Origin of the sequence: Microbacterium sp. 2FI (assembly GCF_005502885.1) — a bacterium.
Lineage (GTDB): Bacteria > Actinomycetota > Actinomycetes > Actinomycetales > Microbacteriaceae > Microbacterium.
Genome location: NZ_SCMR01000010.1, coordinates 1 through 114,794 on the forward strand (window position 1 = coordinate 1; position 114,794 = coordinate 114,794).

Annotated in this window: 105 protein-coding genes and 3 tRNA genes (1 of these 108 running past the window's edge); 80 read left to right on the forward strand and 28 right to left on the reverse strand. The window is 69.5% G+C overall.

Going from position 1 to position 114,794, the window contains the following annotated elements; all coding sequences use genetic code 11:
- Window positions 1-58: 58 nt before the first annotated feature.
- Window positions 59-886 (reverse strand): inositol monophosphatase family protein, encoded by an 828-nt coding sequence (locus FFS15_RS09690; RefSeq protein ID WP_137844827.1) that lies wholly within the window; start codon window positions 884-886, stop codon window positions 59-61.
- 95 nt (window positions 887-981) lie between these two features.
- Between FFS15_RS09690 and FFS15_RS09695 the strand changes: the two genes are divergently transcribed.
- The 10 genes from FFS15_RS09695 (at window position 982) to FFS15_RS09740 (ending at window position 9,886) form a co-directional block, all read left to right on the forward strand.
- Window positions 982-1,057, forward strand: a tRNA-Lys gene (locus FFS15_RS09695).
- A gap of 188 nt (window positions 1,058-1,245) precedes the next feature.
- Window positions 1,246-2,445, forward strand: a complete 1,200-nt coding sequence (locus FFS15_RS09700; RefSeq protein WP_137844828.1) for a substrate-binding domain-containing protein — start codon at window positions 1,246-1,248, stop codon at window positions 2,443-2,445.
- A gap of 20 nt (window positions 2,446-2,465) precedes the next feature.
- Entirely contained in the window at window positions 2,466-3,272 is an 807-nt protein-coding gene (locus tag FFS15_RS09705) for an ABC transporter ATP-binding protein (RefSeq protein ID WP_137844829.1), read from the forward strand.
- On the forward strand, window positions 3,269-3,982 hold the full coding sequence (locus tag FFS15_RS09710) for an ABC transporter ATP-binding protein (protein ID WP_137844830.1): 714 nt from the start codon (window positions 3,269-3,271) through the stop codon (window positions 3,980-3,982). The genes FFS15_RS09705 and FFS15_RS09710 overlap by 4 nt, the downstream gene beginning before the upstream one ends.
- Window positions 3,979-4,854, forward strand: a complete 876-nt coding sequence (locus tag FFS15_RS09715) for a branched-chain amino acid ABC transporter permease (protein WP_137844831.1) — start codon at window positions 3,979-3,981, stop codon at window positions 4,852-4,854. Before FFS15_RS09710 ends, FFS15_RS09715 begins: the two co-directional genes overlap by 4 nt.
- Window positions 4,851-5,954 (forward strand): branched-chain amino acid ABC transporter permease, encoded by a 1,104-nt coding sequence (locus tag FFS15_RS09720; RefSeq protein WP_137844832.1) that lies wholly within the window; start codon window positions 4,851-4,853, stop codon window positions 5,952-5,954. Before FFS15_RS09715 ends, FFS15_RS09720 begins: the two co-directional genes overlap by 4 nt.
- Entirely contained in the window at window positions 5,951-7,531 is a 1,581-nt protein-coding gene (locus tag FFS15_RS09725) for an AMP-binding protein (protein WP_137844833.1), read from the forward strand. The genes FFS15_RS09720 and FFS15_RS09725 overlap by 4 nt, the downstream gene beginning before the upstream one ends.
- The gene (locus tag FFS15_RS09730; RefSeq protein ID WP_137844834.1) at window positions 7,528-8,211 is read left to right on the forward strand and encodes a TetR/AcrR family transcriptional regulator; all 684 of its coding nucleotides are present in this window, start codon (window positions 7,528-7,530) and stop codon (window positions 8,209-8,211) included. Before FFS15_RS09725 ends, FFS15_RS09730 begins: the two co-directional genes overlap by 4 nt.
- Window positions 8,208-8,969, forward strand: coding sequence for a 3-hydroxybutyrate dehydrogenase (locus tag FFS15_RS09735; RefSeq protein WP_137844835.1), 762 nt, complete (start codon window positions 8,208-8,210; stop codon window positions 8,967-8,969). The genes FFS15_RS09730 and FFS15_RS09735 overlap by 4 nt, the downstream gene beginning before the upstream one ends.
- Window positions 8,954-9,886 carry an alpha/beta hydrolase gene (locus FFS15_RS09740; RefSeq protein WP_171013151.1) on the forward strand — a complete coding sequence of 311 codons (933 nt, stop codon included), beginning with the start codon at window positions 8,954-8,956 and terminating at the stop codon, window positions 9,884-9,886. Before FFS15_RS09735 ends, FFS15_RS09740 begins: the two co-directional genes overlap by 16 nt.
- 54 nt (window positions 9,887-9,940) lie before the next feature.
- Here FFS15_RS09740 and FFS15_RS09745 read toward each other — a convergent pair whose 3' ends face one another.
- A complete protein-coding gene (locus FFS15_RS09745; protein WP_137844836.1) occupies window positions 9,941-10,732 on the reverse strand; it encodes an IclR family transcriptional regulator in 792 nt (263 codons plus the stop codon).
- A 103-nt stretch (window positions 10,733-10,835) separates the two neighbouring features.
- Between FFS15_RS09745 and FFS15_RS09750 the strand changes: the two genes are divergently transcribed.
- From FFS15_RS09750 to FFS15_RS09760, 3 genes are read left to right on the forward strand one after another with little or no spacing between them, the layout of a single operon-like run.
- The gene (locus tag FFS15_RS09750) at window positions 10,836-11,636 is read left to right on the forward strand and encodes a CoA transferase subunit A (RefSeq protein ID WP_137844932.1); all 801 of its coding nucleotides are present in this window, start codon (window positions 10,836-10,838) and stop codon (window positions 11,634-11,636) included.
- A gap of 2 nt (window positions 11,637-11,638) precedes the next feature.
- The gene (locus FFS15_RS09755) at window positions 11,639-12,292 is read left to right on the forward strand and encodes a 3-oxoacid CoA-transferase subunit B (RefSeq protein ID WP_171013152.1); all 654 of its coding nucleotides are present in this window, start codon (window positions 11,639-11,641) and stop codon (window positions 12,290-12,292) included.
- Window positions 12,289-13,473: an acetyl-CoA C-acetyltransferase gene (locus FFS15_RS09760; RefSeq protein WP_137844837.1), complete on the forward strand. Its 1,185-nt coding sequence runs from the start codon at window positions 12,289-12,291 to the stop codon at window positions 13,471-13,473. Before FFS15_RS09755 ends, FFS15_RS09760 begins: the two co-directional genes overlap by 4 nt.
- A gap of 3 nt (window positions 13,474-13,476) precedes the next feature.
- Here FFS15_RS09760 and FFS15_RS09765 read toward each other — a convergent pair whose 3' ends face one another.
- Window positions 13,477-13,731, reverse strand: coding sequence for a hypothetical protein (locus tag FFS15_RS09765; RefSeq protein ID WP_137844838.1), 255 nt, complete (start codon window positions 13,729-13,731; stop codon window positions 13,477-13,479).
- Between the two features lie 130 nt (window positions 13,732-13,861).
- On the opposite strand from FFS15_RS09765, the gene FFS15_RS09770 reads away from it, so the two are divergent.
- The 6 genes from FFS15_RS09770 (at window position 13,862) to ilvC (ending at window position 21,294) form a co-directional block, all read left to right on the forward strand.
- Window positions 13,862-15,295 (forward strand): trehalose-6-phosphate synthase, encoded by a 1,434-nt coding sequence (locus tag FFS15_RS09770; RefSeq protein WP_137844839.1) that lies wholly within the window; start codon window positions 13,862-13,864, stop codon window positions 15,293-15,295.
- Entirely contained in the window at window positions 15,292-16,077 is a 786-nt protein-coding gene (gene otsB, locus FFS15_RS09775; protein ID WP_171013153.1) for a trehalose-phosphatase, read from the forward strand. The genes FFS15_RS09770 and otsB overlap by 4 nt, the downstream gene beginning before the upstream one ends.
- 9 nt (window positions 16,078-16,086) lie before the next feature.
- A complete protein-coding gene (gene ilvD, locus FFS15_RS09780; protein ID WP_137844840.1) occupies window positions 16,087-17,793 on the forward strand; it encodes a dihydroxy-acid dehydratase in 1,707 nt (568 codons plus the stop codon).
- Window positions 17,794-17,851: 58 nt separating this feature from the next.
- On the forward strand, window positions 17,852-19,654 hold the full coding sequence (locus FFS15_RS09785; protein WP_137844841.1) for an acetolactate synthase large subunit: 1,803 nt from the start codon (window positions 17,852-17,854) through the stop codon (window positions 19,652-19,654).
- Between the two features lie 5 nt (window positions 19,655-19,659).
- On the forward strand, window positions 19,660-20,169 hold the full coding sequence (gene ilvN / locus FFS15_RS09790; RefSeq protein ID WP_137844842.1) for an acetolactate synthase small subunit: 510 nt from the start codon (window positions 19,660-19,662) through the stop codon (window positions 20,167-20,169).
- A gap of 99 nt (window positions 20,170-20,268) precedes the next feature.
- Entirely contained in the window at window positions 20,269-21,294 is a 1,026-nt protein-coding gene (ilvC, locus tag FFS15_RS09795) for a ketol-acid reductoisomerase (protein ID WP_137844843.1), read from the forward strand.
- 59 nt (window positions 21,295-21,353) lie between these two features.
- On the opposite strand, the gene FFS15_RS09800 is transcribed toward ilvC, so the two are convergent.
- Window positions 21,354-25,523 (reverse strand): BTAD domain-containing putative transcriptional regulator, encoded by a 4,170-nt coding sequence (locus FFS15_RS09800; RefSeq protein WP_171013154.1) that lies wholly within the window; start codon window positions 25,521-25,523, stop codon window positions 21,354-21,356.
- A gap of 138 nt (window positions 25,524-25,661) precedes the next feature.
- Between FFS15_RS09800 and FFS15_RS18630 the strand changes: the two genes are divergently transcribed.
- Complete coding sequence (locus FFS15_RS18630; protein ID WP_171013155.1) at window positions 25,662-25,868, forward strand: hypothetical protein; 207 nt, start codon at window positions 25,662-25,664, stop codon at window positions 25,866-25,868.
- Between the two features lie 87 nt (window positions 25,869-25,955).
- Complete coding sequence (locus tag FFS15_RS09805) at window positions 25,956-26,159, forward strand: hypothetical protein (protein ID WP_137844845.1); 204 nt, start codon at window positions 25,956-25,958, stop codon at window positions 26,157-26,159.
- A gap of 66 nt (window positions 26,160-26,225) precedes the next feature.
- Here FFS15_RS09805 and FFS15_RS09810 read toward each other — a convergent pair whose 3' ends face one another.
- Window positions 26,226-30,389, reverse strand: coding sequence for a BTAD domain-containing putative transcriptional regulator (locus FFS15_RS09810; RefSeq protein WP_137844846.1), 4,164 nt, complete (start codon window positions 30,387-30,389; stop codon window positions 26,226-26,228).
- 261 nt (window positions 30,390-30,650) lie between these two features.
- Here FFS15_RS09810 and FFS15_RS09815 point away from each other — a divergent pair, with 261 nt between their 5' ends.
- A complete protein-coding gene (locus FFS15_RS09815; protein ID WP_137844847.1) occupies window positions 30,651-30,959 on the forward strand; it encodes a hypothetical protein in 309 nt (102 codons plus the stop codon).
- Window positions 30,960-31,095: 136 nt separating this feature from the next.
- On the opposite strand, the gene FFS15_RS09820 is transcribed toward FFS15_RS09815, so the two are convergent.
- Entirely contained in the window at window positions 31,096-35,307 is a 4,212-nt protein-coding gene (locus tag FFS15_RS09820) for a BTAD domain-containing putative transcriptional regulator (protein WP_137844848.1), read from the reverse strand.
- A gap of 158 nt (window positions 35,308-35,465) precedes the next feature.
- Between FFS15_RS09820 and FFS15_RS09825 the strand changes: the two genes are divergently transcribed.
- The 5 genes from FFS15_RS09825 to serA all read left to right on the forward strand — a co-directional run bounded on the left by FFS15_RS09825 (window position 35,466) and on the right by serA (window position 38,895).
- Window positions 35,466-35,675: a hypothetical protein gene (locus FFS15_RS09825; protein ID WP_137844849.1), complete on the forward strand. Its 210-nt coding sequence runs from the start codon at window positions 35,466-35,468 to the stop codon at window positions 35,673-35,675.
- A gap of 134 nt (window positions 35,676-35,809) precedes the next feature.
- Window positions 35,810-36,175 (forward strand): hypothetical protein, encoded by a 366-nt coding sequence (locus FFS15_RS09830; protein ID WP_137844850.1) that lies wholly within the window; start codon window positions 35,810-35,812, stop codon window positions 36,173-36,175.
- Between the two features lie 79 nt (window positions 36,176-36,254).
- Window positions 36,255-36,770, forward strand: a complete 516-nt coding sequence (locus tag FFS15_RS09835) for a DNA polymerase III subunit gamma/tau (RefSeq protein ID WP_137844851.1) — start codon at window positions 36,255-36,257, stop codon at window positions 36,768-36,770.
- Window positions 36,767-37,141 carry a bacitracin resistance protein gene (locus tag FFS15_RS09840; protein ID WP_137844852.1) on the forward strand — a complete coding sequence of 125 codons (375 nt, stop codon included), beginning with the start codon at window positions 36,767-36,769 and terminating at the stop codon, window positions 37,139-37,141. The genes FFS15_RS09835 and FFS15_RS09840 overlap by 4 nt, the downstream gene beginning before the upstream one ends.
- A 149-nt stretch (window positions 37,142-37,290) precedes the next feature.
- Window positions 37,291-38,895, forward strand: a complete 1,605-nt coding sequence (serA, locus tag FFS15_RS09845) for a phosphoglycerate dehydrogenase (protein ID WP_137844853.1) — start codon at window positions 37,291-37,293, stop codon at window positions 38,893-38,895.
- Between the two features lie 16 nt (window positions 38,896-38,911).
- Here serA and FFS15_RS09850 read toward each other — a convergent pair whose 3' ends face one another.
- Complete coding sequence (locus tag FFS15_RS09850) at window positions 38,912-39,457, reverse strand: TetR/AcrR family transcriptional regulator (protein ID WP_137844854.1); 546 nt, start codon at window positions 39,455-39,457, stop codon at window positions 38,912-38,914.
- Window positions 39,458-39,575: 118 nt separating this feature from the next.
- On the opposite strand from FFS15_RS09850, the gene FFS15_RS09855 reads away from it, so the two are divergent.
- Window positions 39,576-41,102, forward strand: coding sequence for an MFS transporter (locus tag FFS15_RS09855; RefSeq protein WP_249353929.1), 1,527 nt, complete (start codon window positions 39,576-39,578; stop codon window positions 41,100-41,102).
- Window positions 41,103-41,223: 121 nt separating this feature from the next.
- On the opposite strand, the gene FFS15_RS09860 is transcribed toward FFS15_RS09855, so the two are convergent.
- A complete protein-coding gene (locus FFS15_RS09860; RefSeq protein ID WP_137844856.1) occupies window positions 41,224-42,645 on the reverse strand; it encodes a PLP-dependent aminotransferase family protein in 1,422 nt (473 codons plus the stop codon).
- A gap of 103 nt (window positions 42,646-42,748) precedes the next feature.
- On the opposite strand from FFS15_RS09860, the gene FFS15_RS09865 reads away from it, so the two are divergent.
- From FFS15_RS09865 to FFS15_RS09915, 11 genes are all read left to right on the forward strand, one after another.
- The gene (locus FFS15_RS09865; protein WP_137844857.1) at window positions 42,749-43,051 is read left to right on the forward strand and encodes a hypothetical protein; all 303 of its coding nucleotides are present in this window, start codon (window positions 42,749-42,751) and stop codon (window positions 43,049-43,051) included.
- A 182-nt stretch (window positions 43,052-43,233) separates the two neighbouring features.
- On the forward strand, window positions 43,234-44,301 hold the full coding sequence (locus FFS15_RS09870) for a 3-isopropylmalate dehydrogenase (protein ID WP_137844858.1): 1,068 nt from the start codon (window positions 43,234-43,236) through the stop codon (window positions 44,299-44,301).
- A gap of 53 nt (window positions 44,302-44,354) precedes the next feature.
- Window positions 44,355-45,461: a branched-chain amino acid aminotransferase gene (locus FFS15_RS09875; protein WP_137844859.1), complete on the forward strand. Its 1,107-nt coding sequence runs from the start codon at window positions 44,355-44,357 to the stop codon at window positions 45,459-45,461.
- A 26-nt stretch (window positions 45,462-45,487) separates the two neighbouring features.
- Window positions 45,488-46,255, forward strand: a complete 768-nt coding sequence (locus FFS15_RS09880) for a fumarylacetoacetate hydrolase family protein (RefSeq protein ID WP_137844860.1) — start codon at window positions 45,488-45,490, stop codon at window positions 46,253-46,255.
- Window positions 46,252-47,520 (forward strand): MFS transporter, encoded by a 1,269-nt coding sequence (locus tag FFS15_RS09885; protein WP_137844861.1) that lies wholly within the window; start codon window positions 46,252-46,254, stop codon window positions 47,518-47,520. Before FFS15_RS09880 ends, FFS15_RS09885 begins: the two co-directional genes overlap by 4 nt.
- 23 nt (window positions 47,521-47,543) lie before the next feature.
- Window positions 47,544-49,058, forward strand: coding sequence for a glutamate--tRNA ligase (gene gltX, locus FFS15_RS09890; RefSeq protein WP_137844862.1), 1,515 nt, complete (start codon window positions 47,544-47,546; stop codon window positions 49,056-49,058).
- 68 nt (window positions 49,059-49,126) lie between these two features.
- Complete coding sequence (locus FFS15_RS09895; RefSeq protein ID WP_137844863.1) at window positions 49,127-49,864, forward strand: hypothetical protein; 738 nt, start codon at window positions 49,127-49,129, stop codon at window positions 49,862-49,864.
- 89 nt (window positions 49,865-49,953) lie between these two features.
- A complete protein-coding gene (locus FFS15_RS09900) occupies window positions 49,954-50,379 on the forward strand; it encodes a hypothetical protein (RefSeq protein ID WP_137844864.1) in 426 nt (141 codons plus the stop codon).
- A gap of 73 nt (window positions 50,380-50,452) precedes the next feature.
- Window positions 50,453-50,527, forward strand: a tRNA-Gln gene (locus FFS15_RS09905).
- A gap of 118 nt (window positions 50,528-50,645) precedes the next feature.
- Window positions 50,646-51,383 carry a hypothetical protein gene (locus FFS15_RS09910; RefSeq protein ID WP_137844865.1) on the forward strand — a complete coding sequence of 246 codons (738 nt, stop codon included), beginning with the start codon at window positions 50,646-50,648 and terminating at the stop codon, window positions 51,381-51,383.
- Entirely contained in the window at window positions 51,380-52,246 is an 867-nt protein-coding gene (locus FFS15_RS09915) for a hypothetical protein (protein ID WP_137844866.1), read from the forward strand. Before FFS15_RS09910 ends, FFS15_RS09915 begins: the two co-directional genes overlap by 4 nt.
- Here FFS15_RS09915 and FFS15_RS09920 read toward each other — a convergent pair.
- Complete coding sequence (locus tag FFS15_RS09920; protein ID WP_137844867.1) at window positions 52,240-53,181, reverse strand: aminoglycoside phosphotransferase family protein; 942 nt, start codon at window positions 53,179-53,181, stop codon at window positions 52,240-52,242. The two genes, FFS15_RS09915 and FFS15_RS09920, sit on opposite strands and share 7 nt — an antisense overlap.
- A gap of 96 nt (window positions 53,182-53,277) precedes the next feature.
- Between FFS15_RS09920 and FFS15_RS09925 the strand changes: the two genes are divergently transcribed.
- From FFS15_RS09925 to FFS15_RS09940, 4 genes are read left to right on the forward strand one after another with little or no spacing between them, the layout of a single operon-like run.
- The gene (locus tag FFS15_RS09925) at window positions 53,278-54,057 is read left to right on the forward strand and encodes a DeoR/GlpR family DNA-binding transcription regulator (RefSeq protein WP_137844868.1); all 780 of its coding nucleotides are present in this window, start codon (window positions 53,278-53,280) and stop codon (window positions 54,055-54,057) included.
- Window positions 54,054-54,998, forward strand: coding sequence for a 1-phosphofructokinase (gene pfkB / locus FFS15_RS09930; protein WP_137844869.1), 945 nt, complete (start codon window positions 54,054-54,056; stop codon window positions 54,996-54,998). Before FFS15_RS09925 ends, pfkB begins: the two co-directional genes overlap by 4 nt.
- Before the next feature lie 29 nt (window positions 54,999-55,027).
- On the forward strand, window positions 55,028-57,112 hold the full coding sequence (locus FFS15_RS09935; protein WP_137844870.1) for a fructose-specific PTS transporter subunit EIIC: 2,085 nt from the start codon (window positions 55,028-55,030) through the stop codon (window positions 57,110-57,112).
- Window positions 57,113-57,144: 32 nt separating this feature from the next.
- Window positions 57,145-57,414 (forward strand): HPr family phosphocarrier protein, encoded by a 270-nt coding sequence (locus tag FFS15_RS09940; RefSeq protein WP_137844871.1) that lies wholly within the window; start codon window positions 57,145-57,147, stop codon window positions 57,412-57,414.
- A 78-nt stretch (window positions 57,415-57,492) separates the two neighbouring features.
- Here the strand turns inward: FFS15_RS09940 and FFS15_RS09945 are convergent, their stop codons facing one another.
- Window positions 57,493-58,131 (reverse strand): MBL fold metallo-hydrolase, encoded by a 639-nt coding sequence (locus FFS15_RS09945; protein ID WP_137844872.1) that lies wholly within the window; start codon window positions 58,129-58,131, stop codon window positions 57,493-57,495.
- Between the two features lie 107 nt (window positions 58,132-58,238).
- Between FFS15_RS09945 and FFS15_RS09950 the strand changes: the two genes are divergently transcribed.
- Window positions 58,239-58,314 (forward strand) — tRNA-Glu (locus FFS15_RS09950).
- A 50-nt stretch (window positions 58,315-58,364) separates the two neighbouring features.
- Here the strand turns inward: FFS15_RS09950 and FFS15_RS09955 are convergent.
- The gene (locus FFS15_RS09955; RefSeq protein WP_137844873.1) at window positions 58,365-59,555 is read right to left on the reverse strand and encodes a DUF4349 domain-containing protein; all 1,191 of its coding nucleotides are present in this window, start codon (window positions 59,553-59,555) and stop codon (window positions 58,365-58,367) included.
- The gene (locus FFS15_RS09960) at window positions 59,552-60,109 is read right to left on the reverse strand and encodes an RNA polymerase sigma factor (RefSeq protein ID WP_137844874.1); all 558 of its coding nucleotides are present in this window, start codon (window positions 60,107-60,109) and stop codon (window positions 59,552-59,554) included. The genes FFS15_RS09955 and FFS15_RS09960 overlap by 4 nt, the downstream gene beginning before the upstream one ends.
- A gap of 294 nt (window positions 60,110-60,403) precedes the next feature.
- Here FFS15_RS09960 and FFS15_RS09965 point away from each other — a divergent pair, with 294 nt between their 5' ends.
- The 8 genes from FFS15_RS09965 (at window position 60,404) to FFS15_RS10000 (ending at window position 69,182) form a co-directional block, all read left to right on the forward strand.
- Window positions 60,404-61,468, forward strand: coding sequence for a TerC family protein (locus FFS15_RS09965; protein WP_137844875.1), 1,065 nt, complete (start codon window positions 60,404-60,406; stop codon window positions 61,466-61,468).
- An 85-nt stretch (window positions 61,469-61,553) separates the two neighbouring features.
- A complete protein-coding gene (locus tag FFS15_RS09970; RefSeq protein ID WP_137844876.1) occupies window positions 61,554-62,633 on the forward strand; it encodes an acyl-CoA desaturase in 1,080 nt (359 codons plus the stop codon).
- Window positions 62,634-62,786: 153 nt separating this feature from the next.
- Window positions 62,787-64,235 (forward strand): 3-isopropylmalate dehydratase large subunit, encoded by a 1,449-nt coding sequence (gene leuC / locus FFS15_RS09975; RefSeq protein ID WP_137844877.1) that lies wholly within the window; start codon window positions 62,787-62,789, stop codon window positions 64,233-64,235.
- 1 nt (window position 64,236) lies between these two features.
- Complete coding sequence (gene leuD / locus FFS15_RS09980; protein ID WP_137844878.1) at window positions 64,237-64,848, forward strand: 3-isopropylmalate dehydratase small subunit; 612 nt, start codon at window positions 64,237-64,239, stop codon at window positions 64,846-64,848.
- Between the two features lie 71 nt (window positions 64,849-64,919).
- A complete protein-coding gene (gene murA / locus FFS15_RS09985) occupies window positions 64,920-66,290 on the forward strand; it encodes a UDP-N-acetylglucosamine 1-carboxyvinyltransferase (protein ID WP_137844879.1) in 1,371 nt (456 codons plus the stop codon).
- 4 nt (window positions 66,291-66,294) lie between these two features.
- Window positions 66,295-67,065 (forward strand): lysophospholipid acyltransferase family protein, encoded by a 771-nt coding sequence (locus FFS15_RS09990; protein ID WP_249353919.1) that lies wholly within the window; start codon window positions 66,295-66,297, stop codon window positions 67,063-67,065.
- Complete coding sequence (locus FFS15_RS09995) at window positions 67,055-68,191, forward strand: NAD(P)H-dependent glycerol-3-phosphate dehydrogenase (RefSeq protein WP_137844880.1); 1,137 nt, start codon at window positions 67,055-67,057, stop codon at window positions 68,189-68,191. The genes FFS15_RS09990 and FFS15_RS09995 overlap by 11 nt, the downstream gene beginning before the upstream one ends.
- The gene (locus FFS15_RS10000; protein ID WP_137844881.1) at window positions 68,091-69,182 is read left to right on the forward strand and encodes a D-alanine--D-alanine ligase family protein; all 1,092 of its coding nucleotides are present in this window, start codon (window positions 68,091-68,093) and stop codon (window positions 69,180-69,182) included. The genes FFS15_RS09995 and FFS15_RS10000 overlap by 101 nt, the downstream gene beginning before the upstream one ends.
- On the opposite strand, the gene FFS15_RS10005 is transcribed toward FFS15_RS10000, so the two are convergent.
- Window positions 69,179-69,673, reverse strand: a complete 495-nt coding sequence (locus FFS15_RS10005) for a DUF3515 family protein (RefSeq protein WP_249353921.1) — start codon at window positions 69,671-69,673, stop codon at window positions 69,179-69,181. The two genes, FFS15_RS10000 and FFS15_RS10005, sit on opposite strands and share 4 nt — an antisense overlap.
- Window positions 69,674-69,696: 23 nt before the next feature.
- Here FFS15_RS10005 and thiL point away from each other — a divergent pair, with 23 nt between their 5' ends.
- Complete coding sequence (gene thiL / locus FFS15_RS10010) at window positions 69,697-70,698, forward strand: thiamine-phosphate kinase (protein ID WP_137844883.1); 1,002 nt, start codon at window positions 69,697-69,699, stop codon at window positions 70,696-70,698.
- Between the two features lie 22 nt (window positions 70,699-70,720).
- Here the strand turns inward: thiL and rsmD are convergent, their stop codons facing one another.
- Together rsmD and FFS15_RS10020 are read right to left on the reverse strand one after the other, a co-directional pair.
- Window positions 70,721-71,281: a 16S rRNA (guanine(966)-N(2))-methyltransferase RsmD gene (gene rsmD / locus FFS15_RS10015; RefSeq protein ID WP_137844884.1), complete on the reverse strand. Its 561-nt coding sequence runs from the start codon at window positions 71,279-71,281 to the stop codon at window positions 70,721-70,723.
- A gap of 4 nt (window positions 71,282-71,285) precedes the next feature.
- The gene (locus FFS15_RS10020) at window positions 71,286-71,879 is read right to left on the reverse strand and encodes a 1-acyl-sn-glycerol-3-phosphate acyltransferase (protein WP_171013156.1); all 594 of its coding nucleotides are present in this window, start codon (window positions 71,877-71,879) and stop codon (window positions 71,286-71,288) included.
- A gap of 82 nt (window positions 71,880-71,961) precedes the next feature.
- Between FFS15_RS10020 and FFS15_RS10025 the strand changes: the two genes are divergently transcribed.
- The 6 genes from FFS15_RS10025 (at window position 71,962) to mutM (ending at window position 77,114) form a co-directional block, all read left to right on the forward strand.
- Complete coding sequence (locus FFS15_RS10025; protein WP_137844885.1) at window positions 71,962-74,124, forward strand: ATP-dependent DNA helicase RecG; 2,163 nt, start codon at window positions 71,962-71,964, stop codon at window positions 74,122-74,124.
- A gap of 29 nt (window positions 74,125-74,153) precedes the next feature.
- Entirely contained in the window at window positions 74,154-74,651 is a 498-nt protein-coding gene (gene coaD, locus FFS15_RS10030) for a pantetheine-phosphate adenylyltransferase (protein ID WP_137844886.1), read from the forward strand.
- A 128-nt stretch (window positions 74,652-74,779) separates the two neighbouring features.
- Window positions 74,780-75,280, forward strand: a complete 501-nt coding sequence (locus FFS15_RS10035) for a YceD family protein (protein WP_137844937.1) — start codon at window positions 74,780-74,782, stop codon at window positions 75,278-75,280.
- Between the two features lie 2 nt (window positions 75,281-75,282).
- The gene (gene rpmF, locus FFS15_RS10040; protein ID WP_045297913.1) at window positions 75,283-75,492 is read left to right on the forward strand and encodes a 50S ribosomal protein L32; all 210 of its coding nucleotides are present in this window, start codon (window positions 75,283-75,285) and stop codon (window positions 75,490-75,492) included.
- Between the two features lie 19 nt (window positions 75,493-75,511).
- On the forward strand, window positions 75,512-76,213 hold the full coding sequence (rnc, locus tag FFS15_RS10045; protein WP_171013157.1) for a ribonuclease III: 702 nt from the start codon (window positions 75,512-75,514) through the stop codon (window positions 76,211-76,213).
- Complete coding sequence (gene mutM, locus FFS15_RS10050) at window positions 76,206-77,114, forward strand: bifunctional DNA-formamidopyrimidine glycosylase/DNA-(apurinic or apyrimidinic site) lyase (protein ID WP_137844887.1); 909 nt, start codon at window positions 76,206-76,208, stop codon at window positions 77,112-77,114. The genes rnc and mutM overlap by 8 nt, the downstream gene beginning before the upstream one ends.
- A 21-nt stretch (window positions 77,115-77,135) precedes the next feature.
- Here mutM and FFS15_RS10055 read toward each other — a convergent pair whose 3' ends face one another.
- The 4 genes from FFS15_RS10055 to FFS15_RS10070 form a co-directional block, all read right to left on the reverse strand.
- Window positions 77,136-78,224, reverse strand: a complete 1,089-nt coding sequence (locus FFS15_RS10055) for a GNAT family N-acetyltransferase (protein WP_137844888.1) — start codon at window positions 78,222-78,224, stop codon at window positions 77,136-77,138.
- Window positions 78,221-79,318, reverse strand: coding sequence for a GNAT family N-acetyltransferase (locus FFS15_RS10060; RefSeq protein ID WP_137844889.1), 1,098 nt, complete (start codon window positions 79,316-79,318; stop codon window positions 78,221-78,223). The genes FFS15_RS10055 and FFS15_RS10060 overlap by 4 nt, the downstream gene beginning before the upstream one ends.
- Window positions 79,315-80,394 (reverse strand): GNAT family N-acetyltransferase, encoded by a 1,080-nt coding sequence (locus FFS15_RS10065; protein ID WP_171013158.1) that lies wholly within the window; start codon window positions 80,392-80,394, stop codon window positions 79,315-79,317. Before FFS15_RS10065 ends, FFS15_RS10060 begins: the two co-directional genes overlap by 4 nt.
- Window positions 80,395-80,468: 74 nt before the next feature.
- Window positions 80,469-80,723, reverse strand: coding sequence for a hypothetical protein (locus tag FFS15_RS10070; protein ID WP_137844890.1), 255 nt, complete (start codon window positions 80,721-80,723; stop codon window positions 80,469-80,471).
- A 500-nt stretch (window positions 80,724-81,223) separates the two neighbouring features.
- Here FFS15_RS10070 and smc point away from each other — a divergent pair, with 500 nt between their 5' ends.
- From smc to FFS15_RS10085, 3 genes are all read left to right on the forward strand, one after another.
- Window positions 81,224-84,748 carry a chromosome segregation protein SMC gene (smc, locus tag FFS15_RS10075; RefSeq protein WP_137844891.1) on the forward strand — a complete coding sequence of 1,175 codons (3,525 nt, stop codon included), beginning with the start codon at window positions 81,224-81,226 and terminating at the stop codon, window positions 84,746-84,748.
- Window positions 84,749-84,768: 20 nt separating this feature from the next.
- Complete coding sequence (ftsY, locus tag FFS15_RS10080) at window positions 84,769-85,641, forward strand: signal recognition particle-docking protein FtsY (RefSeq protein WP_137844892.1); 873 nt, start codon at window positions 84,769-84,771, stop codon at window positions 85,639-85,641.
- 91 nt (window positions 85,642-85,732) lie between these two features.
- Window positions 85,733-86,233: a DUF2004 domain-containing protein gene (locus FFS15_RS10085; RefSeq protein ID WP_137844893.1), complete on the forward strand. Its 501-nt coding sequence runs from the start codon at window positions 85,733-85,735 to the stop codon at window positions 86,231-86,233.
- 17 nt (window positions 86,234-86,250) lie between these two features.
- On the opposite strand, the gene lipA is transcribed toward FFS15_RS10085, so the two are convergent.
- Window positions 86,251-87,276, reverse strand: a complete 1,026-nt coding sequence (lipA, locus tag FFS15_RS10090; RefSeq protein ID WP_137844894.1) for a lipoyl synthase — start codon at window positions 87,274-87,276, stop codon at window positions 86,251-86,253.
- Entirely contained in the window at window positions 87,273-87,911 is a 639-nt protein-coding gene (gene lipB, locus FFS15_RS10095) for a lipoyl(octanoyl) transferase LipB (protein WP_137844895.1), read from the reverse strand. The genes lipA and lipB overlap by 4 nt, the downstream gene beginning before the upstream one ends.
- Window positions 87,912-88,106: 195 nt before the next feature.
- Here lipB and FFS15_RS10100 point away from each other — a divergent pair, with 195 nt between their 5' ends.
- From FFS15_RS10100 to ffh, 4 genes are all read left to right on the forward strand, one after another.
- Window positions 88,107-89,096 (forward strand): TetR family transcriptional regulator, encoded by a 990-nt coding sequence (locus FFS15_RS10100; protein WP_137844896.1) that lies wholly within the window; start codon window positions 88,107-88,109, stop codon window positions 89,094-89,096.
- Between the two features lie 81 nt (window positions 89,097-89,177).
- Entirely contained in the window at window positions 89,178-89,861 is a 684-nt protein-coding gene (locus tag FFS15_RS10105) for a hypothetical protein (RefSeq protein WP_137844897.1), read from the forward strand.
- A complete protein-coding gene (locus tag FFS15_RS10110; RefSeq protein ID WP_137844898.1) occupies window positions 89,858-90,352 on the forward strand; it encodes an RNA polymerase sigma factor in 495 nt (164 codons plus the stop codon). The genes FFS15_RS10105 and FFS15_RS10110 overlap by 4 nt, the downstream gene beginning before the upstream one ends.
- 50 nt (window positions 90,353-90,402) lie before the next feature.
- Window positions 90,403-91,965: a signal recognition particle protein gene (gene ffh, locus FFS15_RS10115; RefSeq protein WP_137844899.1), complete on the forward strand. Its 1,563-nt coding sequence runs from the start codon at window positions 90,403-90,405 to the stop codon at window positions 91,963-91,965.
- A 187-nt stretch (window positions 91,966-92,152) separates the two neighbouring features.
- Here the strand turns inward: ffh and FFS15_RS10120 are convergent, their stop codons facing one another.
- Window positions 92,153-93,316, reverse strand: a complete 1,164-nt coding sequence (locus FFS15_RS10120; RefSeq protein ID WP_137844900.1) for a glutamate--cysteine ligase — start codon at window positions 93,314-93,316, stop codon at window positions 92,153-92,155.
- Window positions 93,317-93,509: 193 nt separating this feature from the next.
- Between FFS15_RS10120 and rpsP the strand changes: the two genes are divergently transcribed.
- The 4 genes from rpsP to FFS15_RS10140 all read left to right on the forward strand — a co-directional run bounded on the left by rpsP (window position 93,510) and on the right by FFS15_RS10140 (window position 99,096).
- Complete coding sequence (gene rpsP / locus FFS15_RS10125) at window positions 93,510-93,941, forward strand: 30S ribosomal protein S16 (RefSeq protein ID WP_137844901.1); 432 nt, start codon at window positions 93,510-93,512, stop codon at window positions 93,939-93,941.
- A 4-nt stretch (window positions 93,942-93,945) separates the two neighbouring features.
- Window positions 93,946-94,176: an RNA-binding protein gene (locus FFS15_RS10130; RefSeq protein ID WP_137844902.1), complete on the forward strand. Its 231-nt coding sequence runs from the start codon at window positions 93,946-93,948 to the stop codon at window positions 94,174-94,176.
- Between the two features lie 88 nt (window positions 94,177-94,264).
- Window positions 94,265-94,855, forward strand: a complete 591-nt coding sequence (gene rimM, locus FFS15_RS10135; RefSeq protein ID WP_249353933.1) for a ribosome maturation factor RimM — start codon at window positions 94,265-94,267, stop codon at window positions 94,853-94,855.
- A 119-nt stretch (window positions 94,856-94,974) separates the two neighbouring features.
- On the forward strand, window positions 94,975-99,096 hold the full coding sequence (locus tag FFS15_RS10140) for a bifunctional nitrate reductase/sulfite reductase flavoprotein subunit alpha (RefSeq protein ID WP_137844904.1): 4,122 nt from the start codon (window positions 94,975-94,977) through the stop codon (window positions 99,094-99,096).
- Between the two features lie 73 nt (window positions 99,097-99,169).
- On the opposite strand, the gene FFS15_RS10145 is transcribed toward FFS15_RS10140, so the two are convergent.
- Complete coding sequence (locus tag FFS15_RS10145; RefSeq protein WP_137844905.1) at window positions 99,170-100,591, reverse strand: MFS transporter; 1,422 nt, start codon at window positions 100,589-100,591, stop codon at window positions 99,170-99,172.
- A gap of 165 nt (window positions 100,592-100,756) precedes the next feature.
- Between FFS15_RS10145 and trmD the strand changes: the two genes are divergently transcribed.
- Window positions 100,757-101,434: a tRNA (guanosine(37)-N1)-methyltransferase TrmD gene (trmD, locus tag FFS15_RS10150; RefSeq protein WP_137844906.1), complete on the forward strand. Its 678-nt coding sequence runs from the start codon at window positions 100,757-100,759 to the stop codon at window positions 101,432-101,434.
- Between the two features lie 15 nt (window positions 101,435-101,449).
- Here trmD and FFS15_RS10155 read toward each other — a convergent pair whose 3' ends face one another.
- The 5 genes from FFS15_RS10155 to map all read right to left on the reverse strand — a co-directional run bounded on the left by FFS15_RS10155 (window position 101,450) and on the right by map (window position 107,811).
- The gene (locus FFS15_RS10155; protein WP_137844907.1) at window positions 101,450-102,598 is read right to left on the reverse strand and encodes a uroporphyrinogen-III synthase; all 1,149 of its coding nucleotides are present in this window, start codon (window positions 102,596-102,598) and stop codon (window positions 101,450-101,452) included.
- Entirely contained in the window at window positions 102,595-103,827 is a 1,233-nt protein-coding gene (gene cobA / locus FFS15_RS10160; protein WP_137844908.1) for a uroporphyrinogen-III C-methyltransferase, read from the reverse strand. The genes FFS15_RS10155 and cobA overlap by 4 nt, the downstream gene beginning before the upstream one ends.
- Window positions 103,824-104,210, reverse strand: a complete 387-nt coding sequence (gene nirD, locus FFS15_RS10165; protein ID WP_137844909.1) for a nitrite reductase small subunit NirD — start codon at window positions 104,208-104,210, stop codon at window positions 103,824-103,826. The genes cobA and nirD overlap by 4 nt, the downstream gene beginning before the upstream one ends.
- Window positions 104,207-106,783 carry a nitrite reductase large subunit NirB gene (gene nirB, locus FFS15_RS10170; protein ID WP_171013160.1) on the reverse strand — a complete coding sequence of 859 codons (2,577 nt, stop codon included), beginning with the start codon at window positions 106,781-106,783 and terminating at the stop codon, window positions 104,207-104,209. The genes nirD and nirB overlap by 4 nt, the downstream gene beginning before the upstream one ends.
- Before the next feature lie 245 nt (window positions 106,784-107,028).
- Window positions 107,029-107,811 (reverse strand): type I methionyl aminopeptidase, encoded by a 783-nt coding sequence (gene map, locus FFS15_RS10175; protein WP_137844910.1) that lies wholly within the window; start codon window positions 107,809-107,811, stop codon window positions 107,029-107,031.
- A gap of 117 nt (window positions 107,812-107,928) precedes the next feature.
- On the opposite strand from map, the gene FFS15_RS10180 reads away from it, so the two are divergent.
- The 9 genes from FFS15_RS10180 to FFS15_RS10220 all read left to right on the forward strand — a co-directional run.
- Window positions 107,929-108,420, forward strand: a complete 492-nt coding sequence (locus tag FFS15_RS10180; RefSeq protein WP_137844911.1) for an MFS transporter permease — start codon at window positions 107,929-107,931, stop codon at window positions 108,418-108,420.
- 174 nt (window positions 108,421-108,594) lie between these two features.
- Entirely contained in the window at window positions 108,595-108,936 is a 342-nt protein-coding gene (rplS, locus tag FFS15_RS10185) for a 50S ribosomal protein L19 (protein WP_137844912.1), read from the forward strand.
- Window positions 108,937-109,108: 172 nt separating this feature from the next.
- Complete coding sequence (lepB, locus tag FFS15_RS10190) at window positions 109,109-109,891, forward strand: signal peptidase I (RefSeq protein WP_137844913.1); 783 nt, start codon at window positions 109,109-109,111, stop codon at window positions 109,889-109,891.
- The gene (locus tag FFS15_RS10195; protein WP_137844914.1) at window positions 109,888-110,547 is read left to right on the forward strand and encodes a ribonuclease HII; all 660 of its coding nucleotides are present in this window, start codon (window positions 109,888-109,890) and stop codon (window positions 110,545-110,547) included. The genes lepB and FFS15_RS10195 overlap by 4 nt, the downstream gene beginning before the upstream one ends.
- Window positions 110,548-110,615: 68 nt before the next feature.
- Complete coding sequence (locus FFS15_RS10200; protein WP_137844915.1) at window positions 110,616-110,939, forward strand: DUF2469 family protein; 324 nt, start codon at window positions 110,616-110,618, stop codon at window positions 110,937-110,939.
- A 110-nt stretch (window positions 110,940-111,049) separates the two neighbouring features.
- Window positions 111,050-111,418, forward strand: a complete 369-nt coding sequence (locus tag FFS15_RS10205) for a YraN family protein (protein WP_137844916.1) — start codon at window positions 111,050-111,052, stop codon at window positions 111,416-111,418.
- Complete coding sequence (locus FFS15_RS10210; protein WP_137844917.1) at window positions 111,415-112,941, forward strand: YifB family Mg chelatase-like AAA ATPase; 1,527 nt, start codon at window positions 111,415-111,417, stop codon at window positions 112,939-112,941. Before FFS15_RS10205 ends, FFS15_RS10210 begins: the two co-directional genes overlap by 4 nt.
- Entirely contained in the window at window positions 112,938-114,137 is a 1,200-nt protein-coding gene (dprA, locus tag FFS15_RS10215) for a DNA-processing protein DprA (RefSeq protein ID WP_137844918.1), read from the forward strand. The genes FFS15_RS10210 and dprA overlap by 4 nt, the downstream gene beginning before the upstream one ends.
- Before the next feature lie 63 nt (window positions 114,138-114,200).
- On the forward strand, window positions 114,201-114,794 hold the 5' portion of the coding sequence (locus FFS15_RS10220; protein ID WP_137844919.1) for a tyrosine recombinase XerC. It continues 324 nt past the right edge of the window; the window shows 594 of its 918 coding nt (coding positions 1-594); its start codon is at window positions 114,201-114,203; its stop codon lies beyond the right edge, outside the window.

Consider the following 114,794-nt stretch of genomic DNA (forward strand, 5'->3'; position numbering starts at 1 on the left):
GAGGAGAACGGGCAGGGGCAGGGGGGCGTGTCGGCTCGGGGAAGCCGGATACTGCAGGTCAGTCGGAGTGGAGAAGAGTCAGGAAGTCGTCGTGCAGAACGCGATTCGTCGCGAGCGAGGAGCGATCGGCGAGGGTGTCGACGCCGTCGAACGAGGTGAAGCGACCGCCCGCCTCGTGCACGATCGGCACGAGCGCCGCGATGTCGTACTCCTTCACGCCGAACTCGGCGACGAACTCGAGGCGGCCTTCGGCCAGCAGCATGTACGGCCAGGCGTCGCCGTAGCCGCGGTCGCGCCAGACCGTGCGGCTGAGCCGCAGCAGAGCGTCGGAGCGACCGACCGTGTCCCACTGCTCGACGCTCTGGAAGCTCACGCTCGCCTCGGCGAGCGTGTCGACCCGAGACACCGCGATGCGCTTCGGATCTCCCGACACGGTGTTCGTCCACGCGCCGTGACCTGTCGCCGCCCACCAGCGCCGGCCGATCGCCGGCTGGCTCACGACGCCGACGCGGGGCACGCCGTCGATCGCGAGCGCGATGAGGGTGGTCCACATCGGGATGCCCTTGAGATAGTTCGCGGTGCCGTCGATCGGGTCGATGATCCACTGGCGGCTCGACTCGCCCGTGACGCCGTACTCCTCGCCGAACACGCTGTCATCCGGGCGTTCGGCCTCAAGCAGGGCGCGGATCGCCCGCTCGGTGGCGAGGTCGGCCTCGGTGACGTGCGTGGCATCGGACTTCCTACGGATGTCGAGGTCAGGGGCGTCGAAGCGACCCATGGATGCCGCATCCGCCGCGTCTGCGAGTCGGAGCGCCAGTTCGAGATCGGCGGTGAGATCCTCCTCGAACGGCGCATCGAACGACGGCTGCGAGGAGGGGGAGGTCACGATGACAAGGATATGCGGCCGATTCCTGCCTCGATTTCCGAGTGACGCAATCGTGATGCTAATGTTGACCCTCGGTTCGCCGTGTTGCGAACCACGCACCTCTAGCTCAATCGGCAGAGCAACTGACTCTTAATCAGTGGGTTCTCGGTTCAAGTCCGAGGGGGTGCACCATCGAAAGAGCGGTCCCGGACGGGGCCGCTCTTTCTGCGTCCACCATGTCGCGAATCGATAACGACTCGCCGCGGCATCCGCTCTCCGCTTGACCTCGTCGTCGACGTCTGCCTACATTTGCGGGAACCTGAATCAGTTTTCAGGTAACGTCTCTGACGCACCCCCTTCCAATGGTGAAAGGCACGCACATGCGGGTTTCGAAGAAGTTGCTCCTGGGCTCGATGGCCGTAACGGCCGCTCTCGCTCTGGCGGCCTGTGCGCCGTCGGTCACGCCCGATGACGGCGACGCCGAGGGCGAAGGCCTCGCCGAGGTGACGGTCGGGATCGTCACGAGCGAATCCGGTCCGCTCGCCGGCTACGGCACGCAGTACCTCGACGCGTTCAAGGCCGGACTCGACTATGCCACCGACGGCACCGGCGAGGTCGGCGGCACGGTCATCAACGTGGAGTACCGCGACGACGCGGGCGACCCGGACAAGGCGGTGACCGCCGTCAAGGAGCTCATCGGCGCCGGCGTCAACATCATCGCCGGCACCGCGTCGTCGGGCGTCGCGCTCGCGGTCGCCGAGCAGGCGGCGCAGAATCAGGTCCTCTACATCTCGGGACCGGCTGCAGCGGATGCGATCACCGGCATCAACGAGTACACGTTCCGCTCCGGCCGCCAGAGCGCGCAGGACGTCGCGACCGCCGGAACCTTCCTCGACGACATCGACGGCAAGACGATCGCCGTGTTCGCCCAGGACAACGCGTTCGGCCAGGGCAACGCGGCAGCGGTCGAGGCGATCCTCGGCGCCCAGGGCGCCACGGTCACGCCGGTGCTCGTCGCCGAGGACGCGACCGAGTTCACCCCGTTCGCACAGCAGGTGCTCGCGGGTGAGCCCGATCTCGTGTTCGTCGCGTGGGCCGGTGCCACCTCGGGCGCCATGTGGCAGGCGATGAGCCAGCAGGGCGTGCTGGACGCGATCCCCGTGGTCACCGGCCTCGGTGACGCCGCGACCTTCGGCGCGTACGGCGAGGCGTCGGAGAAGATCGACTTCCTCAACCACTACTTCTCCGGGGCCCCCGACAACGACGTGAACACCGCGATGGTCGAGGCGATCGAGGCCGGCGGCGGCACCGCCGACCTGTTCAGCCCCGACGGCTTCAACGCGGCGATCATGATCGTCCACGCCATCGAGCAGGGTCAGGGTGATGTCGACGCGATGGTGGACGCTCTGGAGGGCTTCGAGTTCGAGGGACCCAAGGGCGCCATGACGGTGCGCGAGGGCGACCACGCGCTCATCCAGGAGATGTACCAGGTCAAGCTCGTCGCCGACGGCGGCAGCTTCGTGCCCGAGCTCGTCGACACGGTCGCGGCCGACGCCGTCGCCCCGGCCGAGGCCCAGTAGGACCGGCGGCCGAGCGACACATGAGCACTCCCGTCCCGTCCGTGCCCGACACGGCGCCCGCCGCCGCTCGGCGCGGGTCCGCTCTCACGGTCGAAGGCCTCGGCCTTCAGATCGGCGGAGCGACCATCCTGAAAGACGTCGCACTCGATATCGCCGCGGGCTCGCTCGTGGGGGTCATCGGACCCAACGGCGCCGGCAAGACCACGCTCTTCAACGTGATCTCCGGCCTCGTGAAACCCACGGCAGGATCCGTCCAGCTCGACGGCCGCGACATCACGACGGCGTCCGTGTCCTCTAGGGCACGGGCGGGACTGGGGCGCACCTTCCAGACATCGAGCCTGTTCCCCCGGCTCACGGTGCTCGAGAACGTGCGGCTCGCGGCTCAGGTCGCGCTCGGCGGTTCGGCATCACTCGTGCGGTTCCCGCGGAGATCGGATGCCGCGACCGAGCTCGCCCTGGCGCACATCGAGGCTGTCGGGCTCTCGCACCTGCGCGAGAGCGCCGCCGGCGACATCTCGCACGGCGACAAGCGAAAGCTCGAGATCGCGGTGCTGCTGGCCACCGACACCAGCATCGTGCTGCTGGATGAGCCGATGGCCGGCGTCGGGTCGGGGGACGTCCCCGGCCTCGTCGAGAACATCCGGGCGCTCCACCGCGAGAAGGGCTGCACCGTGCTCATGGTCGAGCACCACATCGACGTGTTGATGGGCCTCGTCGACCGCGTCGCGGTCATGTACTTCGGCAGCATCATCGCCTACGACACACCCGAGCGCATCATGGCCGACCCGCTGGTGCAGAGCGCGTATCTCGGAAATGCCGCGGCATGAGCGCCGAACCCATCCTCACCGTCTCGAACCTGCGCTGCACGATCGCGGGTCAGCAGGTCGTCGAAGACGTCACCTTCGAGGTGCCGGCGACCGGCATCACGGCCGTCCTCGGTCGCAACGGCGTCGGCAAGACGTCGACCCTGCGCGGCATCCTCGGGCTCATCCACCGTCGTGGCGAGGTGCGACTCGCGGGGGAGCGCATCGACGGGCTGCCCACGCACCGCATCGTGCGCCGAGGCGTCGGCTACGTGCCCGAAGACCGAGAGATCTTCTCGAAGCTCACGGTCGCCGAGAACCTGGCCCTGGCTGAGCGGCAGCGAAACCCGCGCCGCGAGTTCGTCGCCGAGCTCTTCCCCGATCTCGTCGCACGCCGCGACCAGCAGGCCGGCACCCTGTCGGGCGGACAGCAACAGATGGTCTCGGTCGCGCGGGCGCTGCTCAACGACAACCGGCTGATCCTCGTCGACGAGCCGACGAAGGGCCTGGCGCCGAAGATCGTCACCGAGGTCGCCGCTGCGCTGGCCGAAGCCTCGAAGGTCGTCCCGATCCTGCTCGTCGAGCAGAATCTCGAGGTCGTGCGTCAGCTCGCCGACGACGCGATCGTGATCGGAGGCGGACGGGTCGTCCACATAGCAAAGGCACTCGAGATCCTCGACGACGACGAGCTCACGCGGCGCCTGCTCGGAGTGCACGCGGAGGCCCACGCGTGAGCACCCTCGTCCTCACCCTCATCACCGGCGTCGGCCTCGGCGCCCTCTACTTCCTCGTCGCGAGCGGCCTCAGCCTCATCTACGGGCTTATGCACGTGCTCAACTTCGCACACGGGGCGTTCCTCACGCTCAGCGCCTTCGTGGGCTGGATGGTCGCGCAGGCGCTCGGCACCGACTCGTGGGGATCGTTCCTGCTCTCGGTGCTCGTCGGCGCGGGTGTCGGGGCCGCGTTCGCGACGCTCACCGAGCTCGTCCTCATCCGGCCGCTGTACGAGCGGCACATCGAGCAGGTGCTCGTCACCGTCGGTCTCTCGTTCGCCGCAGTCGCTCTCTTCGAGGGCATCTGGGGCACCGATCCGATCCACATCTCGGGGCCGCCGTGGCTCAAGGAGACCACCCTCGTGCTCGGAGCCCGCATTCCGAACACGTACTGGGTGCTCATGATCGCCGCGATCCTCGTGCTCACTGCTCTCGTGCTGTTCCTGCAGAAGACCCGCTACGGCATGATCATCCGCGCCGGCGTCGAGAACCGCTCGATGGTGACGGCGCTCGGGATCGACGTGCGCCGGTCGTTCACCCTCGTGTTCGCGATCGGCGGCGCGGCGGCGGGCATCGGCGGCGTGCTGGCGATGCACTACTCGACCTTCGTCTCAGCCCACCTCGGCGCGACCCTGCTGATCTTCGCGTTCATCGTCACCGTCGTCGGCGGACTCGGTTCGCTCACCGGCGCCGCGGTCGCCTCGGTGCTCGTCGCGGTGCTGCAGCAGTTCGCCAACTTCTACCTCGGTGGCACCGGCGACTTCATCGTCGTCATCCTGCTGGCGCTCGTGCTGCTGCTGCGGCCCGCCGGACTTCTCGGGAGGAAGGCATGATCCGTCGCTTCATTCCGGCGATCGTCGGCGCCGTTCTCGTGGTGTTCATGGCGGTGCTGCCGCTCCTGAACATCTCGATTCCCGGCATCCTTCCCACCCCCACCTACATGCCGGGGACGCTCGCGCTGCTGTCGCTGTGCATGGTCTTCGCCGCCCTTGCGTTGTCGTACAACCTGCTGCTGGGTTCGGGCGGGATGCTGTCGTTCGGCCATGCCCTGTACTTCGGAGCCGGCGCCTACGGACTCGGCATCGCGCTCGAGCACTTCGGCGTGCCGCTGTGGCCGGGAGTCTTCATCGCGCTCGTCGGCGGGATGCTGATCGCCCTCGTCACCGGAGCCGTGTCGATGCGCGTCTCAGGCATACCGTTCGCGATGGTGACGCTCGCGTTCGCCCAGGCGGGATCGGTGCTCGTGCGCCGCAACTCCGCAGTCACCGGCGGCGAGGAGGGGCTGAGCCTCAACACGGAACAGGTGCCCGAGTTCCTCCTGGGCGTCGTCAACACCCGCAATCTGTACTGGCTCACCCTCGCGGTGCTGGTGGTCGTGTACCTCGTGACCCTCTGGGTCGACACGTCGCGTCTCGGCCACCTGGCGCGGGCGACGCGCGAAAACGAGCAGCGTGTGCGGGTGCTGGGGCTGAGCCCGTACCGCGTGAAGCTGATCGTGTTCGTGATCGCGGCGGTGCTCGCGAGCCTCGCCGGAGTCGCCTACATGCTGCTGCAGTCGGGCACTGTTCCTCGGGCGGTTTCGGCCGATCTCACGATCACGATCCTCGTGATGGTGGTTCTCGGTGGCGTCGGGTTCCGCTGGGGTGCGATTGTTGGCGGTGTGCTCTACACGCTGCTCGACCAGCGGCTCACCGTCCTCGCCGGATCAGAGGTCATCGCGGGCCTTCCCGACGTCTTGCGCGTACCGCTTTCGGAGCCGCTGTTCCTCCTGGGAGTGCTGTTCATCCTCGTGGTGATGTTCCTGCCCGGCGGTATCGCCGGCACGATCGACGCCACGGTTCGCCGTCGTCGCGGCGGGCGGGCGCGCGGTGCGCTGCAGACGCTCGAAGACGCCTCCGGCACCGCCGACGCTCCGATGGAGGTGCGCACATGACCTGGGAGTCGGGGCTCGAAGACGGCGCGCACACGATCGGCCGCTGGATCACCGACCGTGCCGCGCACTCGCCTCGCCGCATCGCCATCGACGACCGGGGCGTCACCACCGACTACGCGACGCTCGCTGTGCGGGCGACCGACCTCGCCGAGGGGCTGCGACAGGCAGGCTACGGACCGGGCGACCGCGTCGCGACCGTGTCGGGAAACTCGACCGACCACGTCGTCGTGTTCTTCGCGTGCGCCCTCGCCGGCGTCGCGATGGTGCCGCTGTCGTGGCGCCTCACCCCGCGCGAGCTCGTCGAGGTGCTGGATCGTGCGGATCCCGTGCTGGTGCTGGTCGAGGACGAGCACTCCTCGCTCGCCGACGAGGCGCTGCGGCGGCTCGTCGACGCGCGCGCGGGTGCGGACGCGAGGGAACTGCCTGCGGTCGCCGCTCTCGGGACGACGGGGGTCGAAGCATCCGTCCCCCCGTCCCGCCATCCGCGCCCCACACGCCACGTGCACGACGACGACGCGCTGCTGGTCGTCTTCACGTCGGGCAGCGAAGCCGCGCCGAAGGGTGTCGTGCTCACCCACGCGAACTGCTTCTGGAACAACCTCGCGCTCGCCCAGGCGATGCCGCTGAACGCCGACGACGTCGTACTGGCGATGCTGCCGCAGTTCCATGTCGCCGCCTGGAACTGCCAGCCCCTCCTCGCGTGGTGGGTGGGCGCGACCGTGGTTCTTGAGCGCTCGTTCCAGCCGGCCCGCGTCCTGCAGCTGATCGCGGAGCGCCGTGTCACCGCGATGATGGGCGTGCCGACGCAGTACGCGATGCTCACGTCGGATCGCGAATGGCAGGCGACGGATGCCGGGGCCCTGCGCCTCGCACTCGTCGGCGGGGCGACGATGCCCCCGTGGCTGCAGGACGAGTGGACGCGGCGAGGCATCCCTCTCACACAGGGCTACGGGCTCACCGAGGCTGCGCCCAACGTGCTGCACCTGCCCGCCGCCGAGGCGGCGCGCGCGCCCGGCGCCGTCGGGCGTCCGTACCCGCACGTCGGCGTGCTCGTCGTCGACCCCGAGACGCTCCTGCCGCTCGAGGGCGATGCGACGGGGGAGCTGTGGGTTCGCGGGCCCAGCGTCTTCGCGGGCTATCTCGGCGACGACGGAGCCACCGCTCGTGCCCGAAGCGGCGAGTGGCTGCGCACCGGCGACCTCGTGCACCGCGATGCCGACGGCGTCTTCCGCATCGTCGACCGTCTGAAGGACATCTTCATCTCAGGTGGCGAGAACGTCGCCCCTGCCGAGGTCGAGCTCGCCCTGTCGCTCCACCCGCTCATCGAGGCAGCCGCCGTCGTGGGCGTGCCCGACGCCGTCTGGGGCGAGCGAGGAGTGGCCTTCGTGGTTCCGGTGGCGGGCGCTGTGCTCTCGGCCGACGAGGTGCGCGCCCACGCGCGCAGGAATCTCGCGGTTTTCAAGGTGCCGGTTCATGTGGAGTTCGTCGACGCACTGCCGCGTTCGACGATCGAGAAGCTGGCACGATCGCGATTGCGCGATCGCGCTCGGCAACTGATGGAGGGAGTGCGGAGATGACTGTTCCCGAAGAGCTCATCGACGACGACGTCGAGCTTGTGTCGTCAGCGACCGGTCGGCCGCTCACGAAGCGCGGCGAGGCCACGCGGCGACGCCTGCTCGAGGCGGCCGAGGCCGTCTTCGCCGAGCAGGGATACCACGAGGCGTCGATCGTGAAGATCACCGAGCGTGCCGGCATCGGCCTCGGCACGTTCTACCTCTACTTCGACAGCAAGCAGTCGATCTTCGAGGCGCTCGTGATCGATCTGAACCGGCGCGTCCGCCACTCGATGACCGAGGCCATGGCGGGGGCGGCGACCCGGCTCGAGGCCGAGCGCGCCGGGTTCGCGGGGTTCTTCCGCTTCACGGCCGAACACCCGGCGCTGTACCGCGTCGTGCGCGAGGCCGAGTTCGTCTCACCCGAGGTGCTGCGACTGCACTACACGCGCATCGTGGACGGCTACGAAGCGGGGCTGCGCGCCGCGCAGGAGGCGGGCGACATCGACAGGGCGCTCGATCCCGCAACCACGGCGTGGGCGCTCATGGGCATGGGTGAGCTCATCGGCATGCGGTTCCTGCTGTGGGAGCGTGACGCCGACGGGCGGCCGCCCGCTCAACTGGACCCCGTCGTCTTCGACGGCATGTCGCGATTGATCGACAACGCGCTCGCCCCGCGCCCGGCGGAAGGCGGCATCCGATGACAGGCCCTCTCGAGCAGGATCTCGCGGGTCGCCGCGCCCTCGTCACCGGGGGCGCGAGCGGTATCGGACTCGCGTGCGCCCACGAGTTCGCCCGGCGCGGCGCGCATGTCACGCTCGCAGACCTGAACGCGGATGCCGCGGCCGCCGCCGCCGATGAGGTCGGAGGCGACGCGTGGGTGGTGGATCTGTCGGACACCGCAGCCCTCGACGACCTCGCCCTCGACGTCGACATACTGGTCAACAACGCCGGGATCCAGCGGGTGAGCCCGATCGAGGACTTCGACCCGGAGACGTTCCGGCTGCTGCTGCGCCTCATGCTCGAGTCGCCGTTTCTGCTCATCCGAGCGGCGCTGCCGCCAATGTACGAACGCGGCTGGGGCCGCATCGTCAACATCTCGAGTGCGCACGGCCTGCGCGCGAGCGCGTTCAAGTCGGCCTACGTGTCGGCCAAGCACGGCCTCGAGGGCCTGTCGAAGGTGACGGCCCTCGAGGGGGCCGCTCACGGCGTGACGAGCAACTGCATCAACCCGGCGTACGTGCGCACACCGCTCGTCGAGAAGCAGATCGCCGACCAGGCGAAGGTGCACGGCATCCCCGAGAGCGAGGTCGTCGAGAAGATCATGCTCACCGAGACAGCCGTGAAGCGCCTCGTCGAGGCCGACGAGGTCGCCTCGTTGGCCGGGTGGCTCGTCTCGGCGAAGTCGGGCATGGTGACCGGCGCCTCGTACACGATGGACGGCGGATGGACCGCACGATGACGGCGCACTCGTATCGCACGATCGACGTTCCCGTCGCCGGCGGCGACCTGCGGGTGGGCGTGTGGGACCCGGAGCCTGCCTCGGGTACGCCTGATGACGTGCTGCTCGTGCACGGCGTGACCGCGTCGCACCTCGCGTGGCCGTTCGTGGTCGGAAACCTGCCGGGGGTGCGCGCGATCGCACCCGACCTGCGCGGTCGCGGCGCGAGCAACGGAATCAGCGGCGGTGCGGGCATGCGCGCTCACGCCGACGACCTCGCCGCGGCGCTGGACGCCCTCGGCGTCGAGCGGGCAGTGGTCGTCGGGCATTCGATGGGCGCCTTCGTCGCGGTCGTCTTCGCACACCTGCACCCGGAGCGCGTGTCGCGGCTCGTCCTCGTCGACGGTGGGCTCCCGCTCGATGTGCCCGTAGGACTCGACACCGACGCGCTGGTCGCTGCGATCCTGGGACCTACCGCCGCGCGGCTGTCGATGCGTTTCGCAGGCGTGGAGGAGTACCTCGACTTCTGGCGTCGGCACGCCGCCTTCCGGCGTGATTGGACGCCGGAGCTCGAGCGCTATCTCGCCTACGACCTCGTCTCCGACGGCGAGGGCGCCTTCCGGCCGGCGACGAGCTATCGGACGACCGCGGACGACACGCTCGACATGAACACCGGAACCGCGATTCCCGACGCGCTCGCGGGGCTGCGGCATCCGACCCGTCTGCTCACCGCGCCGCGCGGCCTGCAGGACGAGTCGCCGGGCCTCTACGCCCCCGATCACCTCCAGCGCGTGCTCGAGGGGAACCCCGCCGTACGTCACGAGCGCGTCGACGGCGTCAACCACTACACGATCGTGATGAGCGAGGCGGGCTCGGATGCCGTGGCCGCCGTGGTCCGTGAGGAGCTCGGGGCTGCGGCTCGTCCCTCCGGTCGTTGAGCGAGGGAGCGCCAGCGACCGAGACGAAACGCGCTTCGTCTCGCTGGCGCTCGCTCAGCGACCGGAAGCTTGGCCGATGCGCGTGGTCAGCTGGTGCGCATGCGCTAGGAGCGTGCGGCCGAGCTCGGCGATCCGATCGGGGCCGAAGCGGAACTCGACGCCCGTCAGACTCAGTGCCCACTGCGGATGCCCCTCGCGGGTGAAGACCGCCGCCCCGAGCCCGAAGCTGCCTTCGACGATGAGCCCTGGATTGACCGCGTAGCCGCGCTCGTGCGTGTCTCGCAGCCGCGCCCGCAGCCGCGCCTCGCCGTGTGGCGCGCCCCACGCGGTCGACAGCTCGGGGTGCCTCTCGAAGTAGGCGTCCACATCGTGAGGCGGCAGGAACGCCAGGATCGCGAGCCCCGCCGACGCGACGCCGAGCGGGAACCGCACGCCCTCCGACAGCACGAACGAGCGGATCGGAAAGCTGCCCTCCTCGCGCAGCAGGCACACGGTCTCATCACCCCGGCGCACTGAGAGGAATGCACTCTCTTCGGTGCGGACGGCCAGCGATCGCACGATGTCGCGCGCGATGGCGGTGATGTCGTAGCGGGATGCCGCGACAGTCCCCATCAGGTAGAGCTCGGGCCCGGGCACCCAGCGACCCGTGCGGTCGTCCTGATCGATGAGACCCTCGTGCCGCAGCGCCGCGAGGAGCCGGTGCGTCGTGGGCCTGGTCAGCTCGGCCCGCCGCGCGAGGTCGGCGACCGGCATCCCGTCGGTCCCTGCCGACGTCACCAGCCGCAGCAGGTGAGCGGCGCGCGCGACCGACTGCGTGCCGGGAATGCCATCACGCGAACCGTCCACGATATGGACACTAGGTGGAATGCGATCCACATGGCAACCTCCGCTGTGCGCACGAGGGCGAAGCGGGTCGATGATGAACACGGACACGAACAAGGGAGTGCACGTGATCGACAAGACCTGGGACTCTGCCGCGGCCGCCGTCGCCGACATCCCGGACGCCGCCTCGCTCGCCGTGGGCGGGTTCGGGCTCTCGGGCAATCCCATCGCCCTCATCGAGGCGCTCCTGGCGCAGGGCACCTCCGACCTCTCCATCGTGAGCAACAACTGCGGCGTCGACGACTGGGGTCTCGGCATCCTTCTGGGCGCGCAGCGCATACGCAAGATGACCTCGTCGTATGTCGGTGAGAACAAGGAGTTCGAGCGGCAGTTCCTCTCGGGTGAGCTCGAGCTCGAGCTCACACCACAGGGGACCCTCGCCGAGAAGCTGCGCGCCGGCGGCTCGGGCATCGCCGCGTTCTACACCCAGACCGGCGTCGGCACTCAGGTCGCCGAGGGCGGTCTGCCCCGACGGTACGACGGGTCGGGCGGCATCGCCGTCGCCTCTCCCGTGAAGGACGTGCGCACGTTCGAGGTGTCGGGGGAGCCCCGCGAGTACGTCCTCGAAGAGGCGATCGTCACCGACTTCGCCCTCGTGCACGCTGCTCAGGGCGACCGCCACGGCAACCTGATCTTCAACAAGGCGGCCCGCAACTTCAACCCGCTCGCCGCGATGGCAGGCCGCGTGTGCATCGCGCAGGTCGAGGAGCTGGTCGAGCCCGGCGAGCTCGACCCCGACTGCATCCACCTGCCGGGTATCTACGTGCACCGGATCGTCGAGGTCGGCACCGGTATCGAGAAGCGCATCGAGCGCCGCACCGTCTCGGTCGCCGCAGCGCTCTCGCACGACATCCCCGAAGGAGCATGATCATGGCCCTCACGCGCAACGAAATGGCGGCGCGCGCCGCCGCGGAGCTCGCCGACGGGTCGTACGTGAACCTCGGCATCGGCCTCCCCACCCTCGTGCCGAACTACGTTCCAGACGACATCACGGTGGTGCTGCAATCCGAGAACGGCATCCTCGGCGTCGGTCCGTATCCGACCGACGACAACGTCGACCCCGACCTCATCAACGCCGGCAAAGAGACCGTCACGACCCTCGCGGGAGCGGCCTTCTTCGACTCGGCCACGAGCTTCGGCATGATCCGCGGCGGCAAGATCGACGCCGCGATCCTCGGGGCGATGCAGGTGTCGGCCACGGGCGACCTTGCGAACTGGATGATCCCGGGGAAGATGGTCAAAGGCCCGGGTGGCGCGATGGACCTCGTCCACGGCGCCGCGAAGGTGATCGTGCTCATGGAGCACGTCGCCCGCGACGGCTCGGCGAAGATCGTCGCCGAGTGCTCGCTCCCCCTCACGGGGCGCGGCGTGGTCGATCGCATCATCACGGACCTCGCGGTGATCGATGTGACGGATACCGGCCTCGTGCTCGTCGAGACGGCGCCCGGCGTCACCGTCGACGAGGTCATCGCGGCGACCGAGCCGCCCCTCACCCTCTCGGACCAGCTCAAGGTGGAAGCATGAATCACGAAGACATCGTCATCGTCGCGGCGGCGCGTACGCCCCAGGGGCGCTTGAAGGGCCAGCTCGCGCCGCTCACCTCGGTGCAGCTCGGCAGCATCGCGATCCGCGGCGCGCTGGAGAAGAGCGGCATCCCCGCGGACGCGGTCGACGCCGTGCTGGTCGGGCAGGTGCTGGCTGCCGGGGCGGGGCAGAACCCCGCACGCCAGGCTGCGGTCGGCGCCGGCATCCCGTGGGACGTGCACTCGTCGTCCGTCAACAAGGTGTGCTTGTCGGGCCTCACCGCCATCATCGACGGAGCGCGCATGATCGCCGTCGGCGACGCCACGGTGGTCGTCGCCGCTGGCATGGAGTCGATGACCCGTTCGCCGCACCTCCTCATGGGATCACGCGACGGGTGGGCGTACGGGTCGATCGAGGTGCTCGACCACATGGCCTACGACGGCCTCACCGACGCGTACGACCGCGAGAGCATGGGCGCCTCGACCGAGCGGCACAACGGCCGGCTCGAGGTCACCCGCGAGGCCCAGGACGCCGTCGCGGCGCGCTCGCACCAGCGTGCGGCCGCCGCGCAGGCCGAGGGCCTCTTCGACGCCGAGATCGTGCCCGTCGAGATCCCGCAGCGCAAGGGCGCCCCGGTCGTCGTGACGCAGGATGAGGGCGTGCGGCCCGACACGACCGTCGAGACGCTCGGCGGGCTCCGCGCAGCGTTCGCCGAGGGTGGGTCGATCACGGCGGGCAACTCGTCGCAGATCTCGGACGGTGCCTCAGCGGTCGTCCTCACGACCCGATCGCACGCGGATGAGAAGGGCTGGCCGGTGCTCGCGGTCCTCGGCGCATCAGGACAGGTCGCCGGCCCCGACAACTCGTTGCACGCGCAGCCCGCCCGGGCGATCGAGAAGGCGTGCACGAAGCAGGGGATCAGCCCGGCAGATCTCGACATCGTCGAGATCAACGAGGCGTTCGGCGCTGTGGTCGCCCGCTCGCAGGCCGAGCTCGGGCTGTCGGACGACGTCGTGAACCCGCACGGCGGCGGCATCGCCATCGGTCACCCCATCGGCGCGTCGGGCAACCGTCTCGTCGTGCACGCGGTTCACGAGCTCGTCCGGCGGGGGAGCGGCACGGCCGCGGTCGCGCTGTGCGGCGGCGGCGGTCAGGGCGACGCGCTGATCCTCACACGCTGAAGTTCAGCGCTGAATGCGGCGGACGAGGTACTTCTTCTCCTTGCCGTGCACGGGCGAGTCGCGGGCGACGAGTTCGCCCCGGCCCGCCCGCCGGATGTCGAGGATCGCGCCGATCGCCAGCGTGAGCGAAATGCCCCAGCTGAGCCAGCCGAGCGCCGTGCGCCACGTGAAGGGCGCGTCTTCGCGGAGGGCTCTCAGCAGCGTGATGCCGCCGGTGATCGCCGTCAACAGGCCGGTGCCGAAGAGGTACTTGCGCATTCGCCCACGCTATCGCGCCGCTCCCGTGTCCGTCGCCCCTTGACAGCGCGTCGCTCGCGCGTCAAGCCACCGGACCGCGCGCACCGGCGCTGTTAGCCTGGGCGTGCCGCCCGCCACCGTCAGGAGCCCCGTGACTCAGGCCGAACTCGTCGTCGTCGCCAACCGTCTGCCCGTGGATCGCGTGGTCGACGCCTCCGGCGAGGACTCGTGGCGGCGTTCTCCGGGCGGCCTCGTCACGGCGCTCGAGCCGGTCATGCGTCGTGCCGACGGAGCGTGGGTCGGCTGGCCCGGCCAGCCCGACATCGACGTCGAACCGTTCGAGTTCGAGGGCACCTTCCTCGTGCCCGTCGCTCTCAGCGCCGAAGACGTCGAGCTGTACTACGAGGGCATGTCGAACGACACCTTCTGGCCGCTGTACCACGATGTGATCTCCGAACCCCGGTATCGGCGCGTGTGGTGGGACTCGTACGTCAAGGTGAACAAGCGCTTCGCCGAAGCCGCCGCGGCGGTCGCCGCCCCGGGAGCGACGGTGTGGGTGCAGGACTACCAGCTGCAGCTCGTGCCGAAGATGCTCCGCGAGGCGCGGCCCGACCTCACGATCGGCTACTTCCACCACATTCCGTTCCCGGCATACGGCCTGTACTCCCAGCTCCCGTGGCGTCGCCAGGTTCTCGAGGGACTCCTCGGAGCCGACGTCATCGGGTTCCAGCGAGTCGCCGATGCCGGCAACTTCGCCCGCGCCGTGCGCCGCCAGCTGCGATTCGTCACGAAGGCGTCGGGCATCAACGTCCCCACCGGCGACGGCACCAGCCGCAAGGCCCTCGCCAAGGCGTTCCCGATCTCGATCGACGCGGCGTCCTACGTCGAGCTCTCCGAGCGCGAAGACATCAAAGCGCGTGCCCGCGAGATCCGCGAGAGTCTCGGCAACCCGAAGAAGATCCTCCTCGGTGTGGACCGGCTCGACTACACCAAGGGCATCCGACACCGTATGAAGGCCTTCGGCGAACTGCTCGAAGACGGCCGGCTCGCCGTCGAGGACGTGACACTCGTGCAGGTCGCAAGCCCGAGCCGCGAGCGCGTCGAAGCGTACATGCAGCTGCGCGACGAGATCGAGCAGATGGTCGGGCGCATCAACGGCGACTACGACACGATGGGCCACACCGCGATCCGGTATCTCCACCAGGCGTACCCGCGCGAGGAGATGGTGGCGCTCTTCATGGCGGCCGACGTCATGCTCGTCACCGCCCTCCGCGACGGCATGAATCTCGTCGCCAAGGAGTATGTCGCCGCGCGCACCGACAACCGAGGCGTGCTGGTGCTGAGCGAGTTCGCGGGCGCGGCCGACGAACTCCCGAGCGCCGTGCGCATCAACCCGCACGACATCGACGGCATGAAGGACGCCATCATCCGCGCCATCGAGATGCCCCCTGCGGAGCAGGGCCGGCGCATGCGGGCGCTGCGCAAGAAGGTCAACGAGAACGACGTCGACGCGTGGTCGCGGTCGTTCCTCGACGCCCTGGCCGATGCCCGCGATCTCAAGCGGGCGAACGGCGGCAAGTGGTGAGCGGCGACGACGTGCGCGGGCAGATCGCGCGGGTGGCGGCATCCGATCGCCTTCTCGTCGCCCTCGATTTCGACGGGACGCTGTCGCCGCTCGTAGACGACCCGATGGCGGCGCGGATGCTGCCGTCCGCCCGCACCGCGCTCGACGCGCTGCTGGACCTACCCGACACGGTCGTCGCCCTCGTCTCGGGGCGCAGCCTCGGCGATCTCCGCGTCATCGCCGAGCACGGCGACGACGATCGGCTGCTGCTGGCGGGATCGCACGGCGCCGAGTTCTGGCTGCCGGGAGAGGGCCGCATCGTCCACGATGAAGACCCGGAGGATGCCGGGCTGCGCGACACGCTCCGCGCGCACGCCGCGGCGGCCACGGCCCACCTCGACGGCATCTGGATCGAGCCCAAGACCTTCGGCTTCGGAGTCCACACGCGCCGCGCCACGCCCGAGCACGGACGCGAGGCCGATGCCCTCGTCGACGCCCTCGTCGAGGCCGAGGCGCCGCACTGGCGCCGCCGCACCGGCCACAACATCATCGAGTACGCCTTCCGCCATGAGGGCAAGGACTCCGCGATCGCGGAGCTTCGAGAGCGCACGGATGCCGCGGCCGTCCTCTTCGCGGGCGACGACGTGACCGACGAGGACGCACTCCGCAGCCTTGGATCCAGCGACCTCGGAATCCATGTCGGCGTGCCCCCGACGGCTGCCGCCGTCTGCGTCGCCGACATCCCCGCGCTCGTGGCCGCACTCGACCTGCTGGCGACCGAGCGGGCAGCCGTACGGGAATAGACTTCGAGAATGCCCGAGCACGAAGAATCCATCGACATCAAGCCCCGGAGCCGCGTCGTCACGCACGGCATCGAAGCCACCACGTCGCGCGGAATGCTCCGCGGCGTCGGGATGGGCGACGCCGACTGGGACAAGCCCCAGATCGGCATCGCGTCGAGCTGGAACGAGATCACCCCCTGCAACCTGAGCCTGGACCGCCTCGCGCAGGGCGCCAAGGAAGGCGTGCACTCCGGCGGCGGGTACCCGCTGCAGTTCGGAACGATCTCGGTCTCGGACGGCATCTCGATGGGCCATGAGGGCATGCACTTCTCGCTCGTCTCACGCGAGGTCATCGCCGACTCGGTCGAGACGGTCGTCATGGCCGAGCGCCTCGACGGCACGGTGCTCCTGGCGGGCTGCGACAAGTCGATCCCCGGCATGCTGATGGCCTCGGCCCGTCTCGACCTCTCGAGCGTGTTCCTCTACGCCGGGTCGATCGCCCCGGGCTGGGTCAAGCTCTCCGACGGGACCGAGAAGGAGATCACGATCATCGACTCCTTCGAGGGAGTCGGCGCGTGCCTGGCCGGTCGCATGACCGAGGCCGACCTCAAGCGCATCGAGTGCTCGTTCGCGCCCGGCGAGGGCGCGTGCGGCGGCATGTACACCGCCAACACGATGGCCTCGGTCGCCGAGGCGCTGGGACTGTCGCTGCCCGGCTCCGCCGCTCCGCCGTCCGCAGATCGCCGTCGCGACTACTTCGCACACCGCTCCGGTGAGGCCGTCGTGAACCTCCTGCGCCTGGGCATCACGACGCGCGACATCCTCACCAAGGAGGCGTTCGAGAACGCGATCGCCCTGGCGATGGCGCTCGGCGGATCGACGAACGTCGTGCTGCACCTGCTCGCGATCGCGCGCGAGGCCGAGGTCGACATCGACCTGCACGACTTCAACCGCATCGGCGACAAGACGCCGCACGTGGCCGATATGAAGCCGTTCGGCAAGTACGTCATGAACGACGTCGATCGCCACGGCGGCATCCCGGTGATCATGAAGGCGATGCTCGACGAGGGACTCCTCCACGGCGACGCGCTGACGGTCACGGGCAAGACGCTCGCCGAGAACCTCGCGGACCTCGACCCCGATCCGGTCGACGGCGACGTCATCCACTCCTTCAGCGACCCGATCCACGCGACCGGTGGCATCACGATCCTGCACGGCTCGATCGCCCCCGACGGCGCGGTCGTCAAGTCCGCCGGCTTCGACGCCGACGTCTTCGAGGGTCCTGCGCGCGTCTTCGAGCGCGAGCGCGCCGCGATGGATGCCCTCGAGGCCGGCGAGATCGTCGCCGGCGATGTCGTCGTCATCCGCTACGAGGGCCCTAAGGGCGGCCCCGGCATGCGCGAGATGCTCGCCATCACCGCCGCCATCAAGGGCGCTGGGCTCGGAAAAGATGTACTACTCTTGACGGACGGCAGATTCTCAGGCGGCACAACCGGCCTGTGCATCGGCCACATAGCACCCGAAGCGGTGGACGCAGGTCCCATCGCCTTCGTGCGCGATGGTGATCTGATACGGGTCGATATCGCGGCTCGCACTCTCGACCTACTCGTCGATGAGGCTGAGCTTGTCTCCCGCCGCTCTGGCTGGGAGCCGCTTCCCCCGCGCTATACCCGTGGCGTTCTGGCCAAATACTCCCGTCTCGTGCGCTCCGCTGCGGAGGGCGCGGTCACCGGGTAGTCCCCATCAGGGGACTTGGCTTCCGACATCGCATCGACCCACCTCGAGGATCATCACCATGCCCGCCGAAACCGCTGCGGCCCTTCCCCGGCCGCCCGCTCGCACCGCTGCTGCGCCCGTGCTCACGGGTGCCCAGGCGGTGGTCCGCTCGCTCGAGCTGCTGGGCGTCACTGACGTCTTCGGCCTTCCGGGCGGCGCCATCCTTCCCGTGTACGACCCGCTCATGGACTCCACCGAGCTCCGGCACATCCTCGTGCGTCACGAGCAGGGCGCGGGCCACGCCGCCGAGGGTTACGCCTCGGCATCCAACAAGGTCGGTGTCGCGATCGCGACGTCCGGCCCGGGCGCGACCAACCTCGTCACCGCGATCGCCGACGCGTACATGGACTCGGTGCCGATCGTCTGCATCACCGGTCAGGTGTTCTCCAACCTCATGGGCACCGACGCGTTCCAGGAGGCAGACATCGTCGGCATCACGATGCCGATCACGAAGCACTCGTTCCTCGTCAAGGACGCATCCGAGATCCCCGGGGCGATCGCCGCGGCGTTCGAGATCGCCTCGACCGGCCGCCCCGGCCCCGTGCTGGTCGACATCACGAAGGACGCGCAGCAGGCCGAAGTGCCGTTCGTCTGGCCGCCGAAGATCGACCTTCCCGGCTACCGCCCGGTCACGAAGGCCCACGGCAAGCAGATCCAGGCCGCGGCCCAGCTCATCAGCGAGGCCAAGAAGCCGGTGCTGTACGTCGGCGGCGGAGTCATCCGGGCGAAGGCTTCGGCCGAGCTGCTCGCCCTCGCTGAGACGACCGGCGCACCCGTCGTGACGACCCTCATGGCCCGCGGCGCCTTCCCCGACTCGCACCAGCAGCACCTCGGCATGCCCGGCATGCACGGGACGGTTCCTGCGGTGCTCGCCCTGCAGGAAGCCGACCTGCTGGTCTCGCTCGGCGCCCGGTTCGACGACCGCGTCACCGGCAAGGCGGCGCTGTTCGCCCCCAACGCGCAGGTCGTCCACGTCGACATCGACCCGGCCGAGATCGGCAAGATCCGTGCGGCCGACGTGCCGATCGTGGGAGACCTGAAGGAGGTGCTCGTCGACCTCGAGGTCGCCTTCCGTGCGGCATCGGAGCAGACCGAGCCCGACATCGCGGAGTGGTGGTCGTTCCTCGACGGCCTCCGTGACGAATTCCCGCTCGGGTACACGCAGCCGAGCGACGGCCTCATGTCGCCGCAGTACGTGATCCAGCGCATCGGTGCGCTCACGGGACCGGAGGGCATCTACGCCGCCGGTGTCGGCCAGCACCAGATGTGGGCGGCGCAGTTCATCAAGTACGAGCGTCCCAATGCCTGGCTCAACTCCGGCGGGGCCGGCACGATGGGCTACTCGGTGCCGGCGGCGATGGGCGCGAAGGTCGCCCAGCCCGACCGTCATGTGTGGGCGATCGACGGCGACGGCTGCTTCCAGATGACCAATCAGGAGCTGGCGACCTGCGCGATCAATAAGATCCCGATCAAGGTCGCGATCATCAACAACTCGTCCCTCGGCATGGTGCGCCAGTGGCAGACGCTGTTCTACGACGGCCGCTACTCGCACACCGATCTGAACACCGGACACGACACCATCCGCATCCCCGACTTCGTCAAGCTCGCCGAGGCGTACGGCTGCCTCGCGATCCGCGTCGAGAAGGAGGAGGACGTGGATGCCGCGATCCAGACCGCCCTCGAGACGAACGACCGCCCCGTGGTGATCGACTTCGTCGTGAGCGCCGACGCGATGGTGTGGCCCATGGTGCCGCAGGGCGTGAGCAACAGCTACGTCCAGTACGCGCGCGACCACGCGCCGGCCTTCGAGCAGGAGGACTAGTCACAATGACCACTCACGTGCTGAGCCTCCTGGTGGAGGACAAGCCGGGCCTCTTGACCCGCGTCGCCGGGCTCTTCGCCCGTCGCGGCTTCAACATCGAATCGCTCGCGGTGGGCGTCACCGAGGTGCCGGGTCTCTCGCGCATCACGGTCGTCGTCGACGTGGATCAGCTCCCGCTCGAGCAGGTGACCAAGCAGCTGAACAAGCTCATCAACGTCATCAAGATCGTCGAGCTCGACATGTCGTCGTCCGTCCAGCGCGAGCACATGCTCGTGAAGGTCCGCGCCGACAATGCGACCCGCTCGAACGTGCTCGAGGTCGTCAACCTCTTCCGCGCGTCGATCGTCGACTACGCACCTGACGCGCTCGTCATCGAAGTCACCGGCGACAAGGGGAAGGTCGAGGCGTTCCTACGCGCGATCGAGCCCTTCGGCATCAAAGAGCTGGCCCAGTCGGGACTGCTCGCGATCGGTCGCGGCGGCAAGAGCATCACCGAGCGCGTGCTGCGCGGCTGACCCCCCTTCGACTCGCAAAGACCCGCACTGAGCGAGCGAAGCGAGACGAAGCGTCGCTCAGGGCAAGCCAGAACCACCACATCAAGGAGAAACACGAAGATGGCTGAACTCATCTACGACGCCGACGCGGACCTCGGCCTCATCCAGAGCAAGAAGGTCGCGATCGTCGGCTACGGCTCGCAGGGCCACGCGCACGCCCAGAACCTGCGCGACTCGGGCGTCGAGGTCGTCATCGCCCTCAAGGAGGGCTCGAAGTCCACCGAGAAGGCTCAGGACGAGGGCTTCGAGGTCAAGTCGGTCGCCGACGCCGCCGAGTGGGCCGACGTCATCATGATCCTCGCTCCCGACCAGCACCAGCGGGGCATCTTCAACGACCACATCAAGGCGAAGCTGACCCCCGGCAAGACGCTCGCGTTCGCGCACGGGTTCAACATCCGCTTCGGCTACATCCAGGCGCCCGAGGGTGTCGACGTGATCCTGGTCGCCCCGAAGGCGCCCGGCCACACCGTGCGCCGCGAGTACGTCGCCGGCCGTGGCATCCCCGACATCATCGCGGTCGAGCAGGATGCCTCGGGCACGGCGTGGGACCTCGCGAAGTCGTACGCGAAGGCGATCGGCGGCACGCGCGCCGGCGTCATCAAGACGACGTTCACCGAAGAGACCGAGACCGACCTGTTCGGCGAGCAGGCCGTGCTCTGCGGCGGCGTGTCGCAGCTCGTCCAGTACGGGTTCGAGACCCTGACCGAGGCGGGCTACCAGCCGCAGATCGCGTACTTCGAGGTGCTGCACGAGCTCAAGCTCATCGTCGACCTCATGTGGGAGGGCGGCATCGCCAAGCAGCGGTGGTCGGTCTCCGACACGGCCGAGTACGGCGACTACGTCTCGGGCCCGCGCGTGATCGACCCGCGCGTCAAGGAGAACATGCAGGGCGTGCTCGCCGACATCCAGTCGGGCGCGTTCGCGGAGCGCTTCATCGGCGACCAGGACAACGGCGCCGTCGAGTTCCACGAGCTCCGCGCCAAGGGCGCAGCCCACCCGATCGAAGAGGTCGGCAAGGAGCTTCGCGCGCTCTTCGCATGGAAGCAGCAGGACGAGGACTACGTGGAGGGCTCGGCCGCGCGCTGATCTCCACGCAAGTCACCGAGAGCCCGGCCCCCTACCAGGGGCCGGGCTCTCGGCATCCGTCAGTCTGCCAGCATTGCGCAGGTAGAGACCTGCTGTTCGTCGGGGAAGTACGTCGCCCACTCCTCATCAGTCAGTTCACGTCCGGCAAGCGCGCAGGCGCTCAGCGCCTGCGCGCGTGGACGAAGATCCCAGACCCGGATTCCCTGGGGCACCCTCTCCAGCACGGTGCTTCCATCCGAGCGGAGGAATCCGCCGACGCGGAAGCCGATCCACGCGCCTCCGCTGAGTTCGAAGCTCGTCATCTCGCTTCGAAGCGGTGTGCCCAGCGCGACCTCGGCCGTCAGGTCGTACAGCGTGAGCGCGTTGTTCCAGCCGACGTTGAGGAGCGTGCGACCGTCGGCGCTGACGGAGATCCTCTGGCCGCCGCCGATCGCGCGGGGGAGTGTCGAGATCGGCTTCAGCGTCGCGATGTCGTACAGATGGGCTTCGCTCTCCGAGATGCCCACCATGCGATCGTCGTCGACGACATGGCTGGCTTCGAGGTTATGGAGGCCGCGAGCGTGGAGCACGCCCGTCGCGATGTCGAAAAGGGCCGTCTCGGTGCGGCCGTCTACCTCGAAGGTGACCAGGGCGCGCTCCCCGTCGCTGGTCTCGCTCACAGACCACACCGAGAAGTGCTCGGCCGGCACAGCCAGGCTGTCGCCGAGCGGCTCGCCCGTCGCGGGGGCGAATGCCACGATCCCCGTCTCCCATAGGGCGAAGGCGGGTTCTCCCCACCCGCCGGGCATGACGTCGATCTTCGCAGGGAGCCCGGCGATGCGGAGCGGGATTCGCTCTCCCGTCTCGATGCGTTCGAGCTGCGGCCGGCCGGATCCGTCGTAGCGGGCGGCCATACCCGAGCCGAGAAGAACGATCCGCTCCGACTCGCCGCCGACCGCGACATCGCGCTCGACGTCCCACAGTTGCATCTTTCCGCCGCCGCTCGGACGGGTCACGACGACTGAGCCGTCGTGTTCGGGGCCGTCGATGAGCTCACGGCCCTTCGCGATAATGGCGGCACCCGCGCCGCCTCCGTCGATCCGCCACCGCATCCCCATGGGCGGGGTCTCGATGGAGACGAGTAACGATTCGTCGTCGATCGTCGCGAAGTAGGGCACACGGTTGAGCTGGAGTGTCGTCTGCGGACCCGCGTTCTCGCCGGTATCGAGGTCGATCAGCACCGCGCCGAGAAACGATCCGCACGCGATGGAGCTCTCGGTCGCGGGGTGGAGGGCGAGGCATTGCGCCTCGCTCTTCACGAGCCGCCGCCAGAGGATCGCCCCCGTTGCGAGGTCCAGCCGCACCGTGCCGCCTAAGCCGGTGGTTACGAGGCCGCCCCGGCCGTCGGCGACGATATCGCTCGATGCGACGTCTCCCTCGAGGGGGATCGCTCTTGTGAGCCTGAGCGTTTCGCGGTCGTAGATGCGGATCTCATCGCCTGCGCCGACCGCGACGAGACCGCTGTCGAGGAGCGCCATTCCCGGGGCAGAGTCTCCCGCGTCGACGGGTTCCTCGAACCCGTGTGCGGTCGATTCGCGTACCTCTCCGGTGGTCGTGTCGACGCTCATGACATCGCCGGTGATGGGGTGGGCGACGTAGAGGCGTCGAGCGTCCTCGTCGAACAGCATTTTGCCCGACATCTCCGCCCGGTCGATCGCCGGGAGCGTGTCGCCGGAGGCCAAGTCGAGGATCGTGAGCGTCCTGCGACAGCACCCGTGCGCAGCCGATGGATCCGGCAGAGGTGATTGGATCGCCGCCGTCGAGCCGTCCGGACTCACCGCCAGCTCGCGCCATGAATTCGGGGGGAGATCGGGGAGGACGAGATCGAACGTGTCGACCACCTTCTCGGTATCGATGTCGACGATATCGACCACGGCAGGGCGGCCGTTCGCGCTCGACTGCACGCGCAACGCCGTCGTTGTGCCCGGGATCATGTCGATGACGGGCAGGTACGCGTCGGAGACGCGATGCGCGGAATGGAGTCCGCCTGCGCTGGTCATGACTCCCCACAACGTCGAGCGTGTGCGCGGATCGTCGGGCCATCGGCGGAACAGCTCCACGGCCAGCAGAGCGGCCGACTCGCGGTTGTAGTCCAGATGTGAGAGAGATGTGGCGATGAGCGCCTCGATCCGTGCGTTCTCGGCGGCGTGCTCCGCCTCACCACTGCGCACGGCGGCGACTCCTCCTCCGATGATCGCAGCCACCAGCAGCATGCCGGCACCCGCGATCGCCCACCGCAGCCGGCGATTCTGTCGTTGGTCTCGCGCGGCGCGCTCTTCGATCTCGCGACTCGCAGCCACGGCGCGACGCTGGGACGCGACGAGGAACTCCGTCTCGTCGTCGGTCAGGTCGGGTGTCCCCGACGACTGCCATTCGATCGCCGCCTGCAGCCGGGCGCCGTGGAGCAGGTCGTCAACACTGCGCCCGTCGATCTCCCACGCAGCTCTTGCGCTCGAGATCACCGACAGCATGCGGGCGTCCTCGGCGTCGTCGACGATCCAGTCGCCCAGCCGTGGCCAGGCGCCGACGAGCGTTTCATGCGAGATCGTGACGGCATCCTCATCGATGCTGACCAGGCGCGCCGCGACGAGCGCCGAGATGACGGCGGCGCGGACCGGGTCTGACTGCAGCGCCCGCAGCGGCACCGCCCGTCTGACTGTCGACCCATCCGCGCCGCGCTCGATGAGCCGCAGCATGAGGGCACGGCATGCATTCTGCGCACCGGCATCCCACGATTGGTAGAGACGCTCCGCAGAGGTGGCGACGGCACCCGCAAGCCCACCGGCTGCCTGGTAGCCGTCGACCGTCAGCACACCTGCCTCGCGCCGCACCCACGTCTCGGCGAGCGCGTGCGAGAGCAGAGGCAGCGCGGCGGTATGGTCCGTGGCGTCACGGAGGATGAGTTCCGTCAGCCCGGGCTCGATCCGAAGCCCAGCCCGCTCCGCCGGACGCTCGATCGCTTCCCGCAGCTGCTCGCGCGACATCGGAAGGACCGGAACGACACGGTCGCTGAACAGCGTCGCGAGGTCCGGATGGGACAGGCATCGATCGAGGAAGTCCGACCGCACGGTCACGAGCACCGTCGCGCCCCCACCGACATATCGCCGCAGCGCGTGCGCGAGCCGATCTCTGCGGGTGGCGTCCATGAGGAAGAGCTCCTCGAACTGATCGATGAGCGTCACCCCTCCGGCACTCATGCCGTCCAGGCGGTCGAGCTGTGAGGGGCGCAGCACGTGCGGCTCGGCATCCCGGTCGATCACACGTCGAAGCACCCCCGCCATCGCGAGGCTCGACTTTCCCGAGCCGGAGGCCCCGGCGAGAGCGAGCAGGCTGCCGGGACGGAGCCGCTCGAGGACCCGCTCCGCCTCCTCGTCCCTTCCGAAGAACCCGTCCGCGTCCTCGATGCCGAACGCCGCGAGGCCCGGATAGGGGCAGTCGGCGCTCGGCGTCGGTCGTGATGTCGGTGCGTCGAGCGAGGGATCCTGGCGGAGGATCGCCGTCTCCAGCTCGGACAGGCGATGGCCCAGGGCGACGCCGAGCTCGTCGTCCAAGCGCACGCGAGCCGACCGAACCGCGGCGAGCGCATCTGCCTGCCGACCTGCCCGATAGAGGGCGAGGGCGAGGATCGCCCATCGCTCCTCCCGGAGCGGGGCGCCCCGGACGGCCCGCTCGGCATCGGGAATGATCGCGCGATGGTCGCCGAGTGCGAGGCCGCATTCGAGGGTCTCCTCCTCCGCAGCCATACGCAGCTCGCCGAGGCGAGCAGCCTCCGACGCACCGGGCGGCCAGCCCGCCACGTCCGGAAAGGCGTCCCCCCGCCAGAGTGCCAGAGCGCGACGGTACAGCTCGAGCGCACGACCGGGTTCACCGTGGAGTGAATGCGACCGGGCACCCGAGATCCATCTCTCGAAGCGCACCGCGTCGACGAGGTCGGGATCCAAACCGAGCGCATACCCGCCGGGGACGGTCCGCACGGCTTCCGTCCCGAGGGCCGCACGGATTCGGGCGACGGATGTCTTCACCTGCTGCGCCCATGTCGGGGGCAGCTCGTCGCCCCAATAGGCGTCGGCGAGCACGTCCGCCCGAACGCCCGCGCCGGCGGAGATGGCGAGCGCGCTGAGGATCGCACGTTCGCGTGGACTCAGCGTCCGCTCGCCCGTACTCATGGGTCCGAGTACCCGCACGGTCACGCCTGAATGATCTGCCCGTCGAGGGCCCACGTCAATGACCGCGCGCTCCGATGAGTACCTGATGAGTACCTCGTGATTCCGGGTCGGATACCACTGTGCCGAATCGTCGAGTGCAAGCCCACTCAGAAGGAGACAACGATGGACTACTTCACCTCCGTCGCCTACCGGCTCGAACAGCAGCGCAGCGCCGACCTCGCCCGCGAGACGGAACTGCTGCGGCGGCTGGACGAACGCGGTCCGGCGCCTGCCGCCGCAGAAGTTCCCGTACGACATGGCCGCCTCGCAACGGCCTGGGAGCGGTTCCTGACCGTGGCCCATCTGGGCCACCACCCCGTGGCGCACTGAGGGCGGCCGCTTCCGTATCAGGGAAGCGGGAGATCTCTCCTTCCTGTTGTAGCCGCAACCAGGCGGCACGACACGAAAGGAACGGTCATGGACTTCTACACCCTCACCATGGCCGACCGCCTCGAACATCAGCGGGCGGCGGCCCTGGACCGCGAGATCGAGCTGCGTCGCAGCGTCACGGACCGCGGCATCACCCTCGCGCCGGAGCGCCCCGTCGTCTCGGTTCTCGAGACCCTCGGGCTGTGGTTCCGGCGCCCGGTGGCCGCACCGCGAATCCGTCTCTCGCACTGACAGACACGCGCCCGCCCGCTCATCGTTCGAGCGGGCGGGTGCGTGTCTGCGCGAGCAGGTGCCGGGTCAGCCGAGGATCTCGGCGCACGTGGCGACCTGCTCGTCGCCGAAGTACGTTTCCCACTCCAGCGCTGTGAGCTCGCGTCCCACGATCTCACAGGCGGCTTTCGCTTGATGGTCGGGATCGATATCCCAGACGAGGATGCCGTCGGGGCCGTTGGTGACAAGACGATCGCCGTCGCGCGAGAGCTGAGCTCCTTGTGAGACCTCCGGGCCCGCGGCGTCGATCGTGTCGCCGAGCTTCACCGCGCGCTCGAGCCCGTACAGAGCCGCCCGGTTGTCCCAGCCCACGACGAGCATCGTGCGCCCGTCGTCGCTGACCTGCGCGGACGTGCCGCTGCTGAAGGGCTTGGGGAGCGAATCGATCGGCTCGAGTGTGTCGAGATGACGGCGTGTGAGCGCATCGTCGCCGGCGGTGATGAGTTCGTCGGAGCCGATGATCACGCTCCCTTCAGTGCCGGCGAGGCCGTGAGCGAGCACCTCGCCGGTCTGCTGATTGAACACGGCCATGCGAGTCTCCTGAGTCGCCTCGTCCCAGAACGTGATCGCCGTCCGGGTGCCGTCGATGCTCTCGCTCACGCGGATCATGCTGAACCAGTCCTCGACATCGGGGGCACGGAGGAACGGTCCGATCCGCTCGCCCGTGGCGGGATCGAACGCCACGAAGACCGGCGATCCCTCGGCGAGCGCGAACGCGTGGCGTCCGGGGGGTGCTGCCACCGGGATGATGTTCTCGCCGAGTTCGTCGACGATCTCGTCTGAGAACCACGACCCGGTACCGTCGACGGAGATGAGCGCCGCACCGTCTTCCTCGGACCATCGCTCCACCACATCCGGTGAGATCCACGCCAGCCAGTCCGCCTCGTCGCCGACCGGCTGGTCCGTCTCCAGATTCCAGAGCTGCGCCTTCTCATCGTCGGCAGTGACGGCGAGCGTGCCTTCGCCGTTGAGGCCCCCGACGAGCTTTCGCCCGCGCGCCACCATCCTCGACGCCGGACCGGTGCCGTCCAGGCTCCAGACGAGTGTCTTGGACGCGTCTGCGGCATGAAGGATGAGCGTGTCGTCGCCGTGCGGCGTCATGCGCACCGCTTCGTCGACGAGCGTGGGAAGCTCTCTGCCCGTCGGGAGCCCGGTTTCGAGGTTGAGTTCGGTGACGCTCCCGAGCCGCGAGCAGTAGGCCGTGCCGTACGCCGGCATCGTGGCCACGAACTGGCAGAGGCGCCCCGGCACGTCGGGTGCCGTCCAGAGCACCTCGCCGGAATCGAGGTCGATCCGCGCCGCGCCATCCAAGCCGGCCGAGACCACGCCGCCCGCGCCGTCGGCGATCACGCCCGATGTGCTGAGATCGCCCGGCGTCGGCACCCGCCGCACCTCGGTCGTCGTGGCGGCGTCGTAGAGGATCACCGCCTCCGGCGAACCGACCGCGATGAGCCCATCGGGGAGCACCGCGAGGCCGTCGGAGATGCCGTCTTCACCGACGTGATCCTCGAAGGCTTCGGGGCTGGATGCGCGGACGCTTCCGGTTCGGACGTCGATCGATTGGAGGTCCTGGGTGATCGGGTTGCCGAAGTTCAGTCGCGAACCGTCGTCGCTGAACACCAGGACGAACGTCGTGCGCAGATCCAGCAGCTGGCTTCCGGGCAGCGTTGCCCCGGTCGTGAGGTCGAAGAACACGATGTCGTTGACACAGCACAGGTCCTCGCTCCCGACCTTGACCATGTCGCCCGTCTGCACCGCGCCGACGCGTCCGTCCGGCGACACCGCGACCGATCGCGCCCACCGGGTGGTCGCCGGCGGCAGATCGACGTCGATGGTCCGCATGACGGCTCCGCTGTCGATGTCGAGGACCTGCACCGTCGCACTGTCCTCGGTATCGACCACGACGAGGAGTCCGTTGCCGTCGGGGAGCGGCACGGCCGCGGTACTTGCTTGGTGGACGAACTGCCGCACGAGTCCGCCCGCCCCGGTCATGATCCCGAACAGCGCGCTGCGGACGCGATCGTCGTCGGGCCAGCGGCGGTACGCCTCGGCTGCAAGCAGGGCTGCGACGTCGCGGTCACCGGCGCGCTGCGCGAGCGACGTCGCCACGATCGCCTCGATCCGGGCATCCTCGGCCGCGGTGTCGGCCTGCTGCCGCTGCACGATGGCTGCGGCGGCCGCGATGACGACCGCGACGAGCAGCGCGGCGACGCCGCGGAGCGAGAACTGGAGTGTGCGGTTGCGCGCTCGTTCGCGCGCCGACCGCTCTTCGAGGTCGTGGAGAGCCGATCTCTCCCGAGCCGCGGATGCTTCGAGGAATTCGAGCTCGACCGGGGTGAGGTCGTGGTGGTCGCCGTCGCGGAGGTCTAGCGCGAGGTGCAGTCGCGCGCCGCGGAGCAGATCCTCGTCGCTGCGGCCGTCCGCGACCCAGCCTGCGGCCGCGGACTCGATCACGCGCACGACACGGCTGCGGTCGGCATCCTCGGCGAGCCAATCATCCAGGCGCGGCCAGGCGGTGGCGACCGCCTCGTGCGTCACCATGACCGCTGCGTCGTCGATCGAGACCAGCCGGGCGCGCGCGAGAGCCTCGAGCACGCGGCGGCGCTCGGGATCGGCGAGCATCGTCTCGGATGTCATGCGGCGCCTGGTCGAGGTCCCGTCGTCGCTCCGGTCGATGAGCCGCAGCAGCAGCGACCGGCAGACCGCCTGTTCGGTGGGCTGAAGCGACCGGTACGCGTCCTCGGCCGATTGGGCGATGCTCCCGGCGATGCCGCCTGACGCCTCGTATCCCTCGACCGTGAGTGTGCTGCCCTCGCGGCGGAGCCACGTCTCTCGCAGCGCGTGCGAGAAGTGCGGCAGGGTCGCCGCGCGATCGCCGAGGTCGCGCAGGGCGAGCTCGGTGAGACCGGGCTCGATGCGGAGCCCGGCACGAAGAGCGGGCTGTTCGATCGCCTCACGGAAGCTCTCCGTCGACATCGGTCCGAGCAGATAAATCGAGCGGCCGATCGCATCGCCGATCTCTGGGATCGCACGCAGGCCGTCCAGGCCGTCCGATCGCACCGTGACCAGAAGCGCGCGTCCGTCGTCGAGCAATTCCGCCGCAGCGCCGCCGAAGCGAGCGCGGACGTCTTCACCGTGGCGCAGGATGTCCTCCGCCTGGTCGACGACGACCACTGCCGCACGCGCCCCGGCGTTGCGCAGCGCGGTGGCGGCGTCAGCGCCCGGCACCAGAGTCTCGACGGTGCGGCCGCTCGCGCGGACGCGGGAGACGACTCCGGCGAGCGCCAACGATGACTTGCCGGTCCCGGACGGCCCCGCGATGGTCACGATCGCCCCGGGCCGCAGGCGCTCGATGATCGCGTCGGCATCGGACTCGCGACCGAAGAACAGGTCGGCATCGGCCGCGCTGAACGCTCGCAACCCCGGGTAGGGGCACTCGGCGCTGGGCTCGGCACTGGCCGCCGGTGCGTCGAGGATCGGGTCCTGGCGCAGCATCGCCGTCTCCAGCGCGGTCAGGCGCGCGCCCGGCTCGATCCCGAGCTCTTCGTCGAGGCGCTCGCGAGCCGCGCGCAGGGTCGCCAGGGCCTCTGCCTGCCGGTCGGCCCGGTAGTTCGCGAGGGCCAGGATCGCCCAGCGGTCCTCCCGCAGCGGCTCCTCGCGCACGAGGCGCTCGGCGTCGGGGATCACCGCGCGGTGCTCACCGGCCCGAAGCCTCGCGTCGAGCAGTTCTTCTTCCGCGCACGCGCGGATCTGAGCCAACCGCATCGCCTCCACCACACCCGGCTCCCACGCGGCGACATCCTGCAACGGCGCTCCGCGCCAGAGCGCGAGCGCTCGCCGATACGTGTCGACCGATCGGTCGTGATCGCCGTGGAGTTCGTGCCCGCGGGCGTCGGAGACGAGGCGCTCGAACCGGACAGCGTCGATCGACTCCGGATCGAGGCCGAGGCGATAGTCCGTCGAAACCGTCTCGACGGCGTCCCGTCCCACGCGTGAGCGGATGCGGGCGACGGAGTTGCGGATCTGCTGTGCCCAGGTCGCCGGCGGATTCTCACCCCACCAGGCTTCGGCCAGTTCGGAGGGCGCGAGGGTGCTTCCGCGACGCACGATCAGGGCGGCGAGGATCGCACGTTCGCGCGGCCCGAGGGCCTGCTCGCCGGTGTCCATGGGCCCCAGCACCTTGATGGCCATGAGTGCAGTGTGGAACCCGCCGATATCCACGTCAACACCCCCGGCCGAGAGCGGATATCGATCCGATATCCAATCCGGACACGGCACCGACCCGTGCCGGCGCTCCGGGCTCGGCGCGATCTCGTCGGCCGAAGCCGGATAGCGGGTCGAGAACGGCCGATATCGATCGGGTACAGGCCGACCGTCGCACGGATATCGGCGCGCGGCACCGTGGAATCACCGCCGGACGACAAGCGACCGGCATCCATCAAGGAGAACATCATGAACGCTCGCCCCGAGACCCGCACCGCGGGTCGTCGCGTCGCCACCCGCGTCGCCGCCATCGCCGCCGCAGCCACTCTGCTGGTCGGCCTCACCGCCTGCCAGACCGGCGCTGCCGCCCAGCGTGGGACCACGAACGGTCCCGCACCCCGGCCGGCCGCAGTCGTGCCCGAGGGCATCGACACCTCGCTCTCCGCCGATCGCATCGCCGAGGCCATCGCGCGTCAGCAGGCCGCCTACGCGGAGCGCTTCCGCGGGGTGCCGGCCGATCGCATCGAGGAGATCCTGCAGCGAGAGGCGGCCGAGTAGGCCGCTGTGCAGGACGTGCCGCGGGCAGCGCCCGCGTGGCAACGCAGAACATCCGCCGTCCGGGTCGGTCGCTCCTTCCGACCCGGACGGCGGATGTCTGTGTCCACGGGTCAGCGGGCTGGCTGGGTCGGCTGCGTCAGCTGAGAGCGTCGGCGCAGGTGGGGACCGGCTCGCCGAGTTCTGCGAGATGGGTCGCCCACTCGGCATCCGTCATGTCGCGTCCCGCGATCCGGCAGGCGGCCGCGAAATGATCGTCGGGGTCGAGGCTCCACACGGCCATGCCGCGCCACGTCGGAACGATCAGACTCATGGCGTCCGGCGTGATGACGGCGCCGCCGAAGTTATCCGCCGGCACCAGGTCGGAGTGCGGCCGCAGCGTCGCGACATCGACGACGCCGACGGCGCCGCGACCCCCGCGGGCGATCATCACATCACCGGCTCCGGCGAGCATCGCCGCACCTGCGAGATGCGCGACGGTGCCGGTCACCTCGAGGGTCTCGGGGGAGCGGCGGTACACCTGCACGTTGTCGGCGGTGAAGATGTCTCCGTCGGGCGCGATCCAGGCGGTGTGATCGCGGGCCTCGGTCTCGGCGATCAGTTCGCCCGTCTCGCCGTCGTAGAGGTAGTTGAACACTCGGCCGTCCCATTGGGTCACGAGCACGCGCGAGCCGTCGGACGCCGCAGCGACGTGAAAGGGCGGCGACTCGATGGGCAGCTGCATCGCCGGACCCGTCCATCCGAGCGTCTCCGGGTCGATGCGGCGGACCACCCCCGTCTCGCTGAGCGTGAAGACCTGCTCGGCGACGGACATCGTGTCGTAAGTATCGACCGGCAGCACATCGCGTGTGATGGCACCGGTTGCGACGTCGATGAGGACGGCATCGTCCTCGAACGCCGGTTCGCCGTTCTCGTCCGCGGATCTCCTCACTTCCCATGCCAGCAGCGTGTCCTCGGTCCACCACCGCGGCTCCCACAGCTCGCCCTGCAACGGATCGGCGATGTCGTCGGGGATGCGGAACACCCCTTCATCGGTTGCGAGATCCCAGACGGCATAACTGCGCTGCTCATCGAGGTCGGCCACTGCGGTGGCGCGATTCTCGACGATGAGCCGAGTGGACGACGGATCGAGCTGACCGGTCCGCTGCTGCATCAGCTGTCCGGTCGCGAAGGCTTCCGCGCCGGCGCCGGAGCCGTCTGCGGCGAGGCGGCCAATGACGGGAGCGATCGCACTCATCAGCAGAAGTTCGGCATCGCCGTCGACGAACGCCAGGTCGCCGGGGGCGCTCATCTGGAAGTCGAACGGCTCGGCGACGAGGTCGCCGGTCGACAGCTGCCATTGCTGGACCGTGCCCGATTCATCGCCGCACACGGCGAGGTCGGCGACGCTCGACGCTGCGATGCGCGAGCACTCCCAGTACCGCTCGAAGGAGCGATCCCACATCGTCCGGCCCTCGGCGTCGAAGGCGATCGCGCCGTCGAGGCCGATTGCGAAGACGGCGCCGGATGCTGCGACGGTGAGGGCGCCGTCGACGAAGCCCGGGCGCGAGGCCACGACCCGCAGTTCCTCGAGCGTGTTCGGATCGATCGTGTACAGGCGGCCGTCGTCGATCCCGGCGTAGATCAGTCCATCGGGCCCGAAGGCTGAGGTGCCGACGGCGCGCTGCTGGGTCGAGACGATCTCCTTGCGCAGCGGATGCCGACGGACGAGATCGGTGCCCCGCTCGACGATGACGACCTCTCCCTGACTCGCCCACGTGGCCCAGCGACCGTCGGGGCTGAGCGACAGGCTCTCCGCGAGCGAGTCCTCGACGCTCACCGCAGGACCGACGCGCTGTCCGGTCGCCACGTCGTAGAACAGCATGAGCTCGGAGTCCGGCACACCCTCCTGACGGCCGAAATGCTGGAGGATGCCGATGGTCGAGCCGTCCTCGCTCACGCGGACCCACGGCCGGATCGACTGATCGGATCGGGGGAGGTCGTCGTCGATCGTCCGCACGACCTCGCCGGTCCGGTAATCCCGCACCTCGAGCGTGACGAGTTCGCGCACCGTGGCCACGGTGGTCGTTCCGGGTATCGGCCAGAGCCCCAGGCGCTCCGTAGCGTCGATGATCGGGGTCGAGCCGAGGTAGTGGGCGGCTTCGACAACGCTTCCGAACAGCGCCGAACGCGTGCGCGGGTCGTCGGGCCAGCGGCGGTACGCCTCGGCGGCGACGAGGGCTGCCATGTCGCGGTCGGTCTCGCGCAGCACCGTCGCGCGCGAGGTGAGCGCTTCGATCCGTGCGTCCAGCGCGGCGGCCTGGGCTTCGCTGCTGCGGATCGTGGCCACGCCCCCGAGCGCGAGCGCGACGACCAGCAGTGCGGCGGCCCCGGCGAGGGCGCCGCGGAGCCGCCGGTTCTGACGGCGCTCCGCAGCAGCGCGTCGATCGCTCTCTTCTCGCTCGCCGACCTCCCGCGCCTCCGAGAGGGCGAGGAACTCCGCTTCCCGCGCGGTCAGGTCGGGGTGCGCGGTGTCACGCCAGTCGAGCGTCGCGTGCAGACGTGCACCGCGCAGCAGGGCGTCGTCGGGGCGCCCGTCGGCATCCCAGGACTCGGAGGCGGCGGACAGCGCGGTCATGAGCCGCGCGCCGAGGGCGTCCTCTTCCAGCCAGCCGTCCAGCCTCGGCCAGGCGGTGGCGACCGCCTCGTGGGCGATGATGATCGCGTCACCGTCGGCGGTGACCAGGCGCGCGGCCACCAGGGCGTCGACGATCCGTCGTCGCGCCGGTGATTCCCGCAGCGGACCCGCAGCCACCCGTCGGCGCAGCGTCGTGCCGTCGCCGTCGCGCGCGACGAGCCGCAGGAGCACCGACCGGCAGACTCTCTGATCCTCGACGTCGACGGAGCGGAACACCGTCTCGGCCGACTGGGCGATGGCCCCTGCGATGCCGCCGGAGTCCTCGTACCCCTGCACGGTGAGCGTCGCGCCCTCGCGCCGCACCCAGGTCTCGCGCAGCGCGTGCGACACATACGGGAGGGTCGTCAGACGATCCGCGGCATCGCGCAGCACCACCTCGACCAGACCCGGTTCGAGCCGCAGGCGCGAGCTGCGCGCAGGCTCGGCCACGGCGGCGCGAAGGCCCTCGGGGGTCAGGGGAGCCAGCACGAACACGCCGCGCCCCAGCAGCGGGCCGACCAGCGGCAGGCGGGTCGCGTCGTCGAGGAAGTCGGACCGAATCGTGAGCACGACCGTGCCGCCGTTCGCGAGGAGCTGCGACGCGTGCTCGCAGAATTCCTCGACGGTCCCTTCCGACGCCTGCATGAGCTCTTCGGTCTGGTCGAGGGCGACGATCGTCGCGCCGCGCTCCATCGCGCGCCGCAGGGCGTCGATGCCGTCCTCACCCGGTCGGATGACGGGAATCTCGCGACCACCGCCACGCAGTCGCGGCAGGATGCCCGCGCGCAGCAGCGAGGACTTGCCCGATCCGGAGGGCCCGGCGATCGCGACGATGGCGCCCGGCACGATCCGCTCGAGGAGCGCGTCGATCTCGGCATCCCGTCCGAAGAAGAGGTCGGCGTCCTCGGCGTCGAATGCGCTGAGCCCGGGGTAGGGGCAGTCCGCGTCGACTTCCCACAGCACGACCTCGGGCGCGAGTGTCGGGTCCTGGCGCAGGATCGCGGTCTCGAGTTCGCGCAGGCGATCGCCGACGTCGATGCCGAGGTCGTCCATGAGTCGGCGCCGAGCTTCGCGGATCGTGGCCAGAGCGGCCCCTTGCCGTCCCGAGCGGTAGTTGGCGAGCGCGAGGATCGCCCAGCGGTCCTCGCGGAGCGGATTCTCGCGTGTGAGGCGCTCCGCGTCGGGGATAACGGCGCGATGCATGCCCGCTGCCAGGCGCGATTGGAGGAGCTCCTCCTCAGCACTCGTGCGGATCTCGGTGAGGCGCATCGCTTCGACGACACCCGGGTCCCAGGTCGTCAGATCGGCGTACGGCTGACCCCGCCAGAGCCCGAGCGCCCGCTCGTAGGCGTCGATCGCGCGATCGGCGTCGCCGTGCAGGGCGTGCTGGCGTGCGGTGGAGACCAGTCGCTCGAAGCGCACCGCGTCGATCGCGTCGGGATCGAGTCCAAGCGCATAGAGGCTGCCGCTGGTGATGACGGCGTCGCGGCCGAGGCGCGTGCGGATGCGGGCGACCGAAGTCTTCACCTGCTGCCGCCAGGTCGCCGGCGCCTCGTCGCCCCACAGTGCCTCGGCCAGCTCGCCCGGTTCGATCGAGGTGCCGACGCGCAGGACGAGGGCGCTGAGTACCGACCGCTCGCGCGGACTCAGCTGCGGCGCGCCCACATCCAGCGGGCCCAGCACCCTCACGGTCATGAATGCAGTGTGATGACGCGGGGCGCCGTCGTCAATGCTCGCGTGCCGCGGCGAGTACCGGATGAGTACCGGTCGTGATCGCGACGGATACCGCCCGGGACCACGGTGGTCTCAAGCGGCGGTTCGTCCGCTCACGAGCGAGACCTGCGGAGGGGATCATGGACTACTCGACCAACGTCGGATACACGCTGAGCCGGCAACAGCTGGCAGACCATGCGCGCGAGATCGAGATGCTGCGCCGTGTCGCCGAGCGGCACGCGTTCGAGGCGGCGACGGCACGGGCGTCGGCACCTATGCCCGTGTCGCCGGAGCGTGCGTGGCACCGGCTGCTCGTCCGCGTGCACCTGGTCAGGCCACTTGTGCATTGAAGTCGCATCGGCGAGCGACGGCGCTGCTCCGGTTGCATGGGGCGCCCGACGCGTGGGGTATCACGTGCCGCGTTCCTTTCTCTTCCTATGCGAGGGACCGAGACGCGATCCCCGGGAATGCAAAGGAGCACCCGATGAACACCATCGGATCGGGCTATCGGCGCCCAGTCGGCACGATCGCCATCGTCACCACTCTCGCTGTCCTCGGACTGGGCCTTGCGGGATGCCAGACCACGACCGCCGCGTCATTGACCGTCGAATCGGAGCGTGTCACACGCGATGCTCCGGCGTCGGCGGTGCAGGTCGAGCGCACGGCGCGAGCCGCTCAACAGCGGTACGAAGGTCTCGCCGAGTACTATGCGGAGCTCGCGGGCCGACCGGTCGCGGCGAAGCCCACGGAGTCGTTGCCCATCGTGGCGGATCGGCTCGAGGAGAGGCTCGCCGCGGCGACCGTACCCGACCAGACCCGACGCGTCGTCGCGGATCGCGTGGCCGAATGAGTCGGTCGGCGACGCGCAGAGAGATGAGGGGCTCCCATACGGGAGCCCCTCATGATTTCTCGCCCGGTACGCTGATCGGATGCAGGCCGGACGCGACGACGACGCCCTCACGTGGGACGGTGACGACGACCCCACGCTCGACGTCGGCGTCGCATCGGGGGAGGGCCCCGACCGCCTGCCGGCGGGGTTCACGGCAGTCGGCCGCGGGAGCGAGACGCTCGCTGCGACGACCGACGAAGATGCGCCGCCCGACGCCGGCAGCGTGCCGCGGGACGACGTCTCGGCATCGGCCCCCGAACCCATGGGCAACGCGACGCTGATCACTCTCGGCGTGCTCGGCGGCATCTATGCGCTGTTCACGATCGGGTGGCTCATCGGCGGTCTGCGCCTCCAAGGCAGCGCGCAGTACCTCGTGACCGACGTCATGTACCAGGGGAGTCTCTGGCTCGCCGTGCTCGCGCCCCTGCTGTGGTTCGGCACCGTCTTCCTCCTGACGCGCGCGTCGCGGGCTTGGGTGCGCTTCGCGTGGCTTGCGGCAGGAGTCGTGCTGCTCCTGCCATGGCCGTTCGTGATGATCGGGGCGGTGGGGCAATGACGGATGCGACGACGGATGCCGCGGCCGCTGTGTCCGGCCGTGGGAAGACGCCGACCTGGCTGGTCGCGACGATCGCCGCGCTCGTCGGCCTGTTCTACGCGTACGCGGTGTGGAACGCGATCGGAAACCTCGTCGAGACGCTCCGCGTCTTCGGTGATGCAGGACTCACGCTCAACGCCCTCGGCTGGTTCATCTGGATCTTCGCGGCCCTGTTCCCGCTGATCGTGTGGGCCGCAGCCTTCGCCCTCGGACACCGGCGCGCGCCGCACGAGCTGCTCCTCGTGATGCTGACGGGGCTGGCGCTGGTCGCGGTCTTCTGGCTCAACGTCGTGGCCTATACGACGCTCAACTCGGCATCCTTCCTCGCCTGATCGGCACTGATCCGTCGCCGTCTCACCGCGTCATACGTTCCGGGGGCGGAATGCGGTCGCGGTAGGCTGGCACCGGCCTCGTCCCGATGACGTGCGGCGCGGCATCCGCTCTTTCGCGCTGTCGCGCACCGCCCCCGAAGGATCCATCCGTGACGAAGCCTGTCGTGCTCATCGCCGAAGAACTCTCTCCTGCCACGATCGACGCCCTGGGTCCCGACTTCGACGTGCGCCACGTCGACGGCACCGATCGCCCCGCGCTGCTGTCGGCCCTCGCCGACGCGCATGCGGTGCTCGTGCGGTCGGCGACGAAGATCGACGCCGAGGCGATCGCGGCGGCTCCCGTGCTGAAGGTCGTCGCCCGTGCAGGCGTCGGGCTCGACAACGTCGACATCAAGACGGCGACGACCGCCGGCGTCATGGTCGTCAATGCGCCGACCTCGAACATCATCTCGGCGGCCGAGCTCACGATCGGCCACATCCTGAGCCTCGCGCGCCGCATTCCGGCGGCCCACGCGTCGCTCGCCGGCGGCGCGTGGAAGCGCAGCTCGTACACGGGCACCGAACTCTTCGAGAAGACCGTCGGCATCATCGGCCTGGGCCGCATCGGCGCGCTGATCGCCGCGCGCCTGCAGGCCTTCGACATGCGCGTGGTGGCGTACGACCCGTACGTCACGAGTGCGCGGGCGCAGCAGCTGGGCGTGACCCTGGTGACCCTCGACGAACTGCTCGAGCAGAGCGACTTCGTCACGATCCACATGCCGAAGACCCCCGAGACGACGGGCATGATCGGCACCGAGCAGTTCAAGCTCATGAAGCCGACCGCGGTCGTGGTCAACGTCGCGCGCGGCGGTCTCATCGACGAGGCCGCTCTCCACACCGCCCTCACTACCGGCGAGATCGCCGGTGCCGGTCTCGACGTCTTCACGAGTGAGCCGCCGGTCGACGGCGGCACCGCGCAGGCGCTGCTCGACCTTCCGAACGTCGTGGTCACCCCGCACCTCGGCGCCTCGACCGACGAGGCGCAGGAGAAGGCGGGCGTGTCGGTCGCCAACTCCGTGCGCCTCGCTCTCGGCGGCGACCTCGTCCCCGACGCGGTCAATGTCGCCGGCGGCGTCATCGACCCGTACGTGCGCCCCGGCATCCCGCTCGTCGAGAAGCTCGGCCAGATCTTCGCCGCCCTCGCGCACTCGCCCCTCACGAGCCTCGACGTCGAAGTCCATGGTGAGCTGCAGGCCTACGACGTGAGCGTGCTCAAGCTCGCAGCTCTCAAGGGCCTGTTCACGAACATCGTCAGCGAGACGGTCTCGTACGTCAACGCACCGCTCCTCGCCGAGCAGCGCGGGGTCGTCGTGCGACTGCTGGTGGACGACGACAGCCCCGAGTACCGCAACGTCATCACACTGCGCGGCGCGCTGAGCGACGGCTCGCAGCTGTCGGTATCGGGAACCCTCACCGGCACGAAGCAGATCGAGAAGCTCGTCGGCATCAACGACTACGCCGTCGAGCTGCCGATCGAGACGAACCACATCGTCATGGTCTACACCGACCGGCCCGGCATCGTCGCGGTCTACGGTCAGAAGTTCGGCGAGGCGGGAATCAACATCGCCGGCATGCAGATCGCGCGCCGCTCTGCGGGCGGCCAGGCGCTGTCGGTGCTGACGGTCGACTCGCCGGTCGCAGACGACCTCCTCGACGAGGTGCGCTCGGCGATCCAGGCCGACCTGTTCCGTCAGATCGAGATCACCGAGGCCTGAGCGCCCGGCGTCTGCGTCACGCCCGGATCGCGCCCTCGACGAGCGCGATCAGGGCGTCCATCGCCGCGCCCCGGGGAACCGGGCCCGGGATCGAGCCGCCCGCGAGCGCGTTGTTGAAGTAGAGGCCGTCGCTCACGAGCATCACGAGATCGAGGGCGACGGCATCCTTCGCGTGCGGGCGGATCGCATCCGCCCACTTCTCGCGGATGTCGCGCAACGCATCGGCCGCGGCCGAGCTGCCGCCCTGGGCGAGCCGCGATGTCGCGAGGATCGCCCGGTCGATCGGGTCGTTCTCCATGACGGACGAACGCAGGAAGTAGGCGACCGCGCCCTCGGGAGCCGAGGTCATCGCGGCGACGTCGGCGTCGACGAGCAGGGCGAGCCGGTCGAGTATTCCGGCTTCGAGGGCGTCCTTCGTGCCGAAGTGGTAGAGCAGGCCGCCCTTCGACACACCGGCGCCGCGGGCCGTGGCATCCATCGTCGCCGCTCGCTCGCCCTCGTCGATCAGGATCGTCTCGAATGCGTCGAGCACCTTCTCGCGGGCGAGGGGCGGGCGGCTCATGCGGTCGATCGTAGTCGCGCGGTGACGGTCATTCCTGATACTATACCGGCTGGACGGTTAAGAAACTGAGGATGAGATGACGACCACCATGCCCGCGACCACGAGCACCCTGACCGCGATGGGCCACGAGGCCCCCCGCGTCGGCTGGCGCGGCTGGGCGGCGCTGGTTGTGCTCATGCTGCCGGTGCTGCTCGTCTCGGTCGACAACACGGTGCTGAGCTTCGCGCTGCCGCAGATCGCCCTCGACCTCGAGCCGACCGCCACGCAGCAGCTCTGGATCGTCGACGCCTACCCGCTCGTGCTCGCGAGCCTGCTGGTGACGATGGGCACCCTCGGCGACCGCTTCGGGCGGCGACGGATGCTGCTCATCGGCGCCACCGGATTCGGACTCGTGTCGGCGCTTGCGGCCTTCGCCCCGAGCGCCGAGTGGCTGATCGCCGCACGCGCCGCATTGGGCGTGTTCGGCGCGATGCTCATGCCGTCGACGCTGTCGCTCCTGCGCACGATCTTCCGCAACCGCGACCAGCGCCGCATGGCGATCGCGGTATGGGCGGCGGGGTTCTCGGCCGGCGCGGCGCTCGGACCCGTCGTCGGCGGGCTCCTGCTCGAGCACTTCGCGTGGGGCGCGGTGTTCCTCATGGCGGTGCCCGTGCTCGTGCCCCTGCTGATCCTCGTGCCGATCCTCGTGCCCGAGAGCCGCGACCCGAACCCCGGCCGTTTCGACCCCGTCAGCGTCGCGCTGTCGCTGGCGACGATGGTGCCCATCGTCTACGCGATCAAGGAGTTCGCGGTGCACGGCGCCGAGAACGCGACCCCGCTCGTGCTGGTCCTGGCCGGTCTCGGATTCGGCGTGCTGTTCGTCCGCCGCCAGAACCGGCTCGAGACGCCGATGCTCGACATGGCGCTCTTCCGCCGCTGGAGCTTCACCGGCTCGGTGCTGGTCAACCTGCTGAGCGTCATCGCGCTCGTCGGGTTCCTGTACTTCGTCGCACAGCACCTGCAGCTGATCCTCGGACTCTCGCCCATGCAAGCCGGCCTCGCGCTGGTGCCGGGGCTCGCCATGATGATCGTCGCGGGGATCGGCGTCGTGCCGATCGCCAAGCGAGTGGCGCCGCGCGTCGTCGTGCCGGCAGCCCTCGTGTTCTCGATCGTCGGGTACGTGCTCGTGGCCGTGACCGCGAGCACCGGATCCCTGGCGCTGCTGGTCGTCGCGTTCGTGTCGCTCGGCATCGGGATCGGTGCGGCCGAGACCGTGTCGAACGAGTTGATCCTCGCAAGCGCGCCGTCGTCCAAGGCAGGCGCGGCGAGCGCGGTGTCGGAGACCGCGTACGAGCTCGGCGCCGTGCTCGGCACGACGATCATGGGCGGCATCCTCGCCGCGTTCTACGCGACGCACCTGGTGCTGCCTGCCGGCCTTCCGGCATCCGCCGCGGCCGCTGCGCGCGAGACGCTCGGGGGAGCGGTGGCGGCATCCCACGAGCTTCCCGAGCCGCTCGGTCAGGCGCTTCGGGATGCCGCTGCCCACGCCTTCGATGCGGGCGTCGGGGTCACCGCGCTCATCGGCGCCGGACTCATCGTGGTCGCCGCGGTGATCGCCGCGCTGACGCTCGGCGGCCGTCCGAACCGGGTTCCCGCCGAGCACTGAGCCCTTCTGCCGCCCCGAGTGCACGGCATCCCGTCGAATGCACGGCTTGCCCGCGCAGGGAAGTCGTGCACTCCGCGTGAACCCGTGCACTCGTGGCGTCTACTGAGCCGGCGCGAGCGCGTCAGAGGACGGAGCGACCGGCCTCGCGACCGGGACGCGCCGTCTCGATCATCGCGTCGGCGAGGATCGCGACCGCCCGTTCGATGGCGTCCGGCGTCGCGGTGATCGGCACGCGGATGTTTCGTTCGAACTCGCCGCTCAGCCCGAACCACGGACCTGCGCCGATGAGGAGCCCTCGACGGCGGGCTGCGACCGTGAGCGCTGAGCTCACCGGTGCATCGAACCGGACCCACGCGGCGACACCGCCCTCGACCGGATGCAGGTGCGCGGTCGGCAGGTGCCGGGCAAGCGCGTTCGCGAGCGCATCGCGGGAGGCGCGGTGGATCTCCTGCCGGTACCCGATCACCTCATCGAACCCGTCGAAGAGCTCCGACGTGATCAGCTGATCCATCACGGCTGCACCGAGGTCGAAAGAGAACCGCGCGGCGACGAGCCGATCGATGATGGTGCTCGACGCTCGCACCCAGCCGACGCGGAGGCCACCCCACATGGTCTTGCTGGCCGACCCCACGCTGATCACCGTGTTCCCGTGCGTGTCGTAAACGGCGAGGGGGAGTGTCGCCTCGCTGCGGTCGATGTCGAGCTCCGCCGTGGTCTCGTCCGACACGATCACGGTGCCGTGCCGAGAGGCGACGTCCACGATCGTGGTGCGGACCGCATCCGACATGCTCCGGCTCGTCGGGTTGTGGAAGTCGGGCATGACGTAGGCGAGAGTCGGGAGTGCCCGTTCGACCGTCCCGGCGAACTCGTCCGCGTCCCAGCCCAGGTCGCCATCCACGATCGTCGGCAGCAGTCGCGCACCGGCTGATCGGAAGGCGTCGTTCGAGTGGGGGTACCCGGGGGTCTCGACGATCACCCGATCACCGGGTGCCAGCAGCGTGCGCGCGATCAGCGAGATGGCGCCGGCGCTTCCGCTGGTGACGACGATGTTCTCGGGCGTGGTGGGGACCCCCGACGCGGTGTAGCGATCGGCAAGCGTCTCACGCAGGGCGGGAAGGCCGGACAGCTCATACCCGTCGGTGGTCAGCCGTGCGGGGAGCCAGCGAAGCGCCCGCTCAGCCGCCGCGTGCACTCCGGGTACGGCCGCCGAGGTCGCCCGGCTCAGGTCGAGCATGTCACCAGCCTGCGGAATGGGAAGATCGCCTGTCCGGCCGGGGATGTCGAGCACGCTGCCCGAGCCCTGGCGGCTGCGTACATAGCCGCTGGCGCGCAGTTCGGCGAGCGCGGAGTTCACGGTGGTGCGGCTGATCCCGAGGTGCTCGGCCATCACGCGCTCCGACGGGAGCCGAGCGCCCGCCTTGATGCGTCCGTCGATCACCATCAGGCGGACCCGCTCGGCCAGGGACGTGTAGTCGCTCGATGGCCCCCGCCACTCGCCGAGGAGCGATGTCAGTTGATGGATCGGAATCTGGTGGGACGCCATCTGACCACTTTAGGGTGATTGGACTCTAGAAGGAATACCAATTCGGGAGCACGCTGGGTCCACTGATGGAGAACGAGCAGACACTTGAGAAAGGAGCTTCATCATGTTCCACACCACCACAGCCCCGCGGTACGCACCGGCGATTCTCGCCGTGGTCGTCCTGGTCGGCATCGGATCACTCACGGCATGCCAGACCGGTGCGGCCCGCGACCGTTCAGGTGCGCAATCCACCCGCCCGACGGTGCAGACCGCGCCCATTCCGGCCGAGTACACGGGCATGCAGGCAGATCGAATCGCTGAAGCGATCGAGCGCGAGGCGGCGCGCGCTCGCGAGCTCTCCGAACGATTCTCCGGGGTGCCCGCCGATCGCATCGAACAGCAGCTCGCGAGCGACACGACGCCGTGAGGGCGGCATGCGGGAACGGATGCAGAAGAGGCAGGCGCGAACGGCGCCTGCCTCTTCTGGCGAGGGCAGTCGCGCAGCGTCACTGAAGCAGGAGGGCCTCGCGGCCGCCGGTACGCTGGCTCCAGAGATCGAGAGCGTAGACGGGTGCGGCGGCACGCTGCCGGGCCTGAAAGAGGAGAGCAATGCCGCACGTGCAGGATTCTGGTGTCGTGAAGCTGGCCGTCATCCCCGGTGACGGCATCGGCCCGGAGGTCATCGCCGAGGCCGAGAAGGTTCTCGATGCCGTGACCGAGGGCAGCGGCATCCGCTTCGAGAAGACCCGCCTCTCGCTGGGAGCCGCACGCTTCCTCGAGACCGGCGACACGTTGACGGATGCCGACCTCGACGCGATCGCCGGGCACGACGCGATCCTGCTCGGGGCTGTCGGTGGAGTCCCGGGCGACCCGCGTCTGAAGGACGCCAACATCGAGCGCGGGCTCCTGCTGAAGCTCCGCTTCTCGCTCGACCACTACGTGAACCTGCGCCCGTCGAAGCTGTATCCAGGGGTGCCCGGCCCGCTCGCGGCCCCCGGCGACATCGACTTCGTCGTCGTTCGCGAGGGCACCGAGGGGCCCTACGTCGGCAACGGCGGCTCGATCCGCACGGGCACGCCCCACGAAGTTGCGAACGAGACATCGGTGAACACCGCATACGGCATCGAGCGCGTCGTCCGCTACGCGTTCGATCTCGCGGAGCGCCGGAGCAAGCGCCTCACGCTCGTGCACAAGACGAACGTGCTCGTGCACGCCGGCGGCATGTGGAAGCGGATCGTGGATGCCGTGGCGACGGAGCACCCGGACGTCGTCGTAGACTACGTCCACGTCGACGCGGCCACCATCTATCTGGTCACGAGCCCGGGTCGCTTCGATGTGATCGTCACCGACAACCTCTTCGGAGACATCCTCACGGACCTGGCCGGCGCCGTCACCGGTGGCATCGGCCTCGCTGCTTCGGGCAACATCAACCCCGACGGCGCGTTCCCCTCGATGTTCGAGCCCGTGCACGGTTCGGCGCCCGACATCGCGGGACTTCAGAAGGCCGACCCCACGGCCGCGATCCTCTCCGTCGCCCTGCTCCTCGATCACCTCGGGATGCGGGACGAATCGGCCCGCGTCACCCGCGCGGTCGAGGACGACATCGCCGCCCGGGGCTCCGAGGCCCGTTCCACCGCCGAGATCGGCGACGCGATCGCCGCCCGGCTCCAGGCGTAACCTGGATCCACTCGATCGCCGCCGGATCACCCACCCAGCCAGGACGTGACGCAATGACCCTCATCGACACCGACCCCGACACCGGACTCGCGCCCCTGCAGTTCATCGTCAGACGCAATCTCAATGCGAAGTCCGACGCCGAGCGCGACGCGATCCTCGAAAGTCCCGGTTTCGGCACGAGCTTCACCGATCACATGGTCGACATCTGCTGGTCGACGGGTGGCGGCTGGCACCGGCCGCGCGTGCAGCCGTACGGTCCGCTGACACTCGACCCCGCAGCAGCGGTGCTGCACTACGGCCAGGAGATCTTCGAGGGCATCAAGGCCTACCGTCACGCCGACGGCTCGATCCACACCTTCCGTCCCGACCAGAACGGTCGTCGTCTGCAGCGCTCCGCGCGGCGCCTGGCCCTTCCCGAACTGCCGGTGTCGTACTTCATCCAGTCGCTGCGGGAACTGGTCCAGGTCGACGGTGCGTGGGTGCCGTCAGGCGCCGACCAGAGCCTGTACCTGCGCCCCTTCATGTTCGCCAAGGAAGCCTTCCTCGGCGTCCGGCCGGCGCACAAGGTCGGCTACTACGTGATCGCCTCGCCCGCGGGCGCCTACTTCAAGGGCGGCGTGCAGCCGGTGTCGATCTGGCTGAGCGAAGACTACGCGCGCGCCGGCAAGGGCGGCACGGGTGCAGCCAAGACCGGTGGCAACTACGCCGCGTCGCTCCTGCCGCAGTCCGAGGCGTACGAGAACGAGTGCGACCAGGTGGTCTTCCTCGACCAGGACGGCAACGTCGAAGAGCTCGGCGGCATGAACGTCATCTTCGTCTACAAGGACGGCACGATCGTGACGCCGCAGTCGCCGTCGATCCTCGAGGGCATCACGCGCGATTCGATCCTGCAGCTCGCCCGCGACCGCGGCCACAAGGTGGAAGGACGCGCCGTGTCGCTCGCCGAATGGCGCGATGGTGTGGCCTCGGGCGACATCGTCGAGGTGTTCGCGTGCGGCACCGCCGCCGTCGTCACTCCGATCGGCGTGCTCAAGGGCAAGGATTTCCTCGACGAGCAGCCCACCGGCGAGCTCGCGCTGTCGCTGCGCGAAGAGCTCACCGACATCCAGTACGGCCGCCGCGATGACAAGCACGGCTGGCTCCTTCGCCTCGACGCCTAGCGCGCGCGGCTGGCTAGGGTAGAGCGGTGAGGATCGCGCGCTTCAGCCACCAGGACGCCATCAGGTTCGGCATCGTCGACGGGAGCGACCTCGTCGTCCTCTCGGGCGACCCGATGTTCGCCGGGTTCGACACCACGGGCGAGCGCGTGCCGCTCGCGGACGTCGCTCTGCTGGCCCCCGTCATCCCGCGCTCGAAGGTCGTGTGCGTCGGCCGAAACTACCGTGACCACGCGGCCGAACTCGGCAACGAGGTGCCCGAGGCCCCGATGCTGTTCTTCAAGCCGAACACCGCGGTCGTCGGCCCCGGTGACGCCGTCGTGCTCCCGAAGCACTCCGACTTCATCAGCTTCGAGGGCGAGCTCGCCGCGGTCATCGGCCGCATCGCGAAGAACGTCTCGGCCGAGAACGCCCTCGACTACGTCTTCGGCTACACGATCGCCAACGACCTCACCGCCCGGGACTGGCAGAAGTCCGACGGCCAGTGGGCGCGCGCGAAGGGCTTCGACACGTCGTGTCCGCTCGGCCCCGCGATCGAGACCGAGTTCGACGTCGACGGGCACGCGGCGATCACGACCCGGCTCAACGGCGAGGTGCGTCAGCAGGGCCCGATCAGCGACATGATCTTCTCGCTCGCCGAGGTCATCGAGTTCGCGTCGGCGGCCTTCACCCTCCTGCCGGGCGACGTCATCCTCACCGGCACCCCGGCCGGCGTCGGCCAGATCGTCGCCGGCGACGTCGTCGAGGTCGAGATCACGGGCCTCGGCATCCTCCGCAACACCGCGCGCGACGCGTGACCGAGCCGGCGCCCGCGACCGGCCCGGCGGAACCGGACGCCGCAGAGATCGCGCGCGTCCAGCGCCGAACGGTGTGGGTGCTCTCGCTCGGTCAGGTGCTCGGCGGACTCGCCTTCGGTGCGACGCTGTCGCTCGGCGCGGTGCTGGCGGCCGAGCTCTCGGGCGACGAGTCGTTCTCGGGCCTGGCGGCTGCCGCGGTCACCCTCGGGACGGCTGCGACCGCTGTCCCTCTCGCAGCCCTGGCGCGCGGCCGAGGTCGTCGGCTCTCGCTCACGGCCGGTATGGCGATCGCCCTCGCGGGCGTCGTCATGGTGATCGTCGCCGTCTCGGCGAACTCGTTCGGGATGCTGCTCGGCGCGTTCCTGCTGATCGGCGCCGGCCAGGCTGCGAACCTGCAGTCGCGCTTCGCGGCCGCCGACCTCGCGACCGACGCCTCGCGCGGACGTGACCTGTCGATCGTCGTGTGGGCGACGACGATCGGCGCGGTGCTCGGCCCCAACCTCACCGGGCCGGGCGAGGCGCTCGGAGCCGCCGTCGGCATGCCGCCGCTCACCGGTCCGTACCTGTTCACCGTCGGCGCTCAGCTGCTGGCGATGGCGCTGTACCTCACGATGCTGCGGCCTGATCCGCTGCTGCTCGCGCAGCGCATCGTCGCCTCCGCGCGCGCCGTGGCGGGGACGATCGTGAAGCCGGATCGTCCGATCCCCGCACGCTACGCGATCTTCGCGATCGCGTCCGCCCACGGCGTGATGGTCTCGGTGATGGCGATGACGCCGGTCCACCTCATCCATCACGGTGCGTCGCTGACCGTGATCGGCCTCACGCTCAGCCTGCACATCGCGGGCATGTACGCGCTTTCGCCGGTGTTCGGCATCCTGGCCGACAGGCTCGGCCGCGTGCCGACGATCCTGATCGGACAGGGGCTGCTCGCGGCGGCGCTGCTGACGGCATCCTTCGGTGCCGAGTCGACCGTCGCGGTGACCGTCGCACTCGTGCTCCTCGGCCTCGGCTGGAGCGCGTCGACGGTCGCGGGTTCGGCGCTGTTGACCGAGGCCTCGTCTGAGGAGCGGCGCACGCGACGGCAGGGATTCAGCGACTTCGCCATGAGCATCGTCGGGGCGACGGGCGCGATCCTCGCGGGCCTCGTGCTCGGCTGGATCGGGTACGGCGGGCTTGCGCTCGTGGTCATGACCCTTGTCGCAGCGACACTCGTGCTCTCGCCGCTGGGTCTGCGCACGGCCCCTGCCGCCGCGGATCCTCGCTGACCCCGCAACTACACTGGACGACGATGTCTTCCTCACCCGATCCCCGCACCACCACCGCGACCGGCGCCGATGTGCGCGTGCGCTTCTGCCCGTCGCCGACCGGCCTCCCGCACGTCGGACTCATCCGCACGGTGCTCTTCAACTGGGCGTATGCCCGGCACCACGGCGGCACGCTCGTCTTCCGCATCGAGGACACCGACGCCGCGCGTGACAGCGAAGAGAGCTACCAGCAGCTTCTCGAGGCGCTGCGCTGGCTCGAGATCGACTGGGACGAGGGCGTCGAGGTCGGAGGCCCGCATGCCCCGTACCGGCAGTCGCAGCGTCACGACATCCACCTCGAGGTGCTCGAGCGGCTGAAGGCAACCGGCGCCGTGTACGAGAGCTACTCCACCGCCGAAGAGATCGACGCGCGCAACGATGCCGCCGGGCGCGCACGCCAGCTCGGCTACGACAACTTCGACCGTGACCTCACCGACGACCAGAAGGCCACCTTCCGCGCCGAAGGCCGCGAGCCTGCGTGGCGCCTCCGGGTCCCCGACGAAGACCTGACCTACGTCGACCTCATCCGGGGCGAGGTCACCTTCCCGGCGGGATCGTTCCCCGACTTCGTGCTCGTGCGCGCCGGGGGAGTGCCGCTGTATCCCTTCGTCAACCCCGTCGACGACGCGCTCATGGGGATCACCCATGTGATCCGCGGTGAAGACCTCATGCCCTCGACCGCTCGACAGCTCGCGCTCTACGGTGCGCTCGTCGACGCGGGCGTCACGACGTTCGTGCCGCGCTTCGCGCACATGCCGCTGGTGCTCGGCGACGTCGGCAACAAGAAGCTCTCCAAGCGCGACCCGAAGGCCGATCTCTTCCTGCAGCGCGAGAAGGGCTTCATCCACGAGGGGCTGCTCAACTACCTGTCGCTCCTCGGCTGGTCGATCGGCCCCGATCGCGACGTCTTCTCGCTCGACGAGCTCGTCGCCGCCTTCGACATCGTCGACGTGAACCCGAACCCGGCGCGCTTCGACCAGAAGAAGGCCGAGTCGATCAACGGCGACCACATCCGGATGCTGCAGCCCGACGACTTCGCCGCGCGCCTCCTTCCCTATCTCGCGGCCGCGGGCGTGGTGGACGAGTCGCCCACCCCCGAACAGAGCGAGATGCTGGCCGCATCCGCCCCCCTCGTCCAGGAGCGCATGCAGCTCCTCGGCGACGCGCCGGGTCTCCTCGGATTCCTCTTCCGCGACGAGGTCGCCTACGACGACGATGCCCTCGCATCCCTCCCGGCGAACGCCGACGAGGTGCTGATCGCGTCGGTCGGCGCTCTCGAGGTCGTCCCCGAGTCGGAATTCACGGCCGCGGCGGTGCAGGACGCCCTCTCAGTCGCGCTCATCGACGGCCTCGGCCTCAAGCCGCGGGTCGCTTACGGACCGCTGCGCGTTGCGCTCAGCGGCCGGCGCATCTCGCCGCCGCTGTTCGAGTCGATGGAGCTGCTCGGCAAGGCCGAGTCGATCCGACGCCTCGGCGCACTGGTCGCTCGTCAGGGCTGAGGGCCGGCGCGTCACTGCAGCCCACGAGGTCACTGGCGGAGGCACTCGACCGGGTGTACCGTTCGGCCGTGGAAGGTCCCTCGCCTCCCTCGGACGCGCAGCGCGAGTTGAGCGAACTGCGCGCGAGAGCATACGGCCCGGGCCCGGGGATCGCGGACGACCCTGCGGCTCTCGCTCGCCTTCGCGAACTCGAGGGGACCTCTGACGCGAGTGCAGATGCGCGAGCCGGCGGCCGGGCGGACGACGCCGTTGCGGACCTCGAGCCGGTGCCGGCCCCGTCCCTTCCGGTGCCGGAGACCGTCGCCGCGCCCGACACTCCGTGGCGATCGCTCTGGCGTCGCGCGACCGCGACGCGTGCGAGGCGCGCAGCCTGGGGGCTTGCGTGCGTGGTCGTCGTCGGCTCTGCTGTGACGGTCGCGCTCCTCCTCATGACCGTGCGTCCTCACCCCGACGCGACCCTGCAACCCACCGACGCCTCGCCGAACGATGCAGTGATCAGGATGGTCGCCTCCACCGCTGGCGAGTGGGAGGCTGACGTCTCGACCCTGCGCGCCTACGAGCCCTATCTGGGGATGGATCTCTGGTACGCGACGAATGCGTGGGGGTCGCGCTGCCTCTTCGCTCTGCAGGTTGCGCGCACGATCATCTCCGAGGCGCACTGCGCACCTGCCGAAGCTGAGCTCTTCATCGACGTCTCCTCGTGGGGCGACGACTTCGATCAGCTTCCCGTCGACGGGGTCGCCCGCATCGTCATGCGCGACGACGAACTGGATGTGTTCGTCTACGACGTACCGGGGGCCGACTGATGCACGCCCATGACTCGCCGCGCGCGGAGCAGGAGCTCCGCGGGAGGGTTCGGTCGCGACGGTTTTCGATCATCGCCGCGACGGCGGTGATGGTCGTCGTCGTCGCGAATGCGGTGATCTGGACGCTGCGCCCGTATGCCGACGAGACGCTGCGCTCGGTGGCCGACGAGGCCGACTTCCAGGTCGGCGTGTGGCTGACGTTCCTCGACCAGCGGCCCGCGGACGGAACCCTCCGCGGGTACGAGCCATATCGGGGACTCGAGCCCTGGTCCTTCGTGAACGGTCAGGGCCTGCAGTGTCTCCTCATCGGCTCCCGATCCCAGCGTCTGGCGATGACGACCCAGTGCATGCCACCGGGCGTCGATCTCTCTGCCGACGTGGTCGCGATTCCCCGCTGGAACGACGACTTCGCCGAAGGGCTGACGCCGGGGAGCATGATCAGGTTCCACTTGCGCGGCGACTCCGTGGATGTCGTGTTCTACCCGGCCCCGGAGACCGACCCATCACAGCCCTGAGCCTCGCTCGGTTTGGCCTTGCCGCCGTCGTCGTCTAGACTTGACTCTTGGCACGGCGAAGGCCGAAGGCCATTGGGGTATGGTGTAATTGGCAACACGGAGGTTTCTGGTACCTTTGTTCTTGGTTCGAGTCCAGGTACCCCAGCCACGAAAAAGCCCCCGCTCAGCGGGGGTTTTTCGTTTCTCTCCGGCCTTCGCCGAGACACGCTCGTAGACAGGTTTCCGCCAGCGGCGCCAGCGCCGCTCAGCCGGACGATAATGGGCGGATGGACGCTCCGTCATCGACGCCCGAGCTGTCGCGCGAACTGGATGATCTCCGCCGGCGCGCGTACGGTCCGGATGCCGACATCCACCGCGATCCCGACGCCGCCGCGCGGCTGTCGGAGCTCGAGGCGTTCGTGCGGACGCCGCAGGTCGAGGCGCCGGCGGTAGAGGAGGAGCTACCCGCGGATGCCGACCCGCCGACGGATGCGTCCGCCCACGCCGATGATCCGGCAGCGGCCTCCGAGTCGATCCGACCGCCCCACTTCCTCGCGCGGGTCGGCAGGCGTGTGCCCGTGTGGGCGCTCATCGCCACGGCGGGAGTCATCGGACTGATCCTCGGAGTGTCCTTGCCTGCGCTGCTGGCTCCGAGGCCCGACGCCGTTCTCGCGAGCGTCGCCGAACAGCGCGAGGTCGATCTGCCCGAGTGGGCTCCGAGTGTGCGCGACTGGCTCGTGATCGAGGGCGAGTTGACCTCGCACGAGCCCTTCGAGGGATTCGAGGTACTCACCGGTCACAACATCAGCGGCGCGGGCTGCGTGCTGGTGGTCCTGGGCCAGGAGTGGATCGACGGGCGGTGCGCTGCGGGCGATCTCGCGCCGAGCGTCGACTTCGTCATGTACCCCGGCACGCTCAACCCACTGGACGAGCCCTTCCCGGTGGGCAGCCTCATCCGCTTCACGCTGCGCGACGACGTGGTCGAGGTCTGGAAGGCTGAAGCGCCCGACAACGAGTCGACATGAGCGTCGCGCGCGGAGGGTCGGGGGGCGACGGAGTCGCGGCGGGGGTGAGTCCGGCGACCGAGCTCTCGGCGCTTCGTCGTCGTGCGTACGGCCCGGATGCCGACATCGCGACCGACCCGGTGGCGCAGAGTCGCCTGGCGGAGCTCGAACAGCTCCTGCGCGGCGACGACGGCGAGGAGGCGGATCCCGGCGATGGTGACTCCGCTGCGGATCACCCGGCAGATGGCACGCCGAAAGCGCAGGTGTCCGACGGGTCGCGGGCGTCGGATTCCGACGCATCCGATGTCCACCCGTATCGACGGACTCGCTCCCAGCGGATCGCGGCGTTCGTCGTCGCCGGCGTCGTGGTGCTCGTCGTCGGGATCGGTGTCGGGATCGCGCTCGGGGGGTTCTTCGGAATCGGCGCGGGCATCGGGTCCGGCTCGGGTGTCGGCCTCGGTGCGGAGCCCGAGGCCGGCGAGCAGGCGGACCCCCCGAGCGCGGCGGCGCCGCTCGGTTCGGCCCCGGATCTCACCCTGGGCATCGCCTCGCGCGCCGGCGAGCGGGGCGCCGGCTGGGCGTCCTCGCTCGAGGTCTGGGGCGTGATGGCGGGCACCATGATGCCTCACGAGTCGTTCGGCAACCTCGATCTCTGGACGGCGACCGGGGCCTCCGGATCCCGCTGCCTTGTCTTCTCTCTCGAGGGCCGCGTGGTCACGGCGGAATGCGCCGGTGGCAACTTCGACCCGGTGTTCGACGTGACACTCGGAGACCGCACGCGATCCATCTCCTTCGACCCGTCGCTCCCCGACGGCACCGTCATCCGCTTCGTCGCGCGAACGGATGTCGTCGAGGTGTGGGTTCGCGAGCCCGTCGGTCAGTAGCCGTCGGCCAGGGAGGCGGGATCCGCCTCGAGTTCGAGGAGGGTCGCAGCGGCGAGTTCCGCATACGCGGGCGCGTCGTCGCTGTGCGAGAGCAGCATCACGGCAACCGCAGCTGCCCACGCGCGGGCGCGCCGCCACGCATCCTCGTCGTACCGGCCTGCCGTCGCTCGGCGGAACGCGTCGCGACCGTCGGCATCGAATGCGAGCCAGGCGACGGCGAGGTCGTAGGCCGGATCCCCGGAGGTCACGTCGCCGAAGTCGATGATGCCGTGAAGCGACCCTCCATCGGCGATGAGATTGCCCGGATGCAGGTCGCCGTGGATCCACAGCGGTGCACCGGTCCAGGGCGCGGCGTCGAGACCATCGCGCCAGATCGCCGTGAGGCGCGCGTTCTGGCGGACTGACAGTGCGGCCTCCGATCGCAGTCGTGCCAGCCGCGCCTCGACCGCGTCGGCGCGCTCGGCGAGCGGCACGCCGCGCACCGGGTTGACCGGCGCATCGGTGGGCGCCGGAATGTGGACCTCCCCCAGCGCCGCTGCGAGAAGGTTCGCCCAGCCGCGTCGATCCGCACGTGGGACGTCGAGGCCGCGGCATCCATCGATCCACGCGACGATCGACCAGGGCCACGGAAATCCCGCGCCGGGTGAGCCGGTCAGCAGCGGCATCGGAGACGCGACGCCGATCGCTGCCAAGCGTGGTCCGAGCACCGGGAGCGCACGCTGCTCGCTGCGGACCAGCGGGGCGGCGAGTGCGCGGCGGGGGAGTCGCACCGCGAGCGCGTCGCCCAGTCGCCACACCTCGCAGTCCCACCCGGCCGCCACGCGGACGAGGGGCAACGCAGCGAATTCGAGGCCGAGCGCCGTGGCCTGGCCGGTGACCAGCCGACGCACGAGTGCCTCATCGAAGATCACCTCGGCGGCGGGCTTGTCGGGCACTCCCCGACATTACTGTCCGTTCCCCCGGCTCGGAGAACTTTTTGCTTCATGTTGGAATGTGTTGTAGTGTGTGGGAATCCAACGAAGGGTCATAGTGTGTACGCGACCGAGCGCCAGCAGGTCATCGAGCAGATGGTCGCCGACGACGGTCGGGTGAGTGTTCTCGACCTCGCCCGCCGCTTCGATGTCACCACCGAGACCGTTCGCCGTGATCTCGCACTCCTCGAGACCGCCGGCGGTTTGCGCCGCGTACACGGCGGAGCAGTGCGCAGCGACCGGGGGAGCACGGCTGAGCCGTCGCTCACCGAGCGGTCTGCGCGACACGGCGAGGCGAAGCTCGCCATCGGTCGAAGAGCGGCCGATGCGATCGGTGACGGCTTCCGCGGATCCGTCTATCTGGATGCCGGCACGACGACCGCCGCGGTTGCGGCGTGTCTCGCGCCGAGACTCGGATCGGGTCCGATCGAGGTCGTCACCCACGCGCTGACCCTCGCCCACGCCCTCGCCGCGGTTCCGGATGCATCGCTCACCGTCATCGGCGGTCGCGTGCGGGGGCTCACCGCGGCCGCGGTCGGCTCAGACACCGTGCGCGCGGTCGAGAGCATGCGGCCAGATATCGCGTTCATCGGAACCAACGGCGTCTCGGCCGGCTTCGGACTCAGCACCCCCGACCCCGACGAAGCCGCCGTCAAGAGGGCGATCGTCCGGTCCGCCCGCCGCGTCGTCGTCGTCGCGGACTCCGACAAGCTGGGCCGCGAACTCCTCGTCGGCTTCGCGGGGCTCGCCGACATCGACGTCCTGGTCACCGACGCCGAGCCCGACGCCGAGCTCGCCGCAGCCCTCGCCGAGGCCGACGTGGAGGTGTGGCGCGCATGATCCTCACCCTGACCGCCAACCCGTCGCTCGACCGCACGATCACCATCGACGGGGCGCTCCGGCCCGGCGAGGTGCAGCTCGCCTCCGCCGCGCGCGAAGACGCCGGCGGGAAGGGCATCAACGTCTCCCGCGTCGCGGCCGCAGCCGGCGTGCCGACGCTCGCCGTGCTGCCTCTCGCCGCCGACGATCCCTTCGATATCGCGCTGCGCGCTGCCGCGGTTCCGGTGCAGCGGGTGCCCGTTCACGGCCACGCGCGAGCGAACGTCGCGATCACGGATGCCGACGGCACGACGACGAAGCTCAATCTTCCCGGTGCCGCGCTCACCTCCGACGAGGCCGCCGACGTGATCCGAGCGGTGGTCGCCGCCGCCGCCGGCGCGCGATGGCTCGTGCTCGCGGGTTCGCTGCCGCCCGGAGTCGGCGACGACTTCTATGTCGAGGTCGTCCGCGCGGTGCGCACGGCCCACGGCGCAACGGCACCGCTCATCGCGGTCGACACGTCCGGTGCCGCGCTGCGTGCCGTGGTCGAGACCGCGCACCCCGACCTCATCAAGCCCAACGACGAAGAGCTGGAAGAGCTCGCCGGCGTCGAGCTCGGCGACGGCGATCTCGCCGAGGCCGTGCTTCGGGTCGCCCGGACGCTGGTCCCGTCGTCGGTCGGCGCGGCGCTCGTCACGCTCGGCAGCCGCGGCGCCGTGCTCGTCGATGCCGACGGCGCCTGGATCGGGACACCGCCGCCCATCCGTGTCGCCAGCACGGTCGGCGCAGGAGACAGCTCGCTCGCCGGGTTCCTGATCGCCGCGTCCGTGCGTGCCGCGCCCGAGGAACGGCTGCGCCGGGCGATCCGCTACGGCGCCGCGGCAGCATCCCTTCCCGGCACACAGGCCCCCACTCCCGCAGACCTCCCACCCGGCGACGTGCCGATCACGCGCCTCGCCTGAGCACCACCCACCCAAACAAGGAGCACATCGTGTCCGACACCATCACTCCCGACCTCGTCAGTCTCGACGTGGGTCTCGGTGACGACAAAGCCGCCGTCATCCGCGCTCTCGCCGCCCGCGTCGTCGCGCAGGGCCGCGCGACCGACGCCGAGGCGCTCTTCGCCGATGCGTGGGCGCGCGAGCAGAAGGATGAGACCGGGCTGCCCGGCGGTATCGCGATCCCGCACGCCAAGAGCGCGGCCGTCACCCAGCCGACACTCGCCTTCGCGCGACTCCGCCCCGGCGTCGACTTCGGCGCGTCGGACGGAACTGCCGATCTGGTCTTCCTCATCGCCGCGCCCGAGGGCGCCGCTGAAGCACACCTCGCCGTGCTCTCGAAGCTCGCGCGCAGCCTCATGCAGGACGACTTCACCGGGGGCCTGCGTGCCGCGACGACGAACGACGAGGTCGTCGCGATCGTGCGCGGCGCGATCGGCGAGGGGGATGCCGCGGCCGCGGCTCCGGCCGCGACGAGCGCCACGACCACAGCGGCGGCAGCATCCGTCTCCGTGACCGCCCCCGCCGCCTCGGGCCTCACCGTCGACGGACGACCGGCGCGCATCGTCGCCGTCACGTCGTGCGCCACGGGCATCGCCCACACCTTCATGGCGGCGGACGCGCTGACCGCTGCGGGCAAGAAGGACGGCGTCGACCTCGTCGTCGAGCCACAGGGCTCCAGTGGCTACCAGCCACTGCCGCAGGAGGCGATCGACCGCGCCGACGCCGTGATCTTCGCCACCGACGTGGACGTCCGCGAGCTCCAGCGGTTCGCGGGCAAGCCGGTCGTCCGCTCGGGGGTCAAGCGCGGCATCGAGCAGCCGAGTGCGCTCATCGCCGAGGCGGTCGCCGCCGCCAACGATCCGCAGGCCTCACGCGTCAGCGGCACCGTCGCGGCCTCGGCCGGCGCCGAGACGGGAGAGACCCTGTCGTGGGGCGCTCGCATCCAGCGGATCCTCCTCACCGGTGTCAGCTACATGATCCCGTTCGTCGCCGGCGGTGGGCTGCTGATCGCTCTCGGGTTCCTCCTCGGCGGATACCTCGTCACCGAGAATGCGGCGACCGTCATCATCCAGAACTCGCTCTGGGATCTGCCGACCGAAGACATCACCTCCGATTTCGGGCCGCTCGGCCAGTACCTCGGCTCGGTGTTCTTCATGATCGGCGCCACCTCGATGGGCTTCCTCGTCTCGGCGCTGGCAGGCTACATCGCCTTCGCGATCGCCGACCGGCCGGGCATCGCCCCCGGATTCGTCGCGGGGGCGGTGGCCGTGCTCATGGACGCCGGGTTCATCGGCGGCATCGTCGGCGGTCTGCTGGCCGGATTCATCGCGTGGTGGGTCGGCTCGTGGCAGGTGCCGCGGTGGCTCCGCGGCCTCATGCCGGTCGTGATCATCCCGCTGCTCGCCTCGATCGTCGCGTCGGGCCTGATGATCCTCTTCCTCGGCCGCCCGATCGCGACGCTCATGGTCGCGCTCGACACCTGGCTCAACGACCTCGCCGGCACCGCCGGAATCGTCGCGGTCGGCGTCGTCCTCGGCCTCATGATGTGCTTCGACCTCGGGGGCCCGGTCAACAAGGTCGCGTACGCGTTCGCCGTCGCGGGCCTCGCGGCAGGATCGCAGGAGAACCCGACGCCCTACCTCATCATGGCCGCCGTGATGTGCGCGGGCATGGTTCCGCCGCTCGCGATGGCGCTCGCCTCGACGGTGCTCGCCCGCAACCTCTTCACCCCGGTCGAACGCGAGAACGGCAAGGCCGCGTGGCTGCTGGGCGCCGCGTTCATCAGCGAGGGCGCCATTCCGTTCGCTGCGGCCGACCCGCTGCGCGTGATCCCGGCGTCGCTCGTCGGCGGCGCGGTGACCGGCGGATTGAGCATGGCGTTCGCGGTGCAGTCGCTCGCCCCGCACGGCGGCGTGTTCGTCCTGTTCGCGATCAACCCGATCTGGGGCTTCCTCGTGGCGCTGCTTGCCGGTACCGTCGTGACGGCGTTCCTTGTCGTCGCCCTCAAGAAGTGGGTCGCCCCCAAGGAGCTCGCCCAGGCCGAAGCGCCGATGCAGGCCGCCGTCGTCGTGTGACGGCCGCGTCGAAGTCGATCGAAGGAGAAACCATGGCAGAACGTCAGGCGACCATCGCGAGCAGCTCCGGACTGCACGCCCGACCCGCGAAGCTCTTCGTGCAGGCCGTGCAGGAGAAGAAGATCCCGGTCACCATCGCGGTCGAGGGCGGTCCGGACCTCAACGCCGGCAGCATCCTCTCGCTCATGGGCCTCGGTGCTTCGCATGGCACGGTCGTGACGCTCAAGTCCGACGGCGAGGGCGCCGAGCAGGCGCTCGACGAGCTTGCGGCACTCCTGGAGACCGACCTCGACGCGGAGTAGGAGAGCCGACAAGACCAGACGACGGATGCCGCGGAACGAAGCTGCCGCGGCATCCGTCGTCGTCGTTGCAGGGCGTTCTCAGAGGTCGATCGACTCGCCGACCTCGAGCGCCGAGAACTCGCCGCCGTCCTTCTCGACGGCCCAGCGGAGGCGACTGCGGCCCATGTCCCGCCCGATGACCGACAGCGTCATGTCGTGCGTGCCGAAGGCCTGGCGCGGAGCGACGGCGAGGACGAAGTCCATGGCCTCGCCGATCTTCAGCCACGGGGCGCCGACGGGCGCCGCGAGCAGGCGCACCGATCTCCCCTCGGGAACCGCGTAGGAATCGCCGGGGTAGTAGAACTCGTCGTTCACCAGTACGCCGACGTTGTCGACCACGGGGATCGTCTCGTGGATCACGGCATGGCGTCCGCCGAAGAACTCGAGGCGGAACGGCTCCGCCTCGACGGTGTCGCCGGCGTTGACGACCACGACGTCGTACCCGGCGGCGGCTGTCGCGACCCCCTCCGGGCCGTAGATCGGCACGTCCGGATACGCCTTGCGCAGTCGGTCGAGGTGCTCCGGCGTCCAGTGATCCGGATGCTCGTGCGTGATGACGACGGCGACCACGTCTCGGAGGTCATCGAGCGGCGACGTGAACGACCCGGGATCGATCACCAGCGTCTTCCCGGTCTCGCGAAGGGTGATGGTCGCGTGCTCGAACTTGGTCACTCGCATGCTCAGAGTCAACCGCCGCAGACCACCCTCGGCAAGCGTGCGCGCGGTTCCCACCTCGATTTGGTTCGCGTGTGGAAGACATGGCATAATCGAACGGTTGCGTGATCGGCCCCATCGTATAGCGGCCTAGTACGCCGCCCTCTCACGGCGGTAACGCGGGTTCGAATCCCGCTGGGGTCACCAACAAGAAAACCCCCGGTCAGACCGGGGGTTTTCTCATTGGCTACGGAGCGTCAGTCGGCGTCGCGCGGGGCACTGGACGATGTGGGCGCAGGGACGGATGCCGCGGCATCCGCCTTCGCGGCCCGGCGCCGCCGCGACCACCGCACGACGGCCCACACGACGAGTCCGGCGAGGCCGACGACGACGAGCCAGGGGAGCAGGAACCCGAGCGCGATCACGATCCCGTTGAGCGTCGCGACGAGCCCGTTCCAACCTGCGGCGAGTCCGTCGGTGAAGCCCGCCGGATCCGCCTCGACCGGCTCGACCACGGGCGTGAGCGTCACGGTGAGAGAGGACATGGCGACCTGGTCGTCGAGCATCTCGAGCTGCTGCTGGTACGACTCCAGCATCGCCTGGCGCTCGGCGAGCGCCGACTCGGCGGCGATCAGATCGGCGATGTTCGTTGCTTCGGCCAGAAGCGCCGTCAGCCGATCGACCGACGCCTGGGCGGCTTCGATGCGCGCTTCGAGGTCCACGGTCTGCTGGGTCACGTCCTGCCGGTTGATCGACGAGCTCGTGACCTCGCCGACGTCCGACAGTTCGTCGATGACCGCCGGCAGCTCGTCCGACGGCACCCGCACCGTGATCCACGCGCCGTCGACGGGCGGGTAGGGGTACGGATAGGTCATCGAGTCGTAGGCGATGCCCTCGCCGCCGTCCATCGGCTGCACCTGCCCGGTCGTTCCGACGTTCATCGACTCGACGTAGCCGTCATGGGCGATCGCGGCGTTCCCGATCGTGCGCGCGGCGACGGCGACGTCGTCGACCACCACGGTGGCCGACGCATTCGTGATGATGTCGCGGTCACCCGTGCTTTCGTCGACGGTCGACCCGGCATCGCCTCCGAGATCGGCTCGACCGTCGGTGGCGCCCGATTCCTCGCTGGAGACGCTCGCGTCGCTGTCGCCCATGTCGGGGGCGACGCCGGGCTCCATCGCGGGCTGGTCCGCCGATTCGGCGATCGAGCCGCCGGCTCCGCCGACGAGGCCGCCGACGCTCGGTGCGATGATCGCGGCGATCGCGATGACGGCGGCGGCTGCGCCCCCCGCCATCCAGATGCGTCCGCGACGCGCGCGCCGGGCGGTGGCTGTCCGTCGCTCGCTCGCGATGTCGGCGAACAGCGCCGTCTCGATCTCGTCGATGCGCTGGGCGGACAGCTCCGGAAGGGATGCCTCCGCGCTCTCGCGCTCCTGGTTGCTCATGTGCTCTCCTTCACGACGGTCCGGAGGCGCGTCCGGATGCGGGAGAGACGATTGCGGACGACACCGTGCGCGACGCCGAGCTCCTCGGCGGCGGCCTGGTAGGCGTAACCCTGTGCGGCGCACAATCGGAAGATGTCGCGATCCAAGGGGCTCAGCCCCTCGACCTCGCGCATGATCCGCTCGGCGAGTTCGCCGTCGATCACCTGCTGCTCGACGTCGACGGTCGCGGGGAGCGTGTCGTCGGCGGCAGCGGCGGTGTGCTCGCGGTCGCGCTTCTGACGGCGGATGCGATTCGCGGCCTGGAAGCGGCACACGGTCGCCAGCCACGGCAGCAGCGATTCGCTCTCGAGCTCGAGGCCCGGGAGCTTGCGCCACGCGACGAGGAAGGTCTCCTGCGTCACGTCCTCCGCGTCGGCCGCGTTTCCCACCAGCCCGTGCGCAAGCCAGTAGACCGGGCGCACATACGCGCGATAGAGCGTGCGGAACGCCAGATCGCTCCCGCTCGCAGCCTGCGCCACGAGCGCGGCGTCGTTCCGCGTGTCGTCGTATGCCATCCCAGTCCCTCGGCCTGCGCGGCGAGCCGATGGGGCGTCGTCGCGGAGCACCATTGTCTCTCACGGTGTCAGTGTCGCGACACGTCGGATCGTCTCGCGAGCGGCGGATCACGGCATCCGGTGCCTGTATCCTGTTCGAGCGAGAGGGAGTATCCCGACAGCGCGCATCCGTCATCACGGGTCCCGACAGTGCGACCCCGGGTGCGCGACGCGAGCCGACAAGGCCGCGGGGGAGAGACTTTCGGGTTTCCACCGACCCCACTGTCCCCTCGATTCCTCCCTGAAAGGCCCTGCATGGACCTCGTACTCCCGCTGTGGTTCGAAATCGGCTCGCTCGTCATCCTCACGCTGATCCTGATCGGTGACCTGCTGCTGATCCTCAAGCGCCCCCACATCCCGTCGACCCGGGAGTCCACGCTGTGGGTCGTCTTCTACGTCACCCTCGCCCTGATCTTCGCCGGGCTCATGTGGCTGATCGCCGGTCCGGAATACGCCGGTCAATTCGTCGCCGGCTGGCTCACGGAGTACAGCCTGTCGATCGACAACCTGTTCGTCTTCGTGCTGATCATGAGCCAGTTCGCGGTGCCGCGCCGCTACCAGCAGGAGGTGCTGATGGTCGGCATCATCATCGCGCTGATCCTGCGTGGCCTCTTCATCCTCGCCGGCGCCGCGATCATCGAGCAGTTCAGCTGGGTCTTCTACATCTTCGGCGCGTTCCTGGTGTGGACCGCGTGGCGCCAGGCCTTCCCGGGCGGCGACCACGACGATGACGTCAAGCGCGAGAACTTCATCGTCCGCCTCCTCCGCCGCACCATCGACATCAGCGACCACTACGACGGCGCGAAGATCCGCACGGTCGTGGACGGAAAGAAGATGTGGACGCCGATGATCATCGTCTTCGCGGCGATCGGCGTCACCGACCTGCTCTTCGCGATCGACTCGATCCCGGCGATCTTCGGCATCACCCAGAGCGCGTTCATCGTCTTCACCGCGAACATCTTCGCCCTCATGGGCCTGCGCCAGCTGTACTTCCTGCTGGGCGACCTGCTCGATCGCCTGCGGTACCTGCACTACGGCATCGCGTTCATCCTGGCCTTCATCGGACTGAAGCTCGTCTTCCACGCGATGCACGTCAACGAGCTGCCCTTCATCAACGGCGGTGAGCCGATCCTGTGGGCGCCCGAGATCTCCACCTGGATGTCGCTCGGTGTGATCGTGCTGTCGATGGCGGTCGCGACGGTGGCGAGCCTCGTCGCCTCGTCCCGCGAGAAGAAGGCCGAGACGGCGGATGCCGCTGCCGCGGTCGTCGCGGAAGAGAAGGGCACGCCCCCCACCGTCGACGGTCCCGGCAAGCTGTGAGAGCACTCAGCATCCGGGCGTAGCGTTCGCCCCAGACAGCGGGCACGTCCCCGCCCGCAGCCGGCATCGACCCGAGGTGGTCGAGATGGCTCCTGGGATCCTCACCACGAAGCCGCGCTCTGCGCCGTCCGGCGCCAGCGACTTCACCGAACTTGCGGCGATCGTCCGTGGCTCGGGGCTCATGCGACGCCGCTACGGCTACTACTGGACGAAGCTCATCGCAGTGCCGGTCGTGCTCGCCGCCGCGATCCTGGCGTTCATCTGGATCGGCGACACCTGGTGGCAGCTGTTCACGGCGGCGGGATTCGCGATCCTCTTCACGCAGATCGCGTTCCTCGGTCATGACGCCGCGCACCGCCAGATATTCGTCTCCGGCCGCTGGAACGACTGGACGACACTCGTCATCGCCGATCTCGTCGTCGGGCTGAGCTACGGGTGGTGGCGCCACAAGCACACGCGCCACCACGCCAATCCGAACAAGATCGACGCCGATCCCGACATCGACCTGCCGGTCATCTCGTTCACGCCGCAGCAGGTGAGCAGTCGGCGGTCACCGGTGGCTCGCTGGCTGGTGGGCCACCAGGGTGTCTTCTTCTTCCCCATCCTCCTTCTCGAAGGCCTGTCGCTGCACGCCTCGAGCGTGCGTCGCATGTTCCAGCGCGATCACCTCGACCGACGCTGGGTCGAGATCGGCTTCCTGTCGCTTCGGCTCGCCGGGTTCGTCACCCTCGTCTTCATCGTGCTGTCTCCCGGCATCGCTGCGGTGTTCCTCGCGGTGCAGCTCGGCCTCTTCGGTGTCTACATGGGAATGGCCTTCGCGCCGAACCACAAGGGAATGCCGCTGGTCCCGAACGACGCGAAGCTCGACTTCCTCAGCCGCCAGGTGCTGATGAGCCGGAACGTGCGCGGCACGTGGATCGTCGATGTCGCGATGGGGGGACTCAACTACCAGATCGAGCACCACCTGTTCCCGTCGATGCCGCGCCCGCATCTGCGCAGGGCCGCACCGTTGGTCGCGGAGTACTGCCGCAACAAGGGCGTGACGTACACGGCGACGGGGCTGTGGGAGTCGTACGGCATCGTCGTCCGCTACATCAACCGGGTCGGGCTCGGCGAGCGCGACCCCTTCGAATGCCCGCTCGTCGCGCAGCGGTCGGCGATCTGACGACGCCGGTGGACGTGGCGCCGGTGGTAGCCTGGGGCGATGCGGATCGCTCGCCTTCTCCTTAGCGGCCGCGACGAGTCCTAGTTCCCAGGCCTTCCTCGTCGCGGAGTTCGTCGCCGGCTTGATCCGCTTTCCCAGGAGAACAACAGAGCAATGACCAGCACCGATTCCGGCATCCCCGATCGCCCGCGCACCCTCGCCGAGAAGGTGTGGGACGACCATCTCGTCGTCAAGGGCGAGGACGGCGAGCCCGACCTCATCTACATCGATCTGCACCTCGTCCACGAGGTGACGAGCCCTCAGGCCTTCGACGGCCTGCGCGCCGAAGGTCGTCCGTTGCGACGCCTCGACCTCACGATCGCCACTGAGGACCACAACACCCCGACCCTCGACATCGACAAGCCGATCGCCGATCTCACGAGCCGCACTCAGATCGAGACGCTGCGCCGCAACGCCGAGGAATTCGGCGTGCGGCTGCACTCGCTCGGCGACAAGGAGCAGGGGATCGTGCACGTGGTCGGCCCTCAGTTGGGTCTCACGATGCCCGGCATCACCGTCGTGTGCGGCGACAGCCATACCTCGACGCACGGTGCCTTCGGCGCGATGGCCTTCGGCATCGGCACGAGCGAGGTCGAGCACGTCATGGCGACGCAGACGCTGCCGCTCAAGCCCTTCAAGACGATGGCGATCACCGTCGAGGGCGACCTGAAGCCGGGTGTCACCGCGAAGGACATCATCCTGGCGATCATCGCGAAGATCGGCGCGAACGGCGGTCAGGGCTACGTGCTCGAGTTCCGCGGCAGTGCCATCCGCGCCCTCTCGATGGAGGGTCGCATGACGATGTGCAACATGTCGATCGAAGCAGGCGCCCGCGCCGGCATGATCGCTCCCGACGAGACGACCTTCGCGTACGTGGAAGGCCGCGATCACGCCCCGACTGGTCAGGACTGGGAGGACGCCGTCGCCTACTGGCGGACGCTTCCGAGCGACGAGGGCGCCGTCTACGACGCCGAGGTCTACCTCGACGCGAACGAACTCGAGCCGTTCGTGACGTGGGGAACGAACCCAGGACAGGGTGTGTCGCTCTCCGGCGTGGTGCCCACTCCCGCCGACATCGCCGACGCGAACGAGCGGGCCGCGGCCGAACGGGCTCTCGAGTACATGGACCTGCAGCCCGGGACGCCGATGAAGGACGTCGCCGTCGACGCGGTGTTCATGGGCTCGTGCACGAACAGCCGCATCGAAGACCTCCGCGCCTTCGCCTCGGTGATCGAGGGTCGCACGAAGGCCGAGGGCGTCCGCGTCATGGTCGTGCCCGGTTCTGCCCGTGTTCGCCTGGAGGCAGAGGCCGAGGGTCTCGACAAGGTGTTCACCGACTTCGGCGCCGAGTGGCGATTCGCCGGGTGCTCGATGTGCCTCGGGATGAATCCCGATCAGCTGGCACCGGGGGAGCGCTGCGCGTCGACCTCCAACCGCAACTTCGAAGGGCGCCAGGGCAAGGGCGGGCGCACGCACCTCGTGTCGCCGCTGGTCGCCGCGGCCACTGCGGTGCTCGGGCGCCTCGCCAGCCCCGCCGATCTGCCGACGCGAGTGGAGGCCTGACATGGAGAAGTTCACGACGCACACCGGCATCGCCGCTCCGCTGAAGCGCTCTGCCGTCGACACCGACCAGATCATCCCCGCCGTCTACCTCAAGCGCGTCACCAAGACCGGCTTCGAGGACGCCCTCTTCGCCAGCTGGCGCCAGGATCCCGAGTTCGTCCTGAACCAGCCCGCATACCAGGGCGCATCGATCCTGGTCGCGGGTCCCGATTTCGGCACGGGGTCCAGCCGCGAGCACGCGGTGTGGGCGCTGCGCGACTTCGGCTTCTCGGTCGTCCTCTCCACCCGCTTCGCGGACATCTTCCGCGGGAACGCAGGCAAGCAGGGGCTCCTCACGGGCGTGATCTCGGAGGGCGATCTCGAGGCGATCTGGGCGGCCGTCGAGGCGCAGCCGGGCATCTCGATGACGGTCGATCTCGACGCTCGACGCGCCACGATCGGCGATCTCGAGGTCGCTTTCGACATCGATGATTACACTAGGTGGCGGCTTCTCGAAGGGCTCGACGACATCGGGCTCACGCTGCGCAACGAAGACAGAATCGCGCAGTTCGAGGCTCGCCGAGAGGCGTGGCGGCCGCGGACGCTCCCTGTACCAGCAGAGCGCGCCCTGTAAGCCGGGACGACGGACCCCACCAGGGTCCGCGATCCATCACTACCCTCGAACACACAAGTGAGGTCCACCGGATGAAGTCGCTTCTCAGCGTGACGCCAGAGTCGAAGTCAGAGGAGAAGGAGATGCCCGGCGAAACCCTCGCCATTCGCGGCGGCCGTCCTCTGACCGGGCGCGTCGAGGTGAAGGGTGCGAAGAACCTCGTCACCAAGGCGATGGTCGCGGCGCTCCTCGGCGACACCCCGAGCACACTGCGCGATGTGCCCGACATCAGCGACGTCCAGGTCGTCCGCTCGCTCCTCGAGGTGCACGGCGTGCGCGTCGACGAGGGCGACGAAGAGGGCACGCTGATCTTCGATCCGAGCGGCGCGGTGGCGGCCCACTTCGAGGAGATCGACGCGCACGCCGGCGCATCGCGCATCCCGATCCTCTTCTGCGGTCCGCTCCTGCATCTGCTCGGCGAAGCGCTCATCCCCGACCTCGGCGGCTGCCGCATCGGCGACCGGCCCATCAACTTCCACATGGACGCGCTGCGCGCCTTCGGTGCGGTGGTCGACAAGAGCTACGAGGGCATCCGCATCACCGCCCCGAACGGTCTGCACGGCGCGAACATCGAGCTGCCGTACCCGAGCGTCGGGGCGACCGAGCAGGTTCTGCTCACCGCCGTGCGCGCGAAGGGCGTGACGGAGCTGCGCAACGCCGCGATCGAGCCCGAGATCATGGATCTCATCGCGGTGCTGCAGAAGATGGGCGCGATCATCTCGTACGAGCCCAATCGCGTGATCTTCATCGAGGGAGTGGACGCGCTCTCGGGCTACGACCATCGGGCGATCTTCGACCGCAACGAAGCCGCGTCGTGGGCGTGCGCGGCTCTCGCCACCGACGGCGACATCTTCGTCGGCGGGGCCAAGCAGCAGGAGATGCTGACCTTCCTCAACGTCTTCCGCAAGGTCGGCGGCTGGTTCGATGTGCGCGAAGACGGCATCCAGTTCCGCCGCGGCGGTGCTCTCAAGCCCGTCTCGGTGGAGACCGACGTGCACCCCGGCTTCATGACGGACTGGCAGCAGCCGCTGATCGTCGCTCTCACGCAGGCCGAGGGCCAGTCGGTCGTCCACGAGACGGTGTACGAGAACCGTCTCGGCTTCACGCAGGCCCTCGTGCAGATGGGCGCCGACATCGTCGTGCATCCGGAGGGCATCGACGCCTCCGGCCGACGGGTTCCGCGTCGTGCGCTCGAACAGGCTGCGGTCATCAACGGCCCGACGCCGCTTCACGGCGCCGACGTCGAGGTGCCCGACCTCCGGGGCGGCTACAGCTACGTCATCGCAGCCCTTGCCGCCGAAGGCGAGTCGATCGTGCGCAACGTCGGGATCATCCGCCGCGGCTACGAGAAGTTCTTCGCAAAGCTCGAGGCTCTCGGCGCCGACTTCGACGTCATCGGTTAGCCCGGTGGCCCCGTCACCGCGCCTGCGCGCTTCGCCGGAGAAGACCAGACCCAGCTTCTTCTGGCTTCTCGCGGCCATCGCCGCGCCGCCGATCAGTCTGCTGATGAAGATCGAGATCACCGGTGGCGAGAAGCTGCCGCGCGAAGGCGCGTATGTGCTGGCGCCCAACCACTACTCCGAGGTCGATCCGCTGGCGGTCGCCCTCGCGGTCTGGCGGATGGGTCGCGCTCCGAGATTCATGGCGAAGGAGAGTCTCTTCCGCGTGCCGGTGCTCGGCTGGGTGCTGCGCACCTCGGGCATGGTGCCGGTCGCACGGTCGTCGTCGGCGTCCTCGGCACGGGTCACCCTCGAGACCTCGGAGACGCTCGTCAAGCTCGGGCGCGGTGTCATCGTGTATCCCGAGGGCACGCTCACGCGCGACCCCGAACTGTGGCCGATGCGGGGGAAGACGGGCGCCGTCCGCCTCGCACTCGTCGGCGAAGGGATCCCCGTGATCCCGGTCGCCCAATGGGGTGTGCAGCAGATCATGCCCCGCTACGGCAAGCTCAAGCTGTGGCCGCTGCGTCGTACCGTGCGTGTGCTGGTCGGCGACCCCGTCGATCTCACGCCGTATCGGAGCGCGGAGGGTCAGCCGCAGGCGCTGGTCTCAGCGACCGATGCCGTGATGGCCGAGATCGCCGGCCTCCTCTCGCAGCTGCGTGGCGAGCCCGCACCGGCGGCGCGGTGGAATCCCGCCGACCACGGCCAGAAGGAGACGGGGCGCCTTGAGTCGTAGACAGGATGCTGCGCGGCCTCGCGTCGCCGTGATCGGCGCGGGCAGCTGGGGGACCACTTTCGGCAAGATCCTCGCCGACGGCGGGGCACACGTGACGATGTGGGCGCGCCGGCCCGAGCTCGCGAACGAGATCCACGAGGGCAAGCGCAACAGCGAGTACCTCCCGGGCATCAATCTGCCCCGTGAGATGTATGCCACGCCGCACCTGTCTGAGGCTCTCGACGGCGCGGAGCAGGTCTACCTCTCGATCCCGAGTCAGGCTGTCCGCCAGAACCTCAAGGCCGTTCGGCCGCTCGTCGCGAAGACCGATGCGCCGATCGTCTCGCTCATGAAGGGTGTCGAGCGTCGCACGGGCCTTCGCATGAGCCAGGTCATCGAGCAGGAGCTGCACTGCGACCCCTCGCGCATCGCCGTCGCGTCGGGGCCGAACCTCGCGCTCGAGATCGCGCGCGAGCAGCCGACGGCGGCGGTGATCTCCTCGACAAGCCAGGAGACGGCCGATGCGGTGGCGCGGCTCGCGCGAAACGGATACTTCCGCACGTTCGTGAACACCGATGTCATCGGCACGGAGTTCGGGGGCGTGCTGAAGAATCTCATCGCCGTCGCGATCGGCATCGTCGACGGCGTGGGCTACGGCGAGAACACGAAGGCGTCGATCATCACGCGGGGTCTCGTTGAGATGACCGACTTCGCCGTCGCGTTCGGTGCGCAGCCCGAGACTCTGCAGGGCCTCGCCGGCCTCGGCGATCTGATCGCCACGTGCCAGTCGCCGCTCAGCCGCAACAACACGGCGGGGCGCCTGCTCGGGCAGGGCTACAGCTTCCAGGATGTCGTGAAGCAGATGAACCAGACGGCCGAAGGACTCGCCTCGGTCGCCCCGATCCTGCAGCTCGCGCGCGAGGTCGGCGTTCACATGCCGATCGTCGAGCAGGTCAAGATGGTGCTCGACGGCACTATGAACCCTCGTGACATCGCGCCGCACCTCACGACCGATGACGACACCCCTCAGGGTGAGAGGACGAAGAATGGACAAGCCGGCGGTGGCGGTGCTCTTTGGCGGTCGCTCCAGCGAGCACTCGATCAGTTCCGCAACGGCGGGCGGGGTGCTGCGGGCGATCGACCGTGACCGCTATCGGGTGATCCCGATCGGCATCACCCGCGACGGCGTCTTCGTGCTCGAGGACGACGACTCCGACAAGTTCGCGCTCGACGCCGCGCACCTGCCCGAGGTCGTCGACAACGGCACACGTGTGCTGTGGCCCGAAGGCGGCACCGACCGTCTGCTGCACGTGCGTCGCGCCGATGGAACGGTGGAGGATCTCGGGACGGTCGACGTGGTGCTTCCGATCCTCCACGGAGTCCATGGCGAGGACGGCACCGTGCAGGGCTTCTTCGACACGCTGGGCATCCCGTACGCCGGCGGCGGTGTCCTCGATTCGGCGCTGTGCATGGACAAGCACTTCATGAAGATCGTGCTGCAGGCCGCGGGGGTGCCCGTCTCGCCGTGGGTGACGGTGAGCCCGGCGCGCTGGGCGGCCGATCCCGACGGCGTGAGGGCGGATGCCGCAGCCCTCGGTGCCGTGCTGTTCGTCAAGCCCGCGCGCGCGGGATCCAGTGTCGGCGTCTCGAAGGTGCACGAGCTCGGCGAGCTTGACGAAGCTCTCCTTGTCGCCTTCGCCGAAGACGACAAGGTGCTCATCGAGGCGGCCATCGTCGGCCGCGAGATCGAGGTCGCGATCCTCGAGGGGCGCGACGGCGCGCGCGCACGCGCGTCGCTTCCCGGCGAGATCGTGCTCACGACACGCGAGTTCTACGACTTCGAGGGCAAGTACCTCGGTGGCGACGGAGCCGAGGTGGTCTGCCCGGCTGATCTCGACGCCGCCGAGATCGCCGCGATCCGCGAGCTCGGCATCCGCTCGTTCGAAGCGGTCGACGGTCGCGGGCTCGCCCGCGTGGACTTCTTCCTCGCCGCAGACGCCCTCTACGTCAACGAGCTCAACACGATGCCCGGCTTCACGCCCATCTCGATGTTCCCGAAGTGCTGGATCGCGTCGGGGATGACCTACCCCGAGCTCATCACCGAGCTCATCGACACGGCTCTCGAGCGGGCGGCCTAGCCTTCGGCCGCAGCGTCCGCGCCGGCGCTCGGTCGATCGAGACACGTGGCGCCGTCAGCCGGAAGGCGTGAGACGATGCGCGACAGCGAGTCGAGCACGTCGGCGCTGGAGACCACGTCGTTGTCGAGATAGACCTCGACCGCCGGGACACGGCCGAAGGTGGTGACCGAATAGTTCGGCGCGTCGGTGTCGTCGATCAGCCAATCGACTCCGCCGACCGACTGGCACGGCAGCACCGAAGGCCCGGGTGGTTCGACGCCGCACGTGAGGAGGACCGCGGACGGCTCGCCCCACGCGCCGGTGGCCTGTGCGTTCGTCCAGCGCCGCGGCTGACCGTCGAGTTCGTCGGGAAGACGCACGGTCACGTCGGCGCAGCCGGGATCGTTGGCGTACGGCGCCGGGTCGAGCTGAACCGTCGACGTGCAGCCGGCGAGTGAGATCGCGGCGGTGGTGGCGAGCAGCACGGCGAGGGCACGGCGAGCTCGGGTCACGTGCTCCAGGCTACCGTGGGGGGATGAGTGCTTCTGATCCGACGGTCGGCGAGATGACCGAGGGCGAGGTGCTCGGGCGCATCCTCCGCCGGCTCGGCTCATCGCGCGCGCACGTCGGTCCAGGCGACGACGCCGCGGTGATCTCCGTCCCGGGCGGGCGAATCGTCGCGACCGTCGACACGCTCGTGCACGGCCCCGACTTCCGCCTCGCGTGGTCGAGTGCGTTCGACCTCGGCTGGAAGGCTGCGGCGGTGAATCTCGCCGATGTCGCCGCGATGGGTGCGCGCCCGGTCTCGCTCCTGGTCGCCCTCGCGATGCCGGACGAAACGCGTGCCTCGTTCGTCGAGGGCCTCGCCGACGGTCTGCGCGCCGCCTGCGAGCAGCTGTCGCCGGGGTGCACGGTCGACGGCGGCGACCTCACCGTTTCGTACACCCTGACGATCGCCGTCACCGCGCTGGGCGTGCTCGACGACGGCGAGCCGGTGCTGCGTTCGGGCGCGCGGGCGGGTGACGCTGTGGCGATCGTGGGCCCCCTCGGTGAGGCGGCCCACGGGCTCGACATCCTCTTCACACGCTTCACGGACTCCGCGGGCCACCCGGTCGCTGTCGATCCCGCGCTGATGGCAGGCCTCCCTGCCGACGCCGACGCCCGGGCGATCGTGGCGCAGCTGCGCCCGCGTCCTCCGATCGCCGCAGGAGCCGAGGCGCGCGCAGCCGGGGCGACGGCGCTGATGGATGTCTCGGACGGGCTCGCGCTGGATGCGACGCGACTCGCCGATGCGTCCGGCGTCACGATCGACCTGGAGGCCGCCAGGCTCGGCCCGGACGTCGCTCGTGCACTCAGCGGGGGAGAGGATCACGCGCTGCTGGCGACATTCCCGCACGGCTCGCCGCTGCCGGAGCCGTTCCGCCGGATCGGTGTGGTGACCCAGCGCACAGACGTCGCGCTCACTGTCGACGGTGCGCCTTTCGGCGGCCGCGGCGGATGGGATCCTTACCGGGACTGGGACGCTGGACGCGGCTGAGCCCCAGGCCGCGGAGCGCCGCTCATGCGGTCGTCGCCCACCACAGGACCGTGTCACCGTAGCTCTTGCTCCGGGTCGCGACGAGGGCATCGGGGAGCGTGGGCTCGGGTGACCGCTTCGCACGCTCGATGACGACCACCGCATCCGTCGCGAGCCGCGGGGCCAGGAGCGCGAGCGTCACCCCGAGCTCGGTCTCGCCGACGTCGTACGGCGGATCGAGGAAGACGAGGTCGAACGGCCCCTTCGGCGTCATCAGGAACGCGTCGGCGGTGCTGCGGTGCACCCGGATCGCAGCATCCCGCCCCACCGACTTCGCGACCCTTGCGGCGTTGCGCTGTGCGACCGCCGCCGCTTTCGGTGCGCGTTCGACGAGGTCGGCGGATACCGCCCCCCGACTCACCGCTTCGAGGGCCAGCGCGCCGGAGCCTGCGTACAGATCCAGGACGGCGGCTCCGCGCAGCAGGTCGGCGGACTCAAGGGATCCGAACAGCGACTCCCGGACGCGGTCACTGGTCGGCCGGGTGCCGGCATCGGGAACCTCGAGCGCGATCGAGCCCGCTCGGCCGGCGATGATGCGTGTCACACCGTCACGATAGCGGCGCGGTGCTGCCGCCCCGTGATTCCTCGCGCAGTCGCGGCTCGGTGCGCAGTTCCGGTCGCATGCCCGACTTGTCGGCGTAGAAGGCGCGCACCCGGTCCATGTCGGAGGCGACGTCGCCCGTGAGCTCGAGGGTGAGGCCGAGGCCCGTGGTCATCGTGGTGCGGTCTACGTAGCCGAGGGTGACCGGCATTCCCGTCTCGCGTGCGATGCGGTAGAAGCCCGACTTCCAGTAGGTGCCCGAGCCCCGCGTGCCTTCCGGCGTCACGACCAGGCCGAAGACCTCGCCGGCGCGGATGCGGGCCACGACGTCTTTGACCACGCCGTACGGGTTCTTGCGATCGACGGGGATGCCGCCGAGCCCGCGCATGAGGGGGCCACGCCAGCCGCGGAACAGGCTGTCCTTGCCGAGCCACCGCACGGGGATGCCCAGTCGCCAAGCGATCGCGAGCATCAGCACGAAGTCCCAGTTCGAGGTGTGCGGGGCCCCGATGAGGATGGTCGGGCGGGTCGGCGCCGGGGTCGTGGACAGCGTCCAGCGGCTGAAAGCCCAGTACAGGCGGGCGAGAACGGTGCGGATCACGGGTTACACCGTACGGTGCCCACCTGGGCGAGGGCCACCTGCCGTGCTCCCGCAGGTCGCACCCCGTGCCTAAACTCGTGCCATGCCGATGCTCTCCCTCGACTCCCGCCTGGACGGCGCGGTCGGCGGCAAGACGGCCTCGGCCCTCGAGCGCGCCTTCGGCATGCGGACGGTCGGCGACGCGCTGGCGCACTACCCGCGCCGATACGCCCGCCGGGGCGAGCTCACCCAGATCTCGTCGCTGCCGGTCGGCGAAGCGGTCACGATCGTCGCCGAGGTCAAGCGCGCGAACGAGCGCAAGATGCAGCAGCGCCGCGGCTCGATCCTCGAAGTCGTCATCAGCGACGGCAACGGCGATCTGTCGCTCACCTTCTTCAATCAGGCGTGGCGTGCGAGCGAGCTGCGACCCGGGCGACGAGGCATCTTCGCAGGCAAGGTGGGGGAGTACCGCGGCACGAAACAGCTCGCCCATCCCGACTACGAGCTGTTCGACGACGAAGAGACCGCACGGCTCACGGCCGAAGCGAACGCGAACCTTCCGATCCCGATCTATCCGGCGACCAGCACGATCGCGAGCTGGCAGTTCACGAAGATCGTCGCGCTGCTGCTGGACGGCCTCGGCGACGTGCCCGACCCACTCCCCGAGCAGCTCCGCCGGAAGTGGGGTCTCCTCGACGCGCGCGCGGCGATCGAACGCGTTCACCGCCCCGACTTCGCCGAGCAGATCGATCCCGCGCTCGAGACTCTGCGCATGCACGAGGCGTTCGTGCTGCAGGCCGCGCTCCTGCAGCAGCGGGCGTTCGTCCGGGCGCTGTCGGCGACGAGCCGGGCGCCCGGCTCGCTGCTCGAGCGGTTCGATGCCGATCTGCCGTTTCCGCGCACGCCCGATCAGATCGCGGTGGGCGAGCAGGTCGAGCACGACCTGCAGGGCGACTGGCCGATGAACCGACTCGTGCAGGGCGAGGTCGGCTCGGGCAAGACCCTCGTCGCGCTGCGCGCGATGCTGCAGGTGGCAGAGAGCGGCGGCCAATCTGCGCTGATCGCCCCCACCGAGGTGCTCGCCGGCCAGCACCTGCGCTCGATCGCCCGGATGCTGGGTCCGAAGCTCGCACCCGAGCTCATGCCGACGCTCCTCACGGGGCAGCTCACGGCCGCCGAGCGCAGGAAGGCGTCTCTGCGCACCGCCTCCGGGCAGTCGCGCATCGTCGTGGGGACCCACGCGCTGCTCAGCGATACCACGACGTTCGCGGATCTCGGCCTCGTCGTCGTCGACGAGCAGCACCGCTTCGGCGTCGAGCAGCGCGAGTCGCTGCGCGCCAAAGGCTCGTCGCCGCATGCGCTCGTCCTCACCGCCACGCCGATCCCGCGCACTGTCGCGATGACGGTCTTCGGCGATCTCGACGTCTCGACCATCCGCACGATGCCCGCGGGGCGCGCGGGGATCCAGACGTTCGTCGCACCTCTCGCCGAGCGCCCGGCGTGGTTCGGTCGGGTGTGGGACCGGATCGCCGAAGAGGTGGCGGCCGGCCACCAGGCGTTCGTCGTCTGTGCGGCGATCGATGCGGAGGCGCTCACGAAGGACGACACCGCCGACGACGTTCCCGCCGATGCTGAGGGCGAGAGCGCGCGCACGCGGTGGGGGGTCGTGCAGGTGGCCGACCTGCTGTCGCGGCATCCCGCTTTCACCGACATCCGTGTCGAGATCCTCCACGGCAAGATGCCGTCGGATCAGAAGGATGCTGTCATGCAGGCGTTCGCCCGCGGTGACGTCGACGTGCTGGTGGCGACCACGGTCGTCGAGGTCGGGGTCGACGTGCCGAACGCGTCGACGATGGTGATTCTCGAGGCGGATCGCTTCGGCGTCTCGCAGCTTCACCAGCTCCGCGGCCGCGTCGGCCGCGGAGGGGTGCCGGGACTATGCCTGCTCGTCACCGAGGCCACACCCGGTTCTCCGGCGCGTCAGCGCGTGGACGCGGTCGCCGCGACCCTCGACGGCTTCGCCCTCGCCGAGGTCGACCTGGAGCTGCGGGGCGAGGGCGATGTCCTCGGCGATGCGCAATCGGGGGCGCGATCGTCGCTGCGGCTCCTGCGAGTCGTCAAGGATGCCGACGTGATCGCCGAGGCGAGAGTGGCTGCCGACGCGGTGCTCGCCGAAGATCCCGCGCTCGTGCGTCATCCTGACCTCGCTGCGGCGATCGAACGCCGCGTCGGGATGGACGAGCGCGCGGCGCTCGGCAAGAGCTGACGGATGCTGCGGCTGGATAGGCTGTGCGCATGAGCAGCCGGATCGCCGTCGTCCCCGGATCCTTCGACCCGCCGACCCTCGGGCACCTGGATGTGATCCGTCGCGCCGCGTCGCTCTATGACGAGCTGCACGTGCTGGTGGTCCACAATCCGGGCAAGGAGGCGATGCTGCCCATCGCCCAGCGCCTCGCCCTCCTCGAGCAGTCGATCGCCGAGGGCGACGTCGGCGGCAATGTTATCGTCGCCTCATGGAGCATGGGGCTCCTCGTCGACTACGCCACCGATGTCGGCGCCGGAGTTCTCGTCAAGGGCATCCGATCGCAGGTCGACGTCGCGTACGAGACGCCCATGGCGATCGTGAACCGGCACCTGGCGCACGTCGAGACCGTGTTCCTTCTGCCCGATCCCGCCCACGCGCTCGTCTCGAGCTCGCTCGTGCGACAGGTCGCCGGCCTCGGCGGCGACGTGTCGCCGTTCGTTCCGCCCGCGGTCGCGCGATTCCTCGACACCGGTGCGCGAGATCTCTGACCAGCACTGACACCCGTTCGCGGGGTCACGGCATCCCGTCGCGACTACCATGGTGTCTCGTGGTCAGAAAGCATGTCGACGGTCCGTTCGTGTTCGCGGTGAGGGACATCGTCCGTCACCCCGGTGAGATGCGGGAGTTCTTCATCGACCCGCCAGCTCCCGAGAAGTGGGGCGAGGGTCTTGTGGCGGTCGCGAAAGGCGAGCCGGTCGAGGTCGAGGTCCGCCTGGAGTCGGTGCACGAAGGGATCCTCGCGTCCGGAACCGTCGACACCGAGTACTCGGGAGTGTGCGGTCGGTGCCTCACCGACATCGCCGAGGGCCTCAAAGTCGAGTTTCAGGAGCTTTTCGCGTATCCTGGTGAGGAAACATCTGACTTCGAGGTTCAAGACGACCACGTGGATCTTGAAACTCTGGTCAGAGATGCGATCGTCCTGTCGCTTCCGTTTCAGCCGGTGTGTCAGCCGGATTGCCCCGGCCTCGATCCGGCTACGGGCGAGCGGATGACCGCGAACACCGGGGCAGAGCAGCGCGAGCCCCTCGATACTCGCTGGGCCGCGCTCCAGGACTACACCACAGACCACGACGACGAAGCAACGCGCCCCGGCGTCGAGAACACAGAAGAGAGCTAGCCATGGCAGGTAACCCCCCGAAGCGGAAAGTCTCCCGTTCGAACACGCGTTCGCGTCGCGCGCAGTGGAAGGCTGAGGCCCCCACGCTCGTCAAGACCGTTGAGAACGGCAAGACCGTCTACAGCCGCCCGCACCAGGCGAAGGTCGTCACCGACTCGCAGGGCACCGAGCTGTTCCTCGAGTACAAGGGCCGCAAGGTCGCCGACGTCTGATAGCCGGCAGCGGCCAGACGTGACCGACGTCATCGCCGAGCGCCTAGCGCTCGGCGCCCTCGCACAGAAGCTCGGGGTCGATATCGACCCCGAGCTTCTGTCGCTTGCCCTGACGCACCGTTCGTGGGCCTACGAGCACGGGCAGGGTCCGCACAACGAGCGCCTCGAATTCCTCGGCGACTCGGTGCTCGGCCAGGCGGTGACCGTGCGGCTCTTCCGTGGTCATCCCGATCTCGACGAAGGCTCGCTCGCCAAACGGCGCGCCGGCGTCGTCTCGACGATCGCCCTCGCCGAGATCGCCCGCGGCATCGGCCTCGGTGATCACGTGCTGCTCGGTCGCGGTGAAGACCAGACCGGCGGGCGCGACAAGGACTCGATCCTCGCCGACACCATGGAGGCCGTCTTCGGCGCGGCGTACCTTTCGGCCGGCCCGGAAGAGGCCACCGCGCTCGTGCTGCGGCTCGTCGAGCCGCTGCTCGCCGACCCCGACCGCTACGGCGCGGCGATGGATCCGAAGACCGCGCTGCAAGAGCTTGCCGCCCGCAGCGGCGCCCAGCCGCCGGTGTACGAGGTCACCTCGACCGGCCCCGACCACGACCGCACCTTCACCGCGACGGTGGCCGTCGGCGTGGTCACGGCCTCGGGCATGGGAACGAGCAAGAAGCAGGCCGAGATGGCGGCCGCGCTGACCGCGTGGAAAGACCTCGGCGGGCGTGCCTGAACTCCCCGAGGTCGAGGTCGTCCGTTCCGGCCTCGCACCGGCCGTATCCGGCGCGACGGTTCTCGCCGTCTCGGTCTTCGATGAGCGGGCCCTCACACGCCATGGCGGCGACGGTGCCGACTTCGAGATCCGCCTGACCGGCAGGACGATCGAGGGCGCCGTCCGTCGGGGGAAGTTCCTGTGGATGCCGCTGGCAGGCAGCGCCGAAGCGATCGTCGGCCACCTCGGCATGAGCGGGCAGATTCTGCTCCGCGCGCCGGGCGCATCCGCCGAGCGCCACGAACGGGTGCGGCTCGATGTCGCGCATCCGACGCATGGTGAAGTCGCGATCGTGTTCGCCGATCAGCGCACGTTCGGCTCGCTTGCCCTCGATTCGCTCGTGCCGACCCCCGACGGTGCTGCCGGCGGGTACGGGTGGGGTGCCGCGACGATCCCCACGCAGGTCGCGCACATCGCGCGCGATCCGCTCGACCCGGCCTTCTCGGATGCCGGATTCCGCCACACGCTCGGGCACCGCTCATCGGCGATCAAGCGCGTGCTTCTGGATCAGACCACCGTCAGCGGGATCGGGAACATCTACGCCGACGAGTCGCTGTGGGCCTCCCGCATCCATCCCGAGACGCCGGCGTTCGCGCTGTCCACGCGCGCCGTGAACCGGCTGCTCGCCGAGGTGCGACACGTTCTGGAGAAGGCGCTGGCCGAGGGCGGGACGAGCTTCGACGCGCAGTACGTCAACGTCAACGGTCAGGCGGGGTACTTCGCGCACTCCCTCAACGCGTACGGGCGCACCGGTCAGCCATGCCCCCGGTGCAGCCGGCCGATCGTTCGTGTGTCGTTCACGAATCGCTCCAGTCACTACTGTGCCCACTGCCAGCGGCTGGCGCGGCAGCTCGCACGGTGATGCGCAGGGTGCCGCGTCGCCTCAGTCCTCGAGCACCTTCTTCCACCCGCCTGCATAGCCGACGGGCTCGAATCCGAGCGCCTCGTTGACGGCGAGCATGTGGCGGTTCTCCTCCGCGTTGAACGTCGAGACCCGAGGTGATTCCGGCGCGAGATCGAGCCAGGTGAGCAGGTTCGCGGCCTTGACGAGCATGCCGAGGCGGTGCCCGCGGTGCTCCGCGAGCACAAGCGTCGCACCCTGCTCGGTCACGCCGGTGCGCCCATCGCCGACGTGCAGCTCGGTGAAGGCGACCAGCTCGCCGCTGTCGACGTGTCGTGCGGCGACGATGTTGGTGAACCGCTCGCCCTCGATCGCCTCACGCTCGTATCGCCGGATGCGCTCCGCATCCCACGTCTCTGCATCCCAGTCGAGGTCTGCGGACGGCGCATCGGTGGACATGCGCGCCATCATGGCGGCATAGCCGTCCACGAATTCGTCGGGCGTCGGAAACGTCCACTCCACGAGGGTGTACGCGCCCGCCGAGGCGGCGAGGGCGTCCGCGAAGCCCCGCTCGATGAGGCTGCGGTCGCCCTGCAGGTCGAGCGCGCTGATGCGGTCGACCTGCTCGAGTGCGAAGCCGCGGTCGAGCAGCGCCCGAGCCTGATCGTCGATCGGGATCTCGCCGAAACCACTGCGCGCTTTCAGAACCTCGCCCTGGCCGGGACGGTGCACGGGCTCGGACTGCAGGACGTGGCGTCCGTGCGCCCGGGCAGTTCGTTCGAGGAGGTCGAATCCTGCGTTCCACACGTCCGGCCGCGACCCGGCGGCCAGGACGTCGAAGGCGAACCAGACGACGTCGGAGCCCGCTTCCATCGGGAACTCGACCACGAACCGGGCGATCGGGATGCCGTCCTGTCGCGCGATCCAGACGTGGCCCTCTTCGTCCTCGTCGTTCTGCCAGCCGGGCAGGAGCTCGACGGCGGAGTACGCCAGGTCGTCGTCGCCGGTGCGCTCGCGCAGGACCGCGTTTCGGACGTCGACCATCGTGAGGAAGTCCGTGGCGTCCGGCCCATCGAGCGACAGCGGGATGACGACAGGATCGATGCTGAGACCCGCTTCATCCGCAGTCATGTCAGCATCTTCTTCCACGCACCGGCGTACGAGGCGGGCACGAACCCGATCGCTTCATTGATGTCGAGCATGTGGCGATTCTCCTCGGCGTTGAAGGTCGATACGCGCGGCGACTGCGGCACCAGATCGCGCCAGCGCACGAGATTCGCGCACTTGACGATCGTTCCCAGCCTGTGACCTCGGTGCTCCTTGAGCACGAGCGTGCCATACTGCGCGGTCGCGCCGGTGTGGTCTTCGGCGATGACCAGCTCGTTGTAGGCGGCGATCGTGCCGCTCGGGATGTGCTCCACGGCCGCGACCGATACCGTCAGCCCCTGCGCCTGCTGGCGAGCGTCGCGGCGTTCGACTCGCTCGGCATCCCAATGCTGCTCGTCCACCACCATTCCGCCGGTCGGGGCGTCGGTCGACATGCGCGAGATGGCGTACGCGAATCCGTCCCGATACCCGGGCGGAGTCGGCGCAGTCCACGTCACGACGCGGTAGTCCTCACCTGCGGTCTCGATGGCTTCGGCGAGCATGCGCTCGACGGTCGTGAAGTCGCCGGTGAGGTCGAGAACGCTGTTGCGCTCGACCTGCTCGAGGGTGAAGCCGTTGTCGAGCTGGAACACCGTCTGGCGGTCTTCGGCGGGGATCGTTCCCCATCCTGTCGGCGGCGCGAGGTGATCGCCGGTCTGTCCCGGACGGTGCAGCGTCCAGGTCTGGATCGTCGCGAGCCCGCGTTCGCGGGCTTCACGCTCGACCTCGCAGAGGAGCAGCTGCTCTGCGCCCTGCCCCCACATCGGCGGATCGACCATGAGATCGAACTCGACGGTCGTGACATCCGGCTCGTTTGCGACCATCATCCTGACGACTCCGAGAACCACGCCGTCACGCTCCGCCGCGAATGCCGGCTGCGTCCAGTCGGTCTGGTCCTGCATGAAGCCGAGCATCTCCTCGTCGTCCTCGCGCAGGTAGTCGTGACCGGCGTCGTGGAGACACACCGCATTGGCGATGCGCACGAGTTCGCGGAAGAGCCGCGCGTCGTCGGCATCCACCGATGCCGGCACGGGGATGGGGCGGACGATCAGGGTCGTGGGACGTGCGAGATCGGTCATGACAGCACCTTCTTCCATGCGCCCTCGTATGCGATCGGGGCGAACCCGATCGCCTCGTTGATGTCGAGCATGGGGCGATTCTCCTCTGCGTTGTAGGTCATCACACGGGGTGATTCCGGCGCGATGTCGCGCCACGAAAGCAGGCCGGCGCACTTGACGAGCGTCCCGAGCTTGTGGCCGCGGTGCTCCTTGAGGACGAGGGTGTCCTCCTGATGGCTTGCTTCGGTGCGATCCTTTCCGACCACGAGTTCGTTGAACGCGCAGAGCTCGCCGGTGGCGATGTGCTGCGCTGCGGTCACCTGGATCGTGCGGCCCGAGTCGGTGTACTTCGCATCGTGCTCGGCGATGCGCGCGGCATCCCAGGTCTCCTCGTCGAACTCGAGATCTGCCGACGGTGCATCCGTCACCATGCGCGACTTCATCCATGCGTAGCCGTCGACGAACTCCGCCGGCGTCGGGGCGAACCACTGCACGACGCGATAGCCGTCCGCGGCTTCCACCGCTTCGGCGAGCAGGCGCTCGACCGTATCGAACGGCGCGGCGAGGTCGAACGCACTGTTGCGCTCCACCTGCTCGAGCGTGTACCCGTGACGCCGGTAGAAGCGCGCGGCGTGGTCGTCGGGGATCTCGCCGAATCCGGTCGGCGGGGCAAGCCGCGGGCCGGGCGCGGACGGGTGCTCCGCCCACGACTGCAGGACGCTCCGCCCGTTCTCCCGCGCGGTGAGCTCGATGAGTTCGTAGGCGGCGGACCCGATGCCGCGCCCCCACTTCTCACGGAGCAGTTCGATGAGCCAGAACCCGACCTTCGAATCGTTCTCGAGCGGCAGGTCGATGGCCGCGCGGCCGATGACGGCACCGTCGTCCACGATCACCCACATGAGGCGGCGCTCGTACTCGTTCGGCGCGAAGTGGGGGAGCAGTTCGTCGGCGACGATCGCATGATCGTCGTGCCCCGAGATCTCGCGGTAGATGAGGTTGCGCACCCTCACCATCTCGAGGAAGTCGGCCGCATCGGCGGCGTCGATCGATTCGGGGACGATGAGCGGGCGGAATTCGATGTCGGTGAGGGTGTTCATGATCGTGCGTCCTTGCTCGGATGTTTCGAGGGTGGGGGAGGGGTCCGCCGGACGGCCGACGGACCCCGGTGCCTTCACAGGCGGGGCGCGAGGAGTGCCTCGCGCAGGTAGCCGTGCTCGCGGATGTCGTTCGCCCGCTGCGTGCGGCTGACGCGAGCGTGCCGCTCGCGATCATCGGCGAGTCGCGGAGTCCGCGTGCTCCAGATCAGCAGGTGCAGGCCCACGTGGAGGGCGATGCGGTCGATCGGCGTGATGCGGGTGTCGCGGCTCGGAAGCCGCAGCGTATCGGGGAGGCCCGACGGGCGCTGCGGCGCATAGGTGGTATTCATGATGGTCTCTTCCGGATGAAGGGGTGATGGATGCCCGGAACCGCGCGCGGTCGGGCGGGATGTCGTGCCGCAGCACGACGGGACGATGGCAGAGGGATCGCGCTCGGCTCCCGGGACGGGAGCGGCGCAGGCGGATCATGCCCGAGAGCGGGCAGAGTCCTCCCCTGCGGGGATCAGGACGCGGTGTGCCCGCGGCCGTTCTGGCGCGCGCTGAAGGAGTGGGTCCCCGGCGCGATGGCACGAGTCGCAACGCCTGCAAGGGCTGTGACTCCTGTGGTGTTCATGTGCATCATCGGGGGACCTCCTTTCTCGACTTCGGACGCGGTCAGTGACACTAGCGCTCTTTCGGGGGGCGCGTCAAGCGTTCTCGCAGTTTCGGGTGACGGCGGGCGTGTCGTCCGCGCATCCCGGCCTCGCGCCGTCACGGCTCGGCATCGCCGTGCCGACCGCCACCTCCGGTAGCGTATGCCGGGAAGTCGACCGGGGTGGAGGACGCATCCATGCACCTGAAGAGCGTGACGCTCAAGGGTTTCAAGTCGTTCGCCCAGCCGACGACGTTCGCGTTCGAACCCGGTGTGACTTGCATCGTCGGGCCCAACGGCTCGGGCAAGTCGAATGTCGTCGATGCCCTGGCGTGGGTCATGGGTGAGCAGGGTGCGAAGACCCTCCGCGGCGGCAAGATGGAAGACGTCATCTTCGCCGGCACCGCGACGCGCGGGCCTCTCGGTCGCGCCGAGGTTCAGCTGACGATCGACAACAGCGACGGTGCACTGCCGATCGAGTACTCCGAGGTCACCATCAGCCGGACGCTCTTCCGCAACGGCGCGAGCGAGTACGCGATCAACGGCGAGGTCTGCCGTCTGCTCGACGTGCAGGAGCTGCTGAGCGATTCCGGGCTCGGTCGCGAGATGCACGTCATCGTCGGTCAGGGGCGCCTCGACAGCGTGCTGGCGGCGACGCCCGAAGACCGCCGCGGCTTCATCGAGGAAGCGGCCGGAATCCTCAAGCACCGACGTCGCAAAGAGAAGACGCTGCGCAAGCTCGATGCGATGGAGGCCAACCTCACACGCCTGAGCGATCTCGCCGGCGAGCTGCGGCGTCAGCTCAAACCCCTCGGCCGGCAGGCCGAGATCGCGCGCGAGGCGGCGACGATCGCGGCCGTCGTGCGCGATGCGAAGGCGCGCCTCTTCGCCGACGAGCTCGTGGGCCTGCGCAGCGAGCTCGCGGCGCACGCCAGCAGCGAGCAGGAGCGGCACGCCGAGCGCATGGTCCTGCAGGATCAGCTCGACCACGCCCGTGTGCGCATCGAGCAGCTCGAGACGGATCAGCGCTCCGAAGCCGTCGACGATGCCCGGCGCGTCGCGTTCGGCCTCGAGCGTGTGCAGGAGCGCGTGCGCAGCCTCTACTCGCTGGCTGGACAAAGACTCGCTCTGCTGGCCGAGACCGACGCCGATGAGCGCATCGAGCTCACGACGGTTTCGCAGGCGATGATCGACGAGGCTCGCGCCGAGGTCGACGAGATCGCCGAGGGTATGGGCGCGATGCAGGATGCTGCCGCCGAGGCATCCCGCGACGTCATCCGCGCTCGCGCCGAGCTCGACGCCCTCGACGCCGACATCGCGGCGCAGAGTGCGCTCGTGTCGGAGCACGACATGCGCATCACGGCGCTGCGGGGCATGGCCGACGCCGCGGAGTCGGGATTGGCGGCGGTGCGCGGCGCGGTCGAGCGGCAACAGCGCGCGCTGGATGCCGCGCTCGCGCGGCGCGCCGAAGCCGAGTCCACCCTTGCGGGCGTGGATCCCGATCTCGTTCCCGAAGGCTCGTCGGCCGAGTACTCGACCGCGTACGAGCGGGCCCAGCGCGATGCGAGCGAGACCGAGGCGAAGGTCGCCGGCATCCGCGAGCGTCTTCACGCCGCCGAGCGCGAGCGCGAGGCGCTCACCGCGCAGACGTCGGCGCTGGGGCGCGCGCTCGAAGTGAAGAACGCGGCGGCCGAACTCGTGCGTCGCGGCGGAGCCGGCATCCGGGGTCTCATCGGCGATGCGATCAAGGTCACTGCCGGCTACGAGACCGCGATCGCCGCGGCGCTCGGACCCCTGGCCGAGGGCGTGCTCGTGGACACATCCGGTGACGCGTTCGCCATGGCGGCCGCGGTGCGCGACAGCGACCTCGGTTCGGTCGACATCGCCATCGCCGATGCTGCACCGGGGGAGACCTCCGCCATCGAGGGGGTGACCGCCGCCCGCGATGTCGTGACCGCGCCGGCGGGTGTGCTGGGACTGCTCGCCCGAGTGTTCGTCGCCGACGATCTCGAGGCCGCGCGCGCGGCACGTGAACGCCTGGAAGGACCCGCGACGATCGTCACTCGCGCCGGCGAGGTCGTCACGGCCTTCACGGTGCGGGCAGGATCCGGGCAGGGACGATCGCGGCTCGAGCTCGCCGCCGAGCGTGACGCGGCAGCCGAACGTCGCGACGAGATCGCGGTCGTCGCAGACTCTCTGCGCGATGCCCTCACCGATGAGACCGCTCGCCTGGACACCGCACGTCACCGGACGAAGGCTGCGCTCACGACCCTGCGCGAGCACGATGCCGCCCTCGCCGCGCACACTGAGCAGGTCAATCGCGCGAGCGTCCGCTTCGAGGCTGCTGTCGCCGAGTGCGACCGTCTCGCCGCCGGCCTCGCGCAGGCTGAAGCTGCGGTGCAGGATGCCGAAGGCTCGGCACGGGTCGCAGCCGACCAGCTCACCGGCGCCCTCGAAGCACCGCGGCCGATCCTCGATGCCTCGGCGCGCGAGGGGATGCTCGGGACTCTCGAGGCGGCTCGGGATGCCGAAATGCGAGCGCGGCTCGACGTCGAGACCCTGCGCGAGCGCATCCGCGCCGGCGAGGCTCGTGTGGTGGCGATCGAACGGCAGCGGGAGCGGGAGCGCGACGCGGCGGCCGAGGCCGCGCGCCGCGCCGTGATCCGCCGCGCGCAGCGGGAGGTGGCCGCGCGGGTGGCCGAGCACGTGCCCGCGCTTCTCGATTCGATCGATCGCTCGGTGTCGCAGGCCCGCGTGGAACTGGCGACCGCAGAGTCTGCGCGGACGGCCCTCAGCACCGAGCTCGCCGACCTGCGCGGCCAGGAGTCCACGCTGCGCGAGCGCCTGGCCGGTCTCACGGAGAGCGTGCACGGACTCGAGCTGCAGATCCACGAGAAGCGGCTGCACGTCTCGAGCCTTCTCGAGCGAGTGGCCTCGGAGCTCGCACTGGACGAGGATATTCTGATTTCGGAATATGGTCCCGATCAGGCAGTTCCCGCCGACGTTGAGCTCGTCGGAGGCGCAGACGACGCGGCTGAGGGCGCAGCATCCGTCGCCTTCGAACGCGCCGCACAGCGACGCCGTCTGCAGGAAGCCGAGCGAAAGCTCGGTCAGCTGGGCCGGGTGAACCCGCTCGCGCTGGAGGAGTTCGAGGCTCTCGAGCAGCGCCACGCGTTCATGACCGAGCAGCTCGCCGATCTGACGCAGACGCGCAAGGACCTCATCACGATCATCGAAGAGCTCGACGAGCGGATGCAGACGATTTTCCTCGCCGCCTTCGAAGACACACGGGTCGCCTTCGGCGAGGTGTTCCCGGTGCTCTTTCCCGGCGGCACGGGCAGCATCTCGCTCACCAACCCCGACGAGCCGCTTACGACGGGTATCGAGGTCGCGGTGCGCCCGGTCGGCAAGAAGATCGAGCGTCTCTCGCTGCTCTCCGGTGGCGAGCGGTCGCTTGCCGCCGTCGCGCTGCTCACGGCGATCTTCAAGGCCCGTCCGAGCCCCTTCTACATCCTCGACGAGGTCGAGGCGGCGCTCGACGACGCCAACCTCGGGCGACTGCTCGGCGTCTTCGAGCAGCTGCGCGAATCGAGTCAGCTCATCGTCATCACCCACCAGAAGCGCACGATGGAGATCGCCGACGCGCTCTACGGCGTCTCGATGCGCCAGGACGGCGTCTCGGCTGTCGTCGGCCAGCGCCTCGGCGAGCGCGTCGCGAGCTGAGCGAACCGTAGGCTGGACGCATGGCAGAGAGCTCCTGGTCGCTCGGTCGCGCACTGCGCGGCATGTTCGTCAAACCCACGATCGACGACACGACATGGGACGACCTCGAGACGGCGCTGCTGACGGCCGACTTCGGGCCCGACATCTCGGAGCGCATCGTGGACGAACTCCGCGAGAAGGTCGAGCGATTCCGCACAACCGACCCGCGCGACCTCCAGCGGATGCTCAAGGAGACGCTCGAAGAGCACTTCGCCAAGTTCGACACGACGCTCCGTCTGACCGAGCGGCCGGCGGTCGTTCTCGTCGTCGGAGTCAACGGAGTGGGAAAGACCACGACCATCGGCAAGTTCGCGAAGTTCCTGCAGCGGTACGGACGCACCGTCGTCGTCGGCGCCGCCGACACCTTCCGTGCCGCAGCCGTCGACCAGCTCGCGACGTGGGCCGAGCGCGGGGGAGCGGCGATCGTGCGGCCGCAGCACGAGGGGCAGGATCCGGCATCCGTCGCCTACCAGACGATCGAGTACGCTCAGCGCACCGGCACCGAGATCGTGCTGGTCGACACCGCCGGGCGCCTCCATACCAAGGGCGGGCTCATGGACGAGCTCACCAAGATCCGACGCGTGATCGAGAAGCAGGCTCCGATCAGCGAGGTGCTCCTCGTCCTCGATGCCACCACCGGGCAGAACGGCGTGATGCAGGCGCAGGCCTTCCTCGAGCACGCCGGCGTCACGGGTCTCGTGCTCACGAAGCTCGACGGCTCGGCCAAGGGCGGATTCGTCCTCGCCGTGCAGGAGAAGACCGGCATTCCGGTCAAACTCCTCGGGCAGGGCGAGGGTATCGGCGACCTCACGGGCTTCACGCCGCACGTTTTCGCGGCATCCCTGGTCGAGTGAGAGATCGCGCGCAGATGTCGTGCGCGTAACGGATCGCCGCGACACGGGCTCAGGGCTACCGCGGCGGGCGCCGTGCTGGTTTCATGGGGTCATGGCGATCGAGCACGACTTCTTCGGACTTCTCGAGTCCGGTCCGGACGGTTCGATCTTCTGGTCCGAGACCGTCGAGCTGGGAGATCAGGCGGTCACGGTCGATCTGACCGCGCCTGACCAGGAAGATGTGTCCGCGGCGGCGCTCGACGTCGCCGCCGCGTTGGTGTCGTCGCTCGAAGCGATCGATCGCAGCGCCCGAAGCGCCATGGTCGACGAGCTGAGCGACCGCACGAGCGAGGTTACCGAGTACATCCTGCAGCAGCAGGAGCAGCAGGGCGACGATCTCGAGGCGCTGCTCGTCGACATCTCGGGCGACGTCCACATCGACGTCATCCGCTCGCTTCAGCTCATGAGCATGACGATCCTCGCCGACGAGCACGGTGGATCCGACCCGTTCGCGGTGCTCGAGTACGCGCTCGACCCCGACGCGACCGACGACGTGCTGCTGGTGAATCTCGACTCCGACGCCTCGGTGCTCTCCGTCACGAGCGCTGAATAGCCGCTGTCGCGCCGGCGTCAGACCGCCTGGGCGAACCCCTGATCGGCTGCTTCGGCGATGTGGGACAGGTGCGGCGGGATCTCGCGGCCCTTCGAGGCCATCGACTGCGCCCACAGGCGCCCGGCCCGGTACGACGAGCGCACGAGGGGGCCGGCGAGCACCCCGAGGAACCCGATTCTCTCGGCCTCGTCCTTGAACTCGACGAACTCCTGCGGCTTGACCCAGCGCGACACCGGCAGATGGCGGGGCGAAGGCCGCAGGTACTGCGTGATCGTGATGATGTCGGTGCCCGCGTCATGCAGATCATGGAGAGCCTGAACGACCTCCTCGGGCTTTTCGCCCATGCCGAGGATCAGGTTCGACTTCGTGATCAGTCCTGCCGTGCGGGCCTGCGTCAGCACGTCGAGGGAGCGCTCGTAGCGGAACGCGGGTCGGATGCGCTTGAAGATGCGCGGCACCGTCTCGACGTTGTGCGCGAACACCTCGGGGCGGCTGTCGAAGACCTCGCCGAGCAGGGCGGCGTCGCCGTTGAAGTCGGTGGCGAGGATCTCGACGCCGGTGTTCGGATTCATAGCGTGGATCTGCCGGACGGTCTCGGCGTGCAGCCACGCACCGCCGTCGGGCAGGTCATCGCGTGCGACGCCGGTGACGGTCGCGTAGCGCAGGTTCATGCGCACGACGCTCTCGGCCACGCGGCGGGGCTCGTCGGTGTCGTAGTCGGCCGGCTTGCCGGTGTCGATCTGGCAGAAGTCGCAGCGCCTCGTGCACTGCGAGCCGCCGATGAGGAAGGTCGCCTCGCGGTCTTCCCAGCACTCGTAGATGTTGGGGCAGCCGGCCTCCTGACAGACCGTGTGCAGTTCCTCGGACTTCACGAGCGCATGCAGGGCCTGGTACTCGGGGCCCATCTTCGCCTTGGTCTTGATCCACTCGGGCTTGCGCTCGATCGGCGTCTGGGCGTTGCGCACCTCGAGGCGGAGGAGCTTGCGTCCCGCCGGGGTCGTCGCCGGCGCGGTGGATCCGGTACCGGTGCCGCAGGCGCTCACGCGACGACCGCCGCGTACTCGGCCTGGAACACGCGGCTCACGGTGTCGATGACGTCGCGGGGTGAGACATCGGACCCGATGACCTCGCTCACGGTCGTGACACCGGCATCCGTGATCCCGCACGGGATGATGCCGCGGAACCCCGCGAGCGAGTTGTCGCAGTTGACGGCGAAGCCGTGCATCGTGACACCCTTCTCGACGCGCACGCCGATCGCGGCGACCTTGTCTTCCGAGAGCGGACGCCGCACCCACACACCGCTGCGCCCCTCGACCTGATAGCCGTCCACGCCGTGTTCGCGAAGGGCGGCGATGAGAAGTCGCTCGATGCGGCGGACGTGCGCCACGACGTCGACAGGCTCGGGGAGGCGCACGATCGGGTAGCCGACGAGCTGGCCGGGGCCGTGCCACGTGATCTTGCCGCCGCGGTCGACGTCGACGACGGGCGTGCCGTCGGTCGGACGCTCGTGCGGCTCGGTGCGCTTGCCCGCCGTGTAGACGGCCGCGTGCTCGAGCAGGAGCAGCGTGTCGGGGCGTGTTCCGGCGACCACCTCGGCGTGCACGCGTCGCTGGAGCGCCCAGCCGTCGGCATAGGGGACGACATCGGGGGCCAGGCCCACCGTCTGGATCTCGAGCACGATGCTCCTCGCTTGTGGCGGTTTATGGATCGCGTCCAACAATACCCTCAGCATTCGGCGGAACCGCCTCCTGCTGTCGGAATCCCGCGAGACTCCAACGGAGCGCCGAAACAGCGTGTCGCGTGTGCGGTCTCGGCGCTCCGGTGGTGTCTCGCCGGGAATCGGGGAGGACGGGGCGGGCGCTAGCGTGTGAGGATGACGAGCACGGGACGCGCGGGAAGGCCGAAGGCCTCGTCGAGGGAGACCCTCGCCGAGGCGGCGTGCGAGCTCTTCCTCGAGCAGGGCTACGAGGCGACCACGATCATCGACATCACGACCCGTGCCGGGGTCAGCCGGTCGAGCTTCTTCAACTACTTCTCGACCAAGGCCGATGTGCTGTGGGCTGGTCTCGACGAGCGCATCGAGACGCTCGAGCGCCGGCTCGCGATCGACGAGGGGACGGATGCCGCCGCCTCGGTCCGCGCCGCGATCGTGTCGCTGGGTGACGACTTCGCACCCGACAGCTTCGCGCTGTCCGTCGTCAGCTCCACCGCCATGGGAATCGCCGACGAGCTCGAACGCGAGGCGTCGCTGCGGCGCTCGCGACTGGCGCGCGCGGTCTCCGAAAGGCTCACCCGCGCGGGCGCCGACCGTCTGCATGCCGACATCGCTGGGGCTGCCTGGGGTGGCGCGGTGATCGCGGCGCTCGAGGCCTGGGCGCGGGATGGCGCTGGGCGCACGTCGCTGCGGCGATTCCTCGCGCGGGCGGCGGATGCGGCATCCGTCGTCCCCGCCGTGCCTGCCGCCGGCTCCGTGCGTCAGCTGCGGGTGGTCGTGCAGGCGCCGGACTTCGAAGCGGCACTCGCGTTCTACCGAGATGCGGTCGGCATGCCCCAGGCGGAGGCGTACGAGGCCGACGGCGGCGCCCGTGTCGTGATCCTCGACGCCGGGCGTGCGACCCTCGAGCTGGCCAATGCGGCGCAGGTCGCCTTCATCGACACGGTCGAGACCGACGGCGGTGCCAGCGATCCGATCCGCCTGGGCCTGGAGGTCGAGGACACGCATGCGGCAGCCGAGGCGCTTGCCGCGGCCGGGGCCGACGTCGAGGCATCCGCCCGCCAGACCCCGTGGCGCTCGCTCAACGCGCGGCTGCGCGGTCCGGCCGGCCTGCAGCTGACGCTCTTCCAGGAGCTAGGCCCCGAGTAGCGCCGCATTCATCGAGGGGATTGGACGCTTCGCGGGTTGCCGGACACGTACAGGGTGACGGCGACCGATGATGGAGGCACCATGACCCGCGACATGTTCGATGACCTGCTCGACCGCTCCGCCCCGATGACCCGCGCTGCCGACGACGCCGCGCTCGCGCGGATGATCCGCGAGGCCCGGTCGGAAGCGGTGCCTCGGCGGCGGCGGATGCCGAGCATCGCGCTCGGGGTGTCCATCGCGGCGGTTCTCGTCGGCGGCGCCGGCGTCGCTGTCGCGACGGACGGTCTCTCATGGGCGCCGTGGGCGCAGGATCCGGTCGGCGCGGTGTCGTTCACGATGCCGAACGGCTTCGACTGCGAGCTGCGGTTCTCGCCGTACTCGGGCGGCTCGGACCCGGGGTATGTCGCTGAGGCCAACCGCGTCCTCGAAGAGTGGTATCGCTCGACCGACGTCGTCGCGGAAGCCGAAGCGCTCCTGCCGGCGATGCGCCGGCACCTCGAGGCCCTGCACGCAGAGTCGGATCCCGATCCAGAAGCAGACATGGCCGCGCTCACTCCCGAAGCGCGTGCCGACGAGATCGCGCATCGCGCGTGGTCGGCCGAGTGGATGACGTGGGAGTGGGTCGTCGGCGACCTCGAAGCGCAGGCGCTGCGAGACGCCGGCTTCACTGTGCCCGATGACCGGTTCGGCGGGAGCGAGCGCGCCGGACAGATCCAGTGCTTCGACGAGGACGGCGAGATCTACGCTCCCGGCGCCGGCTCGTGAGAGGCTCCGACGCGCGCCTGACCGACGCGCTGGCTGCGGCATCCCCGTCTCTCCTCGTCTATCTGCAGCGCCGCGTGGGTGTCGACGATGCGCCCGACCTCCTCGGGGAGACGATGGTCGTCGCGTGGCGGCGGGTCGGTGATCTGCCGACCGATCCGGAGCGCGCCCGCATGTGGCTCTTCGGTATCGCCCGCGGGACCGTCTTGAACCATGTGCGGGGTGTGCGGCGCCGGTGGGCACTGGCGGACCGTATTCGCGGGCATGTCGGGACCGGTGCCGCGTCCCCCGCCGCAGACGAGGGGGCCGAGGTCCGCGACGCGATCGCGCGCCTCGAGGCGGATCTGGCCGAGCTGGTGCGACTCGTGCACTGGGAGCGGCTCACGCTCGCCGAGGCCGCAGAGGTTCTCGGCATCCCGGCTTCGACCGCCCGTGGCCGATATGCGACGGCGAAGGCGGAGCTGCGCGCGGCGCTCGGGGTCGCCGTCCCGTGATGCGGAGCGAGCGCGGGCGGCGACGTTCGCTCGCGTAGAATCGGGGGATCATGGCGACTTTCGGCACTCTCTCCGACCGGCTCACCGAGACCTTCCGCAACCTCCGCACCAAGGGCAGGCTCACGCCCGCGGATGTCGACGGCACGGTACGCGAGATCCGCCGCGCACTGCTGGATGCCGACGTCGCGCTCGTCGTCGTCAAGGAGTTCAGCGCCAAAGTGCGTGAGCGCGCCCTCGGCGACGAGGTCAACAAGGCCCTGAACCCTGCGCAGCAGGTGGTGCAGATCGTGAACGAGGAGCTCGTCGCGATCCTCGGCGGCCAGCAGCGCCGGCTGCAGTTCGCGAAGAATCCCCCGACCGTGATCATGCTCGCGGGCCTTCAAGGCTCGGGAAAGACCACCTTCGCGGGCAAGCTCGCGAAGATGCTCGAGAAGGACGGTCACACGCCCCTCCTCATCGCCGCCGACCTCCAGCGCCCCAACGCGGTGAACCAGCTGCAGGTCGTCGCCGAGCGCGCCGGCGCCGCGATCTACGCGCCCGAGCCGGGCAACGGCGTCGGCGACCCGGTGAAGGTCGCCCGCGACGGCGTCGAGTACGCCCGCCGCCAACAGCACGACACGGTCATCATCGACACCGCCGGACGACTGGGCGTGGATGCCGAGCTGATGAAGCAGGCCGCCGACATCCGCACCGCGACCGATCCCGACGAGGTTCTCTTCGTCATCGACGCGATGATCGGCCAGGATGCCGTCAACACGGCCAAGGCCTTCCAGGACGGCGTCGACTTCACCGGCGTCGTGCTGTCCAAGCTCGACGGCGACGCCCGAGGCGGTGCCGCGCTGTCGGTCGCCTCGGTGACCGGCCGCCCGATCATCTTCGCGTCCACCGGCGAGGGGCTCGACGACCTCGAGGCGTTCCACCCGGATCGCATGGCGAGCCGCATCCTCGACCTCGGCGACATCCTCACCCTCATCGAGCAGGCCCAGTCGGCCTTCGATGAGGAAGAGGCCATGAAGATGGCCGAGAAGCTCGCCACCGAGGCCTTCACGCTCGAGGACTTCCTCGAGCAGATGCAGCAGATGCGCAAGATGGGCTCGATGAAGAAGATGCTCGGGATGCTCCCGGGCATGGGTCAGATGAAGCAGCAGCTCGACGATTTCGACGAGCGCGAGATCGACCGCACCGAGGCGATCATCCGGTCGATGACGCCGGCCGAGCGCCGCAACACGAAGCTCCTCAACGGATCCCGGCGCCTCCGAATCGCACGCGGTTCGGGCATGACCGTCACCGATGTCAACCAGCTCGTCCAGCGCTTCGACCAGGCCGCGAAGATGATGAAGACGGTCGCCCGCGGCGGCATGCCGAACATCCCCGGCATGGGCCCGATCCCCGGCGCCGGTCGCCCCGGCGCGTCGTCGAAGCGCGGCAAGCAGCAGAAGGCGAAGGGCTCGCGCTCTGGCAACCCCGCCAAGCGGGCGGAGGAGAACGCGGGCATCGCAGCCGCAGCTCCCGCCGCCCCCACGGGCTCCGGATTCGGGCTGGGCGGCGGCGCGAAGGGCGCTCCGAGCGCCGAGGACCTCGCCGAGTTGCAGAGGATGCTCGGCCGGGGCTGACCGCTCGCATTCCGGATGCTGAGGGCCTCGGCATCCGTCATATTCAGGCGATCTGCGGCCCACTCTGTCCCCGGATCAGGTGATCTCACGGGGGTAGGAGTATCTGCGTGAAATTGTCCTGTTCCGGCGATATCACCTGATCTCGCAACGCGACGGATGCTGCGCAGGCGACGCCGAGCCCCCCTGCTCAGTGGCCGAGGGCGGCGAGGTGCTCGCGCAGTGTGGGTCCCGCACGGAACTCGCGGATCAGGTGCATGACGACCTCGCGCAGGTCTCCGTCCGCGGCGTCCGCCACCGTCAGCTGACGCGCGTAGCTCGCGCCCTGAGACAGGATCGTGCCGACCCCCTGGAACTCGCGCGTGCACTTGAGGTCGGCGGCGATGTCCACGTGCCGTTCCAGCAGCTCGGCGAGGTGCTCGCGCACCGGGACCTGCCGGCCGTGGCTGTCGACGATGATGCGGGCTTCCAGTCCGTACCGCGCCGCCCGCCACTTGTTCTCGCGCACGAACCACGGCTGGATCGTCGGCAGCGTCCTGCCTTCGTCGAGTTCGCGCGAGAAGTGCTCGACGAGCACCTGAACGAGAGAGGCGACCGCTGCGAGCTCGGGCAGGGTCGACATGCCGTCGCACGCGCGCACCTCGATGGTGCCCCAGCGCGGTGCGGGTCGGATGTCCCAGCGGACCTCGGTGGAGTCCTCCATGACGCCGGTGCCGACCATGTCGTCGAGATAGGACTCGAACTGCGACCAGTTCTCGAGGGGCCACGGAAGACCCGCCGTGGGCAGCTGCTGGAACACGAGCGAGCGGTTGGACGCATAGCCGGTGCGCTCGCCCGCCCAGAACGGGCTCGACGCCGAGAGTGCCTGCAGGTGCGGCAGATAGACCGCCAGCGCGTTGATGATCGGGAAGACCTTGTTGACGTCCTCGACGCCGACGTGCACGTGGATGCCCCAGATCATCATGTTGCGTCCCCACCACTGGGTGCGCTCGATGAGCTTGTGGTACCGCGTCTTGTCGGTCACCTGCTGGTCGTACCACTGCGCGAACGGGTGGCTCCCCGCGCACAGCAGCTCGGCGCCGAGCGGCGTGGTCACGGTGCGCACAGCTGCAATGGCGTCGGCGATGTCGTCGACAGCCGCGGCGACCGTGTCGCCGATCCCGCTCGTCACCTCGACGGTGTTGGTGAGCAGTTCGCCGGTGATCGTGTAGCGCTCGAGCGCGGTGACCTCCTCGAGAGCGTCCGTCACCTCGGGCGCGCGCGGCGCGAGATCGCCGGTCTCGCCGTCGGCCAGCATCAGCTCCCACTCCAAGCCCAGCGATGAGCGGGCTGATGTCGCGAAGGGCACCGTCATTCGCACAGTCTGGCACGCACACGCCCCAGACTCCGCTGGTTCGCGGCACGGTCCGTCATCTGGCAGAATGAAGGGTCGGATCACCCGCTCGACCCTCTATCCAGCGGGAAGGTCCTCCTCTGAGCTTCCGCCGGGTGTGCACCCCACTCTCCAGGCGATCGGTTCGTACTTCTACACACAATTCAGGAGAATCGTGGCTGTCAAGATTCGTCTCAAGCGCCTCGGCAAGATCCGTGCGCCCTACTACCGCATCGTCGTGGCCGACTCGCGCACCAAGCGCGATGGTCGTGTCATCGAGGAGATCGGCAAGTACCACCCCACCGAGGAGCCCTCGCTCATCGAGGTCGACTCCGAGCGTGCGCAGTACTGGCTCGGCGTCGGCGCTCAGCCGACCGAGCAGGTTCTCGCGCTCCTCAAGCTGACCGGCGACTGGGGCCGCTTCAAGGGCGACAAGAACGCCGTCTCGACGGTGCGTGTCGCCGCTGAGAAGCAGCCCTTCGAGATCGACTCCGCCAAGAAGTCGGTCGTCAAGCCCAAGGCAGAGAAGAAGGCCGAAGCACCCGCCGAGGCCCCCGCTGACGACGAGACCGCGGCCGCTCCGGCCGACGAGTCCGCCGAAGCGTAGTCCGTTGCTGGCCGCCGCTCTCGAGCACGTCGTCAAGGGGATCGTCGATCACCCTGACGCCGTCCGCATCGACTCGTCCTCGTCGCCTCGCGGCGACGTTCTCGAGGTGCACGTGCACCCCGACGATCGCGGTCGTGTCATCGGGCGCGGCGGCCGCACGGCCGAAGCCCTGCGCACCCTGATCGGCGCGCTCGCCGACGGACGCCGCGTCCGCGTCGACGTCGCGGACGACTGAGGTGGCGGGCGAAGACACGACGGATGCCGGCCACGAGCCGCATTCGTCTGCCAAGACCGCTCCGGCGGCGCCGTCCGGCAAGACTCAGCTGCGCGTCGGACGCCTCGTGAAGGCGCATGGTCTCAAGGGCGCGCTCAAGCTCGAGCTCTACACCGACGATCCCGAAGGCCGCTTCGCGCGGGGTGCGACGTTCACACTCCAGGTTCCCGAATCGTCGCCGTGGCACGGCAAGCCGTTGACGGTGCGCGAGTTCCGGTGGATGAACAGCCACCCCGTCGCCTTCTTCGACGGCGTCGACGACCGCGCCGCGGCCGAAGACCTCGTGCGTGCGATCCTGTGGATAGACCAGGACGTGCAGTCGGCATCGGGTGAAGAGGATGCGTGGTTCGACCACCAGCTCGTCGGCCTCGATGTCATGCGCGACGGCGATCTGATCGGTCGCGTCATCCGCGTCGACCACCTGCCGGCCCAGGACCTCCTGATCGTCCGGATGGCCGGTGACGCCCGCGAGGTGCTCGTGCCGTTCGTCAAGGCGATCGTGCCCGAGGTCGACACCGCCGCGGGCCGCGTCGTCGTCACGCCGCCTCCCGGTCTGTTCGAGGATCTCCCGGCCGAGGACGACGCCCCCGAGGACGAACTCGAGGCCGATGCCGCCGACGAGGCTGAGCCTCAGGATTGACCGGGCGTGGGATGCTGCATCCCGCCTCACTCCCGCGCTCAGGTGTCCGTGAGGTCGCTGTGATCCCGCGGTAACACGGGAGAGCACCCCCCGGAACATCCGTCCGCGATCATCGTGGGATGGCTCCACTCGCGGAAACGGTCGCGGCACGCGCGGACGCGCGGGTCGCGGATCTGCGCACCGTCTGCTCGTACTGCGGCGTGGGCTGCGGCATCTCGGTGACGACCACCGACGACGGCGTCACCGGTCCCGTCGTCGTGAAGTCGGTCGGAGACAAGTCCCATCCCGCCAACGCCGGTCGCCTGTGCACCAAGGGCGCGACCCATGTCGAGCTCATGCGCGCACCCGGTCGCATGACGACCGCGCACATCCGCGCGGCTCGTGGCGAGGACGCCGTCCCCGTCCCCCTCGACACCGCCATCGCCGAAGCCGGCTTCCGTCTCCGCGCGATCGTCGACGAGCACGGCCCCGATGCGGTTGCCGTGTACGTCTCCGGGCAGATGTCGATGGAGGCCCAGTACCTCTCGAACAAGCTCGTGAAGGGATACCTGCGGGGACTCCACATCGAGTCGAACTCGCGGCTGTGCATGGCGTCTGCCGGCACCGGCTACAAGCAGTCGCTCGGCGCCGACGGACCGCCGGGATCGTACGAGGACTTCGACCGGGCCGACCTGTTCTTCGTCATCGGCTCGAACATGGCCGATTGCCACCCGATCCTGTTCCTCCGGATGGCGGATCGACTGAAGCAGGGCGCCCGTCTGATCGTCGTCGACCCGCGTCGAACGGCGACGGCGGATCGTGCCGATCTGTATCTGCCCATTCGTCCCGGCACCGACCTAGCGCTGCTGAACGGCCTGCTCCACCTGCTCGTGGTGAACGGCGACATCGACACGGATTTCATCGCCGCGCACACCGAGGGCTGGGATGCGATGCCCGGGTTCCTCGAGGACTACGCGCCCGACCGCGTCGCAGAGGAGACCGGTCTCGCCGAGGATGACATCCGCACCGCGGCGCGCTGGATCGCCGAAGCGGGCGAGTGGATGACCCTGTGGACCATGGGGCTCAATCAGTCCACACAGGGCACGTGGCACACGAACGCGATCTGCAATCTGCATCTGGCCACCGGCGCCATCTGCCGACTCGGCAGCGGGCCGTTCTCGCTCACCGGGCAGCCGAACGCGATGGGCGGCCGCGAGATGGGCTACATGGGCCCGGGCCTGCCGGGTCAGCGCGCGGTGTTCTCGGATGGCGATCGCGCGTACGTCGAGGACGTGTGGGGTGTGGCCCCCGGGAGCATCCGCGCCGAGGCGGGGACCGGCACGATCGACCTCTACCGCGGAATGGCCGAGGGCGCGATCAAAGCCGCGTGGATCATCTGCACGAACCCCGTCGCATCCGTCGCGAATCGACGGAATGTCATCGCCGGACTCGAACGGGCCGAGCTCGTCATCGTGCAGGACGTCTTCACCGAGACGGCGACGACCGCCTACGCCGACATCATGCTGCCGGCGACCCTGTGGGTCGAAGCCGAGGGTGTGATGGTCAGCAGCGACCGCACGATGACCCTCATGCCGCGCGCGACCGAGCCCACGGGCGACGCGCAGCCCGACTGGCTCATGATCTGCCGCGTCGCCCAGGCGATGGGGTTCGACGCGGGCTTCGATTTCGCCACGGCCGAGGAGGTCTTCGACGAGATCCGCCGGTTCTGGAATCCGCAGACCGGGTGGGACGTGCGAGGCGTCAGCTACGAGCGCCTGCGACGGGGACCGGTGCAGTGGCCGGCGCCCCCGGACGACCTCGCCGACCGGCATCCGATCCGCTATCTCAACGACGGCGTCAGCCAGTCGCTGCACACTGGGCCCGACGGCACGACGCCGCAGCTCGCGTTCGCGACCCCGTCGCGGCGCGCGCAGTTCTTCGCGCGTCCGCATCTGGGGCCCGCGGAACTGCCCGACGACGATTACCCATGGATCCTGAACACGGGGCGCCTGCAGCATCAGTGGCACACCATGACCAAGACCGGCAAGGTCGACAAGCTCATGCGCCTGAACCCCGACCCGTTCGTCGAGATCCACCCGCTTGACGCCCAGGCGCAGGGCATCGACGACGGCGACCGGATCGAGGTCGCATCCCGTCGCGGCCGAGTGGTGCTTCCCGCCGTCATCACCGACCGGGTGCGTCCCGGCTGCTGCTTCGCGCCGTTCCACTGGAACGACGAACACGGCGAGTACCTGACGGTGAACGCCGTCACGAGCGATGCCGTCGACGCGACGTCGCTCCAGCCCGAGTTCAAGTACGCCGCGGTGTCGCTCCGGCGCATCGGCCCGGCGCCGGAGAACTCCACCACGAGCGAAGAGAGCGGAGGGATGCCGAGCCCGGCCGCTGTGCGCACGCTCATCCATTCCGGTGGGGAAGGCGGCGGGTTTCCCACCCTCTCCGCCGTCGAGACCGCGTACGTGTCGGGGTTCCTGACGGCAATCGAGGCGGCGCCCCCCGCCGCCGGAACGGTGCCGGTGCTGCCTGCTGCGGCACCGCTCAGCGAAGCCGTTCGCGCATGGATCGACGGCGTTCTGGCCGGCTTCGCATCACGCGACACGGTGCCGATGGGGACGACGACGGACTCGTCGGGGACCGCGGTGACGGTGCTCTGGGGCTCGCAGACGGGCAACGCCGAAGAGATCGCGCAGGCATGCGCGGCGACCCTCGGCGCCCGCGGCATCCCGGCACGCGCCGTGAGCATGGTCGAGATGTCCGCGCGCGAGCTCGCCGAGGTGCAGCGCCTGCTGGTCGTCACCTCGACCTTCGGCGACGGGGGGCCGCCCGACAACGCCGCCGGTCTCTGGGACGAGCTGCGCGCGGAGACGGCCCCCGACCTCTCCGCGCTCGAGTACGCCGTCTTCGCGATCGGCGACTCGAGCTACGACGACTTCTGCGGGCACGGCCGCGGCATCCACGAGCGCCTCGCCGAGCTCGGCGCCCTCGCCATCCTTCCCCGCGTGGACTGCGAGCCCGACTACGAAGCACCCGCGGCCGCGTGGGTCGAGCGGGTCATCGCCGCGCTGGCGCCGGGGATCGCGGCATCCGTCCCCGGGGCAGCCGTTGCGCCGGCCGCCACCCGGCGCCTCTTCACCCGTGCCAATCCCGTGCTCGCGACGCTCGTCACGAATGAGGTGCTGAGTGCCGCGGGCTCGGCGAAAGAGGTCCGCCGCGTCGGATTCGATCTGTCACACGCCGGCGTGGCGTACGAGGCCGGCGATTCGCTCGGGGTGCTGGCGCGAAACGCCGCCGCGGTGGTTGAGGAGTGGCTGGCCGCCACCGGGCTCCCGCCGCGCGTGATCATCGAGCTCGACGGCGAGGAGCGCTTCCTGGACGAGGCGCTGCGCACGCGGCTCGACATCACCCGCATCACGCCCGAACTCCTCTCGTTCGTCGCCGAGCGAAATCCCGACCCGACGCTCGCGGCGCTGCTGCGGCGTGACGGCAAGAGCCGGCTCGAGCAGTACCTGTGGAGCATGCAGGCGGTGGACCTGCTGCACGACTTCCCGGTGCGCGCCGACGCCGACGAGTGGACGAGCGTGCTCACGCGACTGCAGCCGCGCCAGTACTCGATCTCGTCGAGCCCCAAGACCAGCCCGCACGAGGTTCAGCTGACGGTCTCGGTCGTGCGCTTCGAGACGACGACCGGAAGGCGCCGCGGAGGAGTGGGCTCGGCGTTCCTCGCCGACGATGCGGGCACGGATGCCGCACCCATCTATCTGCAGCGCTCGGCCCACTTCCGCCCGCCGGCCGATCCCGACGCGCGCATGATCATGATCGGACCGGGAACGGGCATCGCGCCGTTCCGCGCCTTCCTTCACGATCGCCGCGCCGACGGTCACACCGGACGCAACTGGCTGTTCTTCGGCGAGCAGCACCAGGCCACCGACTTCTACTATCGGGACGAGCTGCAGCAGATGCACGCCGACGGATTCCTGACGCGGCTCGACCTCGCCTTCTCGCGCGATCAGCGCCAGAAGATCTATGTGCAGGACCGCATGGTCGAGCACGGCGCCGAGGTGTGGCGGTGGCTGCAGGACGGCGCGCACGTCTACGTCTGCGGTGACGCCAGCCGCATGGCCAAGGACGTCGACGACACGCTGACCACGATCGTTCGCCGCCACGGCGGCATGAGCGAGCAGGACGCGGCCGAGTACAAGAAGTCGCTCGTCGCCCAGAAGCGCTACGTGCGAGACGTCTACTGAGGCGTCGGAGCGCGCTCAAAGCCGAAGAGGGCCGCACCCGGAATCGGATGCGGCCCTCTTCGCGCGCGAGCGGTCAGATGCGCTGTTGTGCCAGCGATGCGCGCGGGACGACGTACACGAGGATCGTCGTGACCAGCAATGCCGCGTACACGCCGACGAAGCCGAAGAAGGCCGCGGTGTAGCCGCCGGTGGACTGCTGCGAGATGTTGAGCACCTGCGGGATCAGGAACCCGCCGTAGGCGCCGATCGCGGAGATGAGCCCGAGGGCCGCCGCGCTCTTGCGCTGGATCTTCAGCCCGCCGGGCGTCCCGGGAACGGCGCCGGTGGCGAGCCCGCGCGCCGCGAAGATGTTCGGGATCATGCGGTACGTCGAGCCGTTGCCCATGCCGGTGGCGGCGAACAGCACCAGGAAGCACCCGAGGAAGACCCAGAAGTTCTGCAGGGGCAGTGACCAGATGAGGGACAGCGCGCCCAGCGCCATGACAGCGAATGCTCCCACCGTCACGCGCGCGCCGCCGAAGCGGTCGGCGAGCTTGCCGCCGTAGGGGCGGGCGAGCGACCCGATGAGCGCGCCGAGGAACGCGAGCGAGACCGCCGCCGACCCGACCTGGAATGTCGAGAAGTCGGGGAACTGGTCGGCGATGAGCTTCGGGAAGACGCTGGCGAAGCCGATGAACGAGCCGAAGGTGCCGATGTAGAGCAGCGACATGAGCCACAGGTGCGGTTCGCGAAGGGCGGCGGCGGAGCCTGCGAAGTCGGCCTTGGCCGACGACAGGTTGTCCATGTAGCGCCACGCGCCCCACATCGCGAGGAGGATGAAGGGGATCCACATCCAGCCGGCGAGGGCGATGTTGAGAGTCGCGCCCGCGCCGATCGTGACGACGATCGGGACGGCGAACTGCGCGACGGAGGTGCCGAGGTTGCCGCCGGCGGCGTTGAGCCCGAGTGCCCAGCCCTTCTCCTTCTGGGGGAAGAAGTAGGTGATGTTCGCCATGGAGCTCGCGAAGTTGCCGCCGCCGACGCCGCCGAGGGCCGCCACCAGCAGGAGCACACCGAAGGGCGTCTCGGGGTTGGACACGACGATGCCGAGGAGCACCGCGGGGATGAGCAGCAGACCTGCCGAGATGATCGTCCAGTTGCGGCCGCCGACGATCGCGACCATGAAGGTGTAGGGGAACCGAAGCGTCGCCCCGACGAGGCTCGGCACCGAGATGAGCCAGAAGAGCTCGGAGCTCGTGAGCGTGAATCCGGCATTCGGCAGCATCACGACGACGATGCTCCACAGCTGCCAGATGATGAAGCCGAGGAACTCGGCGAAGATCGACCAGCCGAGGTTGCGGCGGGCGATGGGGCGGCCGGCCCCGTTCCAGAACTCCGAGTTCTCGGGGTTCCAGCCGTCGATCCACCGGCCGGGCCGATGGGAGAGAACCACCGGCGCGGCGGCCGGGGGCGGAGCTGCGACATCCGTCGATGACGGAGTGACGGTCGTGGTCATGGCGCCTCCTGAGAGTGAGTGTGCCTTCACGCTATGAACAGCGTGTTTCCGCGCCTGCCCCCGGACGGTAAATCCTGCGTCACCGACCCGTCACGCCGGTCGGGGAGCCTCGGTTAGCACCTCGTCACACGTCGGAAACATGGCTCGATGCCTACACTCGAACCCATGCGCGTCGACATCGTCACGATCTTCCCGGCCTTCTTCGACGTGCTGGACGTGTCGCTCATCGGCAAGGCTCGGGATCGCGGCATCCTCTCGATGCACGTCCACGACCTGCGCAACTGGGCGCACGACCGGCACCGCACGGTCGACGACACGCCCTACGGGGGCGGCGCCGGCATGGTGATGAAGCCCGAGCCGTGGGGTGAGGCGCTCGACGAGGTGCTCACCGACGACGGGGTGCTGCTCGTGCCGTCACCGGCGGGCGAGCAGTTCACGCAGCGCATCGCGCGCGAGCTCGCCCTCGAGCAGCAGCTCGTCTTCGCGTGCGGCCGGTACGAGGGCATCGATCAGCGCGTCGTCGACCACTACAGCGCGCGCGGGCGCGTGCGGCTGGTGAGCCTGGGCGACTACGTGCTCAACGGGGGAGAGGTCGCCGCGATGGCGGTGATCGAGGCGGTGTCGCGGCTCATCCCGGGTGTCGTCGGCAACCCCGAGAGTCTCGTCGAGGAGTCTCACGAGGAGGGGCTGCTCGAATACCCCAGCTACACCAAGCCGTCCACGTGGCGCGGGCACGACGTGCCGCCGGTACTGCTGAGCGGCAACCACGGCGCGATCGCCGCGTGGCGCCGCGAGCAGAGCCTCGAGCGCACGCGGGCGAACCGTCCCGACCTGCTCGCCTGAACCCCAGCGGCTGCTTCAGGCCGAGGCTTCGGCGGGGTCGATGACGTTCAGCCGGTAGCCGCGCTTGACGACCGTCTTGATGAGGTCGGGAACGCCCAGCGCCTCACGGACCCGCGCGACGGCCATCTCGACCGCGTGCGTGTTCTCACCCGAGCGGGGGAGCGCGTTCTGCAGACGGGCACGGGAGACGACGCCGCCGCCGGCTTCGAAGAGCGTCGCGAGGATGTCGGTGCCGGTGCGGGAGAGTGGAACGTGCGCGCCGTCGAGCACCGCGCCGGTGCTGCGCAGCTCGAGCCGACCGGCGCTGGTCGCGAGATGAGCGGCGTGGCCGCCGCCGAAGTGGGTGACCACGGCCCGGACGAGCGAACCGAGGCGACCGCGCTCCGCGACGAGCGGCGTGATGTCGACGTCCAGGAGCGGACCCGCGGTGATCGGGCCGACGGCGGCCATCAGGACGCGACCGCTCTCGGCGTGGCCGACGATGTCGTCGAGCACGCCCTCGCGTGCCGCTGCCGCGAGCCACTCGGCAGCACCCGGTGCCGAGGTGAACAGCACCGCGTCCACCTCGCCCTGCGCCGTCGCCACGACCGAGCGCACCACAGCGGCGGCATCCGGCGGAGGACCCCAGCGGTAGACCGTGAGACTCACGACGTCCGCGCCGCCGTCTTCGAAGAGCTCGTCGAGGCCGTCTGCGCCCGACCCGTGGTGCTGCACCGCGATGCGCCTGCCCGCGACGCCCTCGGCGAGCAGGAACTCGCCGAGCTCGGTCGAGGTCTCGGATTCGGCCACCCAGTCGGCCGTGAGGCCCGCCTGCTGGATCGCTCCGCGCGCCTTCGGACCACGGGCGACGATCTGCGCGCCTTCGAGCGCGGCGTGGAGGTCGTCGAGGAGGCCGGCCTCGTCGGCCGCCTCCATCCAGCCGCGGAAGCCGACGCCGGTCGTTGCGACGACGACGTGCGGCGGATCCGCGATGAGCTCCTGCGTCCGCGCGATCAGAGCCTCGTCGTCGATGTGCGGGATGATCGTGAGAGCCGGAGCGTGACGCACGGAGGCGCCGTGGCGCTCGAGGGCGGCCGCCAGTTCGTGGGAACGGCGATCGACGGCGATCACGACGGTGCATCCGTCGAGCGCGGCCGAGAGGGTGGGGCGGGGCGGGGCGGTCACCGTGTCGCGTCACCCGCCAGCTGGGTCGCGGGCAGCAGCAGATCTGCACGCGCCACGTCGCCCACCACGATCACGGCGGGGTTCTGGACGTTCGCGGCCGCGGCATCGGCCACAGCCCTGCCGAGGGTGGTGCGCGTCGTCCGCTGCTCGGGTGTGTGGCCGCGTTCGACGATGGCGACGGGCCGGTCTCCCGGCACACCGGCGGCCTCCGCGGCGGCGACCAGGCGGGGGAGCGCGGCGACGCCCATCAGCACGACGGTCGTCACCGTGGGATCAGCGAGCGCGGCGAGGGTGGACGAGGTGATCGCGGCCTGGCCGTTGATGACGTGCACGCCCGCCGCGGTGCCGCGATGGGTTATCGGGATCCCGGCCGACTGTGGCACCGAGACGACACTGGTGAGCCCGGGGACGACCTCGACGGGGACTCCGGCGGCCAGGCAAGCTGTGACTTCCTCGCCACCCCGCCCGTAGACGAAGGGGTCGCCGCCCTTGAGGCGGACGACGCGCTTGCCCGCCCGTGCGTGTGCGACCAGCAGCGCGTTGATCTCGTGCTGCGGCACCGGGTGGTGGCCCGGCTGCTTGCCGACATCGATGATCTCGACATCGGGATCGAGGTCGGCCAGCACGTCGGTCGGCCCGAGGCGGTCGGCGATCACGACGTCGGCTTCGGCGAGAAGTCGTCGGCCGCGGACTGTCATGAGATCGGCAGGTCCGGGGCCGCCGCCGACGAGGTCGACGCGACCGCGCGGCGTGGCGCGGCGACGGCGGAGCGGCAGCGATCCTTCTCGCAGGAGTGCACCGACCGCATCCCGAAGGCGGGCCGCACGGCGCGGATCGACGCTCGCATCCGAAACGACGCCGACGACGACATCGCCCGAGCGGGTCTCTGCGGCGAGCCGCGCCGAGCCGTGTCCGCCGTCTGCGGCGTTGATGCACAGGATCTGCTTGCGCTCGCACGCCGAGACGACGTGGGCATCCGCGCTCGGGTCGCCGGTGGCGGTGTGGACGAGCCACGCGCCCGCCACATCGACCGCGCGGAATCGGCGGCGGATCCAGGTGAGACGGTGGGTGTCGACGAGGTTCTGGACCGAGGGGGAGAGCTCCGGGGCGACGACGCGCACGACGGCGCCGTCGCCCAGGAACCGTTCGAGGCGTCGCGCGGTCACCGCCCCGCCGCCGACCATGACGACGGAACGGCCGTGGAGCGAGATGCCTACCATCGTCGTCATTCGCCCGACTCCCACCGGACATACACGTCGCCGTCGCTCACCGTGACCGGCCAGACGCGCAGTGACGCGGCATCCTTGCCCTGGGTTTCAAGGCAGGCGCCGGTGCGCAGATCGAACACCTGCTTGTACATGGGCGAAGCGACCGTCGGAGCATCCTGCCGCGTGCCGACGATCCCGCGCGAGATCACGTGTGCGCCGCTGTAGGGGTCGAGGTTCGACACCGCGTGCACGCGACCGCTGTGGAGGAGGAACAGCGCGAGCTGATCGTCGCCGAGGAGCGCGGCTCGCCCGCGCTCGACCTCGAGATCGGCCACGGCGCACACGCGCACCCAGCCGGCGGGAGCCTGCTCCGTCGCGGTGCGCGGCGGTTCGACGAGGGTCATCTGCGTACCTCCAGGGTGGTTCCGGCGATCATCACGCCGCCGAGGCGCTCGGCCTCGGTCGCCGGTCGCGGCTGACCGCGCTCGACGGTGTAGGCGAGGGCGGGATCAGGGGTCATCGGGGCGTTGACGAAGGACGCGAAGCGGCGCAGCTTCTCGGGATCCTCGATGGTCGCCTTCCACTCGTCCTCGTAGCCCTCGATGTGAGTCGCGATCGCGGCATCCAGGTCGTCGCAGATGCCCAGGGTGTCGTCGAAGATCACCGCGCGCAGGCCATCGATCCCGCCGTCGAGGTCTTCGAACCACGGCGCCGTGCGCTGCAGGCGGTCGGCGGTGAAGATGTAGTACATCAGGAAGCGGTCGATCGCGGTGAGCAGCTCGGCGTCGCTGAGGCCCTCGGCGAGCAGGACGGCGTGGCGGGGTGTGAAGCCGCCGTTGCCCCCGACGTACATGTTCCAGCCCGCCTCGGTGGCGATGACGCCGACGTCCTTGCCCCGCGCCTCGGCGCACTCGCGTGCGCAGCCCGAGACACCGAGCTTGATCTTGTGGGGCGAGCGGAGTCCGCGGTAGCGCAGTTCGAGCTGGACAGCCATGCCGACGGAATCCTGTACGCCGTACCGGCACCACGTCGAGCCGACGCACGACTTGACCGTGCGCAGCGACTTTCCGTAGGCGTGGCCCGATTCGAAGCCGGCATCCACCAGGCGCTTCCAGATCTCGGGAAGCTGCTCGAGGCGCGCGCCGAACAGGTCGATCCGCTGGCCGCCGGTGATCTTCGTGTAGAGGTTGTAGTCCTGTGCCACCTGTCCGATCGCGAGCAGACCCTCGGGGGTGACCTCGCCGCCGGGGATCCGCGGCACCACCGAATAGCTGCCGTCCTTCTGCAGGTTCGCCATCACGTGGTCGTTGGTGTCCTGCAGCGTCGCGTTCTCGCCGTCGAGAACGTGCTTGCCGACGAGGGTCGAGAGGATGCTGGCGAGAGCCGGCTTGCAGATATCGCAGCCGCGACCGGCGCCGAACCGCTCGATCACGGCGCTGAACGTCGTCAGCTGAGACACCCGCACGGCGTCGAAGAGCTGGCGGCGCGACATGTCGAAGTGCTCGCAGAGCGCGCTGCTGAGAGTCGCACCGGACTTCGCGAGCTCGGAGCCGACGATCTTCTTGACCATCATCACGCACGACCCGCAGGCGGCCCCCGCCTTGGTGCACGCCTTGACGGCCGCGACGTCGGTGCAGCCCTCGTCGTGCACGGCTCCACGGATGGCGCCCGCGGTGACGCTGTTGCACGAGCAGACGAGCGCTTCGTCGGGGAGGTCGCCGGTGGGAGCGGCGACCCCGCCCTCGGGCATGAGGTAGGCGGCCGGGTCGCCGCCGAGCGCCCCGCCGACGAGCGGACGCAGCGAGCCGTACGCCGACGCGTCGCCGACGAGGATGCCGCCGAGAAGCGTCTTCGCATCGTCGGAGAGCACGAGCTTCTTGTAGACGCCCGCCACCGGGTCGGCGTAGACCACGTCGAGGGCTCCCGGAGTCGTCGCGAAGGCGTCGCCGAAGCTCGCGACGTCGACGCCCGAGAGCTTGAGCTTCGTCGACAGGTCGTAGCCGGGGAACGACGCGTCCCCGCCGAGCAGGCGGGTCGCCGCGACCTCCGCCATCGCGTATCCGGGTGCCACCAGGCCGACGCACGCGCCGTCGAAGTTGGCGACTTCGCCGATCGCCAGGATGCGGGGGTCGGAGGTCTGGCAGGAGGCGTCGATGAGGATGCCGCCCCGCGGGTGCACAGCGAGATCGGCGCCGCGGGCGAGCTCGTCGCGCGGGCGCACGCCGACGGTGAAGACGACGACGTCGGTGCGCTCGTAGGCGCCGTCGCGGAACTCGAGCCCGGCCACCTGGCCGGTGCGATCGGGATCGAGGCGCGTCGTGACGGTGTCGGTGCGAACCCGGATGCCGCGCGACTCGATCAGGCGGCGCAGCGCATTGCCGCCCGAGAGATCGAGCTGGGCCGACATGAGGCGGTCGGAGGACTGGACCACCGTGCACGAGACGTCGAGGCCCTGCAGGGCGCCGGCGGCCTCGAGCCCGAGCAGTCCACCGCCGATCACCGTGCCGGTGAGGGGCCTTCCGAGCTCGCGCGTGCGGTGCTCGACGAACGCCTTCAGCTTCTCGACGTCGTCGAGTGTGCGATAGACGAAGCATCCGTCGAGTCCGAATCCCTCGACCGCGAGGCGTGCCGCATACGAGCCGGTTGCGAGCACGAGGCGGTCGTAGGCCACGCTCAGGCCGCTGCGTGTCGTGACCCGCCGAGCGGAGCGGTCGATGCGCGCGACGGCGTCGCCACGGACGAAGCGCACGCGCGGATCGTCGATGTTCGTCCGATCCAGCGTCAGGTCATCGGCGCTCGAGCCGTCGAAGAAGCCGGTGAGACCGACGCGATCGTACGGGTGCCGGTCCTCTTCGCCGATGAGCGTGATCCGCCATCCGGCGTCGCCGCGGCTGAGCATGCTCTCCACGAAGCGGTGAGCCACCATGCCTGCGCCCACGACGACCACGTGCGTACCGGGGCCGGCGGTGGAGCTCATGCCGTCACGGTACGCGGGCGATGTTGCCGTGGCGTCAGCGCCGTGTTTCGGGCTGTCGACGACACCGTCGTATTCGGCGCCCTCGGGAAGGGGTGCTGCCTCGGTCATGGCGGACTCCTGACATCGCTGGATGGGCTGTCGATTCCAGCGACGTTAGGAGGTCGGTGTTTCGCCGTGCGGCGGCGATCGGTTACCCCGAGCGAACGTTTCCCTCACACCGCATGCGAACGCGATGTGAGATCAGCTCAGGAGACGCCGAGCCAGGAGCGGTCGGTGAGGATGACGGGGCCGTCGGCCGTGATCGCGACCGTGTGCTCGGCGTGCGCGCCGCGCGAGCCGTCGACCGAGCGCAGCGTCCAGCCGTCCGGGTCGGTGATCAGCCCGTCGGTGGTCTGCAGGAACCACGGCTCGAGCGCGATGACGAGCCCGTCGCGCAGCGGGTAGCCGCGCCCGGCCTTGCCGTCGTTGGGCACGTGCGGGTCGCCGTGCATGATCCGCCCCACGCCATGGCCGCCGAAGTCGGTGTTGATCGAGTAGCCGTCGGCGTGTGCGATCTCGGCGATCGCGTGCGAGATGTCGCCGATGCGGTTGCCGACGACGGATGCTGCGATCGCGGCATCCAGAGCCCGCTCGGTCGTGTCGATCAAGGCGAGGTCCTCGTCGCGGGGCGTGCCGACGACGAACGACACGGCGGAGTCCGCCACCCAGCCGTCGACCGACACGGCGAAGTCGAGCGAGACGAGGTCGCCGTCACGCAGCGCGTAGTCGAACGGGAGCCCGTGAAGCACGGCGTCGTTGACCGATGTGCAGATGACCTTGCCGAAGGGGCTCGCCCCGAAGGACGGGTGGTAGTCGATATAGCACGACTCGGCGCCGGCGCGGCGGATCAGATCGTGCGCCCGGCGGTCGATGGCGAGAAGGTTCGTGCCGACCTTCGTCTCGTCGCGCAGAGTCGCCAGGGTCTCGGCGACGAATCGGCCGGCGGGCTTCATCGCCGCGATCTCGGCGGGCGTGCGCAGTTCGATCATGGGGGTCCTCTCGTCCTCCACCATTGTGACGGACGAGAGGGCGCCCGGCTGGGAGGATCCCCCGCGTCGCGGCGGGAGACGTCCCGCGACACGCTTGACGGGCGTACCATCGACCTCATGTGGCTGCGTCGCGCATTCTTCGGCTGGCTGATCCCCGCTGCGTTCCTCTTGCCGCTCTGGCTGCTCGTCGGCTGGGGCGTGTTCGATGCGGGCGGCTGGGCGTTCGTCTGGGTGATCTTCCTCGCCATCCCCGGCGTCTTCGTCTGGCAGCTGATCCTCACGCTCCTCGTTCGCGCTCGAGGTACCGTGCGCGCCCACCGGGCGGTGTCGTGGTGGGACGTTCTGGGCTTCACCGTGTGGCACGGACTCGTCATCTCGCTCGGCTTCTTCGCACGGGCGTGGTGGGCTCCGGTGATGGTGCTGACGATCCTCGTCGGCGTCGGACTCTTCTGGCTGGCGCTGTGGCAGCTGTGGCGCGAGGCGAAGCCGTCTGTCGCGGTGCTGCGGACGACCGAGGGGTACGCGTACATCCCGCCCACCGAGGCGCGGACCGAATCGGCGCAGCCCGAGGTAATCATCCTGTCCGAGAAGCAGTCGCCGGGCGCCTGATCCGTTTTGGCAGGGTGCGCCATCCATGGCAGAATGGATGTTTGTGCCCTGACAGTCTCTGCCTCAGGGGAGTCCGCCGCCAGGCCTTTCAGCCGGTGGCCTCGGGCACGCGACTACCTTTTCCTTCCATTCCTTCCCGCGGTCGACCTGTGGCGGCCGCAGAGAGAAACGATCATGCAGATCCTCGACTCCGTCGACGCAGCATCGCTGCGCTCCGACATCCCCGCCTTCGCCCCCGGCGACACCGTCAAGGTGCACGTCAACATCACCGAAGGCAACCGCTCGCGTATCCAGGTGTTCCAGGGCGTCGTCATCGGCCGCTCGGGCGATGGTGTCCGCGAGACCTTCACGGTCCGCAAGATCAGCTTCCAGGTCGGCGTGGAGCGCACGTTCCCCGTCCACAGCCCGGTGATCGACCACATCGAGGTCGTCACCCGCGGTGACGTCCGCCGCGCCAAGCTCTACTACCTGCGCAACCTCCGCGGCAAGAAGGCCAAGATCAAGGAGAAGCGCTGACATCAGCGCGGTTCCCGCAACGAGAGCCCCGGACCTTCTTGGTCCGGGGCTCTCGCCTTTCTCGCTGCAACAGTCACGCGAACCGGCCGGAGCAGGACGACGCGACGTCCGGAGTGTGCGAACCTTGATGCTGGGCCCGCCGATCCACGGTTCGCCCGGTGAAGGAACCCGAATGACGACGGAGAAGGCCGCCCCCGCGGAGTCGGTGCCGACGCCGGGATCAGGAGACGGCGCCATCATCCACCGCCGCCGTCGCGGGTGGCTCGCATTCCTGCGCGACGTGCTGGTGATCGTGCTGATCGCGGTGCTGGTCTCGTTCCTCGTGAAGACCTTCCTGGTGCGCTCCTTCTACATCCCGTCGGGGTCGATGGAAGACACCCTCCACGTCAACGACCGCATCCTCGTCGACGAGATCACGCCGCGATTCGGCGACTACGAGCGCGGCGACATCGTCGTCTTCCGTGATCCCGGCGGCTGGCTGCCGCCGACGGTCGCGCCTGAGCGCCCGCCGATCGTGGAAGGTGTCGACTGGTTCCTCTCCCTCGTCGGGCTCTCGGCTCCCGACAGCGACGATCACCTCGTCAAGCGCATCATCGGACTGCCCGGCGATCACGTGGTGTGCTGCAATGCGATCGGCCAGCTCACCGTGAACGGTGTGCCCGTCGACGAGACGTCGTACGTGAAGCTGCCTTCCGGCGAGACCTCGGTCTCGGCCGACGCGTTCGACGTCTTCGTGCCCGACGAGAGTCTGTGGGTGCTCGGCGACAACCGCTACCGGTCGAAGGACTCGCGCTACAACCAGGATCAGCCCGGCGAAGGGTTCGTCCCGGTCGAGAACGTCGTGGGACGTGCCTTCCTGGTGACGTGGCCGCTCGATCGATTCGGCCTGCTCGACTTCCACCACGAGGTGTTCGCCGGCGTTCCCGACCCTGTCGAGGCGGACGTCGCACCGTGACGGTGATCGAGCCGAAGCTGACACTGGAGCGACGCCTCCTGCGTGAGCATCCGCTCGTCATCGCGTGCGATGAGGTGGGCCGCGGAGCGCTGGCGGGACCCGTCGCCGTCGGCGCCGCGGTCATCGACGCCCCCCGTGCGCGCAAGCGGATTCCCTCGGGGCTGCGCGACTCGAAGCTCGTTCCCGAGCCGAAGCGCGTCGACGTGGCCGCACGGGCAGCGGCGTGGGTCTCGGCGAGTGCCGTCGGGTGGGCCAGCGCCGCCGAGATCGACGAGATCGGCATCATGCGCGCACTCGGCCTTGCGACGATCCGCGCCCTCGCGGATCTCCGCGCGCACGGCGTCGTCCCCGAAGAGGCGATCGTCCTCCTCGACGGCAACTACGACTACATCACGGCCGCAGGGGCGACCGGGCTGCGCGTACAGCCCGTGATCAAGGCCGATCGCGATTGCGCGTCCGCCGCGGCGGCATCCGTCATCGCCAAGGTCGCGCGAGACCGACTGATGACCGGGCTCCACGACGAACTGCCCGCCTACGAGTGGGCTCGCAACAAGGGGTACGCGAGTCCCGATCACCGCGCCGCGATCCGCGCCTACGGCATCAGCGCACATCACCGAGCGTCGTGGTCGATCGCCGACGCTCCGACGCTCTTCTGAAGGTGCTTCGCTCTCGGGGCGCATGAGCGGCACCGAGCGCGCCACCGCGACTCTAGGATGGATTCACCATGGATGACGAAGTCTTCGAGGACTACGACCGTGAGCTCGAGCTCGCGCTGTACCGCGAGTATCGCGATGTCGTCTCGCAGTTCCAGTACGTGATCGAGACCGAGCGGCGGTTCTACCTCGCCAATGAAGTGAACGTCGTGCGCCGGGACACCGAGCACGACTTCTACTTCGAGATCTCGATGACCGATGTGTGGGTGTGGGACATCTACCGCGCGGACCGGTTCGTGAAGGCGGTGCGTGTCCTGACGTTCAAGGACGTCAACGTCGAGGAGTTGCAGCGACGCGATTTCCACCTTCCTGAGGAGCTCTCGCTCGACACGTGACGCTCGCGCGTCCTTTCGTCGCCTCCTCCCCAGAACGGGTTTCCGGCGAAGTCATCCACGGGTGACGCATTCGCGGCTGCGGCCGTACCGCTTCGCGCCACGATCGCTTCATGGCACACAAGGATGCGTTCGGGCGTGACGGCGAGAACCGCGCGGCAAGCTATCTCGAATCGCGAGGCTACGAGGTTCTCGATCGGAATTGGCGATCTCGCGACGGTGAAATCGATCTCGTGGTCGCCGACGACCGCAACGTCGTCGTCGTGGAGGTCAAGACACGGCGCGGCGTCGGATTCGGTCACCCGTTCGAGGCGATAGACGCGCGCAAGCGAGCGCGACTGTGGCGCCTATCGGTTGCGTGGGCGGCGTGCCACCGCGAACTCGTCCAAGGACGACGGATGCGCATCGACGCGATCGGCATCATCGGCGCCGATCCGTCATCGGCGAGCCTCGAGCACATCCAAGACGTGGAGGTGCCGTGAGCGTTCCGCGCACGTGGTCGGTCGCCCTGGTGGGGGCGCAGGGCGAATTGGTCGAGGTCGAGGCAGATCTGTCGAATCAGACGCCGGACTTCCGGATCATCGGACTTCCCGACAAGGCGCTTGCCGAGGCGGGCCAGCGGGTGCGCAACGCGTGCGGAAACAGCGCCCTGGCGCTGCCGCGCCGACGACTGACTGTCAACCTGTCGCCGGCGAGCCTGCCGAAGCAGGGCTCGGGATTCGACGTCGCGATCGCGATCGCCGCGGTGGCGACGGAGTCGCGATTGGATGCCGCATCGCTCGCCTCGACCGTGCATCTCGGCGAACTGGGGCTCGACGGCCGGCTGCGACCGGTGCCGGGAGTGCTTCCGGCTGTGTTGGCTGCCGTCCAAGGCGGGATGCGGCGCGTCGTGGTTCCGTGGGCCAACCGCGAGGAGGCGGCGCTCGTCGAGGGCGTCGAGGTCTTCGGGGCAGTGAACCTCGCACAGGTTGCGGCATGGCATGGTGCCGCGGTGGAGGTGCGCGACGAGGAACCCGTCACGCTGGCGGACGACGATTCCGCCCCGGCAGAGACGCTCGACCTCGCCGACGTGATCGGCCAGCGCGACGCGGTCGACGCTCTCGTCACGGCGGCCGCCGGCGGTCATCACCTGCTGATGTGCGGTCCACCGGGGGCGGGCAAGACGATGCTGGCGCGGCGGCTGCCGGGGATCCTGCCGTCGCTCGATGACCGCGCGGCGCTCGTGGCAGCGTCGATCCGGAGCCTGTCGGGGACGCGTGTGGCTGAGCTCTCACGCACGCCGCCGTTCGAGGCTCCGCATCACAGTGCGAGCGTCGCGTCGCTCGTCGGCGGGGGATCACGGGCAGTGCGGCCCGGCGCGATCGCCCGGGCCACCGAGGGGGTCCTCTTCCTCGATGAGGCGGGGGAGTTCCCGGCCAGCGCGCTCGATGCGCTGCGCCAGCCGCTCGAGTCGGGAGCGATCACGATCCATCGGGCCGGCTTCAGCGCCGAGTTTCCCGCCCGGTTCCAGCTCGTGCTGGCGACCAACCCCTGTCCGTGCGGAGACTTCGGCATCCGCGGTGGGACGTGCACATGCGTGCCGGCCGCCATCCGGCGTTACCAGTCGCGACTGTCGGGTCCGCTGCTGGACCGCATGGACATCGAGCTGAGTCTCGCGCGCGTCTCGGTCGCCCAGCGCGGACCGGGCGCCGCGGGGCTCAGCACCGCCGAGGCGCGCGAGCGTGTCGCCGACGCCCGCGGACGTGCTTCACGGCGTCTCGCCGAGACCCCGTGGCGCCTGAACGCCGCTGTTCCCGGCACGTGGCTTCGCGAAGGACCGGCGGCTCCACCACCTGCCGTGCGCCGCCCGCTCGACGCAGCCCTGCATCGCGGCTCGCTCACCCTGCGCGGCTATGACCGCGTGTTGCGGGTCGCGTGGTCTCTGGCAGACCTCGACGGCTCCTCCCAGTTGGGCGTCGACCATGTCGGGCGCGCGCTCTATCTCAAGAAGGGGATCGCCGCATGATCCGCCCGACCCTCGACGCCCAGGGTTCCCGCGCGGCGCTCGGTGCGCATGCTCCCGAGGACGCCGACGACGTCGACGTCCTCACTCGCTACGCGACCGCGGTGTGGAGCCACCTCACCGAGCCCGGCGACGGTGCTGCAGGGCGGCTGATCGCCGTGCACGGCGTGACAGGCGCCTTGCACGCGGTGCTGGCCGGCGGTGCGGCTGTGGAGGGACTCTCGCGGCAGGAGCTGGCCGCCGGCCGCAAGCGCTGGCTCCCGCGTGCGGACGCACCGGCGATCGAGCACGCCCTCCGCGTCGCCACGCGCGCCGGGGCGCGGCTACTGGTGCGTGGTGATGCGGAGTGGCCCCACCAGCTCGACGATCTCGCCGAGCATGCGCCGATCGCGCTGTGGGTGCGCGGGCGCGTCGAGCTACTCGCACGCCTGCAGCCGTCGGTGGCGGTGGTCGGGGCGCGGGCTGCGACGTCGTACGGCGATCACGTCGCCGCGGACCTGGCCGCAGATCTCGCAGGGAGCGGCATTGCCGTGGTCTCCGGCGCGGCCTACGGCATCGACGGCGCCGCGCATCGTGCGGCCCTCGCCGTCGGCGGTGACACCGTCGCCCTCGTCGCAGGCGGCGTCGACCGCGCGTATCCGGCAGGGCACACCGACCTGATCGGTCGTATCGCCGCCCGCGGAGCGCTCGTGGGCGAGGTGCCGTGCGGCTCCGCGCCGACGAAGTGGCGCTTCCTGCAGCGCAATCGCCTGATCGCCGCGCTCACGAACGCCACGGTCGTCGTCGAGGCGGGCTGGCGCAGCGGCTCCCTCAATACCGCCAGCCACGCCGCGACGCTGGGGCGTGGTCTCGGGGCCGTTCCCGGGCCCGTGACGTCGGCGGCGTCGGCGGGGACCCATCGTCTTCTGCGTGAGTACGGCGCGGAGTGCATCACGAGCGGGGCAGACGTGCGCGAGATGCTCGGACTCCAGGCGTCAGGCACTCCGACCCGACACGACGGCAGACCCCGCACCGACGACGCGGCGCGGGTGCGCGACGCCCTAGGCGCTCGAGCATGGCGCAGCACCGACGACGTTGCGCGGCGGGCCGGGATCGCCCGCGCCGATGTCGAGGCGATTCTCGGCATTCTCCAGCTCGCGGGCGATGCGGAGCGGGGCGCAGACGGGTGGCGGCGCGGCGGACTCTTCTCGGCCGTATGACGGATTCCGTCCATCCCGGGGCGGGAACCCCGCCACAGCTGCGGCGCGCGCCATGCTGGTCGGGTGCGGATCGACGAAGCGGCGGATGCCTATGCGACACACCTCGCGCGGGTGCGTCGGCTGTCGCCCGCGACCGTCCGCGCCTATCGGTCGGATCTCGCCGATCTCTCCGCCAGTGCGGAAGCCGTCTCACTCGAGGGGATCGGCCTCGAAGAGCTGCGCGAGTGGCTCTGGCAGGCGACCCGCCGGGGTGACGCGCGGTCGACGATCGCCCGACGCACGGCGGCGGCACGAGGCTTCTTCTCGTGGGCCCACGAACACGGCATGATCGGCGAGGATCCCGGCATCCGCCTCGTCGCTCCCAAGCGCGGTCGGACACTCCCGCGGGTGGCGACTGCGCCGATCCTCGCACGCGTTCTGGACGAGATGTCCGCCGCAGCCGCCGAGGGTGACCCGATCGCTCTGCGCGACCACGCTCTGCTGGAGACCCTCTATGGATCGGCCGTTCGCGTCTCCGAGGTTTGCGGACTCGACCTCTCCGATCTCGATCTCGACCGTCGGACGGCCCGTGTGCTCGGAAAGGGTTCGAAGGAGCGAGTCGTCCCGTTCGGCGCGCCCGCCGTGCGAGCGCTCGATGCGTATCTCGTGCGCGGGCGT

Bases quoted from the DNA above. Each gene is read 5' to 3' on its own strand.
- FFS15_RS09855 (WP_249353929.1), top strand. From the start codon at position 39,576: ATGGGCCACGAGGCCCCCCGCGTCGGCTGGCGCGGCTGGGCGGCGCTG.
- FFS15_RS10060 (WP_137844889.1), bottom strand. From the start codon at position 79,318: ATGACCGATCTCGCACGTCCCACGACCCTGATCGTCCGCCCCATCCCC.
- ilvN (WP_137844842.1), top strand. From the start codon at position 19,660: ATGACCACTCACGTGCTGAGCCTCCTGGTGGAGGACAAGCCGGGCCTC.
- FFS15_RS09965 (WP_137844875.1), top strand. From the start codon at position 60,404: ATGGACCTCGTACTCCCGCTGTGGTTCGAAATCGGCTCGCTCGTCATC.
- FFS15_RS09760 (WP_137844837.1), top strand. From the start codon at position 12,289: ATGAATCACGAAGACATCGTCATCGTCGCGGCGGCGCGTACGCCCCAG.
- FFS15_RS10200 (WP_137844915.1), top strand. From the start codon at position 110,616: ATGGATGACGAAGTCTTCGAGGACTACGACCGTGAGCTCGAGCTCGCG.
- FFS15_RS09850 (WP_137844854.1), bottom strand. From the start codon at position 39,457: ATGAGCCGCCCGCCCCTCGCCCGCGAGAAGGTGCTCGACGCATTCGAG.
- ilvD (WP_137844840.1), top strand. From the start codon at position 16,087: ATGCCCGAGCACGAAGAATCCATCGACATCAAGCCCCGGAGCCGCGTC.
- FFS15_RS10140 (WP_137844904.1), top strand. From the start codon at position 94,975: ATGGCTCCACTCGCGGAAACGGTCGCGGCACGCGCGGACGCGCGGGTC.
- FFS15_RS09840 (WP_137844852.1), top strand. From the start codon at position 36,767: ATGACGGATGCGACGACGGATGCCGCGGCCGCTGTGTCCGGCCGTGGG.
- FFS15_RS09755 (WP_171013152.1), top strand. From the start codon at position 11,639: ATGGCCCTCACGCGCAACGAAATGGCGGCGCGCGCCGCCGCGGAGCTC.
- FFS15_RS10070 (WP_137844890.1), bottom strand. From the start codon at position 80,723: ATGAATACCACCTATGCGCCGCAGCGCCCGTCGGGCCTCCCCGATACG.
- FFS15_RS09860 (WP_137844856.1), bottom strand. From the start codon at position 42,645: ATGGCGTCCCACCAGATTCCGATCCATCAACTGACATCGCTCCTCGGC.
- FFS15_RS09915 (WP_137844866.1), top strand. From the start codon at position 51,380: ATGAGCGTCGCGCGCGGAGGGTCGGGGGGCGACGGAGTCGCGGCGGGG.
- FFS15_RS09815 (WP_137844847.1), top strand. From the start codon at position 30,651: ATGAACGCTCGCCCCGAGACCCGCACCGCGGGTCGTCGCGTCGCCACC.
- FFS15_RS09960 (WP_137844874.1), bottom strand. From the start codon at position 60,109: ATGGCATACGACGACACGCGGAACGACGCCGCGCTCGTGGCGCAGGCT.
- nirD (WP_137844909.1), bottom strand. From the start codon at position 104,210: ATGACCCTCGTCGAACCGCCGCGCACCGCGACGGAGCAGGCTCCCGCC.
- FFS15_RS09700 (WP_137844828.1), top strand. From the start codon at position 1,246: ATGCGGGTTTCGAAGAAGTTGCTCCTGGGCTCGATGGCCGTAACGGCC.
- map (WP_137844910.1), bottom strand. From the start codon at position 107,811: ATGATCGAACTGCGCACGCCCGCCGAGATCGCGGCGATGAAGCCCGCC.
- FFS15_RS09740 (WP_171013151.1), top strand. From the start codon at position 8,954: ATGGACCGCACGATGACGGCGCACTCGTATCGCACGATCGACGTTCCC.
- gltX (WP_137844862.1), top strand. From the start codon at position 47,544: ATGTCTTCCTCACCCGATCCCCGCACCACCACCGCGACCGGCGCCGAT.
- FFS15_RS10120 (WP_137844900.1), bottom strand. From the start codon at position 93,316: ATGACGGTGCCCTTCGCGACATCAGCCCGCTCATCGCTGGGCTTGGAG.
- FFS15_RS09710 (WP_137844830.1), top strand. From the start codon at position 3,269: ATGAGCGCCGAACCCATCCTCACCGTCTCGAACCTGCGCTGCACGATC.
- FFS15_RS09970 (WP_137844876.1), top strand. From the start codon at position 61,554: ATGGCTCCTGGGATCCTCACCACGAAGCCGCGCTCTGCGCCGTCCGGC.
- FFS15_RS09900 (WP_137844864.1), top strand. From the start codon at position 49,954: ATGGTCGTCGTCGTCGCGAATGCGGTGATCTGGACGCTGCGCCCGTAT.
- FFS15_RS18630 (WP_171013155.1), top strand. From the start codon at position 25,662: ATGGACTACTTCACCTCCGTCGCCTACCGGCTCGAACAGCAGCGCAGC.
- FFS15_RS09765 (WP_137844838.1), bottom strand. From the start codon at position 13,731: ATGCGCAAGTACCTCTTCGGCACCGGCCTGTTGACGGCGATCACCGGC.
- FFS15_RS09945 (WP_137844872.1), bottom strand. From the start codon at position 58,131: ATGCGAGTGACCAAGTTCGAGCACGCGACCATCACCCTTCGCGAGACC.
- FFS15_RS09835 (WP_137844851.1), top strand. From the start codon at position 36,255: ATGCAGGCCGGACGCGACGACGACGCCCTCACGTGGGACGGTGACGAC.
- cobA (WP_137844908.1), bottom strand. From the start codon at position 103,827: ATGACGACGATGGTAGGCATCTCGCTCCACGGCCGTTCCGTCGTCATG.
- FFS15_RS09820 (WP_137844848.1), bottom strand. From the start codon at position 35,307: ATGACCGTGAGGGTGCTGGGCCCGCTGGATGTGGGCGCGCCGCAGCTG.
- ffh (WP_137844899.1), top strand. From the start codon at position 90,403: ATGGCGACTTTCGGCACTCTCTCCGACCGGCTCACCGAGACCTTCCGC.
- leuC (WP_137844877.1), top strand. From the start codon at position 62,787: ATGACCAGCACCGATTCCGGCATCCCCGATCGCCCGCGCACCCTCGCC.
- FFS15_RS09785 (WP_137844841.1), top strand. From the start codon at position 17,852: ATGCCCGCCGAAACCGCTGCGGCCCTTCCCCGGCCGCCCGCTCGCACC.
- FFS15_RS09875 (WP_137844859.1), top strand. From the start codon at position 44,355: ATGACCCTCATCGACACCGACCCCGACACCGGACTCGCGCCCCTGCAG.
- leuD (WP_137844878.1), top strand. From the start codon at position 64,237: ATGGAGAAGTTCACGACGCACACCGGCATCGCCGCTCCGCTGAAGCGC.
- FFS15_RS09940 (WP_137844871.1), top strand. From the start codon at position 57,145: ATGGCAGAACGTCAGGCGACCATCGCGAGCAGCTCCGGACTGCACGCC.
- rpmF (WP_045297913.1), top strand. From the start codon at position 75,283: ATGGCAGGTAACCCCCCGAAGCGGAAAGTCTCCCGTTCGAACACGCGT.
- FFS15_RS10065 (WP_171013158.1), bottom strand. From the start codon at position 80,394: ATGAACACCCTCACCGACATCGAATTCCGCCCGCTCATCGTCCCCGAA.
- FFS15_RS09810 (WP_137844846.1), bottom strand. From the start codon at position 30,389: ATGGCCATCAAGGTGCTGGGGCCCATGGACACCGGCGAGCAGGCCCTC.
- FFS15_RS10055 (WP_137844888.1), bottom strand. From the start codon at position 78,224: ATGACTGCGGATGAAGCGGGTCTCAGCATCGATCCTGTCGTCATCCCG.
- murA (WP_137844879.1), top strand. From the start codon at position 64,920: ATGAAGTCGCTTCTCAGCGTGACGCCAGAGTCGAAGTCAGAGGAGAAG.
- FFS15_RS09805 (WP_137844845.1), top strand. From the start codon at position 25,956: ATGGACTTCTACACCCTCACCATGGCCGACCGCCTCGAACATCAGCGG.
- FFS15_RS09825 (WP_137844849.1), top strand. From the start codon at position 35,466: ATGGACTACTCGACCAACGTCGGATACACGCTGAGCCGGCAACAGCTG.
- FFS15_RS10000 (WP_137844881.1), top strand. From the start codon at position 68,091: ATGGACAAGCCGGCGGTGGCGGTGCTCTTTGGCGGTCGCTCCAGCGAG.
- FFS15_RS09870 (WP_137844858.1), top strand. From the start codon at position 43,234: ATGCCGCACGTGCAGGATTCTGGTGTCGTGAAGCTGGCCGTCATCCCC.
- FFS15_RS10035 (WP_137844937.1), top strand. From the start codon at position 74,780: ATGCGGGAGTTCTTCATCGACCCGCCAGCTCCCGAGAAGTGGGGCGAG.
- lepB (WP_137844913.1), top strand. From the start codon at position 109,109: ATGACGACGGAGAAGGCCGCCCCCGCGGAGTCGGTGCCGACGCCGGGA.
- FFS15_RS10205 (WP_137844916.1), top strand. From the start codon at position 111,050: ATGGCACACAAGGATGCGTTCGGGCGTGACGGCGAGAACCGCGCGGCA.
- smc (WP_137844891.1), top strand. From the start codon at position 81,224: ATGCACCTGAAGAGCGTGACGCTCAAGGGTTTCAAGTCGTTCGCCCAG.
- FFS15_RS09830 (WP_137844850.1), top strand. From the start codon at position 35,810: ATGAACACCATCGGATCGGGCTATCGGCGCCCAGTCGGCACGATCGCC.
- coaD (WP_137844886.1), top strand. From the start codon at position 74,154: ATGAGCAGCCGGATCGCCGTCGTCCCCGGATCCTTCGACCCGCCGACC.
- nirB (WP_171013160.1), bottom strand. From the start codon at position 106,783: ATGAGCTCCACCGCCGGCCCCGGTACGCACGTGGTCGTCGTGGGCGCA.
- FFS15_RS10105 (WP_137844897.1), top strand. From the start codon at position 89,178: ATGACCCGCGACATGTTCGATGACCTGCTCGACCGCTCCGCCCCGATG.
- thiL (WP_137844883.1), top strand. From the start codon at position 69,697: ATGAGTGCTTCTGATCCGACGGTCGGCGAGATGACCGAGGGCGAGGTG.
- FFS15_RS09865 (WP_137844857.1), top strand. From the start codon at position 42,749: ATGTTCCACACCACCACAGCCCCGCGGTACGCACCGGCGATTCTCGCC.
- FFS15_RS10025 (WP_137844885.1), top strand. From the start codon at position 71,962: ATGCCGATGCTCTCCCTCGACTCCCGCCTGGACGGCGCGGTCGGCGGC.
- rplS (WP_137844912.1), top strand. From the start codon at position 108,595: ATGCAGATCCTCGACTCCGTCGACGCAGCATCGCTGCGCTCCGACATC.
- FFS15_RS10085 (WP_137844893.1), top strand. From the start codon at position 85,733: ATGGCGATCGAGCACGACTTCTTCGGACTTCTCGAGTCCGGTCCGGAC.
- FFS15_RS10145 (WP_137844905.1), bottom strand. From the start codon at position 100,591: ATGACCACGACCGTCACTCCGTCATCGACGGATGTCGCAGCTCCGCCC.
- FFS15_RS09910 (WP_137844865.1), top strand. From the start codon at position 50,646: ATGGACGCTCCGTCATCGACGCCCGAGCTGTCGCGCGAACTGGATGAT.
- FFS15_RS09730 (WP_137844834.1), top strand. From the start codon at position 7,528: ATGACTGTTCCCGAAGAGCTCATCGACGACGACGTCGAGCTTGTGTCG.
- FFS15_RS09705 (WP_137844829.1), top strand. From the start codon at position 2,466: ATGAGCACTCCCGTCCCGTCCGTGCCCGACACGGCGCCCGCCGCCGCT.
- FFS15_RS09725 (WP_137844833.1), top strand. From the start codon at position 5,951: ATGACCTGGGAGTCGGGGCTCGAAGACGGCGCGCACACGATCGGCCGC.
- FFS15_RS10100 (WP_137844896.1), top strand. From the start codon at position 88,107: ATGACGAGCACGGGACGCGCGGGAAGGCCGAAGGCCTCGTCGAGGGAG.
- ilvC (WP_137844843.1), top strand. From the start codon at position 20,269: ATGGCTGAACTCATCTACGACGCCGACGCGGACCTCGGCCTCATCCAG.
- dprA (WP_137844918.1), top strand. From the start codon at position 112,938: ATGATCCGCCCGACCCTCGACGCCCAGGGTTCCCGCGCGGCGCTCGGT.
- FFS15_RS09955 (WP_137844873.1), bottom strand. From the start codon at position 59,555: ATGAGCAACCAGGAGCGCGAGAGCGCGGAGGCATCCCTTCCGGAGCTG.
- trmD (WP_137844906.1), top strand. From the start codon at position 100,757: ATGCGCGTCGACATCGTCACGATCTTCCCGGCCTTCTTCGACGTGCTG.
- FFS15_RS10180 (WP_137844911.1), top strand. From the start codon at position 107,929: ATGTGGCTGCGTCGCGCATTCTTCGGCTGGCTGATCCCCGCTGCGTTC.
- FFS15_RS09735 (WP_137844835.1), top strand. From the start codon at position 8,208: ATGACAGGCCCTCTCGAGCAGGATCTCGCGGGTCGCCGCGCCCTCGTC.
- FFS15_RS09720 (WP_137844832.1), top strand. From the start codon at position 4,851: ATGATCCGTCGCTTCATTCCGGCGATCGTCGGCGCCGTTCTCGTGGTG.
- pfkB (WP_137844869.1), top strand. From the start codon at position 54,054: ATGATCCTCACCCTGACCGCCAACCCGTCGCTCGACCGCACGATCACC.
- ftsY (WP_137844892.1), top strand. From the start codon at position 84,769: ATGGCAGAGAGCTCCTGGTCGCTCGGTCGCGCACTGCGCGGCATGTTC.